The organism is Novosphingobium sp. KA1, from assembly GCF_017309955.1.
Taxonomy (GTDB): domain Bacteria; phylum Pseudomonadota; class Alphaproteobacteria; order Sphingomonadales; family Sphingomonadaceae; genus Novosphingobium.
In genome coordinates, this window is sequence record NZ_CP021248.1 from 1340001 (window position 1) to 1455343 (window position 115343).

The 115343-nt window shown below is 67.2% G+C and carries 81 protein-coding genes (1 of these 81 only partly in view); 40 read left to right on the forward strand and 41 right to left on the reverse strand.

Going from position 1 to position 115343, the window contains the following annotated elements; genetic code table 11:
* Positions 1-544: 544 nt before the first annotated feature.
* Positions 545-1126 (forward strand): CHAP domain-containing protein, encoded by a 582-nt coding sequence (locus tag CA833_RS23720; RefSeq protein WP_242526461.1) that lies wholly within the window; start codon positions 545-547, stop codon positions 1124-1126.
* A gap of 13 nt (positions 1127-1139) precedes the next feature.
* On the opposite strand, the gene CA833_RS23725 is transcribed toward CA833_RS23720, so the two are convergent.
* On the reverse strand, positions 1140-3266 hold the full coding sequence (locus CA833_RS23725) for a TonB-dependent siderophore receptor (protein WP_242526462.1): 2127 nt from the start codon (positions 3264-3266) through the stop codon (positions 1140-1142).
* 54 nt (positions 3267-3320) lie between these two features.
* A complete protein-coding gene (locus tag CA833_RS23730) occupies positions 3321-5696 on the reverse strand; it encodes a sulfite reductase flavoprotein subunit alpha (protein ID WP_207080424.1) in 2376 nt (791 codons plus the stop codon).
* 411 nt (positions 5697-6107) lie between these two features.
* On the opposite strand from CA833_RS23730, the gene CA833_RS23735 reads away from it, so the two are divergent.
* Positions 6108-8564 (forward strand): glucose/quinate/shikimate family membrane-bound PQQ-dependent dehydrogenase, encoded by a 2457-nt coding sequence (locus CA833_RS23735; protein ID WP_207080425.1) that lies wholly within the window; start codon positions 6108-6110, stop codon positions 8562-8564.
* A gap of 129 nt (positions 8565-8693) precedes the next feature.
* Positions 8694-10061: a carbohydrate porin gene (locus CA833_RS23740; RefSeq protein ID WP_207080426.1), complete on the forward strand. Its 1368-nt coding sequence runs from the start codon at positions 8694-8696 to the stop codon at positions 10059-10061.
* 19 nt (positions 10062-10080) lie between these two features.
* Here the strand turns inward: CA833_RS23740 and CA833_RS23745 are convergent, their stop codons facing one another.
* From CA833_RS23745 to CA833_RS23755, 3 genes are all read right to left on the reverse strand, one after another.
* Positions 10081-10698: a TetR/AcrR family transcriptional regulator gene (locus tag CA833_RS23745; protein WP_207080427.1), complete on the reverse strand. Its 618-nt coding sequence runs from the start codon at positions 10696-10698 to the stop codon at positions 10081-10083.
* A gap of 190 nt (positions 10699-10888) precedes the next feature.
* Positions 10889-11719, reverse strand: a complete 831-nt coding sequence (locus CA833_RS23750) for a hypothetical protein (protein ID WP_207080428.1) — start codon at positions 11717-11719, stop codon at positions 10889-10891.
* A 130-nt stretch (positions 11720-11849) separates the two neighbouring features.
* Positions 11850-13088, reverse strand: a complete 1239-nt coding sequence (locus tag CA833_RS23755) for a S8 family serine peptidase (protein ID WP_242526463.1) — start codon at positions 13086-13088, stop codon at positions 11850-11852.
* A 104-nt stretch (positions 13089-13192) separates the two neighbouring features.
* Here CA833_RS23755 and CA833_RS23760 point away from each other — a divergent pair, with 104 nt between their 5' ends.
* From CA833_RS23760 to CA833_RS23780, 5 genes are all read left to right on the forward strand, one after another.
* Entirely contained in the window at positions 13193-13690 is a 498-nt protein-coding gene (locus CA833_RS23760) for an RNA polymerase sigma factor (RefSeq protein WP_142638449.1), read from the forward strand.
* Complete coding sequence (locus CA833_RS23765; RefSeq protein WP_207080430.1) at positions 13687-14499, forward strand: hypothetical protein; 813 nt, start codon at positions 13687-13689, stop codon at positions 14497-14499. The genes CA833_RS23760 and CA833_RS23765 overlap by 4 nt, the downstream gene beginning before the upstream one ends.
* Before the next feature lie 485 nt (positions 14500-14984).
* On the forward strand, positions 14985-17393 hold the full coding sequence (locus CA833_RS23770) for a TonB-dependent receptor (RefSeq protein ID WP_207080431.1): 2409 nt from the start codon (positions 14985-14987) through the stop codon (positions 17391-17393).
* Between the two features lie 3 nt (positions 17394-17396).
* A complete protein-coding gene (locus tag CA833_RS23775) occupies positions 17397-18794 on the forward strand; it encodes an LLM class flavin-dependent oxidoreductase (RefSeq protein WP_242526464.1) in 1398 nt (465 codons plus the stop codon).
* The gene (locus tag CA833_RS23780; RefSeq protein ID WP_207080432.1) at positions 18791-19480 is read left to right on the forward strand and encodes a glutathione S-transferase family protein; all 690 of its coding nucleotides are present in this window, start codon (positions 18791-18793) and stop codon (positions 19478-19480) included. The genes CA833_RS23775 and CA833_RS23780 overlap by 4 nt, the downstream gene beginning before the upstream one ends.
* A gap of 152 nt (positions 19481-19632) precedes the next feature.
* On the opposite strand, the gene CA833_RS23785 is transcribed toward CA833_RS23780, so the two are convergent.
* The gene (locus CA833_RS23785; RefSeq protein WP_207080433.1) at positions 19633-21843 is read right to left on the reverse strand and encodes a TonB-dependent receptor; all 2211 of its coding nucleotides are present in this window, start codon (positions 21841-21843) and stop codon (positions 19633-19635) included.
* A 452-nt stretch (positions 21844-22295) separates the two neighbouring features.
* On the opposite strand from CA833_RS23785, the gene CA833_RS27350 reads away from it, so the two are divergent.
* On the forward strand, positions 22296-22640 hold the full coding sequence (locus CA833_RS27350; RefSeq protein WP_370584625.1) for a glycosyltransferase family 92 protein: 345 nt from the start codon (positions 22296-22298) through the stop codon (positions 22638-22640).
* Between the two features lie 370 nt (positions 22641-23010).
* On the opposite strand, the gene CA833_RS23795 is transcribed toward CA833_RS27350, so the two are convergent.
* From CA833_RS23795 to CA833_RS23815, 5 genes are all read right to left on the reverse strand, one after another.
* On the reverse strand, positions 23011-23664 hold the full coding sequence (locus CA833_RS23795) for a YjbE family putative metal transport protein (protein ID WP_142638438.1): 654 nt from the start codon (positions 23662-23664) through the stop codon (positions 23011-23013).
* On the reverse strand, positions 23661-23828 hold the full coding sequence (locus CA833_RS23800) for a hypothetical protein (RefSeq protein WP_207080435.1): 168 nt from the start codon (positions 23826-23828) through the stop codon (positions 23661-23663). The genes CA833_RS23795 and CA833_RS23800 overlap by 4 nt, the downstream gene beginning before the upstream one ends.
* Before the next feature lie 74 nt (positions 23829-23902).
* On the reverse strand, positions 23903-25204 hold the full coding sequence (locus CA833_RS23805; protein WP_207080436.1) for a CitMHS family transporter: 1302 nt from the start codon (positions 25202-25204) through the stop codon (positions 23903-23905).
* Positions 25205-25243: 39 nt separating this feature from the next.
* Positions 25244-26722, reverse strand: coding sequence for an OprO/OprP family phosphate-selective porin (locus CA833_RS23810; protein ID WP_207080437.1), 1479 nt, complete (start codon positions 26720-26722; stop codon positions 25244-25246).
* Complete coding sequence (locus tag CA833_RS23815) at positions 26719-27810, reverse strand: ABC transporter substrate-binding protein (protein WP_142638431.1); 1092 nt, start codon at positions 27808-27810, stop codon at positions 26719-26721. Before CA833_RS23815 ends, CA833_RS23810 begins: the two co-directional genes overlap by 4 nt.
* Positions 27811-27934: 124 nt before the next feature.
* Here CA833_RS23815 and CA833_RS23820 point away from each other — a divergent pair, with 124 nt between their 5' ends.
* From CA833_RS23820 to CA833_RS23830, 3 genes are all read left to right on the forward strand, one after another.
* Entirely contained in the window at positions 27935-28603 is a 669-nt protein-coding gene (locus tag CA833_RS23820; RefSeq protein ID WP_207080438.1) for a response regulator transcription factor, read from the forward strand.
* 44 nt (positions 28604-28647) lie between these two features.
* Positions 28648-30021, forward strand: a complete 1374-nt coding sequence (locus CA833_RS23825; RefSeq protein ID WP_207080439.1) for a sensor histidine kinase — start codon at positions 28648-28650, stop codon at positions 30019-30021.
* A 206-nt stretch (positions 30022-30227) separates the two neighbouring features.
* The gene (locus CA833_RS23830; protein ID WP_207080440.1) at positions 30228-32414 is read left to right on the forward strand and encodes a TonB-dependent receptor; all 2187 of its coding nucleotides are present in this window, start codon (positions 30228-30230) and stop codon (positions 32412-32414) included.
* A gap of 94 nt (positions 32415-32508) precedes the next feature.
* Here the strand turns inward: CA833_RS23830 and CA833_RS23835 are convergent, their stop codons facing one another.
* Entirely contained in the window at positions 32509-33753 is a 1245-nt protein-coding gene (locus CA833_RS23835; RefSeq protein WP_207080441.1) for a Xaa-Pro peptidase family protein, read from the reverse strand.
* 171 nt (positions 33754-33924) lie between these two features.
* Between CA833_RS23835 and CA833_RS23840 the strand changes: the two genes are divergently transcribed.
* On the forward strand, positions 33925-34335 hold the full coding sequence (locus CA833_RS23840; RefSeq protein ID WP_142638425.1) for a thioesterase family protein: 411 nt from the start codon (positions 33925-33927) through the stop codon (positions 34333-34335).
* 54 nt (positions 34336-34389) lie between these two features.
* Here the strand turns inward: CA833_RS23840 and CA833_RS23845 are convergent, their stop codons facing one another.
* Positions 34390-35109, reverse strand: coding sequence for a cupin domain-containing protein (locus tag CA833_RS23845; RefSeq protein ID WP_207080442.1), 720 nt, complete (start codon positions 35107-35109; stop codon positions 34390-34392).
* 253 nt (positions 35110-35362) lie between these two features.
* Between CA833_RS23845 and CA833_RS23850 the strand changes: the two genes are divergently transcribed.
* Together CA833_RS23850 and CA833_RS23855 are read left to right on the forward strand one after the other, a co-directional pair.
* Positions 35363-36685 carry an FAD-binding oxidoreductase gene (locus CA833_RS23850; protein WP_207080443.1) on the forward strand — a complete coding sequence of 441 codons (1323 nt, stop codon included), beginning with the start codon at positions 35363-35365 and terminating at the stop codon, positions 36683-36685.
* 52 nt (positions 36686-36737) lie between these two features.
* Positions 36738-38081, forward strand: coding sequence for a DUF5690 family protein (locus CA833_RS23855; RefSeq protein WP_207080444.1), 1344 nt, complete (start codon positions 36738-36740; stop codon positions 38079-38081).
* On the opposite strand, the gene CA833_RS23860 is transcribed toward CA833_RS23855, so the two are convergent.
* A complete protein-coding gene (locus tag CA833_RS23860; protein ID WP_242526465.1) occupies positions 38065-38835 on the reverse strand; it encodes a DeoR/GlpR family DNA-binding transcription regulator in 771 nt (256 codons plus the stop codon). The two genes, CA833_RS23855 and CA833_RS23860, sit on opposite strands and share 17 nt — an antisense overlap.
* A gap of 233 nt (positions 38836-39068) precedes the next feature.
* Here CA833_RS23860 and CA833_RS23865 point away from each other — a divergent pair, with 233 nt between their 5' ends.
* The 6 genes from CA833_RS23865 to CA833_RS23890 all read left to right on the forward strand — a co-directional run bounded on the left by CA833_RS23865 (position 39069) and on the right by CA833_RS23890 (position 50472).
* On the forward strand, positions 39069-41453 hold the full coding sequence (locus CA833_RS23865; protein ID WP_207080446.1) for a TonB-dependent receptor: 2385 nt from the start codon (positions 39069-39071) through the stop codon (positions 41451-41453).
* 78 nt (positions 41454-41531) lie between these two features.
* A complete protein-coding gene (locus CA833_RS23870; RefSeq protein ID WP_207080447.1) occupies positions 41532-43601 on the forward strand; it encodes a phosphocholine-specific phospholipase C in 2070 nt (689 codons plus the stop codon).
* A 92-nt stretch (positions 43602-43693) separates the two neighbouring features.
* On the forward strand, positions 43694-44113 hold the full coding sequence (locus CA833_RS23875; RefSeq protein ID WP_207080448.1) for a GFA family protein: 420 nt from the start codon (positions 43694-43696) through the stop codon (positions 44111-44113).
* 127 nt (positions 44114-44240) lie between these two features.
* Positions 44241-47033, forward strand: a complete 2793-nt coding sequence (locus CA833_RS23880) for a TonB-dependent receptor (protein WP_370584591.1) — start codon at positions 44241-44243, stop codon at positions 47031-47033.
* The gene (locus CA833_RS23885; protein WP_242526467.1) at positions 47030-47743 is read left to right on the forward strand and encodes a DUF6250 domain-containing protein; all 714 of its coding nucleotides are present in this window, start codon (positions 47030-47032) and stop codon (positions 47741-47743) included. The genes CA833_RS23880 and CA833_RS23885 overlap by 4 nt, the downstream gene beginning before the upstream one ends.
* A gap of 14 nt (positions 47744-47757) precedes the next feature.
* Positions 47758-50472, forward strand: a complete 2715-nt coding sequence (locus CA833_RS23890) for a Tat pathway signal sequence domain protein (protein ID WP_242526468.1) — start codon at positions 47758-47760, stop codon at positions 50470-50472.
* On the opposite strand, the gene CA833_RS23895 is transcribed toward CA833_RS23890, so the two are convergent.
* The 4 genes from CA833_RS23895 to CA833_RS23910 all read right to left on the reverse strand — a co-directional run bounded on the left by CA833_RS23895 (position 50469) and on the right by CA833_RS23910 (position 54766).
* Positions 50469-51704, reverse strand: a complete 1236-nt coding sequence (locus tag CA833_RS23895) for a dicarboxylate/amino acid:cation symporter (protein ID WP_207080450.1) — start codon at positions 51702-51704, stop codon at positions 50469-50471. The two genes, CA833_RS23890 and CA833_RS23895, sit on opposite strands and share 4 nt — an antisense overlap.
* Positions 51705-51739: 35 nt before the next feature.
* Positions 51740-52759 carry an N-acetyl-D-Glu racemase DgcA gene (gene dgcA / locus CA833_RS23900; RefSeq protein ID WP_207080451.1) on the reverse strand — a complete coding sequence of 340 codons (1020 nt, stop codon included), beginning with the start codon at positions 52757-52759 and terminating at the stop codon, positions 51740-51742.
* Positions 52760-52767: 8 nt separating this feature from the next.
* Complete coding sequence (gene dgcN, locus CA833_RS23905) at positions 52768-53787, reverse strand: N-acetyltransferase DgcN (RefSeq protein WP_142638400.1); 1020 nt, start codon at positions 53785-53787, stop codon at positions 52768-52770.
* A gap of 94 nt (positions 53788-53881) precedes the next feature.
* Complete coding sequence (locus CA833_RS23910; RefSeq protein ID WP_142638398.1) at positions 53882-54766, reverse strand: LysR family transcriptional regulator; 885 nt, start codon at positions 54764-54766, stop codon at positions 53882-53884.
* Between the two features lie 296 nt (positions 54767-55062).
* Here CA833_RS23910 and CA833_RS23915 point away from each other — a divergent pair, with 296 nt between their 5' ends.
* Positions 55063-56643 (forward strand): amidohydrolase family protein, encoded by a 1581-nt coding sequence (locus CA833_RS23915; RefSeq protein WP_207081313.1) that lies wholly within the window; start codon positions 55063-55065, stop codon positions 56641-56643.
* A gap of 254 nt (positions 56644-56897) precedes the next feature.
* Positions 56898-57875: a serine hydrolase gene (locus CA833_RS23920; RefSeq protein ID WP_242526470.1), complete on the forward strand. Its 978-nt coding sequence runs from the start codon at positions 56898-56900 to the stop codon at positions 57873-57875.
* Between the two features lie 315 nt (positions 57876-58190).
* Here the strand turns inward: CA833_RS23920 and CA833_RS23925 are convergent, their stop codons facing one another.
* A complete protein-coding gene (locus CA833_RS23925; protein ID WP_242526471.1) occupies positions 58191-61013 on the reverse strand; it encodes a TonB-dependent siderophore receptor in 2823 nt (940 codons plus the stop codon).
* A 498-nt stretch (positions 61014-61511) separates the two neighbouring features.
* Between CA833_RS23925 and CA833_RS23930 the strand changes: the two genes are divergently transcribed.
* Positions 61512-63896, forward strand: coding sequence for a penicillin acylase family protein (locus CA833_RS23930; RefSeq protein WP_207080452.1), 2385 nt, complete (start codon positions 61512-61514; stop codon positions 63894-63896).
* Between the two features lie 22 nt (positions 63897-63918).
* Here the strand turns inward: CA833_RS23930 and dacB are convergent, their stop codons facing one another.
* From dacB to CA833_RS24025, 19 genes are all read right to left on the reverse strand, one after another.
* On the reverse strand, positions 63919-65412 hold the full coding sequence (gene dacB, locus CA833_RS23935; RefSeq protein ID WP_207080453.1) for a D-alanyl-D-alanine carboxypeptidase/D-alanyl-D-alanine-endopeptidase: 1494 nt from the start codon (positions 65410-65412) through the stop codon (positions 63919-63921).
* Entirely contained in the window at positions 65412-67343 is a 1932-nt protein-coding gene (locus CA833_RS23940) for an amidohydrolase family protein (RefSeq protein ID WP_207080454.1), read from the reverse strand. The genes dacB and CA833_RS23940 overlap by 1 nt, the downstream gene beginning before the upstream one ends.
* Positions 67343-69424 (reverse strand): prolyl oligopeptidase family serine peptidase, encoded by a 2082-nt coding sequence (locus CA833_RS23945; protein ID WP_242526472.1) that lies wholly within the window; start codon positions 69422-69424, stop codon positions 67343-67345. Before CA833_RS23945 ends, CA833_RS23940 begins: the two co-directional genes overlap by 1 nt.
* 113 nt (positions 69425-69537) lie before the next feature.
* The gene (locus tag CA833_RS23950) at positions 69538-70572 is read right to left on the reverse strand and encodes a serine hydrolase (protein ID WP_207080455.1); all 1035 of its coding nucleotides are present in this window, start codon (positions 70570-70572) and stop codon (positions 69538-69540) included.
* Positions 70569-72101 carry a permease gene (locus CA833_RS23955; protein WP_242526473.1) on the reverse strand — a complete coding sequence of 511 codons (1533 nt, stop codon included), beginning with the start codon at positions 72099-72101 and terminating at the stop codon, positions 70569-70571. The genes CA833_RS23950 and CA833_RS23955 overlap by 4 nt, the downstream gene beginning before the upstream one ends.
* A gap of 177 nt (positions 72102-72278) precedes the next feature.
* On the reverse strand, positions 72279-74063 hold the full coding sequence (locus CA833_RS23960; RefSeq protein ID WP_142638389.1) for a sensor domain-containing diguanylate cyclase: 1785 nt from the start codon (positions 74061-74063) through the stop codon (positions 72279-72281).
* A gap of 80 nt (positions 74064-74143) precedes the next feature.
* A complete protein-coding gene (locus CA833_RS23965) occupies positions 74144-75358 on the reverse strand; it encodes a molybdopterin molybdotransferase MoeA (protein ID WP_207080456.1) in 1215 nt (404 codons plus the stop codon).
* Positions 75355-76167: a uroporphyrinogen-III C-methyltransferase gene (gene cobA / locus CA833_RS23970; protein WP_207080457.1), complete on the reverse strand. Its 813-nt coding sequence runs from the start codon at positions 76165-76167 to the stop codon at positions 75355-75357. Before cobA ends, CA833_RS23965 begins: the two co-directional genes overlap by 4 nt.
* A complete protein-coding gene (locus CA833_RS23975) occupies positions 76154-78787 on the reverse strand; it encodes a nitrate reductase (protein WP_207080458.1) in 2634 nt (877 codons plus the stop codon). Before CA833_RS23975 ends, cobA begins: the two co-directional genes overlap by 14 nt.
* The gene (gene nirD / locus CA833_RS23980) at positions 78787-79122 is read right to left on the reverse strand and encodes a nitrite reductase small subunit NirD (RefSeq protein WP_142638381.1); all 336 of its coding nucleotides are present in this window, start codon (positions 79120-79122) and stop codon (positions 78787-78789) included. The genes CA833_RS23975 and nirD overlap by 1 nt, the downstream gene beginning before the upstream one ends.
* A gap of 5 nt (positions 79123-79127) precedes the next feature.
* Positions 79128-81674 (reverse strand): nitrite reductase large subunit NirB, encoded by a 2547-nt coding sequence (gene nirB / locus CA833_RS23985; protein ID WP_207080459.1) that lies wholly within the window; start codon positions 81672-81674, stop codon positions 79128-79130.
* 218 nt (positions 81675-81892) lie between these two features.
* Positions 81893-83098 (reverse strand): hypothetical protein, encoded by a 1206-nt coding sequence (locus CA833_RS23990; RefSeq protein WP_207080460.1) that lies wholly within the window; start codon positions 83096-83098, stop codon positions 81893-81895.
* Between the two features lie 72 nt (positions 83099-83170).
* Positions 83171-84433: a NarK/NasA family nitrate transporter gene (locus CA833_RS23995; protein WP_207080461.1), complete on the reverse strand. Its 1263-nt coding sequence runs from the start codon at positions 84431-84433 to the stop codon at positions 83171-83173.
* Positions 84434-84643: 210 nt separating this feature from the next.
* Entirely contained in the window at positions 84644-85858 is a 1215-nt protein-coding gene (locus CA833_RS24000; RefSeq protein WP_207080462.1) for a CmpA/NrtA family ABC transporter substrate-binding protein, read from the reverse strand.
* The gene (locus tag CA833_RS24005) at positions 85855-86436 is read right to left on the reverse strand and encodes an ANTAR domain-containing response regulator (protein ID WP_142639370.1); all 582 of its coding nucleotides are present in this window, start codon (positions 86434-86436) and stop codon (positions 85855-85857) included. Before CA833_RS24005 ends, CA833_RS24000 begins: the two co-directional genes overlap by 4 nt.
* A 126-nt stretch (positions 86437-86562) precedes the next feature.
* Complete coding sequence (locus CA833_RS24010; RefSeq protein ID WP_207080463.1) at positions 86563-87462, reverse strand: arginine N-succinyltransferase; 900 nt, start codon at positions 87460-87462, stop codon at positions 86563-86565.
* 35 nt (positions 87463-87497) lie between these two features.
* A complete protein-coding gene (locus CA833_RS24015; RefSeq protein WP_207080464.1) occupies positions 87498-88784 on the reverse strand; it encodes an N-succinylarginine dihydrolase in 1287 nt (428 codons plus the stop codon).
* Positions 88777-90219: a succinylglutamate-semialdehyde dehydrogenase gene (astD, locus tag CA833_RS24020; protein WP_207080465.1), complete on the reverse strand. Its 1443-nt coding sequence runs from the start codon at positions 90217-90219 to the stop codon at positions 88777-88779. Before astD ends, CA833_RS24015 begins: the two co-directional genes overlap by 8 nt.
* On the reverse strand, positions 90219-91433 hold the full coding sequence (locus tag CA833_RS24025) for an aspartate aminotransferase family protein (RefSeq protein WP_207080466.1): 1215 nt from the start codon (positions 91431-91433) through the stop codon (positions 90219-90221). Before CA833_RS24025 ends, astD begins: the two co-directional genes overlap by 1 nt.
* Positions 91434-91516: 83 nt before the next feature.
* Between CA833_RS24025 and CA833_RS24030 the strand changes: the two genes are divergently transcribed.
* The 7 genes from CA833_RS24030 (at position 91517) to CA833_RS24060 (ending at position 99640) form a co-directional block, all read left to right on the forward strand.
* Positions 91517-92434: a LysR substrate-binding domain-containing protein gene (locus tag CA833_RS24030; RefSeq protein ID WP_207080467.1), complete on the forward strand. Its 918-nt coding sequence runs from the start codon at positions 91517-91519 to the stop codon at positions 92432-92434.
* A gap of 242 nt (positions 92435-92676) precedes the next feature.
* Positions 92677-93000: a hypothetical protein gene (locus CA833_RS24035; protein ID WP_207080468.1), complete on the forward strand. Its 324-nt coding sequence runs from the start codon at positions 92677-92679 to the stop codon at positions 92998-93000.
* A gap of 71 nt (positions 93001-93071) precedes the next feature.
* Positions 93072-94319, forward strand: a complete 1248-nt coding sequence (locus tag CA833_RS24040; RefSeq protein ID WP_207080469.1) for a TolC family protein — start codon at positions 93072-93074, stop codon at positions 94317-94319.
* Between the two features lie 3 nt (positions 94320-94322).
* On the forward strand, positions 94323-95486 hold the full coding sequence (locus CA833_RS24045; protein WP_207080470.1) for an efflux RND transporter periplasmic adaptor subunit: 1164 nt from the start codon (positions 94323-94325) through the stop codon (positions 95484-95486).
* 3 nt (positions 95487-95489) lie between these two features.
* A complete protein-coding gene (locus CA833_RS24050) occupies positions 95490-98663 on the forward strand; it encodes an efflux RND transporter permease subunit (protein WP_207080471.1) in 3174 nt (1057 codons plus the stop codon).
* Positions 98664-98744: 81 nt separating this feature from the next.
* Complete coding sequence (locus CA833_RS24055) at positions 98745-99272, forward strand: cytochrome c family protein (protein ID WP_207080472.1); 528 nt, start codon at positions 98745-98747, stop codon at positions 99270-99272.
* A 146-nt stretch (positions 99273-99418) separates the two neighbouring features.
* The gene (locus CA833_RS24060; protein WP_207080473.1) at positions 99419-99640 is read left to right on the forward strand and encodes a hypothetical protein; all 222 of its coding nucleotides are present in this window, start codon (positions 99419-99421) and stop codon (positions 99638-99640) included.
* Positions 99641-99714: 74 nt separating this feature from the next.
* On the opposite strand, the gene CA833_RS24065 is transcribed toward CA833_RS24060, so the two are convergent.
* Positions 99715-100611 (reverse strand): LysR family transcriptional regulator, encoded by an 897-nt coding sequence (locus CA833_RS24065; RefSeq protein WP_207080474.1) that lies wholly within the window; start codon positions 100609-100611, stop codon positions 99715-99717.
* A 144-nt stretch (positions 100612-100755) separates the two neighbouring features.
* Here CA833_RS24065 and bdcA point away from each other — a divergent pair, with 144 nt between their 5' ends.
* The 4 genes from bdcA (at position 100756) to CA833_RS24085 (ending at position 103559) form a co-directional block, all read left to right on the forward strand.
* Positions 100756-101469: an SDR family oxidoreductase gene (gene bdcA, locus CA833_RS24070; protein ID WP_207080475.1), complete on the forward strand. Its 714-nt coding sequence runs from the start codon at positions 100756-100758 to the stop codon at positions 101467-101469.
* Positions 101470-101542: 73 nt separating this feature from the next.
* The gene (locus CA833_RS24075) at positions 101543-101881 is read left to right on the forward strand and encodes a hypothetical protein (RefSeq protein WP_142638347.1); all 339 of its coding nucleotides are present in this window, start codon (positions 101543-101545) and stop codon (positions 101879-101881) included.
* A 65-nt stretch (positions 101882-101946) separates the two neighbouring features.
* Positions 101947-102834, forward strand: coding sequence for a LysR family transcriptional regulator (locus CA833_RS24080; protein ID WP_207080476.1), 888 nt, complete (start codon positions 101947-101949; stop codon positions 102832-102834).
* A 218-nt stretch (positions 102835-103052) separates the two neighbouring features.
* Positions 103053-103559, forward strand: a complete 507-nt coding sequence (locus CA833_RS24085) for a MarR family transcriptional regulator (protein ID WP_207080477.1) — start codon at positions 103053-103055, stop codon at positions 103557-103559.
* Positions 103560-103563: 4 nt separating this feature from the next.
* Here the strand turns inward: CA833_RS24085 and CA833_RS24090 are convergent, their stop codons facing one another.
* Positions 103564-105096, reverse strand: a complete 1533-nt coding sequence (locus CA833_RS24090; RefSeq protein WP_207080478.1) for a S10 family peptidase — start codon at positions 105094-105096, stop codon at positions 103564-103566.
* Complete coding sequence (locus CA833_RS24095; protein ID WP_207080479.1) at positions 105093-106490, reverse strand: S10 family peptidase; 1398 nt, start codon at positions 106488-106490, stop codon at positions 105093-105095. Before CA833_RS24095 ends, CA833_RS24090 begins: the two co-directional genes overlap by 4 nt.
* Positions 106491-106849: 359 nt before the next feature.
* On the opposite strand from CA833_RS24095, the gene hisC reads away from it, so the two are divergent.
* From hisC to CA833_RS24120, 5 genes are all read left to right on the forward strand, one after another.
* Positions 106850-107965, forward strand: a complete 1116-nt coding sequence (gene hisC, locus CA833_RS24100) for a histidinol-phosphate transaminase (protein WP_207080480.1) — start codon at positions 106850-106852, stop codon at positions 107963-107965.
* A gap of 38 nt (positions 107966-108003) precedes the next feature.
* Positions 108004-109662, forward strand: a complete 1659-nt coding sequence (locus CA833_RS24105) for a thiamine pyrophosphate-binding protein (protein WP_242526475.1) — start codon at positions 108004-108006, stop codon at positions 109660-109662.
* A 17-nt stretch (positions 109663-109679) separates the two neighbouring features.
* The gene (locus CA833_RS24110) at positions 109680-111071 is read left to right on the forward strand and encodes an MFS transporter (RefSeq protein WP_207080482.1); all 1392 of its coding nucleotides are present in this window, start codon (positions 109680-109682) and stop codon (positions 111069-111071) included.
* A gap of 145 nt (positions 111072-111216) precedes the next feature.
* The gene (locus tag CA833_RS24115) at positions 111217-113697 is read left to right on the forward strand and encodes a TonB-dependent receptor (RefSeq protein WP_207080483.1); all 2481 of its coding nucleotides are present in this window, start codon (positions 111217-111219) and stop codon (positions 113695-113697) included.
* Positions 113698-113931: 234 nt separating this feature from the next.
* On the forward strand, positions 113932-115343 hold the 5' portion of the coding sequence (locus tag CA833_RS24120; protein WP_207080484.1) for a pitrilysin family protein. Its footprint extends 1420 nt past the window's final position; the window shows 1412 of its 2832 coding nt (coding positions 1-1412); the start codon lies at positions 113932-113934; its stop codon lies off the right edge, out of view.

Consider the following 115343-nt stretch of genomic DNA (forward strand, 5'->3'; position numbering starts at 1 on the left):
TTCTTGCGATGGGGGAGCATGTTGCCCGTCTCTGTTGGCGACCTCAGCTAAACCGTGTGGTCCGCTGCGGTGAGAGGCCCTCTAAGCGGCGCTCTTGATTCGGTCAAACACTAATTTCAAAAAAACGTCACTTTCCCAAAAAACGCCGGTTTCCGGGATTTTCAGCCCTGATTGAACTGGCCATGACGCATTTCGTACCGCCCTGAGCCAGCCTTCCTTGCAGCAGCCACAGTGAGTGGCGCGTCGTAATATGAGGAGTCGAACGGCGCAGAAGGGGCCACGACAAAACGCCCTCCCACATAGACGGGCCGCCCATCGCGCAGCAGGCTCGGATCACGGCAAGATCGTGGCACCGCCTACAGGAAATTGCTTCATGCCCTTCACCGGGCGAATCCTCATAGCGTGTGATCGCACCGGTAAGTTCCCGGATTCCCAGGGAGCTTCGTTCAGCCGAGGTCCTGGCAAGGCGAGCCGAAGCCAGGGTGCCTTCACAGAAGATATGTTATCTCATAACTAATGCGTCACGGGTCGCCAAGGAGCTTTCGTGAAAAACGGTCGGGTCATGCCGGTAAACGGCACATGGGGTTCTGTTGCCAGAGCCATCGTCAAAAACGTCTTCGCCAAACAAAACCAGTCGATTTGCCACGGCCTGCTGGTTCTGCTGGTCGCCGTCGGCTTCACGAGCCCAGCCATGGCTGCACCGCTGCAGTGCGTTCCTTATGCACGTGAGCATTCGGGTATCGAGATCCACGGCAATGCCTGGACCTGGTGGAACCAGGCCAAGGGCATCTACCGCCGCGGTAGTGTCCCGCAGGTTGGCGCGGTCGTCGCAATGGCGCCGTCTTCGGCGATGCCGCTCGGCCATGTTGCCGTCGTGCAGAAAGTCGTCGACGAGCGCCACATCCTGCTCGACCATGCCAACTGGTCTTCACCCGGCATGATCGAACATGGCGCTCTGGCCGAAGACGTCTCTACCTCAGGAGACTGGAGCGAGGTTCGTGTCTGGTATGCCCCTTCGCGGGCGCTGGGTTCGCGCGTGAACCCAGTCTTCGGGTTCATCTATCCCCAGGGCAGCGACGCCCGCACCGAAATCGCGGCGGCCGACAGCGGCGACAGCGCCTCCTGACCGGTTCCAGCGCTCAGAACCTGCGCCGGAACTCCACGAACCAGCTCCGCGCATTGCCGAGGTAGGCCCCCTTGGCGCCGGTGAAGCCGGATACCGCGTAATACTTGTCGAAGATGTTCTCGATCCGGAACTTGACCTCGGCAAAGCCGAAATCGTGCGAGACCGTAGCGTCGAACACCGTGAAAGGCTTCAGCCTGTCGCCCGAGCGATCGATCTGATCGGAAACGTACTGCCCCCCAAAGGCAAATGCCGTCTCGATCGCCTGCACCTGGTAACGCGTCCAGAAACCGGCCTGATGGTGCGGCGTGTTGGGGAAACGATCTCCCACCGAATTGTCGATCGACTGGCCTTCGGCAGTCCCGGTAATGCGGGTGTCATTATACGCATAGTTCAGCGAAACGACCCAGTCTCGGGTGACGTCCGCGGTTACCGTGGCTTCGACGCCCTTGCTGGTCACCTCGCCGATCGGAGCCAACTGGTCCACTCCGTTCACGGCGTCCTGGCTGTCGTCGATCTGCAGCACGTTGCGGCGAACGATGCGATAGGCCGCCAGGGTCGTCTGGATGCGTCCGTTGAGCAGATCGGTCTTTACGCCGGCCTCTATCTGGTTGCCGGTTTCAGGAGCGAACGGACCGCCGGCGAGCGGTAACTGGTCTGACACGTCTTGGGGTTCGAAAGCCTGCGACCAGCTTACATAGAACGACACGTCCTTGCGCGGTTTGTAGATCGCGCCCGTCCGCCAGGTAGTGGCCGCCGAACTGGCATTGTCGCCAGCAATATAGTCGTTGTCATCGAACCAGTCGCGACGTACGCCGCCGACAAGGATGACATGCTCGCCGATGCCCAGCTGTTCCTGCAGGTAGACGCCGCGGCGCAGCGCACGCGCATCGGTGTAAGACGGTGTGACGCCCGAAAGATCGGGCTTGGAGGAATCGCTGTAATCGGGATCGATCAGCGAGAGCGCCGGGACGTTGCGGGTGGCGTAGTTCTGGCCGGTCGAATCCTCGCGGTACCAGTCCCCGCCAAGCAGCACGGTATGCTCCAATGGCCCTGTGACAAACTTGCCGATCAGGTTGGCGCCCAGCGACAGCCCTTCGACATGGCGGTGCTGCTTGCGGAACTCGCGCGTGACCGTGTCGTAGACACCGTCGCCATCGGTGTCGCGCAGGGCTACCGGCTCGTGGTATTCCTGATCCTCGTTGTAGCGGAACCAGCGCCCGGCGACATTGAACGAGATCGCATCGGACAGCTTGCTGTCGAGCCGCGCCTGCGTGACGAGGCCGTTGTAGCGAATGAAGTCACCCGGATCGTTGTGATTCCAGCTGCGGTAGGTGAGGAAGTTGCCATCGGCATCGATCGGGATTCCGCGCAACCGGTTGCCCGGCAGGTCCTGATCGTAGTCTGTCACCTGCACCGTCAGCTTGGTGTCGTCTGAAATCCTGGCGGTGAGCCCGGCATCGGCCACCAGCGTGCGGCTGCTCGCGTGGGCCCGGTAACTGTCGTAATCCTCGTAGAACAGGCCGGCGCGGCCCGATAGCACACCGTCCTTGTCGAGCGGACCGGTCACGTCGAACGAGCCGCCATAACGATTGCGCCCGCCGACGATGGCGCGCATGTTTGCGGCGAACTGGTCGGAGGGCTTCTTGGTCACGTAGTTGATCGTGCCGCCCGGCGAACCGGCACCATAGAGCATGCCCGCCGGCCCCTTGAGGAACTCGACGCGGTCGATGGTGAAGAGTTGGGGGACCGAGAAGGTCTGGAACGGGTCACCGCGCAGCCCGTCATAATACGTCACGTCCTGGCTGAAACCGCGATATGTGACGGTTGCGTAGTTGTTGGCACTCACACCCGGCACGTTGCGATAGAGATCGCGGATGTCGCGCGCGCCCTGGTCCTCGATCATGTCCGAATTGATGACCTGCACCGATTGCGGCACATCCAGTGGATCGGCGGCGATCTTGCCCACTTCGGTTTCGGTGACGCGGTAGAGTGTCTGCGCGCGGGCGGTGACGACGATCGTCTCCCCCTCGTTGCCGCCGCCGATTTCGGCCGCTTCCTCGGCATGGGCGGGCAAGAGCCCGCTCATGCCGAGCGCAGGCAGGACAAAGGGCAGGTGCGAGACGAAACGGGGGGAAAGCATCGGAGGAAATCCTCAAAAACACATAGGAGACTGCGGGCGAGAACCCGCAGACAATCAGTAGATGTCGCGGAGGTAGAGGCCCGCTTCGGCCATCGCGTCGAGGCGGTCCTCGCCAAGTGCCATGCGCAGGGCAGCATCGACCGCCGGGGCCATGCCCTGCAGGCTGCCGCACACGAGAATGGCCGCGCCCCGGTCCACCCATTCGGCGATGTCCGGCGCGGCATCGGCAACCAGGTCCTGCACGTAGCGCCCGCAATCGGCATCCCGCGACCAGGCGCGGTCGAGCCTGGTCAGGGTGCCGTCCGCCAGCCAGCCTGCGAGTTCATCGGCGAGCAGCGCGTCATGGGCCCGGTTTCGCTCGCCAAGCAGCAGCCAGTGGCCGCCCTGCCCGCTACAGGCTGCCTGTCGCAAGTGGCTGCGAAGGCCGGCGATACCGGTGCCGTTGCCGATCAGGATCAACGGGCGAGGCTCTCGCGGGGTATGAAAACCGCTGTTCGAACGCAACCGCATCGCGGTCGTGCTGCCGATCGCGGCATGGACCGTCAGCCACCCCGAACCATGCCCGAGCGTGCCGTCGCTGCGAGTGACCTGACGAACGATGAATTCGATGCGGCCATCGGCGGGAATCGAAGCGATCGAATACTCGCGGTGGCTGACCGGCGCACCCTCCACCGCTCCCCCGGGAAGCACTTCGGCGATGTCGCCCGCCCGCCAATCAGCCGCCTTGCCGTCGGCAGGCTCCAGCGCCACCCGGTAGACCGGCCCGCCTGCCGAGCCCGGGTTGAGCAATTCGCGTTCGACCAGGCGCCAGGGGCGGTCCGTCTCGCCAGCCCAGGCCCCGGTATCCTTGGCGCCAAGGAGGGCAAGGTTGTGCTGCCAGCGGCCATGCGCGGCAGGATCCTCGCCGTCGACTTCAATCGTCTCGAACAGCGGCGTCGCGCCGCCCGAGCGCAGCCAGCCGTCAACCTTATGGCCGAACGCGCAGAACTCGGCATATTCGCGGTCGCCCAGCGCCAGTACGGCATAGTCGAGATGCGCCACGCTTGGCGGCGCCGCCATGGCCTGTCGGGCGAAGCGGCGCACGGTGTCCGGCGGCTCGCCCTCGCCATAGGTGCTCACGACAAAGAGCGCGCGCTCCGCGCCGGCCAGTTGCCCCTCGTCGAGCGAGGCCAACGGCACCAGTCTTGCCCCGCCGAGGGCCGCCGCGGTCTGCCGCGCAAGGCGCTCCGCGCCGCCGGTCTGGCTGGCATAGGCGACCAGTGTCGTGGCGTTTGTGCCCTCAACATCGGCGGTGGCTTCCGCCTGTACCGCGCGCTTGCGACGGCGGCGGGCGAAATAGAGCAGCAGTCCGGTCACCGTGAACAACGGCATCGTCAGGCTTGTGATCAGGATGACGATACGTCCGGGCAGGCCGAATATCGCGCCGCGATGCACCTCGTACATGCTGGAGGCGACAACAGTGCCGAGCGGCTTGTCGGCATAGCGTTCAACCTTGAGCACATGACCGGCGGCAAGGTCGATGCTGTAGTCGTCGGTCATCCGATCGTGCCGCGCGCCGGGCAAAAGCACCCGGAAACGTCCCTCCGATCCAGTCTCGGGCATCGTCACCTGGACCGCATCGAACCGCCCGCCGGTCGCCGTCATCAATGTCGGCCAGGCGCGCGCCAGCGAAGTCGCGGCAGGCGCCGTTTCGCCTTCGATCTCACCGGCTGGCCGCCTGCCTTCGTGGCCGCCATCCGACACCTTGCCGGTCAACACATATTGCGCGCCCTCCCGGTACCATTCGTAGGACCACCATAGACCCGTCAGCGCGGACAGCAGGTAGGCCAGTGCCACCCACGTTCCGATCACGACGTGCAGCGCGCGGTAGAGATTGCGCCCGCTCTTGCGCCAGTCGAGCACCAGCCACGCCCGCCAGTCGAGCGCACGGCGCGGCCAGCGCAGATAGATACCGGAAAGCGCGAAGAACAGCAGCGAGATCGCGGCGAACCCGGTGATCTGGCGCCCGATCCCGCGCGGCCCCTCGGGCAAGGCCAGCCAACGGTGGATATTCTCGACCGTCTGGAAAAAGCCCTCGCCGTTCGCCTTGCCGAGCAGGCGGCCATCGCGCGGATCGACACGGGCGCGTTCGCCCCGCTTGCCCTTTTCGAGCGCAGCGAAGCGGACTTCCCAGGCGCTGCCGGCATCCGCCGCGACCGTAAACCGCTCCACCCGCTCGCCGGGACGCTGCGCCTGCACCCGCGCCAGCACCGCCTGCGGCGACAGGGCCACGCGGCCATCCGGCGCAAGCCGGACAACGCCGGGGCTCAGCGCCCGCATGATCTCGTTCTCGAAACTCAGCGTCGCGCCGGTGATCCCCATCACCGCAAGGACAAGACCCGCGGTGATGCCGAGGAACCAGTGGACTTGAAACAGTACCCTGCGCGCCAACTCGATCGTGCCCCATCGACGGGGCCCAAACCCCGATTTTTGCAACCCGGCGCGGCTACCGTGCGGCCTCCTTCGGGCCGCATCGAATCCGTCGCACCGATGAGGCAGTTAATGCAACCAATTCGCAATAGCAACACATGCGATTGCAAAACCGATTCCAAGCCTGCCGCGGTGCCCCGCCGACTCGCGGGACCAGCCTGCCAGGACACCAACAATATTGATCTATATCAATCTGTTAGGTTTGATTTTCCAGCTAAACTTGTGCCCGCAACCGTTGTGTACTAATTGGTACACACGTTCGATGACGGCATGACCGCTCTCGTTATTTCGTATCATTCGATGCAGGCTTGCCGTCACCCCCCGATTGGCGGCACCTTCCTGCACGTACATAGAAACATGAGGAGGTGCCGCATGTCAGGCACACACAAGCATGTCAGTACACCGGGCTCAGGCCCAGCCCGCGCCGGAATAGCCACCAGGGCCTGGCTCTGGCTGCTCGGCGGCGTGATCGTTGCCGCCGGTCTTTTCTTCACCCTTGGCGGCGCCAAGCTGGTCAGCCTGGGCGGCAGCTTCTACTTCCTGATCGCCGGCCTCGTCCTGCTGGCCTCGGGCCTCCTGCTCATCCGTCGTAAGCGCGCCGGTGCACTGCTGTTCGGCGCAGTGTTCCTCGGCACTGTCCTGTGGTCGCTGTGGGAAGTCGGACTCACCTTCTGGCCGCTGATCTCGCGCCTGCTGGCAATCGGAGTCGGCGGCTCCGTCGTTGCGCTCTCCTATCCGCTGCTGCGCCGCGCCGAAGGGCTCGCTCCCAACTGGAAGCCCGCTCTGGCCGTCGCTGCCGTGGTCGGGCTCGGCTCCGCCGCCAGCTTTGCAGGCATGTTCGTACCGCATCCCACGGTTCCCTTCACGGGCACCGAAGGCGCGCTGGTGCCGGTCGATCCCGCCCATGCACAGCAGAACTGGCAGGCCTACGGCAACACGCCGGGAGGCAGCCGCTTCGTGGCGCTCGACCAGATCACCCGCGACAATGTGAGCAAGCTCAAGGTCGCCTGGACCTACCGCACCGGCGACGTGGCAATCAGCGACGGTAACGGCGCGGAGGATCAGGACACCCCGCTGCAGGTGGGCGACACTGTCTACATCTGCACCCCGCACAACAATGTCATCGCGCTCGATGCCGATACCGGCCGCGAGAAGTGGAAGGCGCGGATCGACGCACGCGCCTCGGTGTGGAACCGCTGCCGGGGCCTGGCCTATTTCGATGCCAGGGCGCCGATCCAGCAGCCCGCCATGCCCGGCTCCACACCGGTCACCGCCGTCACCGTGCCCCAAGGCGCGCCGTGCCAGCGCCGCATCCTGATGAACACCATCAATGCCGAACTCATCGCGCTCGACGCCGATACCGGCAAATTCTGCCCGGACTTCGGCAATGGCGGCCGCGTCGACCTCAAGGCCGGCCTCGGCAATGCGCCCGATCCGCAGTACCAGCTGACGTCCGCACCGACGCTTGCCGGAACCACCGTGGTCGTCGGCGGCCGCGTGGCCGACAACGTGCAGACCGACATGCCTGGCGGCGTGATGCGCGGCTTCGACGTCGTCACCGGCAAGCTGCGCTGGGCCTTCGATCCGGGCAACCCGGCGATCACCGGCATGCCTGCCCCCGGCAAGACCTATACCCGCTCGACCCCCAACGTCTGGTCGGCGATGTCCTATGATCCGGCGTCCAACACCGTCTTCATGCCGGTGGGCAGTTCCTCGGTCGACCTTTACGGCGTGCCGCGCACCTCGCTCGACCACAAGTACGGCGCCTCGATGCTCGCGCTCGATGCGACGACGGGTAAGGAAAAGTGGCACTTCCAGACGGTCCACAACGACCTTTGGGACTTCGACCTGCCGATGCAGCCGACCTTCCTCGATTACCGGAAGGACCGTAAGAGCGTGCCCGCGCTGGTCTTCGGCACCAAGGCCGGCCAGCTCTATGTGCTCGACCGCCAGACCGGCAAGCCGCTGACCGAAGTGGCGAACGTCAAGGTCAAGGCCGCGAACATCCCGAACGAGCCCTATGCCCTCACCCAGCCCAAGTCCGTCGGCATGCCGCAGATCGGCGCCGGCAAGCTGACCGAGGCCGACATGTGGGGCGCCACGCCGTTCGACCAGCTGATGTGCCGCATCGCCTTCAAGGGCATGCGTTACGAAGGGCTCTACACCGCGCCCGGCACCGACAAGTCGCTGAGCTTCCCGGGATCGCTGGGCGGCATGAACTGGGGCGGTCTCTCGATCGATCCCACCACCAACACGATCTTCGCCAACGACATGCGCCTCGGCCTGTGGGTGCAGATGTTCCCGCAGACCAAGGCCCAGCAGGGCAAGTCCGGCGCGGCCGGTGAAGCGATCAACACCGGCATGGGCAGCGTTCCGCTGAAAGGCACGCCCTATTCGGTGGTGAAGGACCGCTTCCTCTCGGCGCTTGGCATTCCCTGTCAGGCCCCGCCGTTCGGCACGCTCACCGCGATCGACATGACGACCCGCCAGATCAAGTGGCAGGTCCCGGTCGGCACCGTGCGCGACACCGGCCCGATGGGCATCAAGATGGGCCTGCCGATCCCGATCGGCATGCCGACGCTGGGCGGCACGCTGGCGACGCAGGGCGGCCTCGTCTTCATCGCCGGCACGCAGGACTATTACCTGCGCGCCTTCAACGCGGCGAACGGCAAGGAAGTCTGGAAAGCCCGCCTGCCGGTCGGCAGCCAGGGCGGCCCGATGAGCTACAAGTCGCCCAAGACCGGCAAGCAGTACGTGGTGATCACCGCCGGCGGCGCGCGCCAGTCGCCCGACCGCGGCGACTACGTAATCGCTTACGCGCTGAAGTGAGGGCTCCCGGAGCCTCCATCACGCCGGTCCGGTGACCGGTCCGGGGGCGGATTCCCAACTCCGTCCCCGGACATCCTGTTCCACATCAAGTAAACCCGCGCCGGTGAAGGCCGCGGGAAGGAGGGGGCCTTGGCCCAGCGTATCCACACTCTCACGCTCGCCGTCGGCGGTCTCGCCTTGGCCCAGCCCTTTACGGCAACCACGGTTCGCGCCGAAGAAACCGAAGCGGGCGAGGAACAGCCCGCGCCGGTCTCGGCGCCAATTGTCGCCGTGCCTGCAGCGACCACCCAGCCCGCCGCCCCACCCGCCAACGGCCGCGACACGTTGACCGGCGACTGGGGCGGACTGCGCACCTCGCTCAAGCACGCAGGCGTGACGGTCCGGGGCGACTACGTGTCTGAAAGCTTCTCGGCGGTCGATGGCGGACAGCGACGCGGCACCAGCTACGTCCAGCAAGTCCGGCTCGGTGCCGATTTCGACATGGAGCGGCTTGCCGGGGTCGACGGTGCCACCATCCACCTCACGGTCAACGACCGGCGCGGCATCGGCATCTCGTCCGACTTCGTGGGCAACCGCCTGCCCATTCAGGAGGCCGCCGGCGGCTACTACGCCCGCCTTACCGAGGCGAGCTGGGAACAGAACCTGATGGGCGGCAAGCTCAACTTGCGGCTCGGCTATTTCGCGATGGGGAACGATCTGGGCGGCATGCCGATCGGCTGCACTTTCGTGAACGCCGCCTTCTGCGCGCATCCCCTGTCGATGTCGGGCGACAGCGGCTGGTACAACTATCCCAATGCGCGCTGGGGCGCAGCGGTGCGCTACAAGCTGCGCCATGACGTGATCCTGCGCACCGGCGTCTACCAGGTGAATCCGCGCCTCAACGACGAGGACAATGCCTGGGATCCCTTCGCGGGCGGCACCATCGGCGTCGTGCTGCCCGTCGAAGTCGAATACGACCCCGGCGTGACGAAGGCCAGCCGGGTACTCCCGGGCCACTACAAGATCGGCTTCTATTACGACACCTCGCGCGTGACCAAGCAGGGCGGCGGCGGCACCGTTACGGGGCGCCACGGATTCTACATCCTTGCCGACCAGATGATCTGGCGCGAGGGCACCGGTAACCGCGGGCTGTCGCTGTTCGGCCAGTTCACCGCAAATCCGCAAGTCTCTGGGCAGATTACCCGCTGGTACGCCGGCGGTCTGGTCAAGACCGGCACCTTCAAGGGCCGCGATGCCGACAGCATCGGCCTTGGCGTGACCCACGCCGTGGTGGACCCCCGCCTGCGCCGTCTCCACGTCGACACCGCCCCGATCCCCGGCAGCTACGCCTCGCTGCCCGCCGGGGAGACAGCCATCGAACTGAGCTACGGGTTCCAGGCCAATCGCTGGCTGCTGATCCGGCCCGACGTGCAGTACATTGTCGAGCCGGGCGCGTTCAGCTTCCGCTCGACGCCGAATGCACTGGCACTGGGCTGTCAGGTGCGGATGACGTTTTGAAAATAAGCCTCGCGCCCGTTCACAGCGCGAGGCAGTAGCGCCGCACGGTTTCCACCACTTGTGCCTTGCGGCGCTCCGCCACCGCCTCACTCGTGAGATCCACGTCGAACAGGGCGCGGAAGGTGTAGCGGTTGGACACGAAGTAGAACGCCAGCGCGCTGATCGTCATATGCAAGTCCACCGGATCCAGCCCCGCGCGGAAGCTGCCTTCGGCGACGCCGCGATCGATCAGCGCTTGCGTGCGCGGCAGCACGAGGTCGTTCTTCGCCTCATCCACCGCGCCGACATGCGGGCCGTGGCGCATGTTCTCGTCCATCACCAGCCGCACCAGTTCGGGGTGATGGAAGTGATAGTCGAACGTCAGCGCCGTCAATCGCTCCAGCGCGGCGACCGGGCACATATCCTCCAGCCCGGCATCAAGTTCGGCGGAGCGGATGCCGCGATAGGCCTCGCGCATGACGGCGCGGTAGAGGCCTTCCTTGCTGCCGAAATGATAATAGATCATCCGCTTCGAGGTCGCGGTGGCGGCGGCGATCTCGTCCACGCGCGCTCCGGCAAAGCCCTTATCGGCAAAGTGCGCCGTCGCGATCCGAACGATCTCGCGGCGATTGTTCTCGGTAAACTGATCTCGCTCCACGGCCCGCCTATGCGGCGACGGACCGCAAGAGGCAACACGAGAAAGAGCCCGCGAAAGCCCGGGTAAGGCTTTCGCGGGCTCCGCGCCGTCGTTCCATCTCGTCGGATGGGGCCCCTTGTGCGCAGCCGACCTTGGGGTGCCGGAACCTTGCGGGGCTAACGACGACGGCGCGCGGGGGGGCTGTGTGGGTTCAGTTACCGCTGGCCGAAGCGCTCAGGCTGATCGAGCCGCCGCTGCTGGACGCAGAGCCGGAACTCGAGCCTGCCGCCGCCGCGCTATGCTTGCCCGCCGTGGCCGTGCCGGAACCGTTGCCCGAACCTTGCGCATTGGCGCTCGAAGCCGTGTCCTGTGCCGTCGAAGCCGCATTCGATGCGCGGTTCACTGCCGCATCGCGGGCCGAACCGGCGGCTCCGGCCAGCTGCGAGGCCGCGCCGCTGGCCGTACCCGTCGCATCGGGCAGCGTCGGGGCAGCCAGGTTGCCACTCGACGCACCGTTACCGGTGGCGGAACCGTTCGCAGTCGTGCCCGAAGCGCCATGGCTCGCCGCGCCCGAGGTCGCACCGCTCCCCGAAGTCGCTGCATTGCCGGCAAGCGAACTCAGCGTACCCTGCGCCGAACCCGCCCGCGAGGTTGCGCCCGAAACCGCCGATCCGGCAAGGCTGCTGGTCGCCGTGCGTGCGTTGGAAACGGCATCGCCGGCACCGGAAGCATCGGGCGCGGAAACCGCAGGCGCCGTCACCTTCTTGCTGGCGCGGCCACTGCCGCTGCCCGAGCCCGATGCGGTTGCCGAACGCGCGCTGCGGGTGATGCTCATGTCGCCCGCTGCGCTGCCCATGCCACCGAGCGTGCTGCCGACCGAGCCGATGCCGCCGCCCAGCGAGCCTCCCAGCGCCCCGCCGAGACTGCCGCCCAAACCGCCGCCACCCAGAAGCTGGGCCTGCGCCGCACCGGGCACCATGGCGACGGCAACTGCCGCCAGAGCCGCACCGAGGTTTGCCTTGCTGATAGTGATGCGCTTCATCGTTCCGGTTCCTTTCCTCTGCTTGTCCTGTCCGCCGCCGCGCCGAGGCGCCATTGCGATGGGTCTGAGAGAGGAACGGATGGCCTTTCCGGTTTCATCCGTCGGCCCGGCGAAAAAATTGGGAAAGGGGTTACTCGCCGGTACGACAGACCATGCAAAGCACCCCGCGCCCGGTCCGCCGCGACGGTGCCAGCGCTTCGCCATTGGCCGCCTGCAAGGCCGCCCCGGCATCTTTACCCTGTCCGATCCGCGCAGCGATACGTGCGGCCGCGAGCGGCGCAGCAAACGAGGTTCCGCGCAGCCCGATCCGCCCTTTGCCGGGCACCAGCGCCGTCATGTCCGCGCCCGGAGCCGCATAGTCGAGATGAGCAGCCTTGCCTGCCTCGATCAGCACCCGGCCGCGCCCATCGACGCCGGTCACCGCAATGACGCCGGTATAGGACGCCGGAAAGGCCGGCGGTGCCGCCGCGCCGTCATTGCCAACGGCGGCGACGACCACGATACCCCTTGCCCGCGCCGCACCGACCGCGCGGGCCAGCAAGGGATTGGCAGGGCCGACCAGGCTGATCGAGACCACCGGCACCCGCTGCGCGGCCATCCAGCCGAGCGCGCGGGCGATCGCCAGCGCGTTCCCGCCAGCCGGATCGGTGCCGTAGACATCGGCGCCGTAGATCCGCGCCGTGCCCGCCCCCTTGAGCAGCGAGGCAATGGCCGAGGCATGGTCGTTCGCCTTCGGCGCGCCCGTGGCAAAGGCGCCTTGTCCCGCCAGCCGGTCCGATCCGGCAATGCCGCCGTCGATAACGCCCACCGTGCCGCCCTTGGGCAGCGCCGCGGCTGGACGGCCGCTCGCTTTTGCAGCGGTCCTGCCCGAAGGAAAATGCAACTGGTCCGCCGTGATCTCACGCCCCGGCAAGGCGCGGCGCAACTGGGCAATGGCGCGCGCAAGCGGTTCGCCCCGCGGGGTCGCCAGACGGGCATAAGCAATGCCAAGGTCCCCGATCTCGCCCTGTTCGATCAGCGCAAAACCCGTGTCCGCCGCCCGCGCGAGACTCTCGGCATCGGGGTCGAGCAGCAGCAGTTCGCCGGCACGGGCCGGTTCGTGCCGGTCATCCCAATCCACGCTGTCACGCCGGGCGGAGACGAAATCGCGCAGCCGTCCGAGCCGGTCCTGCGCCAGTTGGCGGGCATCCCCGACAATCGCCGACACGCCAGACAGCGAGCGGTCCACCACGTCCTCCGCAGCGCCAGACAACGCCCCCCGCGTGCGATCGATCGCACCCAGCGGATCGAGCCCACCCGGCAGACCCAGTTGCGCACCGGCGGGTGCGGCAAATGCCGCCATAACCAGCGCGGCCAGCCCCGCACACATTTCAGACCTTCGACCCATTCCTCGTTCCCACAGCAAAAATCGGTAGCGCTCAAGGATGAAACGGTGCCATCGGGACGTTTCATCCTCACGGAAACGATATTTCGATGAGTACGCACAGCTTCTGCAACGAATTGACGGCATTGCTGCCACGCTTGCGGCGTTTCGCACGGGGGCTGACACAGAACGCGGCAGACGCCGACGATTTGTGCCAGACGACCGTCGAACGCGCCCTGGTGGCGCGCGGCCAGTGGCAGGAAGGCACGCGGCTCGACGCCTGGGTGTACCGGATCATGCGTAACCAATGGATCGACGAAACCAGGGCCCGCAGCCGCCGCGCACAGACGTTTGTGCACGAGGACGAAGGCGCGAACGTGGGCGTGGCGGGCGATCTCGATGCGGAAAACCGCGTGGAACTCGGCAATGTCGACCGGGCGCTGGCGCGCCTGCCCGCCGAGCAACGCGAAGCCGTCGTGCTCGTGCTGGTGGAAGGCTTTTCGTACAAGGAAGCGGCGGAGATCATCGGCATTCCGCAAGGCACCCTGACATCCCGCCTCGGCCGCGGCCGCGAGGCACTCTTGAAGGAACTTGGAGAACCCGCATGAGCGTGACCCCCGAAGAGCTCATGGCCCTGGCCGACGGCGAATTGTCCGGCGAAGAAGCAGCCCGTGTGGAAGCGGCTGTCGCCGCCGATCCTGCCCTCGCCCGGCGGCTGGAGGCGGAACGCAGCCTGCGCGCTGCCCTGCGCGGCCATCTCGATCCGGTGGCGGACGAACCGGTGCCCGCTGCCCTGACCGCGCTGATCACCCGCACCGCAGCCGAGGACAGCGCGAACGGCCTGCCCGAAACTGCGACCACCGCCAGCCGCCCGAAACCGGCCGAGGTCGTCGATCTCGCCGCCGCAAGGACACGCCGGGACGAAGCCGAAAAGGCCCGCAAGCGCGCTGCCAAGGGTCCCCGCGTGCCGATCTTCGCGGATCGCCGCATGGGTTTCGCGATTGCCGCCTCGCTGGTGGTAGGCCTCATGCTGGGCGCCCAACTCCACGGCGGCAGCGGGCCGATCACCCAGACCAGCGCAGGGCTGGTCGCCTCAGGTTCGCTGGCGCGCGGGCTTGACCGCCAGCTCGCTGCGGCCGAACCTGCCGCCGACATGCGCATCCTCGCCAGCTTCAAGCGCCAGGACGGCAGCTATTGCCGCGTCTTTGCGGGGGCTGCCACGTCCGGCATCGCCTGCAAGCAGGACGGCAACTGGCTGCTCGAACGCACGATGACCGGCGCTCCCGCGCAGACCGGCGCGTACCGGCAGGCAGGGTCCCCCGAAGCCAGCCTGATGGCCGCTGCGCAGGACATGATGGCCGGCGACCCGCTCGACGCGGCGCAGGAGAAAGCGGCACAGGCCAAGGACTGGCGATAAGGTCACCTTGCGCCCGGCATAGAATTGGTTTGGGCCTTTGCGCGTCCGGAGCGACGACGCCCGCTTGACGGCCTAATGTCTATTAAATAGGTTGAGAAACAAGACGAGGGGATACTGGCTCGTCATGCCCACACGGTTCTGCCGTGAGGCCCTTCTCCAGTCCGCGGCTTTTGATCGGGAAGCAGCTTGCTCCGCGTCACCAACGGCTAAAGCGCGCGACGCTAAGGCGACATCGCCAGGCTTCGTGTTCCCCACCAGCAAGGGGTGATACGATGCGTATCCAGGTTTAGACCACACCGCGATGCCGCGCGGGGGCCGTTCCCCCGCCTACCTGTGCGCCGGCTACGACGCACCGCACGATACACGCAAATTCACGGGCCGATAGCCGCGCAAGGAACGCGCGGCGCGTGCCCTGCGATGCCCGCCCCCGCATAGTCGCGGCCGGCGGAGCGCAGGCGCGTGCCCGACTTGGGGTTTACACGAAGATGTCGAATATTCTTGCTGATCGCTACCATGCGAAGATCGGCGCACTGCTTCTCGCCTCCAGCGCGCTGTCGCTGCCCGCCATGGCCCATGCCGAGGAAACCGCCGCGCCTGCCGCCGAACCGGCCACCGACAGCGCCTCGGGCGATGAGGGCACCACCATCGTCGTCACCGCCCGCCACCGCGAGGAGAGCCTGCAGGAAGTGCCGCTGGCGATCTCGGCCGTCTCGGGCGCGGAACTGACCGCCAAGCGCATCGAGCGCGTCAGCGAATTCGCCATCAAGGTGCCCAACTTCAACGCGCTGCAACAGAACACCCGCGTATCCGGGCTCTACGTGCGCGGTCTTGGCGGCAATGCCAGCAACGACGGCGCCGAGGGCGGCGTGGGCCTCATCGTCGACAACGTGTTCTTCACCCATGTCGGCTTCTCCTGGCTCGATTTTGTCGATCTCGAGAACATCCAGGTCGTGCGCGGGCCGCAGGGCACGTTGCTCGGCAAGAACACCACGATCGGCGCGGTAATCGTGCAGACCGCCAAGCCAAGCTTCGATCCCTCGCTCACCGTCACCGGCACTTACGGCAACTACGATGCCGCACAGATCCGCCTGAATGCCACCGGCCCGATCATCGCCGACAAGCTGGCCTACCGCCTGACCTTTGCCAACAGCTACGGCGGCGGCTGGGTAACCAACCAGTACAACGGCGACAAGCTGCTCGACAATCACCGCTGGTCCCTGCGCGGCCAATTGCTGTTCACGCCGACCAGCGACATCTCCTCGCGCCTGATCGTCGAGCATTACGACAGCCAGGAACGCAACAACTTCTACCCGGCCATCGGCGACGTGACGCAGAACCTCGATCCGAACACCGGCGCGGTCGTCTCTGCCCGCAGCGGCTGGTCGAGCAAGCTGGCCAATGCCTTCGGCTACACGCCCGACTTCAACGCGCCGCACAACGCCAATCTCAACAACCAGGACCGTCTTGTCGCCCGCACCGACGGCGTCTCCAACGAGATCAACTGGGACCTCGGCGGCGTGAACCTGACGTCGGTATCGGCCTGGCGGCGCCTCTATTTCCGCCCCTATAACGACAGCGACTACACCCCTTACGACATCTACCGCGCCGGCTACGACGTCGACGTGAACCAGTATTCGCAGGAACTGCGCCTGGCCTCCAAGCCGAGCGACGTGCTCGACTGGCAGATCGGCGCCTATTACCTGCACGAGGACCTGCGCAGCAACCTGCGCACGATCTTCGGGTCCGATTCCACCGCCTTCTTCCTCTCCCCCGCGCTGCCTTCCTCGGTGACCGACGGGCTGGAGTACGACCGCGACGGCCGCCTCCACATCGACAGCATCGCCGGCTTCGGCCAGGCAACATTCCATCTCACCCCCACGCTCTCGCTGACCGGCGGCCTGCGTTATACCTACGAAAAGAAGTCGGTCGACGTCGAGGGCTACAGCCTTGGCGGGGCAACCCTGACATCGGCGCTGGCCGCCTACCGCACGGCGCTGCTCAACAACCTGGGCGGCACTTCGGGCAGCGCGGCGGGTAGCTACTCGATCTCGGATTCGGTGAACCGCGGGTCCTGGGCATGGCTGGCCAATCCGGCCTGGCAGGTGACCCCCAACGTGCTGCTCTACGCCTCGGCCAGCTATGGCGAGAAGTCGGGCGCGGCCAACACCTCGGCCACCGCTTCGCAGGCAAGCCTCGTCATCACCAGGCCCGAGAAGTCCACCGACTTCGAAGGCGGTATCAAGTCCACCTGGCTGGACGGCAAGGCGACGGTGAACCTCAACCTCTACAACAACACCATCAAGGACTATCAGGCCGCCCGCGTCGACAGCAGCAATGCCACCTTCGGCAGCTACCTCGCCAATGTCGGCAAGGTGCGCCTGCGGGGCTTCGAGCTGGAGACCGCCCTGCGCCCCGTCCCGGCGCTTGGGCTCAACTTCAACGCCGCCTACAACGACGCCAAGTACCTCGATTACGACGATGCCCCGGCGCCGGTCGAGTATCAGGTCGCCAACGGCGGCGCCTCGGTACCGCTCAGCCTGACCGGATACCAGATCGTCGGTGCCCCCAAATGGACGCTGCAGGGCGGGATCGACCTCGACCAGCCGATCGACGACAACTGGGTGCTCACCGGCTACGTCAACACCAGCTGGAAAAGCAAGGTCGCGCTCATCAACCCGCGCTCGATCTATGGCTGGCAGGACGCGGTGGCGATCACCAATGCCGGTATCGGCCTGCGCACGCAGGACAATAGCTGGACCGCGCAGGTCTGGGTCAAGAACCTCACCAACGAACGCTACGCCGTTGCCTATTCCCCGGCCTCGGCCTCCGCGCCGATCACCGAAGTCTTCGGCAATCCGCGCACCTATGGCCTCACCATCTCGCGAAAGTTCTGACCGATGACAGACACGGCAAGACCCCGCCGCCAGATGCGCCTCGGCGCCTTCCTGTTCGGCGTCGGCCACCACTCCGCCGCCTGGCGCCACCCCGATGTCGACCCGCAGGCGCCGTTCCGCTTCGACTACTGGCTGGACCTTGCCCGCAAGGCCGAGGCGGCGAAGTTCGACGCGGTGTTCCTGGCGGACAACGTTGCGCTGTTCGGCGGCTCGCCCGAGACCATCGCCTATACACCGCCGGTCTACACCGGCGAACCGCTGACGCTGCTTTCGGCGCTGGCCACGCACACCAGCCACATCGGCCTGATCGCAACGGTTTCCACCACTTACCTTGCGCCTTACCATGTCGCCCGCAAGTTCGCCGCGCTCGACCAGCTTTCGGGCGGGCGCGCCGGGTGGAACCTGGTGACCTCGGGCAGCGACGCGGAAGCGGCCAACTTCGGCCTCGACCGCCAGCTCAGCCACGACAACCGCTACCAGATCGCTACCGAGCATGTCGAAGTGGTGAAGGCGCTGTGGGACAGTTTCGCCGATGACGCGGTGATCGCCGACAAGGCCGGCGGCCGCTTCTACGATCCGGCAAAGCTGCGCTTCGTGAACCACGAGGGCGAGCATTTCCGTGTGCGCGGCCCCTTGCAGACCGGCCGCCCGGTTCAGGGCCATCCGGTTATCGTGCAGGCCGGCTCCTCGCAAGACGGCCAGAAGCTCGCCGCGGCCACCGCCGAACTGGTCTTTACCGCCCAGCAGAGCCGCCTTGCCTCGCGGGCCTTCGTGCAAGGGCTGAAGGACAAGGCCGAAGCGCTGGGCCGGTCGCGCGACGATGTGCTCGTGCTGCCGGGCGTTACCATCTACGTCGCCACGACGCGCGAGGAGGCCGAAGCCAAACTCGCGCAGCTTCACGACTTCGTCGACATGGGCGGGGCGCTCCAGAGCATCAGGACTTTCCTCGAGTGGGATCTGACCGGTGCCGATCTCGACGCGCCTCCGCCCCCGCCGCCGTTCACCGAAGGCTGGCAGAGCCGCCAGAAGCTGTTCTATGACCTCGCGCTGGAAGAAGGGTTGACGGTGCGCCAACTGGTCTCGCGCATGTCCGCCGCGCGCGGGCATCTGGTGCTGGTGGGCACGCCGGCAGAAGTCGTCGACCAGCTCGAGGAATGGTTCGAGAGCGGCGCTGCGGACGGGTTCAACATCCTCGCCCCGATTTTCCCGCAGGGCCTCGACGACGTGATCGAACTGGTCCTGCCCGAACTGCGGCGGCGCGGCTTGTTCCGCCACGAATACGAGGGGCGCACACTGCGCGAAAACCTCGGCCTTGCCCGCCCGGCAGACGGTTTCTCCGCCGACAGCGCCGCCGACACCGCCCCCCGCCCCGCTCTCGCCGACCGAAGGAGCCATGCATGACCCAGCGCGCCGAACTGCCGCTCGAACTGCTCGCCGCGCCCGGCGCCACCAGCCTGCCTGCCCATGTCGTGATCCGCGAACTGGCGCTGCCGATCGACGTCGTGCTGCTGCGGCTCGGCCCCGACGGCGACGATCTCAAGGCGCTGACGCCGCATGGCCGCATCCCCGCCCTGCGCTTCGCCGACGGCAAGGTGATCGGCGAGAACAGCGCGATCCTGCCTTTCCTCGCGGACCTGGCCCCCGGCACAGCGCTGTTCGCCCCGGTGGGATCCATCGAGCGCGCCGAGATCCAGTCGTGGATCGGCTACATCAATTCGGAAATCCATGGCGCCACCCAGCGCGTCGGCAATCGCCCGCATCTCTATTCCGACGATCCCGCCGCACACGAGGGTATCCGCAAGGCCGCCCGCCAGCGCCTGCGCGAAGCCTATGCGCCGCTCGAACAGCGACTGACGGCGCATGATTGGCTGGTGGGGGATCGTTTCACGATTGCCGATGCCTATCTCGGCATTTTTGTCAGCTATCTGCCGCATTTCGGCGAGGCACTGGCCGGGCTCGATGCCCTCGCCCGCTTCTCGGAGCGTTTCGAGACACGCGAAAGCGTACGCGCCGCAAGGGCGTTCGAAGGCCCGCTACCCTTCCCGGACCACGCCAAGAGCGTTTTCCAATCAGGTGGAAACACCTGATTGGAAAACGCGTAAAACCACAACCGTAGAGCAGTTGATCCGATGCAATCGGATCGGAAACCGCGAAAGGCGCTGCTGGATGCAGAAGCTCGCGCTTGAGAGGTGAATGACGGCGCGCAACACCCCGGTTGCGCGCCGCCTCGATCAGATCATCAGAAGTTCACGCTGGCCCGCACGCCATAAGTACGCGGCGGCTGGAACTGGTAATTGTCGGTATGGGACACGAAGTTCTGCTGCGCATAGGCCAGCACGTTCTTGTCGAAGATGTTGCGCACGAAGGCCTGTACCTTCCAGCCGCCGACCTCCGGTTCGTAGCTGAGCGACGCGTTGGCCATGAAGAACGACGAAGTCTTGACGTCGTCGAGATTGAACACCGAGAAATAATAACTCGACGAATATTTGCCGTCGAGATGCGCGGTGACCTTGCCGCCGCCCACCGCGAAGTCCTGATCGATGGAAGCCGTGGTGGTGAAGCTCGGTGCGTTGGGCAGGCGGTTGCCGCTGATGTCGATGGGGTTTCCGTCGCCATCGTTGACGACGATGCCGCTGCCGAACTTGGTGTGCAGGTAAGCGGCGCTGACACCGATGCGGGTATGTTCGCCCAATAGCGCCTTCACTTCCGCCTCGGCGCCGAGGATCTTGGCGCTGCCGACGTTGAAGGTGCCGCTGCCGCCATCAACCACGCTGGAGGTCTGCGAGGCCTGATAACCCTTGTAGTCCGAATAGAACACGTCGGCGTTGACTTGCAGCGTGTTGCCCATGAACGAGTTCTTGGTGCCGAGTTCGAAGGCGTCGAGCTTTTCCGGCCCGTAAGGCACCGAGGCGGCGCTGCCGTTCGAGTTGAACCCGCCCGACTTGTAGCCGCGGTCGTACTTGGCATAGATCAGCGTGTTGGGCATCGGACGGTAGTTGAGGCCGACATGCCAGGTCGGTTGGCTCTCGCTGAGCTTGCCCTCGCCGGGCGTGGTAAGCGTGAGCGCCGGAGCGAAGGGGCTGGCGAGCGCCGGCAGGAACAGCACCGCCTGCCCCGAACGCGACTTCTTGTCCCAGGTGTAACGCCCCCCGACGGTGAGCTGAAGCTGGTCGGTAATGTCGTAGTCCGCCTGGGCAAACAGCGCCTGCGAACGGGTCTTGATCCTGTAATCGAACTTGATGCCGTACTGATCGGGCTGCCCGAAGCTTTCCAGCGGACCGCCAGCGGCATAATCACCGGTCATGTCGAGGTTGTAGAGCCCGGAATCGACCGTGTTGTTTTCCTGGAAGCGGAAGTAACCGGCCTGAATGAACAGGCGCGAGGCGGAATCGTTGCTGACGCGGAACTCATGGTTCCAGGTCGTCGGCGTCTCGCTCTGGCGGAACTGGCGGTTGGCAGGATAGGACGGGCCGGTAGCATCGAGCACGTTGGTCCAGTGCTGCTTGTCGTAGCCCCCGGCATAGACGAAGTTGAGATTGCCCGGCGTTGCGTAGGCCAGCTCCCAGCGGAAACGGTCACCCTCGAGGCGGGTAGATGTCAGCGTGTCGTTGGGGAACGGATCGAGGTTCTTGAACGAAGGCTTGGGGCCGCCCAGGGTCGACTTGAACTGCGCATCACCGTTCACGCTGCGGGAATCGTGCTGGTAGGACACCCAGGCGGAGAAGCCGTCGTTCTTGTAGAGCGCCTGGATACGGCCGGAGGCGAAGTTCTCGTCATCGCCGTCCTTGGCTGGGCCGTCGAGCTTGCGGTAGCCGTCATGGGTAATGAAAGTGCCCGAAGCGCGCACCGCGAAATGATCGCTCAAGGCAAGGTTGGCCCCCATCTCGCCGGTGAAGGCGCCGTAGTTGCCGACTTCGACCGTGCTGTAACCGCCGTTGGTGAAAGCGGGGCGGTTGGTGATCAGGCTGATCAAGCCCCCGGTGGAGTTACGGCCGTTGAGCGTGCCCTGCGGCCCCTTGAGCACCTCGATGCGGGCAAGGTCGTACATCGACGCATTAATCGAAAAAGGACGGTTGGTGTAGAACCCGTCACGCGCGATCGGCACCGAGGGATCGCCGATTTCGGTCACGTCGGTGGACGCGATGCCACGCACGGCGACATAGGCAGCGCCGGCCGAAGGCGAGATGTTCACGCTGGGGTCGATGGCGGCCAGATCACGCACCGACGAGATGCCGGCGTCACGCAAGGCGTCGCCCGAATAGACGTTGAGCGCGATCGGGGTGTCTTGCGCCGACGATGCGGTGCGGTTGGCGGTCACGATGATCTCGCCAAAACCCTGTTCCTGCTGCTGCGGCTCCTGGGCCGCAGGCGCGTCGGTTGCCGCCTGCGCCTGGGCCATCGCGGGAACGGCCAGCGCCGACGTCGAAAGAAGCACGAATGCCAGTCTCATTTCTCTCTCCCATACCGGCGCGTACCATGCTGGTCGCGCCTTATATAAAACCGGAATACGCATTCTAATTAAGGTGAGAATCAGGTGCCGTCAAGCGGGGGGCCCGGCCATGCCGCCAACCGCGCATTCCGCTGGAAATGCAGGAGTTCGAAAATGGCACCGAGGCCTTTGCCGCGCTTCAGGCCGCGGCCCGGTTCCGTGTCCTTGTCCGAGCTACCTCGAACGAATCCTCGAGAATCGCGACGAGTCTCGCCTCCAGGCGCCGCGGTTGCACGCCCCGGCCATAAGGGGGCTTTATGGAGTACCGATGAATTGTGATTGGGCCCACGGCACAGGGAACATTACGGATGCTGGAACCGCATCGTCGTATCTCCTTCGGGTCGCAACGAAGAGGACATCACGCTTCCAAGCTGAAGCCAGTGCGGCTGGCTACATGCAGCCACACGCGCCGGATGCACCCCCCGGCATCCGGCGCGGATAGGGCTTGCCTGACAGACGCTGCGCCCCCGTTTTCCGGCATTTTCGGGGCGAACGCTAAGAATGCAGTGCGCAATTTGGCCCATTTGACAACCCGCCAACTGATAGGCAATTTTGCTTTCAGACGCATCCGACAGAGCGGGAAAAATCTTGTTCGACCCACAGCTGTAGACAGCATCGAAATCCACAGAGTTTTGACGAACTCCAACAACATTTCATGCTGTAAGAATAAAATTCATAAACTGAACTTTTCAAAAATAGTTCATTACATTAACAAAATAACGCCTTCATCGCGACTTTCACGATTCTTAAAAAGGTGAATGCACCTGACGAATCGAGAAACGCGGACAATCATAATCCTGGAGCAGTGGATCCGATAAGACCGGATCGCAAACCGCTCCGGAAAGCATGTGCGCGTAGCCGATGCTGTGTGCATTCCACGCCCGAACGGGCTTTGCGAGGGTTCCGGCAATGGCCACGAAAGCGCAGGCGTCTCCGAGCGTATCCACGCCATGCCCGGTCGGTTGTCCGGGTGCGCGGCGTCCTGCGCCAGAATATTCCCTCCTGCCGGAAATTCCATTCCTGATGGCAACGATCCCGATTTGAGCCGCCTTGCCCCCCCAACGGCTCAAGCGGCGCAGCGGGCATAACGCCCGCTGCGCTTGCTTTATCCGGACTTCAGGCTAGCGCTCACACCAGCGTCAGAAGGCCTTGGGCAGGATCGAACAGACCCTCCCAGATCATCTTGCCCGCGACCCAAAGAATGACCGCCAGACCGACATAGGCGATCCAGCGATACCGCTCGATCACACGGGCAAGGGCATTGGCGGCAAGGCCCATCAGTGCGACCGAAAGGATCAGGCCGATGGCCAGGATGCCCGGATGTTCCCGCGCAGCACCCGCCACGGCGAGCACATTATCGAGACTCATGCTGACATCGGCGAGCGCCACGGCCCATGCCGCAGCGGCAAAGGAGCGCGGCACGGTCGGGCTAACGACGTCCGCTTCATCGCCCTCACCCGCCTCGACGCGCAACTCGCGCCACATCTTCCAGGCCACCCAGACCAGCAGAAGCCCACCCGCGAAGACGAGGCCGACCAACTGCATGAGTTGGGTGACGGCAAGCGCGAACACGATACGCAGCCCCAGCGCGGCCAGCACGCCGATGAGGATCACCTTGCGGCGCATCGCCGCAGGCAAGCCGGCGGCAAGCGCGCCGACGACAATGGCATTGTCCGCCGCCAGCATCACGTCGATCAGCACGACCTGCCCGAACGCGGTAAGCGCGGCCGGCGAGCCGAGGTTGGAGAAATCGGCAACGATGTGCTGCCACAAGTCGGTCATGCAAAAATAGTCCTGTTGGTCCAGGCGCCGCGCGCGGTCGCCACGAGGAAATCGGAATAGCTCCAGCGACAAGCGGCTGCAGCGATGGTGGATAGACTGTCTTCGTCCTCGCACCCCGGGCAGCCGAGACCGGTCAGGCTGGGCTTGGCGATGATGGCGATCACCGGCGGCTCGCGCGCCGGTAAAGGATCGCAATCGTCTGTTCGCGGGGGGCTGGGGCTGTCATGCGCGCCTCCTGTCACCCCACGAAGGGAAAGGCCAGAAACAACATGCCCGTGATCGTCATGACAAGGCAGCACAGCGCCGCCGGAACCAGCGTGAAGCGCTGGTGGTCGGCAAGGTCCACACCGGCAAGGCTGACCAGCAGATAGGTCGAAGGCACCAGCGGGCTCAGCAGGTGGACCGGCTGGCCCATCAGCGCGGCGCGGGCAATGGCCATCGGCTCCACGCCGTAATGCGTGCCCGCTTCGGCAAGGATCGGCAGCATGCCGAAGTAGAACGCGTCGTTGGAGATGAAGAACGTGCCCGGCAGGCTGATCAGCGCGGTGATCGGCGCCATGTAGGGGCCAAGGAACGGCGGAATGAAGTTCACCACCTCGCGGCTCATCGCCTCCACCATGCCGGTGCCCGAAAGGATGCCGGTGAAGATGCCCGCCGCGAAGATCAGCGAGACGACAGCCAGCACGTTGCCCGCATGGGCGGCAATGCGTTCCTTCTGCTCCTTCACCTGGGGATAGTTGGCAATCATCGAGACGGCGAAAGCCAGCATCATCAGGATCGGCAGCGGCAGCACGCCCCACACCAGCAGGACCAGCAGCGCGACGACCAGTGCGGCATTGAACCAGAGCATCTTCGGGCGGCGCGCCTCCGGCCACTGCGAGACGGCGAAGTCCTCCAGTTCGCGCGGGGTCGCCTTCTCGACACGGCCGATGCGGCGGCGTTCCTTGCGGCCGAAATGGATCGCCAGCAGGATCAGGAAGGCAAGACCCGCGATCATGCCGGGGATCAGCGGCAGGAACAGCGCGGAGGGATCAAGCTTCAGCGCACTGGCCGCGCGCGCGGTCGGCCCGCCCCAGGGGGTGAGGTTCATCACCCCGCTCGTCACCATCAAGAGGCAGACGAGGTAGAGCCGGTTCATGCCGTAGCGCTTGTAGAGCGGCAGCATGGCAGCCATCGTGATGATGTAGGTGGTCGAACCGTCGCCATCGAGGCTGACGAGCGCGCAGAGCACCACCGATCCGATCAGGATCAGCATCGGGTCGCCGTGAACCAAGCGGATCAGGCGGCCCACCAGCGGATCGAACAGGCCGGTGTCGGTCATCGTGCTGAAAAACAGGATCGCGAAGAGCAGCATGACGCCGGTGGGCGCCAGCTTGGTCAGGCCCTCGATCATCATGTCGCCAAGCCCGGCATGGAAACCGGCAAGCAGGGCGAACAGCGTGGGCACGACGACCAGCGCGACCAGCGGGGTCATCCGCTTGGTCATGATGAGCGTCATGAAAGTGGCCACCATCAGGAAGCCGATAAGGGCGAGACTCATGATTGTCCCCGAATGTCTGTCATGGATGGATGGGACGGATCAGAACGTAACGCCGACGCGCGCGCTGAGCGTCTCGCCGTCATCGTTGCCGGTGTAGACACCGGCTGTGTTCTGGGTGTTCCAGTGGATCGCGTTGACCTGGAAACGGGTGAAGCTGTTGAGATACCAGTTCACCCCCAGCGTCGCCGCCCAGCCCTGCGCGGGCGAGGTGATGTCCTCGAACTCCAGGTTTTCGTAGCGGGCGGTCAGCTCGATCGCACCGGGGCCGCCGTCGAAGACGGAGCGCAAGACCTTGGGCTGGCCGAAGCTGCCGAGGCGCGGGTTGTAGGGGGGCAAGTCGCCGGTGAGGAACCAGCCGCCCGAAACGCTCCACGCGCGGGTCACGTAATCGGGGCGGCCATTGTCGAGCCGGGCATGGCGCTCGCCCGCCTCGCCCATCAGCCAGACCGGGCCGGAATAGCCGCCCAGTTCGACGCCGTAGCCGGTGGTGCCCGTGCCGCCGATCAGCGTGCCGGTCGAAAGCCGCAGCGCGCCGTTGAAGCGCCCGCCAATCACGGTGTTGCGGGTCAGCACGTTCTTGCCCGGTTGCAGATGCTCATCGAAGCCCCATACGCCGAGGTGCAGCACCTGACGGTCCGACTTGATCGGGTTCCAGTGCGCGCGGGCCAGCACGGTGCGGTTGTCGGACGTGCTCTGGTCGCCGTCGATACGGTCCCCGGTGACGGTCAGCGAGGCATGGCCGGTCTTCCAGAACAGGCGCGGCATCAGGCCAAGCCCGTAGAAGCCCCGCTGCGGAATGATCGCGGTGGCCACCACGGTGCGTTCGAGGAAGGGCGTCGAATCCGATCCGGTCGAGCCTTCGAAGCTGCGGTCGTTGAACAAGTGGCCGACGCGCACGTCATAGTCCATGCCCGGCGCGATGCGGTTGCGCCAGCCCATGAAGGCGGTAACAATGTCGACCTCGTTCTCCGAGAAGTCGGTCTCGAACTGGTAGAAGAAGTGCGTGCCGACCGTGCCCTCAAGCCCAAGGCGCAGTGCGCGCATGCCGGTGGTGGTGAGGTTGCGGCCGGAATACTTCGAGCCGGTCGTGGTGCTGACATCGGTGAGGATGCGCCCGCGCGGCTTGAAGCTGAACATGCCGTCCGCCGAGTGGAACACCGGCAGGCCCGCGCCCCATTCCGTGCTGACGCCCGAAGCGGCGACAGCGGCGGCGCGCACGCGCTCCACATCGCGCTCGGCCGGGCCCGGCGGCACCAGTTGCGGCGCGTAGGGCTGCGTCACGGCGACTTGCGGCGCTTCGGCAGCCGCCGCAGGAACGGCCGGGGCCTGCGGCGCCGCCGCCACGACCGGCGCACTGCGATCCGCCTCCAGCTTCTCCACCCGCTGGCGCAGCGAGGCGATCTCGGCCGCCTGCGCCCGCACCAGTTCGGCAAGGTCTTCCTTGCTCGGCGTTTCGGCAAGCGCCGGAGTCGCCGCGATCAGCGCGACGAGGGCCGAACCCAAAGTCAGGGTTTTCATCGGGTATTACGTCCAGAAGCAAGGGCCGCATTCCAGTCGCGCAGGAAGCGCTCACGGGTCAGGCGATCGAGATTGACGAGAAGCTGCGGGCCGACGCGCACCGGGCGCGCCTGCCCCACAGGGAGCCGGTGCGCAGCGATATCGGTGCGCACCGGCCAGAGGCTGTGCCGGGCAAGCTGGGATTGCCCGGCACGGGAAAGCAGGAAATCGAGGAACAGACGCGCCGCCGCCGGATGGCGCGCATCGCGCGAGATGAAGGCGATGCGCGAGGTGACGATGGTATAGTCGCGCGGAAAAACGACGCCGATGTTGGGATCGCGCCGCGCCCGTTCGAGCGCGTAGGAACCGATCACGTTGTAGGCGATGGCCAGCTTGCCCGAAGCCACGCCTTGCAGCATTTCCTCGGTATGCGTGGACAGCACCGGCCGCGTCGCCGCCATGGCATCCACCAGACTGCGGGTGTCGCGGGTGATCTGGAAGTCCTGCGAGAGATAGAGATAACCCACGGCCGAGCGCGCCGGATCGAATGTCGCCACTTTGCCCATGAAGGCATCGCGGCGCCGGCGCAGCAGCTGCTCCAGCTGCTGGTGGCTCTGCGGCACCCATGCCGCCGGAACCAGCTTCTTGTTGTAGACGATGCCGATGGGCTCCGCGGTGACGCCGAAGCCCATGTTCTTCCACACCGCGGCCTGGGGCAGCGCCGGCTTTTCAGGGCTGGCGTACTGCTGCGCGTAGCCATCGTTGATGAGCTTGATCTGCTGGTCCATCGCCGAAGACCAGACGATGTCCGCCGAGTAGGTCTTCGCGCGCGTCTCCACCGTGTAGCGGCGATAGAGTTCCGCCGAACCAAGATCGGCATAGAGCACCTGGATGCCCGGATAGGCACGGCGGAAGGCCGAGACCACCGGCACCATCTCCGCCTTGTCGGCATTGGCGTAGATCCGCACGGTGCCTTCGGCGCGCGCATCGGCGATCAGGCTCTCGTAGGAGCGCGGATAACCCGAAGGCCGATCGGCCAGCACCGGTGCCGTGGCGACCGGCGAGACGAGCGCGCCCGCGAATGCCAGAATGGTGATGATCTTGCGCAATCCCGTATCCTCTCGCTTTCCGCGTCTCGATGGCGGATAAGCTCTGCCCCATGATCTACGATCCGAAGCTGTCACTCACCTTTCACGGCGCCTTTCATGAAAATTTCTTGCCCGAGGGCGTTCCGTGCGCATCCTGATCGTCGAGGATGATTCCCAGCTCGCGCGCGGCGTGGCCTCCCTGCTGCGCACGGCAGGCCATGCGGTCGATCATGTCGCCTACGGCGAAGAAGCGCTCTCGGTCTCCGCAACGGAGCCCTATTCGCTGGTCATCCTTGACGTGGGCCTGCCAGACATCGACGGCTTCGACGTGCTGGCGCGGATGCGGGCGCGCGGCGACCAGGTCCAGGTGCTGATGCTCACCGCGCGCGATGGCCTGGACGACCGCGTGCGGGGGCTGGACCTCGGCGCCGATGATTATCTGCGCAAACCATTCGAGGTGGAGGAATTGGAAGCCCGCGTGCGCGCGCTCGGCCGGCGGCGCGGCGGCAGCGAGGCAGCACCGGAAATGCGGATCGGCACGATGACGATCAACCGCTCTACCGGACGCGTCGAAGTGGGCGAGCGGCCGGTGGAACTGCGCCGCCGCGAATGGGCGGTGCTCGAAGCGCTTGCCGCGCGCGCCGGCCAGATCGTCTCGCGCGAGACGCTGCAGGCCGAAGTCTTCGGGTTCGACGATCCGGTTGGCTCCAACGCCCTCGAAGTCAACGTCACCCGCCTGCGCAGCAAGCTGGCGCCGGACGGCCCGGCGATCCGCACCGTGCGCGGGGTAGGCTACATGCTCGACCGTCCGTGACGCCGGCCCCGTCACCGCAACGGGCACTGCCGCTACGCCGCCGCATGGCGATCGCCATGCTCGGCCCGCTGGTGGTTGCCGCGTTGGCACTGGGCGCGATCGGCTGGGCACTGGTTTCCGACGTCGTTCGCCGCACCAACGACCGGGTGCTGGGCGGCGCGCTTGGCGCGATTGCCGAGACCGTGCAGGTGGAACGCGGCGAAGTCACGCTGGACCTGCCACCCGCAGCCTTCGGCATGCTGGAAAACAGCGAGCGCGACAATGTCTACTACCGCATCGCCCTGGGCGGCCGTCTGCTCACCGGCTATGCCGACCTTCCCGCGCCCGACATCGCCGCGTTGTCCGCCGACGAACCGCATTTCCGCTATGCCGACTATCGGGGCCAGCGCATCCGCATCGGCGAGACCTTGCGCGCGCTGCCACGCATCGAGGCGCCGGTGGTGGTGCAGGTGGCCGAGACGCTCGACAACCGCGAGGCGCTGCGCTGGCGGCTGATGACCGCCTTGCTGCTCGGCGAACTGGTGCTGCTGGGTGCAGCCCTGGCACTGATCCGTCCGGCACTGGGGTGGAGCCTGCGCCCGCTGGCAGACCTGCGCACCGCGATCGAGGCGCGCGAAACCCGCGCCTCGCCCGATCTCTCACCGCTCCAGACCGGCCCGCTGCCGATCGAGCTGCAACCGCTTTCCCGCTCGTTCGACAGCCTGCTCGCACGGCTCGATCACGCAACCACCGGCATGCGACGCTTCACTGCCGACGCCTCGCACCAGATGCGCACGCCGCTGTCGGTGCTCAAGGTTCAGGTCGCCCTCGCCCGGCGCGGCTCGACCGAGGCCCTGGAGGAAATCGAGGAAGCCAGCGACCGCCTGGAACGCCTGCTCACCCAGTTGCTCACCCTCGCCCGGGCCGACGAGGCGGGCACCCTGCCGCCGCTGGAGCGCGTGGACCTGCGCGAAGTCAGCCAGCGCGTCATCACCCGGCGCATCCACCAGGCGATCGAGGCAGAAATCGACCTCACGCTCGAATGCGTCGGCGATACCGACCACGAAGGCCCCTTCGAAGTCGAGAGCCACCGGGCGCTGGTGTTCGAGATGGTCTCCAACCTCGTCGACAACGCAATCCGCTACAACCGGCGCGGCGGCCACGCCGCCATCGTGCTCGAGACCGACGGCTCCACCACCCGCCTGACCGTCGCCGACGACGGCCCCGGCATACCGGCCCCGCTCCAGGAACGCGCCAAGGCCCGATTCGTGCGCTTGCAGGGCGAACAGGGCCCTAGCGGCAGCGGCCTTGGTCTCGCGATCGTGCAGGCGACCGTCGAGCGGCTGGGCGCGCGGCTCGAGATGCGCGAGGGGAATCCCGGCCTCCATGTCAGCGTGCTGTTCGCACCGGGCACTGGCGGTCACCAAGGGGCCCCATAATCGCATCGGAATCCGGCGCATGCTGCATTGCAACATACGCCGCACCTAGTCCCGACCGCCCGCGTTCCGGGCCTGCGAGACCGCAACCATAGTGCAACACTCATGATGCCGAATGTCATAAAGGACATTTTATTGCTTGTGCGAGCAACCGCCCCGCTCTAGCGGGCCGCGCATAAAAAACTCCAGGGAAACATCGAGGGACTCGCATGAACGCCTACCGTACCACGGTGCTGTGCACCGCGTCGTTTGCTGCCGCTATCGCAGCCCTTCCTGTCGCCGCACAGGCCCAGAGCGCTTCGGCCGCACCGGAAACCACCTCCAGCACCGACATCGTCGTCACCGCGACCCGCCGCGAGGAACGCGCGGTCGACGTGCCGATCGCGGTCTCCTCGCTCTCGGGCGAAAAGCTGGCCGTCATCAATTCCAGCGGTCAGGACATCCGCTTCCTTTCGGGCCGCGTGCCCAGCCTGCTGGCGGAATCCTCGTTCGGCCGCACCTTCCCGCGCTTCTACATCCGCGGCCTGGGCAATACCGACTTCTCCTCGGACGCCGCGCAGCCGGTCTCGGTGGTCTATGACAACATCGCGCTGGAAAGCCCGTTCCTGAAGGCCATGCCTGCCTTCGACCTCGAGAACGTCGAAGTGCTCAAGGGGCCACAGGGCACGCTGTTCGGCCGCAACACCCCGGCTGGCGTCATCAAGCTGACCTCGGCGCGCCCGACCGATCATTACACCGGCCACGCCAGCGCCTCGTGGGGCACCTACAACACGGTGAACAGCGAAGTCGCGCTCAGCGGCCCGATCACCGACACCCTGCGCTTCCGCGTCGCCGGCCTGCTCCAGCACCGCGACGACTGGGTGAAGAACGACTACGCCGCGACCCTCAACGAGCACAGCTTCGACGGCTATAACGACATGGCCGGCCGTGCCCTGCTCGAATACGACAGCGGCCCGCTCAACGTGCTGGTCAACCTGCATGGCCGCCGCCTGCGCGGTTCGGCCCGCGTCTTCCGCGGCAACTCGATCAAGCCCGGCACCAACGACTTCGTCGATGGTTTCGACGTCGAGCACACCGCCCAGAACGGCGCCAACCCGCAGCGTCTCAACAGCTGGGGCACCAACGTCCAGGCAAGCTACGCCTTCGACGGCCTCGGCACCCTGTTCTCGATCACCGGCTGGGAACGCGCCAGCGTATTCTCGCGCGGCGACGTGGACGGCAGCTATCCCGCCGCCGTGCCCTTCTCGGTCGAGACCGGCAGCCGCGCCAAGCCGCGTGAATTCACGCAGGAAGTGCGCTTCGCCTCGGAGAAGTTCGGCGACGTCAGCTTCCAGACCGGTGCCTACTACTTCAACCAGAACCTCGACACCGCCGCCTACAGCTGGAACACGACCAACGTCCAGACCAACGGCAACACCAGCCACCTCGACAACGAGACTTACGCGGTGTTCGGTTCGCTCGAGTACACCCCGATCGACGCGCTGATCCTGCGCGGCGGCCTGCGCTGGTCGCATGACCGCAAGTACAGCGAACTCAACGACGTCACCGGTGTGCTGCTGTCGGACGGCCATGCCAAGGGCTCGAAGCTCTCGTGGGATGCCAGCGCGACCTACAAGCTGGACACCGATCACTCGGTCTATGCCCGCGCCGCGTCGGGCTACCTCGGCGCCTCGCTGAAGAACGACGTCACCGCCGGTGTCGCCACCAAGGCCAAGCCGCAGACCACCACCTCGTTCGAAGCCGGCTTCAAGGGCAACGAACGCGGCCTCGTCAGCTACTCGGCCGACGTGTTCTACATGAACACCCGCAACATCCAGCTCACCGCCGTCGGCGGCTCCTCCAACACCACCACGCTGATCAACGCCCGCAAGGCGATCGGCTGGGGTGTCGAGAGTGAAGTCACGCTCACCCCGGTCGAAGGCCTCGCGCTGACGGCTGGCGGCAGCTACAACTTCACCAAGCTGAAGGACCGCGATCTGATGGTCGCGCCGTGCTCGGGCGGCTGCACCGTGCTCGACCCCGTCGTGAGCGGCACCTCGTTCGTCTCGATCGACGGCAACCGCCTGCCGCAGGCCCCGCGCTGGATCGCCAACTGGACCGCCAGCTACACGATCCCGGTCAGCGACACCCAGGAAGTGTTCGCCTATACCGACTGGGCCTATCGCAGCTCGGTGAACCTGTTCCTCTACGATTCGATCGAGTTCACCGGCAAGCCCTCGCTCGAAGGCGGCCTGCGCCTCGGCTTCCGCGACAATGCCAAGGGTGTCGAAGTGGCGGCATTTGCCCGCAACATCACCAACCAGATCCGCATCATCGGCGCGATCGACTTCAACAACCTGACGAGCATGGTCAACGAACCGCGCATCATCGGCGGCGAAGTGAAGTTCAAGTTCTGATGGTTGCTGCCGGCGGGGCATGCCCTGCCGGCTGACCGGCTTACAAAAAACGGGGCGGAAGATCGTTATCTTCCGCCCCGTTCTTGCGTGCCGTTCAGATCGGCTGATCGAGTGATTTGGCCAGCGGCGTGAACAGCTTCGGCCCGCCTGCGGTCATGTACCAGCAATCCTCCAGGCGAATGCCGAACTCGCCGGGAATGTAGAGCCCGGGTTCGTCCGAAAAGCACATGCCTTCCTGCAGCGGCGTCGCATCGCCATGAACCAGATAGGCCGATTCGTGCCCGTCGAGACCGATGCCGTGGCCGGTACGGTGCGAAAGCCCCGGCAGGCGGTAACCCGGCCCCCAGCCCTCCCTGGTATAGAAACTGCGCACCGCATCGTCGAGCACGCCCACCGGCACGCCGATCCTTGCGGTTTCCAGCGCGATCTCCTGCCCGCGGCGGACCGTGTTCCAGACCTTGCGCTGGCGCGCCGTCGGCTCACCGAAAACCCAGCTGCGCGAAATGTCGGACTGGTAGCCATGGACTTGAGCCCCGCAGTCCATGAGGATCACCGACCCCTCGCGTACCGCCTGCGGCTTGTGCGAACCGTGCGGATAGGCGCTCGCCTCATTGAGCAGCACCAGCGAGAACTCCGGCGGGCCGCCCAGCGCTGCCGAGGTCTTGTCCATCAGGTCGGCAATGTCCTGCTGCGTCATCCCGGCGCGCACTTCGCCGTGGACATGGCGCAGCGCCGCCAGCGTGATGTCGTTGGCGCGCTGCATCAGCGCCAGTTCCGCCGGCGACTTGATCTGCCGGCACTGCGCGATCAGCCCCTCGCCCGAGACGATCTCGCAATCGAGCCCGTCGCGCTTCAGGGCATCGACGATGAAGAAGCGCGTGGTCGGCTCGATCGCCAGCTTGCGCCCGGCGACCTTGCGGTCGCGCAGCACGCCGATCATGCGCGCTTCGGGATCCTCGTCCTCGTTCCAGGGATGCACTTCGGCGGGAATGCGCAGCGTCTCGCGCACGCTGGGTTCCTCGAAGGCCGGGGTCACCACCACGGCATCACCTTCGGCCGGGATCACCACCGCCGTCACCCGTTCGGAGCGCCCCCAGCGGATGCCGGTGAAGTAGCGCAGCGTCGAACCCGATTCGACGATCATCGCCCCCACACCCGCCGCGCGCATCAGCCCCTGCAGCCTGGCGATCCGCGCAGCATGCTCTTCGGGAGAGATCGGCTTCACGTCTGCGCCCGCAGGTAGGACCGGCAACGGCGATGCCGCCGCCTGGAGGCGCGGTGCCAAGGCCATGCCCGCGCTGGCCATCGCCCCGGCCAGAAAACCGCGCTTCGATATCATCTTGTGCTCCCCTTCGGCGGCCGTGGCAGCCAGCGCCGGAGCGTTCATGCGGGGCAAAGCGCCCGCCCGCAATAGGGGGCGGGCGGCAAATCCGCCGCCGGTTGAATTATTCACCGTAACGGTTGCGATCTGCGCTATCTCGCAGCCGATCTCCGTGGTATTGACGTATACGTGAACCAGGCCATTCCCCACCGCTTTCCGATCGGCATCGATCCGGGTGACATCGACTTCATGGGTCATGTCAACAACGCCAGCTACCTCAAGTGGGTGCAGGAGGCCGTGCTCGATCACTGGCGGGCGCTCGCCCCGGCAGAAGCGATCGCGCAGCACTTGTGGGTCGCGATCAAGCACGAAATCACCTACCGCAAGCCCGCCTTCCTCGAGGATGACGTGATCGCCACGGTCCTGCTCGAAAAGGTCCAGGGCGCCCGCGCGTTCTACGAAACCGTGATCCGCCGCGGCGAGGAAGTGCTGGCCGAGGTCAAGTCCAGCTGGTGCTGCATCGATGCCGATACCAAGCGCCCCGCCCGCCTTGCCCGCGATGTGATCCAGAAGTTCTTCACGCCGGACAGCGGCGCGTAATCGAACGGAGGGCGGGCATCCGCCCTGCCCCCTCCGCTTGGCGGCAGGCCCCGTTCAGGGCCGGTAATAGGCGTAGACCTTGGCGACGTATTCGCGGCTGTCCCAGCTGCAGTCGGCCCCCTTCTCGATGATGAAGGTATCGCCCTTGCCGAAGCTGGCAGTCCGTCCCGAGGCATCGGTGAAAGTCACCGATCCGGCGAGCAGGTGCATGAGTTCGCTGTGGTGGAAATGGATCGGCAGGCGGCGGTAAGGCGTCGAATCCCAGACCCCGCACTTGAATACCGCGTCCGCCGACGTGAACTGGTTGCCCGAGCGGCACGACGGTTTCTCGCCCAGCAGGACATCGTCGCCCGGAGGATTGGAAGGCGCAAGCGGCGCCCCGTTGTCGATCCGGTAAACGCCCGCATCGCCATCCGGCGCCGCGAGATAACGCATGCCAACCAGCTTGACCGGGACCGAAGCGCGCCAGCCGACCTGCGCCCCGCGGGCAATGACCAGGCTCTCGCCTTCGACCAGGTCGATCTCGCCGTCCGCGCTCAGGAAACGCAGGCCCCCTTCCAGCACCATGACCCAGGTATCCCCGCGCTCTTCGCGGTGCAGCCCTTCACTGGCCGCAACACTGCTCACGAAGACTTCGCAGTCGCCTGCCCGCACCGGCAGGATGCGTGCGCCGCGCCCCAGCGGATCATCGCTGCCACCTGCGGGCAAGTCCAGCGAGAAGGCCTTCAGATCGAGGAATGTGGGGCAGTCCGCGGTCGTCTGAGCGGTCACCATGATCTCCGTGCAGTGCTGTCTGGCCGATCCGGGATAGCCCCTGCGATGCGGCATTAGCTTCGGAACTTGCGCCCGTCCCGCCGCGCCCCCGGACACTTCCCCGCGTGCCGCGGCATAACCTGCGGCAATGGACAGGAGAGCCGCCGCAAACCGCAGCCGCCATGCCGAAATCGTGCATCATTCGGCGCAATCTTCCGCGCCAGCGGTGCAAAGACTATGGGCAACCGGAAACCGTAAACCGAGGCCCTTTCGCATGAACCCTGCCGTCCACCGCCTGCCCAGTGACGAAGTGCTGCCCGAAGCGGCGGACGTCGTGATCGTGGGCGGCGGCATCGTCGGATGCGCCGCGGCGTTCTATCTGGCGCAGCGCGGGCTCTCGGTGGCCCTCATCGAAAAGGGCCACGTCGCCGGCGAACAATCCAGCCGCAGTTGGGGATGGTGCCGCCAGCAGAACCGCGACCGCCGCGAGATGCCGCTCTCGGTCCTGTCGATGGACTTGTGGGACAGGCTGGCCCCGGAAATCGGCAAGGACCTCGGCTTTCGCCGCACCGGCCTGGTCTATGCGACCGACGACGAGCAAGTGCTCGAAGGCTGGGCATCGTGGCGCCCCGTCGCCGAGGAATTCGGTGTCGACACACACATGCTGAATGCCGCGCAGGCAGCCGAGCGAATTCCGGAGACCCGCCGCAAATGGGTGGGCGGACTCCATTCGGTGGCGGACGGAAAAGGCGAGCCGGCCCTTGCCGCACCGATCCTCGCCGAAGGCGCGCGGGCCTTGGGGGCAACGATCCACCAGAACTGCGCGGCCTATGGACTGGACGTCACCAACGGACGCGTGACCGGCGTGCACACCGAACTGGGCCTGATCCGCGCCGACGCGGTGATCTGCGCGGCGGGGGCCTGGGCCTCGCGTTTCCTGCGCCCTCACGGAATCGTCTTCCCGCAGGCCAGCGTGCGCCAGACCGCCTTGCGCACCAAGCCCACCGCCAATGTCGGCGAAGTGCTCTATTCCTCCGACTTCGCGATGACCCGCAGGCTCGACGGCAGCTACACGCTGGCGATCAGCGGCCGCGCCACGCTGGAGCTTACCCCGCAAGGCATCCGCTTCGCGCGCGAGTTCATGCCCCAGTTCATCCAGCGCCTGAAAGCCGTGCAGGTGGGGCTGGGTAAGTCCTTCATCACCGGCCCGGATTCGGCCTCCGCCCTGCTGACCGACAATCCTGAGGTCTTCACCGGGACCCGGGCGGCCGATCCCGCCCCCATGCGCCGTCTGGTCAAGGCGATCATGGACAACGTGCGCGGCACTTTCCCGCAGCTCGCCGATGTCGAGATCGACCACGCCTGGGGCGCCTTTGTCGATTGCACGCCCGATGCCGTGCCGGTGGTCTCGCCGGTGGACGCACTGTCGGGGCTCTATCTCGCGGCGGGATGTTCGGGCCATGGTTTCGGCCTTGGCCCGGGCATCGGCTATCTGGTCGCCCAGATGGCCGCGAACGAGAGCCTGGCCGTCGACGCCTCGCATTTCCGTCTGTCACGTCTGGTGGACGGATCGAAAGTCAAGGTCGGCGCGCTCTGATTTCGCGCGCCCGGTCATAAGAGCGTCAAGACTCTGTTTTAGCGCCAGGCGGGTGCCGCCGAGAGTTCTTTCCAGCAGCCGGCTGCAAGTCCGGCCCCATAGCCCACACGGGCCGCGCTCGGGCGAATCCTATCCGCAAGCCTCCACTGCGGACGGGCCGCTGCCGCGCGGGCTGATCGCGGCAGGACTGGCCGCCTTCTGGGTCTACCTGGCGATGTATGCGTTCCGCAAGCCGGTCGCGGTGGCGACTTTCGCGGGCGAGCCGCCGCTCTGGGGGATGGATTTCAAGACCGCGCTGATCATGGCCCAGGCGCTGGGTTATGCCTGCTCCAAGATCATCGGCATCCGCGTCGTCTCGGCGCAGCGCGGCAACCGCCGCAAGGAACTGATCCTGGGGCTGATCGCCGTTTCCTGGGTTGCACTGCTCGGCCTTGCGCTGCTGCCCGCGCGCTGGGCACCCTTGTGCATGATCCTCAATGGCCTGCCGCTCGGCATGATCTGGGGGCTGGTCGTCAGCTACCTGGAAGGACGGCGGCTGACCGAGATCCTGACCACGATCCTGACCGCCAGCTTCATTGTCTCGTCCGGTGTAGTCAAGGCGGCGGGCAGCGCCCTGCTGGCCGCCGGCGTGCCCGCGGTGTGGATGCCCGCCGCAACCGGCCTGCTGTTTGCGCCGCTGCTGGTCGCCGCACTGCAGGTCCTTTCGCGGATCCCGCCCCCGGACGAACACGACCGGCGCGCACGCGGCACCCGTGTCCCCATGGACGGCGCCGCGAGACGGCGTTTCGTCATGCTCCACGCGCTGCCGCTGGGGCTGCTGCTGGCGGGATATGGCCTGCTGGTGGCGCTGCGCGACTATCGCGACAATTTTGCCGCGGATATCTGGGAGCAACTGGGCCACGGCGGCTCGCCCGGCCTGTTCATCGAAACGGAGATCCCGGTGACCCTGTCGGTGCTGCTGGGGCTCGCCGCGATCGGCTGGATCCGCCGCAACCGTGCGGCGCTTGTCGCGGTCTACGGGCTGATCCTGGGCGGCGCGGCCATCCTCGGTATGTCGACCATGGCCTGGCGCTTCGGCCTGATCGGACCGGTCGCCTGGATCACGCTGAGCGGTACCGGCCTCTATCTCGCCTATGCCCCGTTCAGCGTGGTGCTGTTCGAACGGATCATGGCCTTTACCCGCTACCCGGGCAATGCCGGGTTTCTCATCTATCTGGCCGATGCCTTCGGCTACTGCGGCAGCTTCGCGCTGATGCTGGTCTACAGCTCCGGCGGCGAGACACATGCCAAGGCCCAGGCCATCGCCGTCTACGCGAACGGCTGCCTGGCAACGAGCGTGCTGCTGGCGATCTCGGCGCCGATCTCGCTCCTCTGGTTTCTCAGGCGGCGGGGGTGACGAGATGAAGCGCGGTGCCGCCGGCACGGGCGGCATCGCCGATATGCGGCGGCGGCGCGCGGTCGGTGACAAGGTCGTGGACCTCTCCGAAATCGGCGACATGCACGGTGCCCTGCCGCAAAAACTTGCCATGATCCGCCACCACGACCAGCCGCCGCGCCCGGTCCAGCACGGCGCGCTTGAACGCCGCCTCGGCCGGATCGAGATCGAGGAAACCCCGCTCCGCCTCGATCGCCGCCATCGACAGTATCGCCACGTCGGGCACGAAACGGCGGACAAAGCCGATCGCATCGGCATCGAAGGCCGAGCGATAGTCGGCATTCATTGCCCCGCCCGCTAGGAACACCCGGTGATCCCCACGGCCCAGCGCCTCGCTTGCCACTTCCAGGCTGTTGGTGACCAGCGTCAGCCCGCGCAGATGGCCCAGTTCCTGCGCGGCCCAATAGGACGTCGTGCCCGAATCGACAAAAACGGTCGAGCCCTCCTCCACAAAGGCCGCCGCCAGCCGTGCAATCGCGCGCTTGGCCTCGACCTGATCGCGCAGGCGGCGGCGATAGGGCGCCTCCAGCCTGGGCGAGGGCAGCGTGACACCGCCATGCACCTTGAGTACGCGCCCCGCGCCTTCAAGCTGGCGGACATCGCGGCGGATGGTCTCCTCTGAAACCGCAAATCGTTCCGCCAGCCCGGCAATGCTGGACGAGCCCTGTTCCTCCAGCGCGACAAGAATCGCGGCAATGCGGTCGGCCTGTATCACGTCGTTTCCCCTAGCCGGACGCGGAGCCCCCGCTTCCCGGTCGACAGTGGGCCGCATCCCTTGTGGTTTCAAGTGGCATTTACCACACAAACCCACATTTTGATCCACCTATATCTCGATAATCCACATTATGTCACACAACCGTAATTCCCGGGCCCTAGCTCGCCGCTGACAGTCAGGCGGATCGACAAGCAGCCGATTCCATGGCGAAATCGTCACGCAGGGGAACATTGATGAAGACTTGGATGATCGGCACCGCGATCCTGGCGATCGCGGCAGGGACCACGCATGCCCAGGCCCAGACCATACGGACCCTCGACGCCGGAACCGAGGCCGGAGGCAGCGCAGCCGAAGCCGATGTGGCCTCCGGCGCCGACACCGCCACCCAGGCCGACGAGGATATCGTCGTCACCGGCACCGCCACCCACTTCGCCAACACCCGCGTGACGCCCGAGATGATCGAGCGCCAGTCGGCACTCACCAGCGTCAACGACGTCATCAACGAACTGCCCGGCGTGTTCGTTTCGGAAGGCGATGCCTTCGGTTCGTCCGACTGGGCGACGCAGATCTCGATCCGCGGCTTCACCCAGATCGGCACCACTATCGACGGCCTTCCCAATGGCGGATCGGGCTACGGCGGCGGCTCCAAGGCCAACCGCTACATCGACGTGCTCGACCTCAAGACCGTGGAAGTCTCGCAAGGCACCGCCGACATTTCCTCGCGCTCGAACGAGGCGCTGGGTGGCACGCTCAATTACATCACCGCCGACCCGCTGGGCGATTTCCGCGTGCGCCTGTCTGGCGCGGCGGGCGATTTCGGTGCGCAGAAGTTCTACGCCCGCGTCGACACCGGCGAGATCGCGCCCGACACCAAGGCCTATATCAGCGCTTCGCACTCGAAAGCGCATGACTGGATCGGCGGTGCCGGCAAGACCAGCCGCGATCACCTGAGCGCCAAGATCACCAGCCGGATCTCGAACATCGACCTCACCGGCTTCCTTTCGTACGACGATGCCGACGAAGCAGAATTCGGCTCGGTCTCGGTCGCCTCGTTCGAGAACGATCCGAACCACGACGTCTATACCGACACCTGGACCGGCCTGCCCTATATCGACCAGAACTACCGCTCCGGCTCGCGAGCGCTGCGCAAGAACCTGTTCGGCTATCTGCGCGGCAAGGCGGACCTTGGCGAAGTGAAGCTCTCGCTGACCGGCTACTACCACCGCATGCGCGGCCGGGGCGACTGGATGCCGCCCTACCTCGTCAACGTCACCAATGACGGCGCCGGCGCGACCGAAAGCGAATATGCCGGCGGCTCGACCGTCTACGGCGGCTCGTCGCTGGGCCAGATCTACTACGTGACGCCCACCGGCGCGGCGGCGACGATGATCACCGGCTGCACCGGCACGGCAGGCGTTCCCGCCGCCTATTCGCCGACCTGCTACGCCGACGATGCCACCGCCGTCATGTCCTATCGCCACACGCACTACCGCAACAACCGCTTCGGCTTCACCGCCGATGCCGATTGGACGCACGAGTTCGGCGAGGTGACCAACAGCCTGCGGGCGGGCGCCTGGTACGAGAACATCACCGCCAACCAGTTGCGCGACTGGCACAAGATCAAGAACCCGCTGCTCGGCACCGCCTATGATGCCCAGCCCTACTGGGTGCAGTTCAGCGTCGACTACAACACCGACGAACTGGTCTACTACGTGCAGGACCAGGTGAAATACGGCAACCTCACCGCCGCCTTCGGCGTGAAGCAGTACTTCATCGACCAGAAGCGCCAGGAACTGCTGGTGAGCGAGCCGCGCACACGCAGCAACTCGCACTCCGACCCGCTGATCTCGGCGGGCCTGACCTGGACCACCCCGGTCGAGGGGCTGGAACTCTTTGCAGGCTATGCGCAGAACTTCTCGTCGATCGGCAACGGCCTGCTGGGCGAAGCGCAGGAAGTGATCGACCGCATCAAGCCCGAAACCGCCGACAGCATCGAGATCGGCGCCCGCTACAGCACGCCCCGTCTGCAGGCCTCGCTCACCGCCTACGACATCAAGTTCGACAACCACATCGTCTCGATCTCGTCGAACCTGGTGACCGGCATCGACTATCTGGAAGAGCAGGACAGCGTCTACCTCAACGTCGGCGGCATCCGCTCCAAGGGCATCGAGGCGGCGCTCGCCTACCGCTTCCCGATGGGGCTGACGCTTTCGGGCAGCTACAGCTACAACCACGCCGTCTACATCGGCACCGGCGATGCCGCGCAGGACGAAGACGTCGGCATCACGCCCGGCGTGCAGGTCAGCAGCTCGCCGCGCAACATGTGGGTGCTCTCGGCAGACTACCGCCGCTCGGTGTTCAAGGCGGGTCTTTCCGCCAAGTACGTGGGTGACCGTTTCATCGACGATGTCGGCGGCGACGTCGCCCCGCACTACACCCTGCTCAGCGGCTACGTGGGCATGGACCTCGACCGCATTTCCGACCAGCTGAGCGGCGCTTCGCTGACGATCCAGGCCACCAACCTCACCGACAAGCGCTACCTCGGCGGCGGCGGCGGCGGTGCGGCCTTCCTCGGCGCCCCGCGCACGGTGACGGCATCGCTCACCTTCGACTTCTGATCACCACAATCGACCTGTAATCTCATACGCGCCGTACCTTAGGGTGCGGCGCGTATGTCGTTTCCCGAAGGACAGTCCATGGCCGACCTCACCCGCCGCTCCCTGCTTGGCGCCGCCGCGCTGGCCGGCCTGCCCGCCTCCATCGCCCGTGCCGCCGCCATCGCGCCGGACGTGCGCAAGGGCTCGATCGAGGACGTCGCCCATGTCGTGATCCTGATGCAGGAAAACCGCAGCTTCGATCATTACTTCGGCACCCTTCGCGGGGTGCGCGGCCTGGGTGACCGTTTCCCGATCCCGCTCGCCCCGATTGACGAAAAGCCCCGCACGGTCTGGGACCAGCTCGACCGGCCCGGCGGAGGCGCCCCCCGCCTCACCCAGCCCTTCCATCTCGACACCCGCGCCGCCTTCGACGTCATGCGCGTAGCCGGTACGCCCCATACCTGGCCCGATGCGCAGGCAGCATGGGACGAGGGACGCATGGGCAACTGGGCCGAGGCCAAGACCCGTCGCGCCATGGGACACTACCGGCGTGAGGACATTCCCTTCCAGTTCGCACTCGCCGAGACTTTCACGATCTGCGACGCCTATCACTGCGCGATCCAGACCGGCACCAATACCAATCGCCTGTTCCTGTGGACCGGAACCAACGATCCCGAAGGCACCCACGGCGGCCCCGCCATCGGCAATTCGCACGACAATTTCCCCGAACAGGGCGGCGCAGCGGACGACTATCTGTGGGCCACCGTGCCCGAGCGGCTCCAGACCGCCGGGATCGACTGGCGCATCTATCAGGACATGGCCGACAACTTCACCGACAACCCGCTGGTCGGCTTCCGCACCTACCGCGAGGCGAACCGGGGCCGGGGCGACGCGGCGCTGAAGGAGCGCGCGCTCACCACCCAGGCGCTCGACCGCCTGCGCGCGGACGTGCTGGCGGGAACCTTGCCGCAAGTCAGCTGGATCGTCGCCGATGCGCAGGGCAGCGAGCACCCCGGCCCCTCCAGCCCGGCACAGGGCGCGCTTTACACGGCCAAGGTGCTTGATGCCCTGACCGCCAACCCGCGCCTCTGGGCCCGCACCGTGCTGCTGGTGATGTTCGACGAGAACGACGGTTTCTTCGATCACGTGCCGCCGCCTGCTCCGCCCTCGCAAGCAGCGGACGGCGCACTGCTGGGCGGCTCCACCATCGATCTCGCGGGCGAATACCACCGCCACCCCGCCCCCGGCGAGGACAAGATCGACAGGCCGGACCTGCGCGGGCGTCCCTATGGCCTCGGCCCCCGCGTGCCGATGTACGTCGTCTCGCCGTGGAGCCGCGGCGGCTGGGTCAATTCGCAGGTCTTCGACCATACTTCGGTGATCCGTTTCCTCGAAACCCGCTTCGGTTTCCATGAGCCGAACATCTCGCCCTGGCGCCGCGCCGTCTGCGGTGACCTGACCTCTGCCTTCGACTTCACCGCGCCGGACCGCGATCCCTTCGCCCCGCTGCCCGATCCCGCCGCCGATGCCGCGCGGGCCAGCCGCATCACGCACCAGCCGGACCCGGCCCCCGGCACCGCAAGCGCGCACCCTGCACAGGAACCCGGCCCGCGCCGTTCACGCGCACTGCCCTACCGGCTCGAGGTGACGGACCGCATCGACGCCGCCGGTCCGGTACTGCGTTTTGCCGCCGATGGCGCGGGCGCGGTCTTCCACGTCTACGACCGCAACAGGCTTGCCCAGCCGCCGCGCCGCTACACCGTGGGTGCGGGGCAAAGGATCGAAGGGCAGTGGGACTGGAGCGAAAGCGGCGGCTATGACCTCTGGGTGCTAGGCCCGAACGGATTCCACCGCCACTTTGCCGGGCACCACGACGATCCGCCGATTGCCCTCAATTGGCAACTGGGGCCGCGCAGCCTCGACCTCCACGCCGCCGATCCGGAGCCAAGGCACGCGCAGGTATTGCATGTCGCTACCGCATTGCCCGCGGCCGAGCACCGCCATAAGCAGGTCATGACGCGCCATGCCACGATCTCCTTGCGGGAAACGCAGGGCTGGTACGATGTGCTGGTCACCGCCGACGGCACGTCGTCCTGGCGGCGCAGACTGGCTGGACGCGTTGATCTGGCAGGTCGCCCCACGACGAGCGATCCCTTCACGGCAGCATAGAAAGGACCGGACACCCGGATCGCCGCGCAAGCTGTACTTGCGCGGCGATCCGGCGCAGCATGCCGTATCCCCAACGGACAAAGGCATGGGCAATGACCGTTATCACCTCCGGCTCCTGCCAGTGCGGCGCCGTGCGCTTTGAAATCCTCGGACCATTCGAGAGCTTCTTTCTCTGCCATTGCTCGCGCTGCCGCAAGGACACCGGCTCCGCCCATGCCGCGAACCTGTTCTCGGCGTCCGCCAGTGTGGTCTGGCGCGCCGGAAACGAGCTGATCACCCACTACCGCCTCCCCGAGACCCGGCATGCCCGCAGCTTCTGCTCGGTCTGCGGATCGCCGGTGCCCTGCGTGCAGATGGACGTTCAAATGGACGGCGCCCTGCTGGTGGTGCCGGCCGGCAGTCTCGATGACGAGATCGCCAATGTGCCCGATGCCCACATCTGTTTCGCCAGCCGCGCATCCTGGGAAGACCGCATGGCCGTCGCCCCGAAGCTGGATGACCTTCCCGGCTGAACAAGGCCAGGGCTTGCGGCAATTCTCCAGGATTTCCGCCAACTTGGGACGCGGATAGCAAAACTTTATTGTCAACCAAATCAGTGGAGATTAGCCATGCGCACCCGGATTAGTCCGACAAAAAGGGGTGCGTATCTTGTATCGTCTCACCGGAGCCGCCGTGCTCCTGCTCACCAGCACGTCCGTCCTCGCGCAGGAAGCGCAGGTCCCGAACGCTTCGGACAAGGCCGAAAATCCTGCCGGACATGCCGAGATCATGGTCACCGGCATCCGCAAGAGCCTGGCCGACTCGCTGGCCGTGAAACGCGATTCCGCGCAAGTCGTCGACGCCATCTCGGCCGAGGACGTCGGCAAGTTCCCCGACAAGAACATCGGCGAAGCGCTCCAGCGCGTGACCGGCGTGCAGATCACCCGCAGCGGCGGTGAAGGTTCAGCGATCACCATTCGCGGCGCCGACCCCTCGCTCAACCGCGTCGAGATCAACGGCCAGTCGGCACTCTCCACCTCGATCGCGGCAGCGGCCGGCAACGGCAGCAACCGCGCGGTCGATTTCCGCGACCTGCCCGCTGAATTCGTCTCGCGCCTCGAAGTGCTGAAATCGGCCACGCCGGACATGACCGAGGGCGGCCTCGGCGGCACCGTGCGCATCATCACCCGCCGCCCGTTCGACAGCAGGGACGGCTATCTCGCCGGTTCCGCGCAGGGCATCTACAACGAACTGGCCGACAAGGTGGACCCCAAGTTCGCGCTGATCGGCTCGAAGCTCTTCGCCCACGATACCATCGGCGTGCTGCTCTCGGGCACTTACGAGAACCGCACGATCCGCTACGATCAGGCACGCACCACCGGCTGGCGCCAGGTCGAGACCACGCAGCCCGCCACGCCTGCTGCGCAAAACTGCCTCTCGGGCCGCAATCAGGCCCGCTGCGTCGACCTTGACGGCAGCGGCTTCGGCGATTTCTACCCCGACATCCCGCGTTACATCACCGCGACCGAGCCAACCAAGCGCTATGCGGTGAACGGCATTCTCGAATGGCGCCCGAACGACGATTTCCGCGCCTATATCGAAGGCACCTACACCCGCAGCGACACCACCTCGGACGACCAGTACCTCCAGCTCAGCACCACCCAGTCGGTGGCAAACGGCGGCATCGATCCCGCCAGCGTCGTCATCCGTGACGAGACCGCGCAGACGGTGACGTTCATCAACGGTTCCAACGCCGGTTCAGGACCGAGCGTGAACTATCGCAGCGTGATCGGCACGCTCAACCGCCGCACCTTCAACGGCATTCTCGGCGCCGAGTGGACCACCGGCAAGTTCAAGTTCTCCGCACGCGGCACGTATGCCGCCTCGCGCGTGCTCAATGACGAAGTGGACGTGACCGCCTCGGTCTCCGGCAAGGACGCATTGCCGTGGATCACCATCGACTACGACAACCCGCAGCACGCGCCGCAGATCATCCTGCCGATCGACACGACCACCACCGAGGGCATCAACACGCTGTCCGTCGAGGCCCGCCCGCGCCTCAACCGCCAGCATGAGGCCGGCGGCAAGTTCGATGCCGAGTACCGCCCCGACGGCAATGGATTCCTCACCTCGCTCAAGAGCGGGATCGAACTGAACCAGCTGGTGTCCAGCAGCCGCTTCCAGAACGCGGTCTATACGCTGAACGGCATCACCGGCCAGACCACGCTGACCCGCTCGGGCGTGAGCGGCACGCAAGTACTCGCCACCACCACCCCCGCCGCACAGCTCGCCAATATCCGGAGCCTGCTCGACACCTATGGCGGCATGGGCGACGGCAGCTTCTTCAAGACCGGTGATCTCGGCTTCTCGGGCATCGACCGGTGGTGGAACCTGGGCAACAGTCTCGCCAATGCGGTCGGCATTCCCGATCCCTACACCAGCATCTCCCCGCTCGACACTTACCGGGTCAAGGAAAGCACGGTCGCCGGATACGTCCAGAGTGCGTTCAAGGCCGACCTCGGCTTCGACCTCACCGGCGTGGTCGGCGCGCGCCTCGTGCATACGCGCACCGTCTCGACCGGCAGCCAGAGCACCGACGGCGTCATCACGCCGGCACGCTATACCGGCGAGTATACCGTGCTGCTGCCCTCGCTGAACCTGCGCGCCGAAGTGATCCCGCGCAAGCTGGTGGTGCGCGCCACTGCGTCCGACGTGCTGGCGCGCCCGGCGCCTTCGCAGATGGCCCCCAACGTCAAGCTGGACTCGGTCGGCCTCACCGGATCGCGCGGCAATCCGGGCCTGAAACCCTACCGGGCCTGGCAGTACGACCTCGGGCTCGAATACTATATTTCGCGCACGAACTACGTCTCGATCACCGGCTTCCGCAAGGACATCAAGTCGTTCATCGACACCGCCAGCCACGAGGAAGAGATCGACGGGCAGGTCTATACGATCAAGATGCCGATCAACGGCACCCAGCACGTCACCATCCAGGGCTTCGAGGCGGGCGCGCAGCTGGGGCTGGACTTCCTGCCGGGGCTGCTGGGCAATCTCGGCGTGACGGCCAACTACACCTTCAACACCGACAGCGGCTACGAAGGGAAGGACTACTTCACCGGCGCCTCGCTGCCGTTCCCGGGCGTCTCGCGCAACAGCTACAATGCCTCGGTGTTCTATGACGACGGGCACTTCGCCATTCGCGGGTCCTACAACTGGCGCAGCCGCTACCTGATCAACGCGGTCGATCGCGGCAACAACCCCTCGTTCGGCGAGGCTTTCGGCCAGTTCGACGCTTCGGCCAGCTATATCATCAACCCGCATGTCTCGGTGTTCCTGGAAGGCGTGAACCTCACCGATTCCACGCGCATCGAGAACGCCAACAGCGTCTATCGCCGCAACGTGATCGAGACTTATGGCCGCCGCATCTACTTCGGCGTGCGGGCCAAGCTGTGACGCTTCCGGACCTGTCCCGACGCGCGGTGGTCGCGGGGCTGGCGGGAGCCTGTCTCCTGCCGGTCCCGGCCCTCGCACGCGGCGGTGATCGGAGGCTGTTTACCGACGACTTCCGCCACGGCCTCCGCGAGTGGCGGGTCGAGGCGGAGGCCCCGGCACAGGTTTCCGTGGCGGACGGCGTGCTCGATATCGAGGCGCCCGCCGGGCTGACCCTGTGGTTCCTGCCCCGCCTCGCAGGCCGGATCGCCATCGACTACGAGGCGCAGGCCGTCTCCGCAGGCGGCGCGTTTGACCGGGTGAGCGACCTCAACTGCTTCTGGATGGCGCAGGATCCTGCCGCGCCCGCAGGCGATGCGCTGGCCCGCCCGCGTTCGGGCAAGTTCGAGGACTACGACACCCTCGAAACCTACTACGCGGGCCTTGGCGGCAACGGCAATTCCACCACACGCTTTCGCCGCTATGTCGGCACGCCCGGCGTGCGGCCGCTGCTGCCGGAAAACGACCGGCGCGGCGCGGCGGACATGCTCACCGCCAACCGCTGGCAGCGCATCCGCCTGACCGCCGACGGACCGCACATCGGCTTCTTCCGCGACGGACAGGCACTGTTCGCCTTCGAAGATCCCCGCCCCCTGACCAGCGGTCGCTTCGCGCTGCGCACCACCGCCAGCCATCTGCGGCTGCGCAATTTCACCGTCTCCCGCCTCGTTTGATCTGAGGAATGTCGATGCCTTGCTCTCGTCGTGCCGTGCTGCGTGCCACCCTCCTTGGCGGCGGCGCACTTTGTCTGCCCGCACGCGTGCTTGCCGCGCCCTCGCGCGTGCCGGACATCGATCTGCACTGGCTGGACGGCACCGCGCCCGCATGGGACGCCGGGCAGAGCTTCGGCGTGCCCTGGCCGCGCGGCACGCTGCGTCATGCGGGGCGCCTTGCCGCGCGAACGGAGGACGGCGCGCCGCTGCCGGTCCAGAGCTGGCCGCTCGCCTATTGGCCGGACGGTTCGATCAAGTGGAGCGGCCATGCGCTCCCTGCGGGGCATCATGCGCCGGAGCAGGTCGAGATCACCGCAGGACGCCCCGCGAACCCGGGCGAAACGGTCTCGGTCGAGCAGCTGGCCGAAGCCGTGATCGTCACGGTCGGCCCCACCCGCTGGCGGGTGCCGAAAACCGGCAGCGCGGTGATCGCCTCTGCCGAGCGCGAGGGCCGGGTGCTGCTCCGCGACGTTGCGCTGGTCGCCCGCGCGCAGGATGCCGCCTCGGGCGAAGAGGCCGATACCCTCTCGCAGCAGCATTTCACCAGCCGCATCGACAGCGTGACCGTCGAGCAAACCGGCCCGGTCCGCGCCGTGCTCAAGGTCGACGGCATCCATGCCGGAGCAGCGCGGGCTTGGCTGCCGTTCAGCCTGCGCCTCTATTTCACCAGCGGCAGTGAGGCCGTGCGGATCGTCCACAGCGTGATCTGGGACGGCGATGCCGAGCACGATTTCCTTTCGGGCCTTGGCGTCACCGCACATGTACCCATGCGCGGAGGACTGCATGATCGCCATGTCCGCCTTGCTACCGAAAATAGCCTCTTTGCCGAAGCCGTGCGCCCGCTGACCGGCCTGCGCCGCGATCCCGGCGAGGCGTTCCGGCAGGCCCAGATCGACGGCCGCGCCGTGCCCGATCTGGCGGCCTTGCCCGAAACGTTCGCGCCGTTGCTGGAGAGCATTCCCGCCTGGGGCGATTTCCGGTTGTTCCAGGGCTCGTCCGAAGGTTTTCTGCTCACCAAGCGCACCCGCAAGGGCCGCGCGCCGATCCAGTCGCTCGAAGGCCACCGGGCGCGGGGGCTCGCCTATGTCGGCTCGCCGCAGGGCGGGGCGGCGATCGGCATGGCGGACTTCTGGAAGCGCCATCCGGTCCAGCTCGACATTGCCGGGGCGACGGGCGAGGAGGCCCAGCTTACTGCATGGCTCTGGGCGCCCGATGCCCCGGCGATGGACATGCGCTCCTACCGCGACGTCTTGGGCATGACCGACTATCCGGCACAGAACCGGGGTCTCGACGTGACTTACGAGGATTACGAGCCGGGCTGGGATTCCGCCAAGGGCATCGCCCGCACCAATGAACTCTGGCTCTGGGCGCTACCCGCCACGCCCGATGCGGCAACACTGGAAAGCTACGCTGCCCATGTCGCCCGCCCGCCGCGCCTTCAGGCCAGCCCCGCTCAGATCCGCGCTGCCGGGGTGTTTGGAGACTGGGCCCTGCCCGCCGCCAGCGGCCCGGCGGCCGAGGCTGTGGAACGCCAGAACGACCTGCTGCTCGGCCACTATCAGGGCGAGATCGAACGGCGGCACTGGTACGGTTTCTGGAACCACGGCGACGTCATGCACACCTACGATGCCGACCGGCACCAGTGGCGCTACGACATCGGCGGCTATGCCTGGGACAACAGCGAACTCTCGACCGACCTCTGGCTCTGGTACAGCTACTTGCGCACCGGCCGCGCCGACCTGTTTCGCATGGCCGAGGCGATGACGCGCCATACCGGCGAAGTCGATGTCTACCACGCCGGGCCGTGGGCTGGGCTCGGCACCCGCCACGGCGTCCAGCACTGGAGCGACAGCTCGAAGCAGCCGCGCGTCTCCAACGCGGCCTATCGCCGCATCTATTATTACCTCACCGGCGACGAACGCGTGGGCGACCTGATGCGCGCGCTGATCCACTCCGACCTTGCGCTCCAGAAAGTCGACATCGGCCGCAAGGTGGCGGACCGCGCCCCGGAATCGCTGCCGCCCGGCGGCATCGCGGCGGTGACCAAGCCGCAGGGGCTGCCCGAAGGCGTGATCCAGCTGCAGTTCGGCACCAGTTGGGGCAGCCTGGTCGCCGCCTGGTTCACCGAGTGGGAACGCACCGGCGAGCGCCACTGGCGCGACCGTATCCTGGCCGGCATGGACAGCATCGCCGCCCTGCCGCTCCAGTGGTGGGCAGGCGGCGCCAATTTCGACCTGACCAGCGGCCGCTTCGTCTCCGGCGGCGAGCAGATCAGCGTCAGCCACCTCAATGCCGTGTTCGGCGTGGTCGAGATCATGGCCGAAGTGCTGCCGCTGGTCGATGCGCCGCGCTACCGCGCCGCCTGGATCGACTATTGTGCCTGGTACAATGCGCCCGCCGCGGACTGGAAGCGGCGCTTCGGTGAGCCACCGCGCGGCCACAACCTGCGGCAGGCCCATTCACGCCTCACCGCCTATGCCGCCCATGCACTGGGCGATGCGGCGTTGGCACGGCGGGCCTGGACCGAGTTTCACGCGGGCGAGCTGCCGGACCGGCTTACGGCACGCTCCGTAGGCGCAGGGCAAGTCGAGATCGCCGGGCTTTCCACCAACAGCGCCGCGCAGTGGGGGCTGGGGGCGATTCAGAACCTCGCCCTGCTGCCCGCCGGCTTGGTCGAAGGATCCGGCTAGGACCGGGCGGGCGCCTCATCCCGCGCCAGCCGGGCGACCGTGGCGGTCACGGTCAGGTTGGCGCTGGCGCTGGCGACCGTGCGGGTCATGTCGAGCAGCCGGTCGAACGGCAGCACGAAGCCCACCACCAGCGCGGTCTGCTCGGCCGAGACGCCCACCGCCGCCAGCACTGCCGCCAGCATGAACAGCGAGGCCGAAGGGATCGGCGCGGTACCGAAAGCGGCCAGCGATCCGGTCAGCAGCACCAGCGCAAGCATGACCGCATCGACATGGACACCCAGCGCCTGAAGACTGAACACGCTGAGCAGGCCGACGTACATCGCGGTGCCGTCCTTGCCGATGCTGGCGCCGATCGGCAGCACGGTGGAGGCGACGCCCGGCTCGATCGCCAGGTCTTCCAGCGCGATGCGCAGCGCCACCGGCAGGGTCGCCGCCGAGGAGGCAGTGGAGAAGGCCACCACCAGCGCATCGAAGGCGGCGCGGAAAAAGCCGCGCACGGAAAGTCGCGCCGCCAGCTTGATCAGCGGCAGGTGCACCAGCACGATCTGGGCGATCACCCCCAGCACCACGCAAAGCGCCAGCATGCCGATGTTGGTGAAGACGGCCACGCCGTTTTCCGCCACCGCACCGGCAATCAGCGCCATGACGCCCAACGGCGTGACTTCCATCACCAGCGTGACGAGGTGGAACAGCACCCGCCCTGCCGCTTGCAGCAAGGCCGCGACCGGCTTGCCCGGCTCGCCCGCCAGCACCGTGCTGAAGCCGAAGGCCATGGCAAAAAAGATGATCGCCAGCATGTCGCCATCGGCGAGCGACTGGACGATGTTGACCGGGACGATGCCCATGAGCTGGTCGTGGACCGACTTGGGCGTGCCCAGCGCATGGGCCTGCGCATTGCCGATGGCCGCTCCCGCCCCCGGTTCGACCAGCAGGCCGACGATCATGCCGATGCTCACCGCGCAGGCCGTGGTCGCCGCGAAGAGCAGCACCGTGCGCGCGCCCACCGCCCCCAGCTTGCGCGGGTCGGCCAGCGCGGTCACCCCCGAGGCGATGCTGACAAAGACGATCGGCACCACCAGCATGCGGATCAGCCGCACGAACAGTTCGCCGATCCAGCCGATCCACGGTGTCGCCGCCGGCCAGAACAGCCCTATCGCTACGCCGCAGGCCAGCCCGATCATCACCCGCCGCCACAGCGGCACGCCTAACCAGCTACGAAACAGGGCTTTCATCAAGACTCCAATGCGTGACCCGCGACCCTTGGTAATTAGCCCGCAGTGCCCCGAGGCGCGGCTTCAAGTCCGCCCCAGAAACCACGTTCGGGCCCCAGCAGCATGCCACTTTCGCATGTCACCCCGCCTTGGCGATCCTGCGCGAGCCAGACCGGCCCGTCCAGATCGACGAAGGCACTGTCCGCAGCTATCACCAGCGCGGGCGCAATCGACAGCGAGGAACAGACCATGCAGCCGGTCATCCGCGTGAGCCCGCGCGCTCTGGCGGCTTCGGCCAGTTCCAGCGCGGCGGTCAGCCCGCCGGCCTTGTCGAGCTTGATATTGATCACGCGGTAGCCGTCGGGAAGGGTTTCGAGGTCCTCGGCAACATGCACGGATTCGTCCGCGGCAATCGGAATGGCCGAGAAGAACCCTGCCAGTTCCCCGTCCTCGCCCGCCGGCAGCGGCTGTTCGAGCAGGTCGACGCGCAGCTGCGCCATCAGCCCCTGCAGGTTCGCCACCTCGTCGATCGTCCAGCTCTCGTTGGGATCGACGATCAGGCGCGGGCGCGGCGCCATTTCCCGCACGGCGCGCAATTGCGCCGCAGGATCGCTGCGATCGACCTTGACCTTGATGAGCGGCACCCGTGCCAGTTCGCGGGCCGCCGCGCCCATGCGCTCGGGCGTGTCGAGGCCGACGGTCAGCGCCGTCGCCACCGGCGGCAACACCGCCGGCAGCCCCAGCGCGGCGCCGATGCCGGTGCCGGCCTGCTGCATCTCAAGATCCCACATCGCGCAGTCCAGCGCATTGCGGGCGGCGCCATAAGGCAGCAGTCGCAGCAGATCGGCCCGGGTCGCGCCCGCCTCCACCGCTCCGCGCAGCCCCTCGATGGCGGCACGGGTGGAATCCACGCTCTCGCCGTAACGGGGATAGGGCACGCATTCGCCGCGCCCGATCACACCGTTCTCTTCAAGCACGACGGTCACCACCTGGGCCTCGGTCTTGACCCCGCGCGAGATGCGGAACGGGCGCAGGAGCGGGAACGTCTCGGCAAGGACACTGAGGATGCGGGCCATGGCTCTGCTCAGGCCGCGCGCGCGAACGCCGGGTCCAGCACGGCATCGAGGATCGCCTCCACGCCCATGCGGTAAGGGTCGCTGCAAGGCAGGCCGGTCTCGGCCGAGACCTCGGCGCATAGCGCCAGCGCGGCCTCCTCCGCCATCGCCGAGGTGTTGAGCGCGATCCCGGCGATGCGCACGTCGGGGCTGGTCAGCCGCGCCACGGCCAGATTGGCGGCGATGCATTCGGCAAGGCCCGGCAGGGCGCGGCCGGCAAGGCCCCGCATCGAGGTCCGCGCGGGATCGTGGCACATCACCAGCACTTCGGGCTGGGCGCCGTGCAGCAGACCGGTGGAAACCCCGGCGAACGAGGGGTGGAACAGCGAGCCCTGCCCCTCGATCAGGTCCCAGCCACCGTCCTCGCGCGCCGGGGCGATCTGCTCGATCGCGCCCGAAATGAAGTCGGCCACGACGGCATCGAGCGGCACGCCGCTGCCCGCGATCAGGATGCCGGTCTGCCCGGTTGCGCGGAAGTCCGCCGCGATCCCGCGCCGTTCCATCGCCCGGGCGAGGCACAAGGTGGTGTACATCTTGCCGACCGAGCAATCCGTGCCCACGGTCAGCAGGCGGTGGCCGGCACGGGGGCGGCCATTGCCGACCGGAATGCCGGGCCGGGGATCCCGCACGTCATGCAGGCTGCGCCCGGTGCGGGCCGCGGTCTCGACCAGCCGCGGTTCGTCCTTGAGGCGGCTGTGCAGGCCCGAGGCGACGTCGAGCCCGGCTTCCATCGCCGCGATCGAATCCGCGATCAGGTCCTCGCCCAGCGTGCCGCCGGCATTGGCGATGCCGAGCACCAGCGTGCGAGCGCCCGCGCGCACCGCCTCGGCAAAGTCCATCCGTGCGAGGCCGAGGGTGAGCGGACAATCGTCGTGGCGGAATTCCCCCACGCAAATGTCGGGCCGGAACACCGCAAGGCCCCGCGAGGTCTTGATTCCGATGTCATCGCTGGAGTGGCCAAGGTAGAGAAGATAGGGCGTTGCAATCATGTGGCTTTCGCTCTGCTTTTGCGTCTTGCCCCTCTTCTATCGAATGGCTCGCCAAGCCCCCAATATCCAACGCCACGGACCCTATAGAACCGGGTTATAGTTCTTCGATCACCTCGCTCAGCATCTGCAGGAAATCCGCCGCCGCACGTGAAGGCGGGCGGTCCTGCAGGTAGACGGCGTTGATGTCGAACGTCAGCGCCGGTTGCAGCGGGCGGCTCGCAAGGCCGGGCTCGCTCCAGGCGGCGGCGGTGAAGTTGTCGACGATTGCCATGCCCACCCCGGCCCGCACCAGCGCCGCCGCCACATAGTAGGTGCGCGCCGAGACCACCTCGTCGAGCACGACATCGAGCCGCCCCAGTTCGCTGGCCAGCATCTGCCCGATCGGCCCGCTCTGCACCGGCGAGATGAACTTGTGGTCGCACAGTTCGTTGAGGTGCAGCCGCGAGGGGGCATTGGGAATATCCTCCTCGCGGAACAGCACGACAAGTTCGCCCTCGCCGATCACCTGATGGGCAACCGGCGCGGCGGGCGGCACCTCGAAGCTGATCGCGATGTCGGTTTCCTGCTCGTAGAGCTTGCGCACCATCTCGTCGTGGTGGAGCGTCTGCAGGTCGAACAGGATGTCCTCGTGCCCGCCCATGAACCGCGCCACCGCATCGGGCAGCGCGCCGAGCCCCAGCGAGGGCAGCGCGGAAATGCGCAGCAGGCTGCCGCGCCCCTGCCGCATGTTGTGGCAGGCGTGGCGTAGCGAGCGCACCCGTTCCTGGATCTCGGTCACTTCGTCGAACAGTGCGCGCGCTTCCTGGGTCGGGATCAGGCGGCCCTTGGCACGCTCGAACAAGGGCATGCCGATCGACTTTTCGGCATGGCGCAGGACCTTTGTGACCGAGGGCTGCGACACGCCGAGCGAACGCGCCGCCGCGCTGACCGTGCCGTGAAGGTAGACGGCGTGGAAGACTTCGATCTGGCGCAGGTTCATCAAACGGGCCTTGCAACTGGGTATGAAGAGCGCGGGGCTACGGGCGCACCGAAGCCTCGCGCAGGTCCGGCACTATAGGCAAGGCCCTGCGGGTGGACAGCCATGCATTGCGGCTATGGTCAGAAAAAGTCGAAGAACTGGACTGACTTGACGAATTGCCTGATGAGTTGAGCACGTTTCGGCGCAGTTCGCCTTGCCTCGGCGGGCGGCGCCATGAGGTCGCGTCAAACAGATTGGAACAGCCCATGCCCCCTTCCCTGCGCGCTGCGCGTCCGTGTCACCTGCTGTTCCGGCTCATGGCCACCGGTTCGCTGCTGGCCATCGGATCGGGAGCGGGAGCGGGAGCCCCCGCCGAATACGACGTCGTCATCCACGGCGGCACGATCTACGACGGCAGTGAGGCCAGGCCCTTTGTCGGCGATGTCGCGCTGACAGGAGACAAGATCGCCTATGTCGGGCCCAAGGCGCCCGGCAAGGGAGCCCGCACCATCGAGGCGAAAGGCATGATCGTCACGCCCGGCTTCATCGATGCCCACACCCATGCCGACGTCTTCATTCGCTCCGCCGATCCGGCCCAGCGCGTCAATGCCGCCTGGCTGGACCAGGGCGTCTCCACGGTGATGATCGGCGTTGACGGCGGCGGCACGCCCGATGTGGCGGACGATGCCCGCAAGCTGGAAGCATCGGGCATAGGCACCAATGCCGTGCCGTTTGTCGGTTTCGGCGCGGTGCGCCAGCGGGTGCTGGGCGAAGATGCCCGCGCGCCCGACGGCGCCGAACTCGCGCGGATGAAGGCGCTTGTCGCCAAGGCCATGTGCGAGGGCGCGACCGGCCTTTCCGCCGGGCTGTTCTACGCCCCGCAAAGTTTTGCGAAGACCGAGGAAGTGATCGCCGTCGCCCGCGAGGCGGCCGTGCGCGGCGGCCTCTACGACACCCACCAGCGCGACGAATCGAGCTATTCCATCGGCCTGCTCGGCTCGGTGGACGAAGTGCTGCGGATCGGGCGCGAGGCCGGGATGCCGGTCCACTTCGCGCATATCAAGGCGCTGGGCGTGGACGTCCAGGGCGAGGCGGCGGCCGTGATCGCGCGGATCGACAAGGCCCGCGCCGCGGGACAGGACGTCACCGCCGACCAGTATCCCTGGCTTGCCTCGGGATCGAGCCTCGATGCCTCGCTCCTGCCGCGCTGGTCGGTCGATGGCGGCGACAAGGCGCTGCTCGCCCGGCTCGACGATCCGGCGACCGCAGCCCGCATTCGCACCGAGATGGTCGAGAACCTGCGCCGCCGCGGCGGCGCGCCCTCGCTGCTGCTGACCGCGCAGGGGTATCCCTGGACCGGCAAGACGCTGGAACAGATGGCCGCCGAATGGAAGATCGATCCGATCGAGGCCGCCCTGAAGATCATCCGCCAGAGCGCCGAAAAGGGCGGCGGCGGCACCGACGTCGCCTCGTTCAACATGGCCGAAAGCGATGTCGAACTGTTCATGAAGCAGCCGTGGATCGTGACCTCCTCGGACGGTTCCAACGGCCACCCGCGCATGTACGCGACCTTCCCCGAAAAGTACGTGAAGTATGTGAAGCAGCGCAAGACCATCGATCTGGCAACGTTCGTGCGCCAATCCACCGGGCGCGTCGCGGATATCTACAGGCTGGATCATCGCGGCTACCTGAAGGCCGGCAATTTCGCGGACGTGCTGGTGTTCTCCCCCGATCGCTTCGCGCCCCGCGCTGACTACGTCCACCCCCGCGAACTCAGCACCGGCGTCAAGGCACTGTTCGTCAACGGCAAGCTCGCCGTATCCGACAGCCAGGCCACCGGCACCACCGCCGGGCGCGTGCTGCTGCGCACCGCGCCAAAGGACTGTCCGGCACGGTAACGGACGCAATTGGGAAACACGCCAAAGCCTGCTCCGGACACGATGGCGTTTCGGTAATCTCGAAGCAGTCCTGACGTTCGGTGCATCAATAGAAACATACAATCCAAGTTGCAGCTAGACTTCGACACCGCTAGCTGTTGCTTATGAATAACACAGGCGGCGCTCTGAAGCAGATAATGTACGTCAGCGTATTCGCATTGGCGGCTTGCGCCTCGACGATGGCAGACGCCAGAACAAGCAGCACGCTGCCGGATATGACCACAGCCCTGCGCGAACAGCATGTGGAGAGCGCGTCGGTCGCCGTGATCCGCAAGGGGCGGATCGTCTCGACCGGGGCTTGGGGCATGGCAGGGCCGGGCCGCGCGGCGAGCGCCTCCACGCCCTACAATCTCGCGTCGCTGACCAAGCCGCTGACGGCAGAGGTCATCCTGCGGCTGGTGTCGGCCGGCAAGCTGTCGCTCGACGAACCGATGGATCGCTACTGGAGCGATCCCGACCTGTCGCGCGATCCGCGGCGGACGAAGCTGACGGTCCGCATGGCGCTGAGCCACCGCACCGGTTTGCCGAACTGGCGCGATGCAACGGGGCTGGCCTTCGATCACGATCCCGACACGACCACCAGCTATTCGGGCGAGGGGTATCAATATGCAGCCCGCTACGCCGAGCATCGCACCGGACAGTCGTTCGAGACGCTTGCGGGCCACTGGCTGTTTACCCCCGCCCACATGCGCGCCTCGGGCTATGTCTCGGCGCAAGGCGCCACGGAGCCGATCGCCGTGCCCTACGACGACGCGGGCAAGCCGCTGCCGGTCGAGCCGGTGACGCGCTACAACGCTGCCGATCTGGCGCACGCGACGGCGCGCGACTATGCGCACTTCCTCATCGATGCCCGCAACGACCGGGGGCTGGTCGCATCTGTCTCGGCACAGCGCAGCAAATCGCAGGCCGACCTTACGCCCGAGATATGTGCCGGAACGAAAGCGGCCACGTGTCCACCCTGGACCGGCTTCGGCCTCGGCTGGCAGCTCCTCGGCTTTCCCGATGGCACGACGATGCTCCACACCGGCAAGGATGCCGGAGCCTTCACATTTGCCGCGATCGACCGCGTGAGCGGTGACGGGATCGTCATCCTGACCAACAGCGATAACGGCTGGCGGATCATCCTGCCCGTCCTTGAGCGCACCGGCAGCGATCCGAAGCTCATCGCCTTCCTTCGCGGCCAGATGAACTGACGTGACCCAAAGCATCGGCCACCACCATGGCCGTTGCCGCCGCGCGCGAGGAAGGCGAACACCGCTTTTGTGAACTGGCGGCAGGACGATGCGAAACGGCCTGGACCGTAACCGCATGAGCGCCAGCTATCGCCGCCCCCCGGCTTCGAGCCTGCCGGCGCCACGCATGCCGCCGCGGCGGGTCTCTACGCGCACATCAAAAAAGCACCGGCCGGCGATGCTCTCGCCGACCGGTGCTTTGCGACCCCGAAGGCTCGGGAAATCGGTGGTAAAACGGCTGCCGGGCAGAGCCTGCGCTCGGCCCGGCAGGCCCGATCACTTCAGTTCGAAACGCACGCCCAGGCGGAACGAGCGGCCCAGCATGTCGCTGTAGGTGGTGTTCGCAGCCATGCCGCTTTCCGGCAGCAGCAGCGGCGAGGCATTGAACAGGTTCGTCACGTTGAGGAAGAACTCCGACTTGCCCAGCAGCGAATCCCCCAGCTTGATGGTGGCATTGGCATCCACGTAGAACGTGCCGGAGACATGGTTGTCGTCGATCGTCGAGACCAGCGTGGTCGAGGCCGGGCAGCTGGAGGTGCACTCGGTATAGCTGGCGCTGTAGCGGCCCGAACTGATGCCGCGCGCGGTGCCGGTCAGGCTGAACGTCGGCGTGTCGTAAGTGGCCGAGAAGCGGTAGATCCAGCTCGGCGGACCGTAGCCGCCGTTGGTTCCCGCGGTATCGAGCGGCGTGGTGATGCCGTCGTTGACCACGTTGTCGATATAATGCGTCGCCAGCGCCCGCAGCGAGATCGCCCCGTCGCCGAGCGGGCGGCGATAGCCAAGCTCGAAGTCGATGCCGCGCGTGGTGATCCGGTTGAAGTTGAACGGGCTGGCCGTGAACAGGTAATCGCGCTGGCCGCTCGGGTCAGGGGTATAACCTGCACAGAAGTCGGTATGGCCCTCGATGCAGCGGTTGTAGATGTCCTGCGAGTAGTACTGGCTGATCGCGTCCTTGAGCTTGATCTGGAACCAGTCGGCCGAGAACGACAGGCCCGGCAGGAAGCGCGGCGTCAGCACGCCGCCGATCACGGTCGAATCCGCCTTTTCGGGCTTCAGGTTGGGATTGCCGGTGGTCGTCTCGAGGAAGGTGTAGACGGTGCCGGTGTTGGGATCGGTCAGCGTATTGGTGCGCGAGGTGCCCGCCGCATAGAGTTCGGACAGGTTGGGCGCACGAATATCGCGCGACTGGGTGACGCGCAGGCGGAAGTCGGGGATCGGCTGCCAGGTGGCGCCCGCCTTCCAGGTGGTCACGTAGCCCGAGGTCGAATAGTCGGTGGCGCGCACGGCGCCGTTGAATTCGAGGCCGAGGCCCAGCGGCACCACGGTTTCAAGGTAGGCTTCCTTGACGTTGTAGCTGCCGAAGGTGGGCAGGAAGTTGCCGACCGACCAGCCGCTCTGGTACTCGGTGGGAACGTAGCCGGAGACTTCCTCGCGCCGGTATTCGCCGCCGATGGCAAGGCTGACGTCGCCCGCCCAGGTGGCGAACGGGGTGACCGAGAGGTTCACGCCCGCGGTGGTCTGCTCCAGCTTCTGGTTGCGATAGGGATCGCCGAGGATATAGTCGGCCATCTCCTGCGTCATCACCCCGGTGCCCAGCCAGTTGACCGGCACGCAGCCGTTGGTCGGGTCGGTGAGCGTCGAACGGCAGACGATGTTGCCCGAGCTGTCGAACACCGCGTCCGACGCCAGCGTCGTCTTTGCGGTATTCATGATGTTGCGCATCTTCTCGTGGGTATGCGTCACGCCGTACTGGCCATAGGCGCTCCACACCGCCGACTTGCCGAACATCTCGAACTCGCCCTCGGCGCCGAGGGCGTAGCGCTGGACGTCACGCTGGTTGTTGGTGACGCGGTAGGGCAGGTCGGACGCCGTGGTGCCGAGCGATACCGAGGTCACGCCCGCCAGCGCATCGGCGCCCAGCGCATTGATCAGATAGGCATTGCTGGCCGAGAGCGTGCGCGCCGAGGAGAGCTGCGGCCCGGCGTTGAACATCGAACGCGTCCAGCTGTACGAGGCCTCGCCCCAGACGGAGATCCAGTCCGCCACGTCGTAGCTGACGCGGCCGTAGACGTTGCGGCGGTCATCCTCGGCGCCAAGGCCGATGTTGCGGCCGTTGTCCGCCAGGGCCCAGTCGCCGCCGACAGACACCGACGAGGTCGACAGCGAACCGTAGTCATAGTGGTTCACCGAGCCGCCTTCGCCGAAGTAGATGCCGCGCAGCGAATTGGCCGTGGTGCCCGAGGACGAGTTGATGATGCCGCCCGGCAGCGCATTGTTGGTGCCGCCCGGCGAGACCGTGATGTAACGCGGCAATCCGTTGGTGGCGGTATAGTCCGGGTTGGCGATGATGCGATCGCCATGCGCGTTCCACTTGCGCGAGGTCTTGAAGATGCCGTCGGTGTGGGCGTACTCGCCGCTCAGCAGGACATGGCCGCGCCCGCCGCCGAACGAGAAGCCGCCCGCGGCCTGGAACGAGTAGTTCGCGCCGTCGCCGTACTGGGTGATGCCGGTATCGGCGCTGAGCTTGAGGCCTTCGTACTTCTTGTCGAGCACGAAGTTGACGACGCCGGCCACCGCGTCCGAGCCATAGGCCGCCGAGGCGCCGCCGGTGACGACTTCCACGCTCTTCACCAACTGCTGCGGGAAGGTGTTGATGTCGACCAGGCCGGTCACGCTCGAACCGACCGAGCGGCGACCGTCCAGCAGGACCAGGGTGCGGATCTCGCCCATGTTGCGCAAGTTGAGCGCGTTGATCCCGGCAAGGCCCGAACTCAGCGCCAGGCGCGAGTTCGACGGACGGGTGCTGCCCGCAAGCGCCGGAAGCTGGTTGACGAAGTCCGCCAGGTTGTTCGACGGCGACTGGTTCTGGATGTCTTCCTTGGTCATCACCGTCAGCGGGGTCGGCGATTCAAAGCCCTGGCGGGCAATGCGCGAACCGGTGACGATGACGACGTTTTCCTCTTTCGCCTTCTCCGCATCCGGCGCGGCGGTGTCCTGCGCGAAAGCCGGTGCGCACCAGGCGCTTGCCGTCATGCCCAATGCCGCACCCATGGCGAGACGGGACACAGTGACCTTGTTGACTCGTATCAGATCGAACATCGAAACCCCCCTATGACGCCGGACGCCCGGCAGCATGCCAACCCACGTGACGGGTCATCGCAATGCCGCTCGGTGCCGGTCAGGCCGTATTCAAACTTCATGCGCGCCGCCCGGTGCGAACGGCGCCGTTATCTTCCCAGTCCCCTCTCCGGACGACCTTGCGCGACAGTCCCTCATGGCCTGTTCGCGCGGCCTGATTGATGGGAAAACACCACCACCGCAGTGGTCGATGACATTTTCAAGTCAGGACGGTACAGGCCCGGACCTGCGGGTCAATAGCCGGGCCTTTCCATGACTTAGCAAAGGTATAGCCGGAGGGCATGGAGACTGAAATCTCCCCGCGGATACGGGCTTTCATGGGGCTGTGGCGGCGGCCGGAGGCCGAATTGGCAGGGGATAACCACAGGCTATGCCCTTCCTGCGCCAAACTATGCGCGCAAACCGGCTGGGCGGGTTAGGGTCCGGACTCCAAAGCAAAAATCCCGGAAACCCGTGCGAATGATGCAGCGACGCGCCCTGCTGATGGCCTCCGCCGCCCTTGTGGCCCTCTCCTCGATCGGGCTTGCCCGGGCGGCCCCGCAGGTGCGCGGGACACGGCGCAAGGCGGTGCTTGCCGGCGCCCGCGCGCCCATCGACATCCGCGAGGACCGCATGGGCATCGCCCATGTCCAGGCCCGCTCCCGCCACGACGCCTTCTTCGCGCAAGGCTATCTGGTCGCCCGCGACCGCCTGTTCCAGCTCGATTTCGACAATCGGCGCGAGCTTGGGCGGCTGGCCGAAGTGTTCGGCCCGAAATTCGCGGAAGCGGACCGCGCCGCCCGCCATTTCCACTATCGCGGCGACCTTTCCGCCGAACTCGCCGCCCTGCCCGCCGAGGTCGTCGACTGCGCGCGCGGCTATGTCGCCGGGATCAACGCGCGGATCGCCGAGACCGAGGCCGAGCCCGCGCTGCTGCCTGCCGAATATGCGATCACCGGAATGCGCCCCTTGCGCTGGTCCATCGAGGACATGCTGCGTACGCGCGGGGCCGGGGCGGGCGATGCCGACGACGAGGTGCGCCGCGCCATGCTGCAGGCGCGGGGACAGCTCGACCTCGACCACTACATGGACCCGCTGCGCCCGGCCTGGTCGTTCACCGTGCCCGAAGGTCTCGACTGCGCGGCGGTCTCGGTTGCCGACCTCGGCTTCCTGCGGAATGTCGGCAAGCCGCTGCCCTTCGAGCAGGCCGAACTCGCGCGCTGGGACCGGGACGTGAGCCGCAACGACCATGCCGCGCAGGGCAGCAATGCCTGGACCATCGCCGGATCGCGCAGCGCCACCGGACGGCCGATCCTCGCCAACGATCCGCACCTCGCGATCGGCGGGGCGAGCCCGCGCCACATGATCCACCTGAGCGCGCCGGGGCTCGACGTGATCGGCGCCGGTTATCCCGGCCTGCCCGGGATCATGCAGGGCCATACCGACCGCTTCGCGTTCGGCCGCACCAACTTCCACATCGACCAGACCGACCTCTTCGTGCTGCGCACCCGGCCGGAAGATCCCGAACAGTACTGGCATGAGGGCAAATGGAAGCGCTTCGAAACCTACGAGGAGACGATCGCGGTCAAGGGCGAGCCCGCGCAGAGGGTGACGCTCCGCTATGCCGCGGGGCGCCCGGTGGTGGCGCAGGATCCGCAGCATGGGCGGGCCATCGCGCTCGCCACCACCGCGATGCTGCCCGGCGCCAACATGCAGTTCGCGATCATCGCCCTCAATCTCGCCACCGACTGGGACAGCTTGCGCGAAGCGGCAAGGTTGCATGTCTCACCGACCAACCTCCACTATGCCGACATCGAGGGCAACACCGGCTGGCAGGCGATCGGCTTCACGCCCAGGCGCCCGCGCCATGACGGCCTGTTCCCCGCCCCCGGCGACGGCTCGTTCGACTGGACCGGCATCCTCCCGGTCGAGGACATGCCCAGCCTCTACAATCCCGAGCAGGGCTGGATCGCCTCGGCCAATGCCATGAACCTGCCGGCGGACTATCCCTATCGCGAGCGGATCATCAGCTTTTCCTGGAGCGATCCCTTCCGCCACGACCGGATCGCCGAAGTGTTGCGCGCGCCCGGCCCCCACTCCATCGAGGAAAGCGTCGCGCTCCAGCACGACGTGCAATCGCTGCCCGCGCGGGCGCTGCGCAAGCTGCTGCCGCCGCGCCCCTCCCCCGCCGCGGTGCCTGCCGCCGCGCTGCTACAGGGCTGGGACGGCAGGATCGGCGCGGAGAGCGGCGCGGCGCTGCTCTACGAACTCGTCGTGCCTGAACTTTCGGACCGCTTCCGCAAGGCCGTGATCCCCGCCGACGCGCGCGACCTCCTCACCTCGGTCAACCTTTCGGAGATGCTCCATGCCCTCGCCCTGCCCGACCCGCGCCTTGGCGCCGATCCGGCGGCGGCGCGCGACGCGCTGGTCGATGCCGCGCTGGCGGCGGGCTGGGCAAAGGCCGAGCAACTGGCCGGGAGCGATCCCGCGCAGTGGCGCTGGGGCGACCTGCACCGCGTCACCCTGCGCCATCCGCTGGCCGACATTCCGGCCATCGCCGCGGCCTATCCTCCGATTTCGGGAGGCCGTTCGGGCGGCGACGGGACAACCGTAATGGCGCGCGGCTTCAATGCGAAACAGGGTTACACCGTGCGCCACGGTGCCAGCTACCTGATGGTCGCCGATGTCGGAGACTGGGACAACACGCGTTTCCTGCTGCTGCCGGGCCAGTCCGCCGATCCCGCCTCGCCGCATTACCGGGACTTCTACCAGCCATGGCTCTCAGGCGAGATGCAGAAGCTGCCCTTCTCCGCCGAAGCCGTGCGCGCCGCGACCATCAGCCGCCTGCAGATCGTTCCGGCCTAAGGGTCTGCCCGCCCTGAGCGGCCTAGTAAGCCGCCGCGATCGCCAGCAGCGCCTTGTCCATCGCCGCGGTCGCCTCGCCGTCACGCTCGTCCGGTACGTCATTGGCGATCGTCGAGAACACCAGCGTCTGCCCCCGCGCGGTGACCAGATAGCCGGACAGCGCGCGCGAGGCGTTGAGCGAGCCGGTCTTGGCAAACAGCTTGCCGCCGAGCGGCGTGTCGCGGAACCGGCCGCGCAAGGTGCCGTCGACGCCGCCCACCGGCAGCGTCTCGCGCCAGGCCATGCCCCAGGGCTGGCGCACCGCCCAGCCGAGCAGCGTCACCGCCGCACGCGGGGAGATCCGGTTGTAACTCGACATGCCCGAGCCGTCAGCGAAAAAGTACCCCTCCTGCGGCACCCCGGCCTCGGCCATGACCTTGCGCAGCACGGCCTGCCCATCGGCGATCGAACCGCTGCCTGCCACGCGCCCGACCCGGCGCAGCATCAGTTCGGCATGGAGGTTCTGGCTGAGCTTGTTGATGATGCGCATGTCCTCGGCCAGCGGCAACGGCGGCAGCTGCGCCAGCATCGCCGGCGGCCCGGCGGCGGCGGGATCGGCCTGCGGCGCACGGTGGCGCGCCCGCACCTGCCCGCCCACCCGAACCCCGCGCGCTTCGAGCAACTGGCGGAACCGCCAGGCCGTCCAGCGCGCCGGATCGTCGATCCCCAGATGTAGCGTCACCGCTGCGGCCTCCGCCCCGATCGTTCCGGTCAGCACCAGCACGTCGCTCATCGGCAAGCGTGAAACCTCCAGCGTGTTGCCGCTGCCGGGCACCGTCTTCACGCCGTTCTCGACCCTGTAGAATGCCGCAGGACCGACCCCAGCCGGCTGCCCCACCGCAGCCGGCGTGATGGTGACCGCCACTTCGTTGTCGTCCAGCGTCAGCGCGGAAATGCCGGTGCCGTAGCGCGAGGGGATGTTGTTCCAGCTCATCCCCGGGCTCCAGCGCTCGTCCGCAAACCAGGTATCGTCGCCGATGACGTCGTGTACCTTGCGGGTCCGGGCGGCCACGGCATCGGCCAGCGTCGCCAGGCAATCGCGCGTGCAGTCCTCCGCGCTCGAGAGCCGGGCATCGCCGCGCCCGAACAGCGCCGCATCCGGGGCACCGTGTCCCGACGATTCCAGCGCCACCCCGGTCCCTTGCGCCGCCGCATCGAGCGCGGCCAGACCGGCGTAAGCGGTGATGGTGGTGAAGACCTTGGTGTTGGAGGCGGGCATGAACCGTTGGTCCTGCGCGATGGCCAGCAGTTCCCGGCCCTCCAGCGTGGTGACGAGAATGCCGTAGCGGGTTCCCGCAGGCCCTGACGCCAGCGCTTTCTCCACGGCATCGCGCACTTTGGGGTCCTGCGCTGCGACAGGCAAAGAGGACGAGGCCACCGCCGCTTGCGCCGCGACCGGCGATGTCTCGGCCGCAGCGGCGTGAACGGGGGCCGCGAGCGCGGCGAGCGGCAGGAACGGGAACAACAACGATCGCATCAGGAACCTCGGTAGAACCGAACCTGGCCCAGTTCCAGCCAGGCCGTGCCGCCCGGCGTACCGGAAAGCTGGAACCGCAAGGCGCGCAGGGCGGCCAGGTCGAGCTGCGGCGCCTGGCCCTCGGCGCCCGGCGCACCGGCAAAGGCCGAGAACGGCAGGCGCACTTCGGCCGCCCCTTCATGCGCGGAAAACGGCGCCGCGAACCAGTGCCCCGCATCGAGGCCGTAGCTTTCCAGCCGCAAGCGATAGTCCCCCGCCCCCTTCACCGTGAAGGCGACGCCGGTGAACCCGCGCGCATCGGCCAGATCGATGGCACCGCGCGTCAGCGGCAACACCAGTTCGGCAAACGGCCGGGGCGCCGCACCGAACTGCGCGGCCATGAACACCGGGCGCTCGCCCTCCGGTCCGGTTTCGGGATGGACAAAGGTGATATGGCTGTGGTCGGCTCCGGAATCGGTGGCGTCGACCGGCAGGGTGTCGAGATCGGTACGCCCGTCGGCGCGCGTGCCGGTCCAGATCGGCCCGGCCATGCGCACGGTCGGCAGCGGCGTCATGGCCGGGCTGGCGAGTTCGCCGCGCAATTTGCCCAGCGGGGCTTCGCGCCCCGAGACCCAGACCCGCGCAACCTTCCAGATGTCCTCGATGGTCTCGTCGGGGCGGCCATCGACCAGCACCAGGTCGGCGCGCATGCCCGGCGCGATCGTGCCGTGGTCCTTGGCCTGCCCCATGATCGCCGCGCTGGTGCGGGTCGCGGCGACAAGCACTTCGGCAGGGGTGAAACCGAGGCGGGTATAGAGCACCATCTCGCGGATCGCGGCGGGGCCGTGATAGACGCCGCCGATACCCGAATCCGTGCCGATGCCGATCGGGATGCCGGCGGCGTGCATGGCCTTCAAGTTGCCCTGCAGCATCGCCCAGCGCCGCGCATCGTAGGCAGCGACAGCGCCCGCGCCGTCCTCACCCGCTTCCTCGTGCTTGGGCTCGTGTTCGGCCTCGGCGCGCTGCGCGTTCTCGTGGGCCTGCTCGGGCGGAGAGAGGCTCGCCCATTCGGCAGGCGAAAAGGCACGGGTCTGCTGCGGTTCGTAGACCACCATGGTCGAGACATAGGCGGTGCCGCGCGCCTTCATCCGCGCGATCAGGTCGGCATCGACCGGCGCGTCGCCGACCCCGTGAACCACGGAATCAACCCCCGCCGCCGCCGCGATCCTGGCCCCGTCCAGCGTCACCGTATGGGTCACCACGGGAATGCCCGCCTTGTGCGCATCGCCGACGATGGCGGCGAGCGTTTCCTCGTTCATCGAATTGAGGTCGCCGCCCCGGCCATAACGCCAGCCGTCGGTGAAGACCTTGATCTCGTCCGGCCGGTAGGGCAGCGCCCTGGCCATCACCCCATGCGCGGCGCGCGGGGTGGAGGCCTTCATCGTGAAGAAGTCGCCCCAGCCATATTCGGTGCCGTGGCCGCCCGGCACGCCGGTACGGATCGCGAGGTTGAGATGGGGCGCCCAGATGCCGCCGGGCTGGCGGACCATCGCCCGGATCGGTTGCAGCATCTCGGCCGAGACCGAGTAGTCGTTGACCGTGGTGATCCCGCGCACGAGATAGCCGGCATAGGCCTTGCCGAGGTCCTCCGGCGCGGAATAGCCCGGCGAGCGCAAGTGCGTGTGGAGGTCGTGCAGGCCCGGCAGCAGCGTCTCCCCGTGGGCGTCGACGATGCGGCTGCCGCGCGGCGCCTTGAGGCCGGGGCCCACCGCAAGGATGCGATCCCCGCGCACCAGCACGTCGGCCTTGACCGCCGGAGCGCCGGTGCCGTCGAACACCCGCGCCCCCCGGATCAGCAGCGTGGCCTGCTCGTCGGCGGCGTTCAGGGCACTGGCCCCGGAAAGGGTCGCAAGACCGGCGATCAAGGCACAAAGGGCAGGCAGGCGGCGCATTATCGGCGCTCCTTCAGGTTGCGGTCGAAAAATCCGGCCATTGCCCGGTAGCTCGTCAACCAGTTGGCATAACGGAAGAAATCATGGCGTTCATTCGGAATCGCGAGTTCCTCGAACGGCACGCCGCGCGCGGTCAGTTCGCGGGCGAGCAGCAACGACTGGCCGAAATCGACATTGCCGTCATCGTCGCCGTGGACGATCAGCACCGGGGAGCGCCAGCGCTCGATCGCCCCCATCGGCGAGGACTGCCACTGCAACCGCTGCTGCGCCAGCACCGCGTCGGGCGCGAAGGTCCGATCGACGGGGCGCACCATCTGGTGCACGCCGTGAAAGTCCGCCCCCGCCTTGAACAGGCCGCTGTCGCGCGCCAACGCCAGCGCGGTGAGATAGCCGCCCCAGCTACCGCCCCAGATACCCACGCGCTCGCCATCGACGCCGGCTTGCGCGGCCAGCCACTGACCGCCGGCCAGCACGTCGCGGTATTCCGAAGCGCCGCCCCGCGCGGTCTCGGGCGCCTCGCGGAAAGCGCGGCCATAGTTGGTGCCGCTGCGGTAATTGACCGAAAGCACCGTGTAGCCCGCCGCCGCAAAGGCCTGGTTCTGCACATAGGCGTTGTTGTAGTAGTACATCGTCGAGAAGCCCGGCAGCATCTGCCGGCGCGGCCCCCCGTGGACAAAGACCAGCGCCGGGTGCTTGCCGGCGCCCTTCGCGCGGAACAGCTGGCCATGGACCTTGACCCCGTCCGCCGCGGTGAAGACCACGACTTCGGGCCGCTGGAAACCACGGGCGGAGGCGACCGGGCCGAGCGCTTTCATGCCTTCCACCGCGACCGGATAGGCCGGGTGGGTGGCGTCCGTCACCGTCGCGGCCAGGGTATTGCCGCCGTAGACCGGGAAAAAGGCGAAGCGGTCCGGCGCCGTCAGCCGCTGCGGCTTGCCGCCGGCGATGCCCACCCGCCAGATCTGCCGCGCGTCGAGATCGCCGGGATTGGCCGAGTAGACCAGCGAGCGGCCATCGGGCGAAGGACGGAAATTCTCCACTTCGTTGGCATCGGGGGTGAGGTCGCGCGCGAGGCCGCTGCCGTCGGCCGCCACGCTCCAGACGTGCAGCCAGCCGCTGCGCTCGGAAGGAAACAGCAAGTGCCCGGTCGGCGTCCAGAACAGGTTGCGCCCGCGCGTGCCGTAGAACTGGCCGCCCTCGCCCTCCGGCGCGCTCCACACCGTGCGCACCGCGCCGGTAGCGACATCGGCGATGCGGACCGACCAGAACGAGGCGCGGCTGTCGGGCAGTTCGGCGGGCGGATCGCGCAGCTGGATGAAGGCCACCGAGCGCCCGTCCGGCGCAAACACCGGGTCGGCCGAGTGGCCCAGCGTCATGCCGAGATAGCGCAGGCTCCCCGCCGCAACGTCGAGCAGGCCGACCAGGCTGTGGCCGCTGCGCCATTCGCGAAACACCAGCAGGCGGCCATCGGGCGACCAGCCGAGATCGCCCACCGTCCCGCCGACCTTGGCCAGCCGGCGCGGCGATGCCCCCTGCGCCCAGAGGTTGATTTCGCCGTCGCGGGTATAGACAAGCTGCTGCCCGTCCGGGCTGAACACCGCGCCGTACCCCTCGCCGATCGCCACCGGCGCGTCGCTACCCTCGGTGCCGAGCACATAGAGCGTCTGGCGCGGGCCCTGCGGGAGCGTGCCGGTATTGGGCAGCTTGTCCTCGGGAAATTCGGCGTCGCCGCCGCGCACGAAGGCAAGGCGGGTGCCGTCCGGGCTGAACGCCAGACCCGAGATCTCGATGCCGTCATCCTCGCGGTAGGCCGTGCGCGCCCGGCCCGCCGTGCCCGGCCCGCCCAGCCAGACGTTGCGCACACCCGCCCGGTTCTCCACCCAGGCGAAGACCGGAGCCTTGGCCGCCCCGGTCAGCCCGCTGGCCAGCGGCAGCGACAGGTTGGCCTCCAGCATGTCCGGCGCGGCCGGCGCTTCGATGGAAACGGGCGCGGAGCTGGCCGCCAGCGCCGGCAAGGCGGCGGCGAGAGAGGCAAACGGCACCAGCAGCGCGGTCCCGAAGGCAAGAGATGAACGTGTCATGCAGCATGACTAGGGCGGCCCGGCGGCCCCGCGCAAGCGCCTGATTTTGCGCTCATACCCTGAGGTTATGTCCGTCCGCAGGCAGGGCATGACGGACAGGGCCCGCCGCCGGTTCAGCCGCGCCGGTCGAAGCCGCGCACCACCGCCTCGCCGGTTTCGGGGCGCAGCACAAAGATGCCGCTGTCGAAATGGCGGGTCGGGTGGACGCGGTTGGTCAGCAGCGTCCAGGCCAGGCCGCGCTCGAAATCGACCCAGAGGCCGGTTCCGGTAAAGCCGGTGTGCCCGATCGTCAGCGGCGAGCAGGCCTGCCCGCCCGACCATCCGGCAAACGGCAGTTCCCAGCCGCAGGTGCGATGCTCGTACTGCGCGGTGCGGATCTCCTCCAGCATCGCCGGCCCCAGCACCTCGCCGCGCAGCAGCGCCTCGGCAAAGCCCAGCACCCCGTCGACGGTGCCGAACAAGCCGGCATGGCCGGGACGCCCGCCGAGGGCGGCGGCGTTCTCGTCGTGAACCTCGCCCTTGAGGATGCGCCCGCGCCACATGCAGCGCTCGGTCGCCACCGCGGGGCCCGGCGGCGGGCCGTAGCAGAGCCCCTCCCCCAGCGGCCATTCGCCCTGCGGCCAGCGGTCGAGCGGCACGCCGGTGATCCGCTCGATGGCGATGCCCAGGAGGATGAAGTTGATGTCGGAATAGACCGGCGGACCATGGCGCCATTCGCGCTGGAGCACGAAGGCGCGCAGCCGCGCAGGGTCATCGCCATAGGTGTAGATCGGCTCGACCGCCGGGAAAAAGGTGCGATGCGCGAGGCAATCGCGGAACGTCAGCTGGCGTTCGGCGGCGCCGAGCGGGTCGTACTGGCGCAAGTCCGGAATGGCATCGGTGAGCGGCCGGTCGAGATCGAGCCTGCCCGCCTCGGCAAGCCTCAGGATCATCGTGGTCGTGGCGATGACCTTGGAGACCGAGGCGAGGTCGAACCAGTGCTCACGGGTGAGCGCCTCGGGCTCCGGCTCGCGCGCGGCCAGTCCGGCGAGGCGCACCGCGCGGGCGCCATCGGCGGTGACGAGCCCCAGAGCGGCGCCGGGTATCCGCCCGTCCGCGACATGGCGCGCGGCGGCGGCAAAGGCCTCGTCGCAGACGTCCTCGATCATGCCTCTTCTCCTTCTGGCACTTCGGCGCGGCGGGCACGGGCCCGCGCGATCACCGGCAGGAAGACCACCGCCGCAAGGCTGAGGCTGCCCGACAGCATGAAGAAACCGTCGTAGCCGATCCGCGTCTGGATCGCGCCGGCGGCACCGGCCAGCAGGCGCGGCAGCAGGAATGCAAAGCCCGACAGGAACGCATATTGCGTACCGGGATAGCGCGGGCTGACCAGCATCGAGAGGTAGACCACAAAGATCGCCCCGGCAAAGCCGTGGCCGAACTGGTCGATGCCCGCCGAGATGTAGAGCACCGCCGACGACGGCTCCTGCCACCACAGCCACACGAAGATCCAGTTGCTGATCGCCGAGGCCAGGGCCCCGATCGCCAGCGCCGCCGCCAGCCGCAGCCGCGCCGCCAGCAGTCCGCCCAGCGCCACGCCGGCCATGCTGCAGACCAGCGCCACCGCGCCGTCGGCCATGCTGATCTGTTCGAGCGAATAGCCTGCCGCATTCCACAAGGGGTGCGACAGGGTCAGCGTCAGCACGTCGCCCATGCGGTAGAACGAGACAAACGCCAGCACCGGCAGCACCGCATAGCCGTAACGCCAGAACAGCTCGACATAAGGCGCCAGCAGGCCGTTCATCGACCGGTCAGCCCCGGCCGGCAGGCGGCGGATGCGCGGCAGGAACAGCGCCAGCGCCGCGAAGGGCAACATCGCAATCCCCAGCACGATCGGCGTGACGTTGGTCTTCGAGGAAAAGCCCGCGCTGGCTGCCGCCGAAAGGATCGCCCAGCCGACCGCGGCCGTGGCCAGCGCGCTCAGCGTCAGGATCGCCGCGCTCGTCGCCAGCCCGCCCGCCAGCGCCGCCGAACGCCTGCCGCGCGCCTCGGGATCGGGGCGCATCGCGGCCAGGATCGGGAACGGCAGGAAGGCGGCGATGGCGATGATCAGGTAGGCCCAGGTCCAGTCCAGCCGCGCGGCGGCAAACACCGCCCCGCTGCCCGCCGCCACCATCGCGCCCCGATAGCCCCAGAGATTGGCGGCCACCACCGGCCCCTGTTCGGCCTGCGTCGGCGCCAGTTCGATGCGCCAGCCGTCGGCGGCGACTTCCAGCGTCGTTGTCCAGAAGGCGAGCAGGATGGCAAACAGCGCGGTCATCGGCAGGCTGGTGTCGCCGGAGGTCAGCGCCATGGCCACCATGGCCGTGAAGATGCCGAGCTGCGAAAGCATGATCCAGCCGCGCCGCCGCCCGAAAAAGCGGGAGAAGCCGGGAATGTCGTAGCGGTCCAGCAGCGGCGCCCAGGCGAACTTGAAGGTCGGCAGCAGCGCCACCCAGGCAAAGAAGCCGATGACGACGATGTCCACACCGTGCCGGGCAAGGCGCAGCGTGAGGACGGCGTTGAACATGTAGAAAGGCAGGCCCGCGGAAAATCCGAGCAACAGGTAAAGCGCCAGGATCCGCCGCGCCGGACCTGCTGTTGCGGCGGGGGCCGTTGCAGCCGGGGCCGCCTGCGCCTCTTCGCCTGTGCCATTCATTATTGTAACGTCCATCGTGCCTCCGCGATCCGCGGCGACACAAGGGCCTCGCCGGGCGCTTGTCAACGCCGCGAGCCGCTGCGAATGCGTTGGTTCACAGAATGATAGCCGCCGGTTATGGGTTCATGAGCGACCGGCGTTTCCCGCCGTGCCGGGGTTTTCTCCCGGGATCGCGCCTCACGCGCACATGATGCGGTCGCGACCGGCGCCTTTCGCCTCGTAGAGCGCCCGGTCGGCTTCGCTGAGGAACTGGGCCATCGTCCAGCCCTTGCGGTAGCGGGCGATCCCGCAACTGATGCTGGCGGTGACCGCCGGGCCGCCGTCGGGCAGCACGATCGGCGTGCGGCCGACCGCCGCGACCAGCCGGTTGCCGATCTCGCGCGCGGTATCCCAGCCGCAGCGCGGCATCAGCACCACGAACTCGTCGCCGCCCAGCCGTCCGACCGCATCGGTGGCCCGAACCTGCGAGGACAGCCGCGCGCCGATTTCCTGCAACACCGCATCGCCGGCCTGATGGCCGCGGTTGTCGTTGATCCGCTTGAAATGGTCCATGTCGATGAGCGCGATGCAGATATCGCCGCGCTCGTCCCCGGCAATCGCCGTGCCCAGCTTCTGGAGGAAACCGGCACGGTTGAGCAGGCCGGTCAGGTCGTCGGTCTGGGCATAGCGGACCAGCGCCAGTTCCTGCTGTTTGCGCGCGGTGATGTCGCGGATCGAGGCCAGCGTGCCGAGGAAGTTGCCGCGATCGTCCACGGTGGCGCGGAACGAGGCTTCCAGATGAAGGTCCGGCTTGTTGCACGGCTGGAACTCGGCAAGGTAGACCCCCTGCCGGTCCTCCCGCGCCTGCCGCGACGCTTCGACCAGCACCGCCGGATCGGCGGTCAGGCATTCGATCCCCTGCCCGATAAAGGCCTTGGGAACATCGCCCAGCAGCGACCGTGCCGCCCCCAGCGCGTAGCGACAGACGCCGCGCTCGTCGAAGCTGAGCAGCAGGTCGGGCGATTGCGAGGCCATCAGGCGCATGGCCCGCTCGCGTTCGGCAAGCGTCTGCAGCAGGCTCTGCTGCGCCGCGAGCGCGGCCCCCACCGGCAGTTCGCCCAGCAGCAGGCAGGCCAGGAAGAACTGGAAGAACAGCGCCTGGACCCGCGGATCGGACGAGGCGAGCGTGATCGGCCCGAGGTCGTGCATCGTGTAGAGCCCGCCGATGACCGCGGTGATCAGGATCGCCAGCTTGGTGCCCAGCGCCCCCACCCGGAAATTGGTGAGGGTGATCGGCATCGCCACCAGGAACAGGATCGGCAGCTGATGCGAACGGAACACGACGATGCAGGTCGCCGCCGTCAACAGCAGCACGCCGCCCATCTCCAGCCGCTGGAGGGGCGTCATTGCATAGATGCTCCTGCCGTAGTCCCCGCGAAACAGGGCATAGAGCAGCGGCGTGAAGATCAGCAGGCCCAGCGCATCGCTGGCATACCAGGTGGTCAGCGAGCGCAGGAACGGTTCATCGAACACCAGCACGGCGGTTCCCGCGCCAAGGAAGGCGCTGGCCAGCGGCGCCAGCAGCCCGGCCCAGAGGAACAGGCGAAACACGTTGGTGGGACGATGCAGGATGCCGCCTTCCTCGGTGCTGGCACGCAGGCCCAGGGCGGCGATCACCACCTCGACGATATTGGCGACCCCATAGAACAGCGGCGCCTCGATGGTGCCGCGGGTGACGAGGTTGGCCGCCGCATTGCCGATGAACCCGGCCACCAGGATCGCGCCCCAACGCCGCTTGGGCCGATCGAGCAGGAGGGCAAGCAGCACGGCATTGGCTGCCCACACGGTCGCGATGTCGCGGCCATTGCTGGTCAGGTGGATCGTGCCCGCTGCCAGCAGGAAATAACCGATGCCCGCAAGCAGACTGGTCAGCACCGTGCCCCTCACCATGCCGGACCACGATGGTGCGTGCCCATGATTCATTCCACCACTCTATTCGCACTTACGTTTGATTTATAGAGAGTTCCGCTCAGGCGGCAGTGGATCGGGGCGTTTTGCGCGGATCAGGCGTGATCGAACAGGGGAAACAGGCGCGCGGGCAGGCCGCCGCCGGTGACAAGCCAGGCATTGGCCTCCAGCAGCGGACGCAGCCGGTGCGACTGCTGGCCCGGCAGGACCTCCACCCGGGCATCGGCACCATAACCGCTCATCCGGGCCTTGAGCACGCGCGTCGGCCCGCTCTCGATCCAGCCGTCACCGGCCTTTGAAACCGGCAGCAGCGTGAGCGGTGCTTCCGCCTCGCGCCCCTGCAGGCCGCGCACCGCGTGGAGCAGGAAAAACCGCGCCGCGACCAGCGCCGCCGCCGGATTGCCGGGCAGGCCGAAGACCAGCGGCCCCGCCGCATGGGAGGCGAACAGCACCGGCTTGCCCGGGCGCATGTGGACGCCGTGGAAGTGGACCGCGCCGCCGCTGGCCTCGACCGCGCCGCGCACCAGGTCGCGCGCACCGACCGAGGCGCCGCCGGTGGTGACGATGATGTCCACCCCGCTTGCCCGGCACCCGGCGAGACATGCGCGCAAGTCCGCTTCATCGTCGGCGACATGATGGCGCTCCGTCAGGAGGCAGCCTGCCTCGGCCAGCAGGGCGGCGATCATCGGGCCGTTGGCGTCGATCACCGCGCCGCCGGCAGCCGTGCCGACCGGCGCCAGTTCCGCCCCGGTGGTGACCAGCGCGACGCGCGGCATCCGGCGCACCCGGACCTCGGCGATCCCGAAGCTGCACAGCGCGCCGACAATCGCCGGGTTCACCCGCAGCCCGGCGGGCGCGATGCATTCGCCGCAGCGGGCATCCTCGCCCCGGCTGCGGATGTTGAGGTTGTCCGCAAGCGGCTCGGCCAGCAGGAGCGAGGCGCCCGCGATCCTGGCCCGTTCCTGTACCAGTACCGCCGCCGCGCCGGGCGGGATTTCGGCGCCGGTATAGATCGGCCGCGCCGCGCCGCACGCGAGCGGCTCGGCCCGGTCGCCTGCGAACTGCGGCGCGCCAAGGCGCAGGCGGCGCTCGCCCGAGCCGCCCGCGTCCTCCCGGGCCACGGCAAAGCCATCCATGGCCGCCATGTCGAACGGCGGATGGTCACGCTGGGCGAACACCCGCTCGGCGAGGATACGTCCGCTCGCCGCGTGGCTTGCCACCGCTTCGCACCCCAGCGGCAGGACACGGGCGGAAATCGCGGCGAACGCCTCGGCAAAGCCGAGCCGGGCGGGCGAACAATCCTGGATCACGCGGCAGGCGTCGCCGCCGGGACCGCCGCCCCGACGGCGGCACGGACGGCGGCCCGGGCGGCGTCACTGGCACGCGCGCCCACCGCCTCGCCGATCAGCAGCAGGGTGGGGTCGTCGTCGCTGATGGTGGCGACCAGGAACGCCAGCGCCGAGAGCTTTCCCCGGATCAGCCGCTCGTTCGCCATCGAGACATTGACCGCGACCATCACCGGCGTATCGGGATGCCGCCCCGCCGCGATCAGCCCGCGGGCGATCTCGCCCGCCGCCGCCCGGCCCATGTAGACGCCCAGCGTGCCGCCGGGGCTGGCCAGCGCCGCCCAGTCGAGCTGCAGCGGCTCGCCCGCCTTGAGGTGGGCCGTGACCAGCGTGATCCCGCGTGCCACGCCGCGCAAGGTGAGCGAGGCCTGCGCGCTGGCCGCCGCCGCGCTCGCGGTGGTGACGCCGGGGCAGATGCGCACCGCTACGCCGCCTGCGGCAAGGTGATCCATCTCCTCGGCCGAACGTCCGAACACCGAGGGGTCGCCGCCCTTCAGCCGCACCACGCGCTTGCCCGCAAGCGCCGCTTCCAGCAGCAGGTCGTTGATCGAGCCCTGCGCCTTGCTGTGGCGGCCCGAGCGCTTGCCGACGCTGACCCGCTCGGTCCCGGCCGGGATCAGCTCCAGCACGCCAGCGCCGACCAGGGCATCGAAAAAGACCACGTCGGCCGCGCCGATCAGGCGTTCGGCCTTGCGGGTGAGCAGGTCGGGATCGCCCGGCCCGGCACCCACCAGCCAGACTTCGCCCGGTTGGATCAGGTCATTCGGCTGCATCGAGAACCTCCTCGTTGGTCTGGACCAGGATCTTGGCAAGCGCGGGGCGGCAGGAGCCGCAATTGGTGCCCGCGCCCAGCGCCTTGCCGATGGCGGGCACGTCGACCAGCGCCTGCTCGCGGATGGCGGCAACGATCTGGTTGAGCCCGATGTCGAAGCAGACGCAGATCGTGGCCCCCTTGTCCGGCTGGCTACCGGGGCCGCGCGCAGCGAGCACGGCCGCCCCCACGCCCTCGGCCGCCAGCTGACCGATCAGCCAGTCGCGCGATGGCAGCAGGCCGGTGCGGGTCAGGAACAGCACGCCCGCAAGCCGCCCCTCGACGATGACGGCCACCCGGCGGCTGCCGCGCGTCTGGTCGATCGCCTCGACACGCTCGCCCCTGGGCAGGCAGGCCTCGATCCGGGCGGGATCGCCGTTGCCCGCGATCTCGTAGAGCGCGCCGCCGGGAACCGCGACTTTTGTCGCCCACAGGCAGGGCACCTTCACGGGGTGCTCACCGCGCAGGATGAGGAAGCCCTTCCATTCGGTCGCGACCTTGGCGAGCCGCGCGGGCGTCGACTTGAAGCCCGGCTGGCCCGAGTGCGGATCGACGAGCGGGCGCGGCAGGAGGCCGGTGCGCCCGCCGGTGGAGGTCTGGTCGGTCCAGTGGATCGGCGTGAAGATCTCGCCCGGACGCTGGCCGTCCGACAGCGCCACGCGGAACAGGCTGTCCCCCTGCGGGGTGGAAACCCGCGCGAGATCGCCGCTCCTGAGGCCCATCACTTCGGCATCGCCGGGGTTGACCTCGACCAGCGGTTCCTCGCGGTGGCGGGCGAGCTTGGGCGCAAGGCCGGTGCGCGTCATCGTGTGCCACTGGTCGCGGTAGCGCCCGGTGTTGAGCGTGAGCGGCCAGTCGCGCAGCGGGTACGAGAGTTCCATCTGCACCACGGGGAGCATACGCGCCTTGCCCGAAGGGGTGGAGAAGCGCCCGTCGGCAAAAGGTGTCCCGCCCCAGCGGAACGGCGCCATGTCCTCGTAGGCCTGGTTGCCGATCGCGGCCTTGTCGGCGAGGTTCAGGACGCGGCCGCCACTGGCGGGGCCGTGGTTCTGATAGGCGGTGAGGCGCGCGTGTTCGCGCCAGATGTCGGCCGGGTGGTCATAGGCAAACTCGCCCTTCCAGCCCATGCGGCGGCCCACTTCCTTGATGATCCACCAATCGGGCATGGCCTCTCCCGGAAGCGCCATGAAGCGGCGTTGGCGGCTCACCACACGCTCGGAATTGGTGACGGTGCCGTCCTTTTCGCCCCATGCGGCGGCGGGCAGGCGGACATGGGCATGGGCGCCGGTGTCGGTCTCGGCCATGACGTCGGAGACCACCACGAAGGGGCACTTGGCCAGCGCCTCGCGCACGCGGGCAGCATCGGGAAGCGAGACCGCCGGGTTCGTCGCCATGATCCAGACCGCCTTGATGCGGCCCTCGCCCATCGCGCGGAACAGGTCGACCGCCTTGAGGCCGGGCCTGGTGGCCATATTGGGTGCGGCCCAGAAGCGGCCGACGCGGGCGACGTTCTCGGGCGCGAAATCCATGTGCGAGGCCAGCGTCGAGGCGAGCCCGCCGACCTCGCGCCCGCCCATGGCATTGGGCTGGCCGGTGATCGAAAAAGGCACCGCACCCGGCTTGCCGATGCGGCCGGTGGCAAGGTGCAGGTTGAGGATCGCGTTGACCTGGTCGGTGCCGCGGATCGACTGGTTGATGCCCTGGCTGAACACCGTGACGGTGCGCGGATTGTCGCGGAACAGTTCGAAAAAGCGCAGCAGCGCCTGCGGATCGAGGTCGCAGGTCTTCGCGGTGGTCCAGAGGTCGGATGTTGCCTCCAGTTCTTCCCAGAAGCCGCCGGGAACCTCGACATGCGCGGCGAGATAGTCGCGGTCGAGCGCGCCCTCAGCCGCGAGCCAGGCGAGCAGGCCCTTCATGAGGGCAACGTCGCTGCCCGGGCGCAGCGCGAGGTGGAGGTCGGCGCCCTCGCAGGTCTCGGTGCGGCGCGGGTCGATGACGACGAGCTTGCTGCCGCGCGCGGCGCGGGCCGCCTGGATGCGCTGGTAGACGATCGGGTGGCACCATGCGGTGTTCGAGCCGACCAGCACCACGAGGTCGGCAAGCTCGAGGTCCTCGTAGCGCGCGGGCACCACGTCCTCGCCGAAGGCGCGCATGTGGCCGGCGACCGCGCTCGACATGCAGAGGCGCGAATTGGTGTCGATGTTGGCAGAGCCGATGAAGCCCTTCATCAGCTTGTTGGCGACGTAGTAGTCCTCGGTGAGGAGCTGGCCCGAGACGTAGAAGGCAACGCTGTCAGGCCCGTGGCGGGCGATGGTATCGGCAAAGCGCCTGGCCACGAGGTCGAGCGCCTTGTCCCAGGAGGCGCGCCTGTCGCCGATCATCGGGGTGAGGAGACGGCCGGTGAGGGCGACCGTCTCCCCCAGGTGCGTGCCCTTGGAGCACAGGCGCCCGGCATTGGCGGGGTGCGCCTCGTCCCCCCGGATCTCGACCGAGCGTTCGCCGGCCCCGTTCGGATTCGGCGTCGCTGCGATGCCGCAGCCGACGCCGCAGTAGGCGCAAGTCGTGCGGACCGCAGCGCGCATCAGGCTGCCTCCTCCACCAGTTCCGGACGGGCGATGAGCACGCGCTCACCCTCGAGCCTGACCGCGATGGTGGGGGTGCAGCCCTTGTCCTCGCCCTGCGCCTCACCGGTGCGCAGCGCGATGTTCCAGTTGTGCAGCGGGCAGGCGACCGAGTGGCCATGGACGATGCCCTGGCTGAGCGGCCCCTTCTTGTGCGGGCATTCGTTGACGAGCGCGAAGACCTCGCCGTCGCCGGTGCGGAACACCGCGATTTCCTTCTCGCCCTCAAGCTGGACAGTGCGCGCGCCGCGAAGCGGGATGTCGGACAGCAAGCCGATTTCGATCCACTGGGTCATTGGGGTTACTCCGCCGCGATTGCGATAGGTTCGAGGGGCTGGTGCAGGTCGGCGCGGTCGCCGGCGGCACGCTCGGCCCAGGGATCTTCCTGGGAGAAGCTCTGCGAATGGTGGAAGCGCGCGGCATACGTCGCGATCGCATCGGCAGGCGCGCCGTCGCTTTCGAGCAGCTTGCCCTTCACGTAGCCAAGGCCGACACGCTCGATCCACGGCGCGGTGCGTTCGAGATAGCGGGCTTCCTCGCGGTAGAGCTGGATGAAGGCGGCGCAGACCTCCATCGCCTCCTGCTCGGTCGCGACCTTGCAGAGGAGGTCGGTGGCGCGGACATGGATGCCGCCATTGCCGCCGACGTGGAGTTCGTAGCCCGAGTCGACACAGACCACGCCAAAGTCCTTGATCGTGGCTTCGGCGCAGTTGCGCGGGCAGCCCGAGACCGCGATCTTGAACTTGTGCGGCATCCACGAGCCCCAGGTCATGCGCTCGATCTGGACACCGAGGCCGGTCGAATCCTGCGTGCCGAAGCGGCACCATTCGGACCCAACGCATGTCTTCACCGTGCGCAGGGACTTGCCGTAGGCGTGGCCCGAAACCATGCCGGCGGCGTTGAGATCGGCCCAGACCGCGGGCAGGTCCTCCTTCCTGATCCCGAAGATGTCGAGCCGCTGGCCGCCGGTCACCTTGACCATGGGGGCATTGAACTTCTCGACGACATCGGCGATCGCGCGCAGTTCCTTCGGATTGGTAAGGCCGCCCCACATGCGCGGGACCACCGAGTAGGTGCCGTCCTTCTGGATGTTGGCGTGCATGCGCTCGTTGACGAAGCGGCTGGCCTGGTCGTCGACGTATTCGCCCGGAAGCGCGCAGAGCAGATAGTAGTTGAGCGCCGGGCGGCACGAGGCGCAGCCGTCGGGTGTCGACCAGTGGAGCTTGTGCATCACCTCGGGGATCGACTTCATCTCCTGCGCCACGATCTCGCGGCGCACGTCGTCGTGGGTGAAGCTGGTGCACTTGCACAGGGTCTTGGGGCCGTTCTGTACCTCTTCTCCCAGCGTCAGTGCCAGCAGCGTCTCGACGAGGCCGGTGCACGAACCGCAGCTGGCCGAGGCCTTGCAGGTGGCGCGCACCGCATCGAGACTGCAGGCGCCGCCCTCGATCGAAGCCACGACCTGTCCCTTGGAGACGCCGTTGCAGCCGCAGATTTCGGCATCTGCGGGGAGCGCCGCAACGGCGGCCTTAGGGTCCAGCCCGGCTCCTCCGGCGGCAAAGGCCTGCCCGAAGATCAGGAGGTCGCGGATTTCCGAAACGTCCTCGCCCTTCTTGAGCAGGTCGAAATACCAGCCGCCATCGGCAGTGTCGCCATAGAGCACCGCGCCGACGACCTTGTCCTGCCTGACCACGACGCGCTTGTAGACCCCGCGCGAGGCATCGCGCAGGACGATGTCCTCGCAGCCCTCGCCGCCCGAGAAGTCGCCGGCGGAGAACACGTCGAGCCCCGCGACCTTGAGCTTGGTCGAGGTGACCGAACCCTTGTAGCCGCTGTGCTGGTCGGTCAGGCCGTCGGCCAGGCTGCGACACATGTCCCAGAGCGGCGCCACGAGGCCGTAGACATTGCCGTCATGCTCGACGCATTCGCCCACCGCGAGCACGGCGGGATCGCTCGTCACCATGTGATCGTCGACCTTGATGCCGCGGCCCACCTCAAGCCCCGCCTCGCGTGCCAGAGCCACCGCAGGCCGGATGCCGACCGCCATGACCACCAGGCTGGCGGGAATCTCGCGCCCGTCCTTGAGGCGCACGCCCTCGACCTTGCCCTCGCCGTAGATCTCCGCGGTGTCGGCGCCGGTAAGGATCGTCTGGCCGCGCCCTTCCAGCGCCGTCTTGAGCAGCCAGCCTGCCGCTTCGTCGAGCTGGCGCTCCATCAGCGTCGGCATCAGGTGGATGACTGTGACCTTCATGCCGCGCAGCGTCAGCCCGTGCGCGGCTTCAAGGCCGAGCAGGCCGCCGCCGATGACCACCGCGCTGGCCGCTGCCTCGCTGGCGCCATCGACCTTGCCCGCCTCGGCCGCGGCCAGCATCGTGTCCACGTCCTTCATGTCGCGGAACGAGATGACGCCCGGCAGGTCCTTGCCGGGGACCGGGATGATGAAGGGATCGGAGCCGGTGGCGATCAGCAACCGGTCGTAGTGGACCTTGCGGCCCGACTTCGAAGTGACGGTCTTGCCCACCCGGTCGATCGCGGTGACGGGATCGGCGGTGATGAGGGCGATGTCGTTCTCGTCGTACCATTCGCGGCTGTTGATGACGATCTCGTCGAAGGTCTTCTCGCCCGCCAGCACTGGCGAGAGCATGATGCGGTTGTAGTTCACGTGCGGCTCGGCGCCGAAGATGGTGACACGGTAACGCGAAGCGTCGCGCGCCAGCAGTTCCTCCACCGCGCGGCAGCCCGCCATGCCGTTACCGACCACAACGAGGTGCTCACGCACATCGGCCGAAGGCACGATCAGCCTGTCCTCGTAATCCGCCGAAGCGTCGATCCCGTCCTGAAATTCCATCCCCGCATCTCCTGAAATTCGAGGGAAAAAAAGAAAAAGGCCGCCATCCGGACCCTCGGTTTGAAACCGAAAGTCTGGATGGCGGCCTTGCCATCGTATGGGCCTCCGCGACCCGCCGGTGGGTCGCTTCGGTGATGTAGGAAGGACACCGTCGTCCTTTGCATTGCACAATAAACGGAATCGCCCGAAGGCTCAAGCGATTCCGTCAAAAGCGGCGATCAGATCGCCCAGTCGAATTGAATCCAGTACTTATCGGTGTCCACCGCCATCTGGCGGGCGTCGTAATGGGCATAACGCAGCGCAACGGTCGTCTTGCTGACCTTCGCACTCGCGATAAGATCAAGCTCGTTGCCATAGTGCTGGTCCAGCCGGTCGCTGTCGAACCGGTGCCAGGTGCCCTGCAGGGCGACCGCCGAAAGCGGGCCCAGCTGCTTCATCCCGTAGCCACCACCGAAGTAGAGATCCCGCACGCCGTTGGCCGGCGTGGTCAGGAACTTGTCGGCCCAGCCCTGGAACTTGAAATTGGTGCCGAGCGGGACCTGGAAACTGGTCAGCGCCGCGCCGCTGCTGGCGCCGAGCACTTCATAGCCGCCATTGAGCTTCCAGCCCTTCACGTCGAGCAGGGCGTCGGCCAGCCAGTAATCGGCGTGGTAGTTATTGGGATTATGGTGCCAGTCGTACTGGCGGGCATAGCTGGCCTGCCACGAGAGCTTGGCATCCTTGCCGAAGGCATGGCTGCCGGCCAGACGGGTCCCGTAAGTCTGGCTCGACAGGCGGTAGCCCTGCACGGCCGCCTCGTCCTGGTCGACCAGATAGGCAAAGCCCGAAAGGGTGCCCACCGGCGTCACGTAGGAAAGGTTGGCAAAGACATTGTCGCCGCTCACCGCCTGCTGGCGTGCGCCGTGGCCGTCGATACCCCAGATGGTGCGGGCACTCCAGGCATAGGAAACGTCGAGCTTCAGCCCCTTGAGCGGAGTCAGTTCGGCGCGCACGGCATCGAAGGTCTGCGCATTGTCACGAAAACCGGCATTGCCGACAAATCGCTCGTCGTCGAGGGCGATCCTCTGGCGACCTGCCGTCAGCGTCACGCCCTTGATCTTGTACTGAAGCTGGGCGAGGTAGAGCGCGATGTCCTGGGGATCGGCCACCAAGGGCCGGTTGGCCACACCGTTCAGGCCGTCATAATAGTGATCCACCGCGGCCAGCGTGCCCTGGCCGACGACGGTGGCGCTGAAAGCGCCGGTCGTCGCGGTGGCACCGGCGCGCAGGCGCAAGGTCAGGGCATCGGCGGCCTTGTCGATGTCGTCCTGGTCGACATGTTCGTAGCGCGCCCGCGCTTCGACAATGGGTTTGAGGTCCACTTCTTCGGCATGAGCGGACCCGGCGGCGGCCAGCGCGGCCACCGTTCCAAGCAAGTATCGCATTCGGCTGATCTCCTGGGGGCAAGGGATGGCGGCGCCCCGACCGTCAGGCCGGAACGCCGCGCTGCTCTCCCATTATATGCGGGCGACGGTCTTCCAGGTCGCGCGCCAGCGGCTCTTGACCAGCGCCACCGAAGCGAGCGCCACCACGGCAAGCCCTGCGAAGATCAGGAACCCGGGGGCGAAGCTGCCGGTCAGCTGCTTGGCCAGGCCCAGCGAGCTTGCGAGGTAGAAGCCGCCGATGCCGCCGGCCATGCCGACCAGACCGGTCATCACCCCGATCTCGGCCTGGAAGCGCTGCGGCACGAGCTGGAAAACGGAACCGTTGCCGGTGCCCAGCGCCAGCATGGCGATCACGAACATGCCCAGCGCCGCGGGCAGGGAGTGGGCCTGCGCCACCCCGGCAAGGGCGATCGCGGCGACCGTGTAGACCATCATCAGCGCCTTGACGCCGCCGATCCTGTCAGCCAGGGCGCCGCCCATCGGGCGCACCAGCGAACCGGCAAAGACGCAGGCAGCGGTGCAGTAACCGGCGGTGATCGTGGTCAGGCCGAACTGGTCGGTGAAATAGATCGGCAGCGAGGCGGCAAGACCGACAAAACCACCGAACGTCACCGAATAGAAGCCCATCAGCCACCAGGCATCGGCCTGCTTGAGCGGTTCGAAATAATCGACCAGCTTGCGCGGGGCGGGCTGGTTCGGCGAATCCTTGGCCATCAGCATGTAGGCGACAAAAACGACGCTCAGCGGGATGCAGGCAAGGCCCAGCACCGCGTTCCAGCCGAACATCTTGGCCAGCACCGGTGCAAAGAGCGAAGCGAGCACCGTGCCCGAATTGCCCATGCCGGCAAGGCCCATCGCCTTGCCCTGATGCTCGGCCGGATACCAGCGGCTGGCGAGCGGCAGGGCGATCGCGAAGCTGGCCCCGGCAAAACCGAGGATCACGCCCAGCGCCAGGGTTCCGGCAAAGCTGCTGACCCCCATGAACCAGGCGAAGAACAGTCCGGCAATGACGATGACCTGGCTGATCGCGCCCGAGCGCTTGGGACCGATACGGTCCACCAGCAGGCCGTTGACGACGCGCAGCAGCGCGCCGGCGAGCGTCGGCACGGCCACCATCAGGCCCTTTTCAGCCGGCGTCAGGCCCAGCGTCTTGGAAATTTCGGGCGCCAGCGGCCCCAGCAGGACCCAGACCATGAAGGCGAGGTCGAAGTAAAGAAAGGCGGCGATCAGCGTCGGCGTGTGACCAGCTTTCCAGAAGCTGGTCGCCGCTGCGCTCATCGGTGCATTTTCGGCCGGATCGGCCTTTCCATCACGTTCCCAGTATGCGGATGCCATCGAACGTCCCCCATAAAACGGACACGAAAAAAGCCGCAGGCCGGACGTCACCCTTTCGGTGAGCCCGGTCAGCGGCTTTGCTGCGAATATCGGTGAGGATGGCGTCCCGCCCTTGGAACGGCCTATCCGGTATGGTCGTGCTTCATCGCACGGTGTTCATATAATTCCGTGATTCGCCCGATGTTGCAAGGCACAAAATTCGCAATCTTTTCAGCGCAACTGCAAAAAGCCTTCCAGATAGTCGTCGATCCGCTCAGGATCGAAGACACGGCCATCGAAGAAGCGGTCCGGCCCCAGCGTAAGGTCGCCCCCGCGCGAGCCGACCGCACGGGGGCTTGCCAGCGCACCTTCCAGTTTCATGCTGGCCCCTGGCATCGGCACGTCGCTGCCGGCCAGCGCCCGGCGAAACACGTCGGGACGAAACACCGCAGCGGCCTGAGCGGCGGCTTGCGGCGAGGCCTCGACCATGCCCCAGCGCACCAGCTGCGAATAGATCCACAGCGCCTGGCTGCGCCAGGGAAACGGCGTCGCCTCGCGCGAGAACAGCACGAAATTGGGGCAATCGAGCGGCGCATCTCCGGCGCGCGGCGTGATCCGGCCGCCCAGCGCGCCCAGGATCAGGTCCGCCGGCTGGTCTACATAGTCAGCACGCGACAGGATCTCGGCGAGCCCTTCGCGGTTGTCCGGCTCGTCGCACCAGGCCGCGGCCCGCGCCAGCGCACGCAGCAGGCGGTCGACCGTATCGGGGTTTTCCTCAAGCCAGGGCTCGCGGAAGGCCAGTACTTTCTCCACCCCGCGCTGCCAGATGCGTTCGCCGATGGCGACCGCCTCAGCCCGGCCCGAGGCAATCGCGGCACCGCCCCAGGGCTCCCCGGCGATGAACCCGTCGATCTCCCCGGCATGGATCGCCTCGACCGTCAGCGAGGGAGGCAGCACCCGCAGCACCACGTCGCGGTCGGGATCGATACCCGCGCTCGCCAGCCAGTAGCGCAGCATGAGGGCGTGGCTGGAAAACCGATGGACAACGCCGATCACCGGCTTGCGCCGCCAGAGCCCGATGGCTGCGGCAAAATCGTGCGCGGTGCCCAGCGGATCGGCCAGGCGCCGCGCCGGATCGGGATCGAGCGCGGCAGCGAAATCGCGGGCCATGACCAGCATGTTGCCATTGACGCCGAGTTTGTAGGGCGCGGCCAGCGCCGCCGGTTGCTGGCTGAGGCCCAGCGTCACCGCAACCGCCAGCGGCGCCAGCATGTGCGCGGCCTGAACCTGCCCGTAGACCAGCCGGTCGCGCAAGGTCGCCCAACTCGTCGTGCGTACGAGGTCGAGCGCGATTCCTTCGTCTTCGGCGAAACCGCGTTCACGGGCTGCCGCCAGCACTGCCACGTCGTTGAGCGGCAGGAAGGCGATACGCAGGCTTGTTGTCATAATCCGCCTCCCAGAAGGTCGCTGGCGGTAATCAGCGCCTGCGCCACATCCACGATCTTCTTGCCCTGGTTCATCGCGCTGGTGCGCAAGAGGTTGTAGGCATCCTGCTCCGACAGCCCGCGCTGGTTCATCAGGATCGACTTGGCCCGGTCGACCACCTTGCGATCGGCCAGCGCGGTGCGCGCTTCCTCCAGTTCGCTCTGCATGCGCGAGAACGTATTGAACCGGCGCACCGCCAGTTCCAGCACCGGCTTGACCCGCTCCTTGCGCAGCCCGTCGACGACATAGGCGGAGACCCCGGCATCGATGGCGGCGCCGATCATCGCCTCGTCGGACTGGTCGACAAACATCGCGATGGGCCGTGCCAGCGCGCGGCTGACGGTGAGCATTTCCTCAAGGGTGTCGCGGCTCGGACTGCCCAGGTCCATCAGCACGACATCGGGGGCCATGCGTTCCAGCCGCGCCACGAAAGCGCCGCGCGGCGGGACGATATGGATATCGTCGTAGCCCGCCTCGCGCAGGCCCTCTTCGAGCACCGTCGCGCGCAAGCCGCTGTCGTCGATGATGACGATTCTCATTTCACCCCGCTGGGCCGCCTGGCCGACCGGCCGCTCGACCGGCAGCCCCTGCCGCACATCGCCCAGCACGGCCACCGCGTCAACGCCGCTTGTGCAGTGCAGCGTCCGGGAGGGCCCCTCGACAGGTCAGTCGGCCTCCTGCCAGACCCGGAAGCCCGCGCCCTGCCCTTGCGCCAGCAGCGCCTGCGGCTCGTCCGTACGCAAGGTCGGCAGCGCCGCCGCGACCGGGCGGCACAGGCTGACGGTGCGGATGCGGTCGGTACGGACCTGAACGGTCGGCCCGGCATCAAAGATGTCGCAGTAACCCTCGTGCGCGAAGCCCTCGGCCTGAAGCAACCGCAGGGCGGGCACCGAGCTTTCGTGCGGCCTGCCGATGGCGGTACGCGCAGCTTCGGGCAACATGCTGGTATAGATCGGATAACACGGCATCAGGTCAGCGATGAACTGGTTGCCGTGGACCGCGTTGTGAAGGTCCGCCTCGAGGAAGCCGCTGCCGAAGAACGGCCCCGCCACCGCGTCCCAGAACGGGCTCGTGCCGTTCTCCACCCAGCCGCGCAAGTCCGCGATCACCACCTCGCCGAAGCGCTGGCGATGCTGGGCGATGAACATGTAGCGGCTGCGCGCCAGCAGCGCGCCCAGCCCGCCGGAGCGCGCCGCGGGATGGAGAAACAGCCCTCCCACTTCCGATGCCCCGTCGAAGTCGTTGACGAGGTGAAGGATACGAGTCGAGAACGTGCGCTCCAGATCGCGCGAGACGTGGGTGACACGGCTGACCTTGTAACTGTAGAATGGCCACTTCGCGCCCAGCCGGGAGAACAGGCTGGCAGTGCCCACGACCTGCCCTTGCCCGGATTCCAGCACCAGCAGGTAGAATTCATCCTGCGGCGCGGTGATCTGCGCGCGGAGCGCCGCCTCGCTGCGGGCGATCTTCTCGGCCAGCGTCGCGCGGTCCGGCGGCAGGTTGGTCATGCCGCCGCCGGTCAGGCCCGCGAGGTCTAGCAGGGAATCGAGATCGTCTTCGCGCACAGGGCGGACAAAGGGCCGACCCGCAGGCAATGCGCTCACAGTTCGCCCGCCGCAAAGCCGAGGGCACCGAGCAGTGCCGCACGCGCGGTGCGGCACTGGTGCCAGAGGTCCGGCTCGCCAAGGTCGTCAGGAGCGATCCGTTCGGGCCATGTCCGCTCGACCACGTCGGCGATGCGGTCGCACTTGCCCTCGTCGAGCAGGAAACGGTGGTCGATCGCGGCATGGGCCTCCTCGCTCACCGCCACGCGCAGGCGCAAGCAGGCCGGGCCGCCGCCGTTGCGCATCGATTCGCGCACATCGACCACCTCGAGGTGCCGGATCGGATTGTCGCCGGCCCGCACGTCCTCCAGCCAGGCCCAGACCTCTGGCGTCTCGCGGGCTTCCTGCGGCAGCACCAGCGCCATGCCGCCATCGGGCAAGGTGACGAGCTGCGAATTGAACAAGTAGGAGCGCACCGCCGCATCGAGGCTGACCCGCGCCGCAGGAGCCTCGACAATCACCGCGCCGGGCAGGCTTTCACGGATGCGGCGATAGAGCCCGTCGCGGTCGGCAAAGGCCTGTTCGTGGGTGAACAGGACATGCTCGTTGGCGACCGCGACGACATCGTTGTGGAAGGCCCCGGCAGCGATGGCGGCATCACTCTGGCGAACAAGGGCAAAGTCGCGCAGCCCGTGGCGGCGCGCGATCGCCGCGCTCGCCGCACGGTGCTGGCGGGCCGGGAAGGGAGAGGCGGCATTACGCTCGCCGTAGACAAGGAGTTCGAGGCCGGGGCTGGCGTGACGGGCGCCCAGACGCATGAAATTGGCCGCACCCTCGTCGCCGAGGCCGGCGGGAAGGGCAGCGTGGACGGCAAAGTGGCGCTCGTCGGCAAAGGCCAGCCGCAGCTGGCGCAAGGTCTCGGCGTGCTCGACGCTGCGGTGGAGCATCGTCGAGAGATTGGCGACCGAGAAATGACAGCGTCCATCGGCGGTATCGGGCGCAGGGGAAACGGTCGCGGCATTGGCGGTCCACATCGCCGAGGCCGAGAAGGCATTGCGCAGAAGCGCCGGTTCCTGCGCCCAGGCGGCGCGGCACACGGCGTCGTCGTCGCCTGCAAAGCCGAGCGTGCGCAGCCAGTCCGCATCGGGACGGCCATGCGGCAGCAACAGGCCTTGCGGCAGGCCCAGCGCCAGCATCCGCCGCATCTTGGCAATCCCCTGCAGGGCCGCCATGCGCGGAGCGGAAACCCCGCCGGCATTGGTGGCCGAAGCGATGTTGCCCAGCGAAAGCCCGGCGTAGTTGTGGCTCGGTCCGATCAGGCCGTCGAAGTTGATCTCACGCATCCTGGTTCACACCGCTTTCCTGCCGGGCGGGCATCAGCCCGCGAATCTCGCCGCTCACGTCAACGACCGCCCCTGCCTCGAAACTGGCGACCGGATAGGCGCAGTAATCAGCGGCATAGTATGCGCTCGGCCGGTGATTGCCAGAGGCGCCGAGGCCGCCGAACGGCATCGCCCCGCTGGCGCCGGTGGTCGGGCGGTTCCAGTTGACCACGCCCGAGCGCACCCGCACGGCAAAGCGCCGCCAGAGCGCCGGATCCTCGGAGACCAGCCCCGCAGAAAGGCCGTAAGCCGTGTCGTTGGCCGCGGCGATCGCGGCGTCGAAATCGGCCACCCTGCGGATCTGCAGCACCGGCGCGAAGATTTCCCGGTCCGGAACCGCGATCCCGGTCACGTCCAGCATGACCGGCGCCATGAAGGCAGGTGGCAGGCCTGCAGGATCACGCAGCGGCAGCACCTCCCGCGCGCCAAGGGCGATGAGCGCGCGCACATCCTCGCGCGCCCGCTCGGCCGCGGCGACCGAGACGAGCGGACCGAATGTCGGCTCCGGCACCGCGTCCCACGCGCCGATCCGCATCCGCGCCGCGATCGCGGCCACCGCCTTGACGATACGCTCGCCCACGGCCCCATCCGGCACGATCAGCCTGCGTGCGCAGGAGCAGCGCTGGCCCGCGGTGACGAAGGCCGACTGTGCGACGATGGACGCCGCCGCCTCGGCATCACCATCCCAGGCGACGATCGAATTGTTCCCGCCGAGTTCGAGCGCCAGGATCACATGCGGCCGATCGGCGGTGGCCTGGCGCAGCAGGGTGCCGGTCGCAGCGGAGCCGGTGAACAGCAGCCCGTCGATATCGCCCGCGATCAGCGCCGCGCCCGTCCCGCGCCCACCCTGGACCAGGTTGAGGACACCTTCAGGCAGTCCCGCCGCCTGCAGCAACGCGGCCATCATCGCTCCGGTCCCCGGGGTTTCCTCCGAGGGTTTGAACACCACGACATTGCCGGCCAGCAGGGCCGGTACGATATGTCCGTTCGGAAGGTGGCCCGGGAAATTATAGGGCCCCAGCACCGCCATGACGCCATGCGGACGGTGCCGCAGCACTGCCTGCCCGAAGCCTTGCGGCTCCTCGCGATAGCCCGCGCGCTCGGCCTGGGCGCGGATCGAGATCTCCACCTTGCCGATCATCGAGGCGACTTCCTGACGCGCCTCCCACAAAGGTTTCCCGGTCTCGCGCGCGATCATCCGCGCCAGATCGCCAGCCGCTTCCTCGAGCTTGCCGGCGTAGCGGCGCATACAGGCGGTGCGCTGTTCGAGGTCCGTCTGCGACCAGTCCTCGAATGCACGTCGCGCAGAGCCGATCGCCCGGTCTACCGCATCGGCATCATCGCTGCGGCCTTCCCAGACTAGCGTGCCGGTGGCGGGGCAGGTGGAGGTAAGCATCAGCCGGCCACCAGCGCCGCGTCGGCGCCTGCGCGCTCGACCGAGCGGCAGGTCGCCTCGAACCGGCGGATCACTTCATCCACTTCCTCGGCAGTGATGACCAGCGCCGGGAGCAGGCGCACGCAATTGTCGCCGCCGCCCGCCAGCAGCAAGCGATGTTCGCGCGCCGCGACGATGAACGCCTTGTTCGGTGTCGCCAGCCGCACGCCGACCAGCAGCCCCTTGCCGCGAATGGCCTCGATTACGCCGGGATGACGCTGGCGCAGCCCCTCCAGCCCTTCGCGCAGGCGCGCCGACATCGCCTCCACGTGCGCCATCAGCTGCGGCTGGGCGATCTCGTCGAACGCGGCCTGGGCCACCGCCATGGCCAGCGGATTGCCGCCAAACGTGCTGCCATGCGAACCGAACACCATGCCGCGCGCGGCTTCTGCCGTGGCAAGGCAGGCGCCGACCGGGAAGCCGCCGCCCAGCGCCTTGGCCAGCGCCATGATGTCGGGCTCGGCGCCCTCGACCCACTGATGGGCAAACAGGCGCCCGGTGCGGCCCATGCCACATTGCACTTCGTCATGGATCAGCAGCACGCCGTGACGGCGGGTGAGTTCGCGCAGGCGTAGAAGCTCTTCCGGCAAAAGCGCGCGCGCACCGCCCTCGCCCTGCACCGGCTCGACGATGACCGCCGCCGTTCCGGGACGCGCGACGGCTTCGGCAAAGGCCGCATGATCGTCGAGCGAAAGCTGCAGGTAGCCCGGCAGACGCGGCCCGAACCCGTCGAGCAGCGCCGTGCTGCCGCTGGCGTTGATGCCGGCGTACGTGCGCCCGTGGAAGCTGCCGGCAAAGCCGATCACGTCGATCCGCTGCGGCTCGCCGCCCACCGCGTGATAGCGGCGGGCGATCTTGATGGCCGCCTCGATCGATTCGGCGCCGCTATTGGTGAAGAACGCATAATCGGCGAACGAGGCCGCAGTCAGCCGCTCCGCCAGCGCCACTTGCCCCGGTATCGCCAGGGCATTCGACACGTGCCAGAGCTTGCCCGCCTGCTCGGTGAGCGCCGCGACCAGACGCGGATGGCAGTGCCCCAGCGCATTGGTGGCAATGCCCGCGACGCAATCGAGCCAGTCAGCCTCCTGCTCGTCGAACAACCAGACGCCTCGGCCACGCTCCAGCTTCATCGGCGCGGGATTGTAGACGGGCAGGACGGAATTGGTCACGGGCATCTCCTCATGCATATTTCACATGATTTCCGATCCGGAACGCATTAAATAGCCCGATAATACGCATGTCTTCATGAGTTTTTGGAATGAACTACGATGACCGGCGCCGCTTGCCGCCAATGGCCATGCTCCACTGCTTCGAGGCGTCGGCCCGGCTCGGCTCGTTCTCCCGCGCAGGTGCGGCCCTCAACCTCACGCAAAGCGCCGTCAGCCGCCATGTCGCCAATCTCGAGCAATGGCTGGGCACCGCGCTGTTCGACCGCCATGGGCGCCGTGTCGTCCTCAACGACAAGGGGCAGGACTATCTCGACGACCTTGCCCCCGCCCTTGCCGCGATCCGCCGAGCCACCGGGCGCTTCCTCGAGCCCGCGCCCGAACATATCATCGAACTCGCCGTCCTGCCCGGTTTCGGCATGCGCTGGCTGGCCCCGCGCCTGCCTCGGCTGACGCAGAAGCACCCGGATCTGGTGATCAACATCGCCTCGCGCGTCGACCTGTTCGACTTCGCGCGCGAACCGTTCCACGCCGCCATCCACGTGGGCGATCCGGACTGGCCGGACGCCGAGCACGATCTGCTGTTCCGCGAGCATGTCGTGCCGGTCATCTCCCCCGCGCTGGCCGATCAACAGGAAGTCCGCCGCCCGAAGGACCTGCTGCGCGTTCCGCTGCTCGTCCAGTCCCAGCGCAAGGACGCCTGGTCGCGCTGGCTGCGGCCTTTCGGTCTCGATGCCCCCGAAGCCGGCACGATGCCCAGCATCAGCCACTTCCTGATGCTGGCACAGGCCGTGAAGGCGGGCGGCGGCGCCGCGCTGATCCCCAGCTTCCTGATCGAGCCCGAGCTGGCCTCGGGCGAACTGGTGATCCCGTTCGACACTCCGTCACCCGAGACGCCGCCCGGCGATGCACGCAGCTACTGGCTGGCATTCCCGCAAGGCAGCCCCAAGACGAAGGCCTTCGCCGCCTTCCGTGACTGGATGCGGGAGGAGTGCACCCGGCAGCCATGACCCTGTCCTCTGCGCATTTCATGCCGCGCGCGCCATCCACTTTGCACTTGACCCGGCGGCCCCTTCCCGGTGCATAGGGCAGGTCGTATCGACAGGAATCGGACGGGGCATGGCCACGACTGCAGTTGCAACCAGCCGGCATGCGGCCATCGGGCACTCGACCCGAACCGCCGCAGCCACCGGCCCGAGATGACCGGACGGTGATAATCGGGCTCAGCCGCTTGCCGAACTGGCGCCGGGGCATGCTGCTGCTTGCCCTGCTTCTGGCTGCGCTGACGACCAGCGGCACTCTCCATGCCCGCGAATACGCCGGGAACGTGGAACTCGAATGCTCCGGCCACACCGACACCGACACCGCCACAGCCAGTAGCGACGATCGCTCGGGCAGCGACGACGGCCAGCCCATCCAGCACCACGCCACCTGCCACGTCGCCGCCGCCTTCCTGCCGGAAGCGGAGCGGACATCGCTTCATGTCATCATCGCCGGATCGGTGAACCGTCCCTCCAACACCGCCTTCCTCGGCTTGCCCAGGCTCGCACCCGACCTGCGCCCCCCGATCGCCTGATTGCACCTGACCGCTGCTGCCCTCGGGGCAGTGCGTAGCCTCGAACGCGGGGCCTCAATCGGGAATTCGACATGTTCAGATATCTTGCGGCCTTTGCGGCCGTATCGTTCTGCGTTCCGGCGGCGCAGGCACAGGTTCAAGGCGAACCTGTCCTCACGCTGGAGCGCGCCATCGCGCTGGCCGGAGGCAGCGCCCCTGCCGCAGACGCCGCCCGCGCCGGGGTGGAAGCCGCCCGGGCCGCCCGCACGGCGGCGGGGCTCAGGCCCAATCCCAGCTTCGAAAGCCAGGTGGAAAACGTCATGGGTTCCGGCCCATACGGGCGTTTCGACCAGGCCGAGACAACCGCCGGGCTCAGCATTCCGATCGAACTGGGCGGCAAACGTTCGGCGCGGATCGCCGTCGCCGATGCGCAGACGTCGCGCGCACAGCTGCTGTCCGCGATCGCCGAGGCCGACATCCGCCTTCAGGTCACGCAATTCTACGTCGAGGCGGTCGCCGCCGAACGGCGGCGCGCGACCGCGCAAGACCAGCTGCGCATTGCGCGCGAGGCGCTGAACGGCGCGCAGATCCGGGTCAAGGCCGGACGCGCCTCGCCGCTCGAGGAACAGCGCGCCGATGTCAGCCGCGTCAATGCCGAAGCCGCACTGGAACGCGCGCAGCGACTGGCGGAAACGGCACGCGGCAATCTCGCCCGCCGGATCGGGCAGAGGCTGACGGGGCCGCTCGACCCGGCAGCGCTCGAAAGCCTGCCTTCCCGGACTGCCGGCCCCGCCGACACATCCGGCGCCGGCACGCTGGTGATGGCCGCTGCCGAGGCCGATCTGGCCATTGCCGAGGCCGGAGTGCAACTGTCCCGCTCGCAGCGCGTACCCGACCTCACGCTGGGCCCGGCCGTGCGGCGGCTGGAAGCCACCAACGCGACCGCGGCGGTCTTCAGCCTCTCCATGCCGATTCCGCTGTTCAACTCGGGCCGTGCCGCTCTCGCCCAGGCCAATGCCGAGCGGGACCGGGCCGAAGCCCAGCGCCGCATGACCGCGCTCGATGCCGAGCAGGCCATCGCCGAAGCCGCGACCGAAGCCGACAATGCCGCCACCACCGCACGCACGGCGTCCGGCCCGGCACTGGCCGGCGCCCAGGAAACCGCCCGGATCGCCCGGATCGGCTACCGCGAGGGCAAGTTCGGCCAGCTCGACCTGCTCGATGCCGAGCGCACGCTTGCCGAAACGCGCCTCGCCGCGATCGACGCGCTGGCCGCCTACCAGAATGCCCGGGCCCGGTTGGAGCGCCTCACCGCTCCCGCGCCCGAACAGGGACACTGAAACATGAAGACGATCACCACCATAGCCGGCCCGCTTGCGCTTGCGGTCACCCTTGTGCTGGCCGCTTGCGGCGGCAAGGATGTCCCGCCTTCGCAGCACGAAACCGAAACCGGCGAAGGGGACAAACATGCCGGAGAAGGCGTCGTTGCCCTCACCGCGCAGCAGATCGCCAGCGCCGGGATCGAGGTGGTTTCCCCCACCATCGGCGGCAATACCGGCGCCATCGAATTGCCCGCCACGATCGCCGGCGACCCCGAAGCCACGCAAGTGGTCTCGGCGGCGATCGGCGGGCGGCTGGTTTCGCTTTCGCGCAATCTCGGCCAGTCGGTCCGGCGCGGCGAGCCGCTTGCGGTGATCGAAAGCCGTGAAGCCGCCCAGCTCGCCGGCGAGATCGAGGCGGCACAGGCCCGTCTCGCACTGGCCGAATCCACCTACGCGCGCGAAAGGCGCCTCTTTGCCCAGCGCGTATCGCCCGAGCAGGACCTGATCGCCGCGCGCACCGCCGCCAGTGAAGCGCGCATCGCATTAAGGCTCGCCCGCCAGCAACTGGCGGCGGCCGGCGTGCCCGGCTCGGGCGGGAATCTCAACCGCATTGCCATCACCGCGCCGATCTCGGGCCAGGTGATCCAGCGTTCAGCCACGCTCGGCCAGACCGTGACGGCGGATGCGGAGCTCTACCGGATCGCCGATCTTGGCGAAGTGGCGCTGGAGCTCGCCCTCCAGCCCGCCGATGCCGGACAGGTTCGCCCCGGCGCAACGGTCATCGTCAGTGCGGGGGGAAGGACCGCCAATGCCCGCATTTCCTTTGTTTCCCCGGCGCTGGATTCGGAAACGCGGCTGGTCCCCGCGCTTGCCCGCCTCGACAACCGCGCCGGGCTCTGGCGCATCGGCGAACCGGTGACCGCCTCGGTCCAGCTTGGCGACAGCCATGCCGGCGACGGGGCAATCCGGGTGCCGACCACGGCGGTGCAGACGGTCGAAGGCAAGACCGTGGTCTTTGTGCGCACGGCATCGGGATTCCGGGCCGCTCCGGTCACGCTCGGGCGGCAGGACGGCAACATGGTGATCGTCGCCAGCGGCCTTGCGGGGCGTGAGCGGATCGCCGCGCAGAACAGCTTCACGCTGAAATCGGCGCTCGGCGCCGCCGAAGCCGGGCATGAGGACTGAGCCATGATCGAACCCATCGTCACATGGGCGGTCGCGCGGCGCTGGCTGGTCCTGCTGCTGACCACCGTCGCCGCGATCATCGGCGCGGTAAGCCTGTCGCGCCTGCCGATCGACGCGGTGCCCGACATCACCAACAACCAGGTGCAGGTCAACGTGCTTGCCCCCGCGCTTTCGCCGGAACTGATCGAGAAGCAGGTTGCCTTCCCGATCGAGACCGCGCTCGCCGGGATCAAGGGACTGGAAAGCACCCGCTCGCTCAGCCGCAACGGTTTTGCCCAGGTCACCGCGGTCTTCACCGATGCCACCGATATCTACTTCGCCCGCCAGCAAGTGCAGGAACGCCTGACCGCTGCGCAGGAGAGCCTTCCCGCAGGCGCCCGGCCGGAAATGGGCCCGATCGCCACCGGCCTTGGCGAAGTCTATATCTGGACGCTGCGCTATTCCGAAAGAGCGCATGAGCAGCACCGCCCCGGTGAACCCGGCCTCCAGCCCGACGGCAGCTACATCACCCCGGAAGGCGACCGGCTGGTCGGCGAGGCCGACAAGGCGACCTACCTGCACACCGTGCAGGACTGGATCGTCGCCCCGCAGATCAAGGCCGTGGACGGTGTTGCCGGGATCGATTCCCTCGGCGGTTTCGAGAAGGAATACCGCGTCGCGCCGGACCTCCAGAAACTGGCGGCGCTGCGGCTCAGCCTTGCCGACCTTGCGACGGCGCTGGAGCGCAACAATGTCGCCACCGGCGGCGGTACGGTTGACCGCAACGGCGAAGGGCTGGCCGTGCGCGCCGATGCCCGCGTGCTCAGCCTTGCGCAATTGCGCGACCGCGTGATCGCCTCGCGCGAAGGCACGCCGATCACGCTCGGCCAGGTCGCGCAAGTGCGGCTGGGACAGGCCGTGCGCATGGGTGCAGCCTCGGAAAACGGCCGCGAGGTCGTGACCGGCACCGCGATCATGCGCATCGGCGAGAACAGCCGTACGGTCTCCTCCGGGGTCGACGCCAAGCTCAAGGCCATCGCCCCCGCGCTCCCGCGCGACATCGTGATCGAGCCGGTGCTCGACCGTACCAGGCTCGTCGATGCGACGATCTCCACCGTCGCGCGCAATCTGGCCGAGGGGGCGCTGCTGGTCATTGCCGTGCTGTTCCTGCTGCTCGGCAATTTCCGCGCCGCGCTGATTGCCGCCATGGTCATCCCGATCACCATGCTGCTGACCGGTTTCGGCATGGCGCGCGTGGGCGTCTCGGCCAATCTCATGAGCCTGGGCGCACTCGATTTCGGACTCATCGTCGACGGCGCGGTCATCATCGTCGAAAATGCGCTGCGCCGGATTGGCGAGCGCCAACACGCCGAAGGCCGCCCGCTCTCGGCATCGCAGCGCCTCGATACCATTGCCGCGGCGACCCGCGAGATGATCCGGCCCTCGGTCTACGGGCAGGCAATCGTCATGCTGGTCTACGTCCCCTTGCTGACGCTGAGCGGCGTGGAGGGTCGCACGTTCGAACCGATGGCGCTGACGGTCATCATCGCGCTGGCCTTCGCCTTTGTGCTGTCGCTCACTTTTGTTCCGGCGGCCATCGCGGTCTGGCTGTCGAGGCCGGTGGAGGAAAAGGATAACCGCCTGGTCGGCTGGCTGCGCAGGCATTACGAACCCCGCCTTGACCGCGCGCTGAAAAGGCCCAAGGCCACGCTTGGCGTGGCACTGGGCGCACTCGCGCTCGGCGCCGCGGCGTTTTGGGGACTCGGTCAGGAATTCCTGCCGCAACTCGACGAGGGCGACATTCTCGTCTCCGCCTTCCGGGTGCCGGGCACCTCGGTCGAGCAGAGCCAGAAGATGCAATCGCAGATCGAGCGCTCGCTCGCCGGCATGCCGGAAATCCGCACCGTGTTCTCGCGCACGGGCACGGCGGAGGTTGCCGCCGATCCGATGCCGCCCAATGCCACCGATACCTTCATCATGCTCAAGGACCGCAAGGACTGGCCGGACCCGTCCGAGGACAAGGCCGCGCTGATTGCCCGCATCGAGGATCGCCTCGCCGCCGTGCCGGGCAATGGCTACGAAGTGACCCAGCCGATCCAGATGCGCTTCAACGAACTGATCGCGGGCGTGCGCTCCGATGTCGCGATCAAGGTCTTCGGCGAGGACTTTGCCGAGATGAACGCCGCGGCAACCCGCATCGCCGCGGTACTGCGCCGGATTCCGGGCGCCGAGGACGTCAAGGTCGAGCAGACCGAGGGCCTGCCCATGCTCGACATCGCCTATGACCAGGACCGCGCCGGCCGGATCGGCGTATCCGCGCAGGACGTCGCCGATACGGTGGCGACGGCGGTGGGCGGGCGCGAGGCGGGACGCATCAGCGAGGGCGACCGCAGCTTCCCGGTGGTGATCCGCCTCGACGATGCCCACCGCTCCGATCTCGAGGCGCTCGGACAAACCCCCGTGCCCACGCCCTCCGGCGCTTTCGTGCCACTGGCCAGCGTCGCGCAGATCAAGGTAGTGGACGGCCCCAACCAGATCAGCCGCGAGAACGGCAAGCGCCGCGTCGTGGTGCAGGCCAACGTGCGCGAGCGCGACGTCTCGAGCGTCGTCGCTGAGGCCCGCCGCGCCATCGCCCGCGAGGTGGAACTGCCCGCGGGCATCTGGCTGACCTGGGGCGGCCAGTTCGAGAACCTCGCCTCCGCCCGCGACCGGCTGATGGTGGTGGTGCCCGCCTGCTTCGCGCTCATCATGCTGCTGCTCTACGGTGCCCTGCGCAGCCTGCGCGATGCCGCCATCGTCTTCACCGGAGTGCCGCTGGCGCTCGTCGGCGGAGCGCTGGCACTGTTCCTGCGCGGCATGCCGTTCTCGATCTCGGCGGCAGTGGGTTTCATCGCGCTATCGGGCATCGCCGTGCTCAACGGCCTCGTCATGCTGACCTCGATCCAGAAGCGGATGGAGGAGGGCGAGCCCCCGCGTGAGGCTGCCCGCGAAGGAGCCGTCGCGCGCCTGCGGCCGGTGGCGATGACCGCGCTGGTCGCCAGCCTCGGCTTCCTGCCGATGGCGCTTGGCCACGGTGCCGGAGCCGAAGTGCAGAAACCGCTGGCGACCGTCGTCATCGGCGGGCTGATCTCGGCCACGCTGCTGACGCTGTTCGTGCTGCCGACACTCTACGCCCGCTTCGGCAAGCGCGCCGGATAAGCGGGCGCGTGGCAAGGGCCGTGGCCGGTTGGACAAATCGTCCGCTGGTCACGGTCCCCACGGCCCGCTAACCGCCCGGGCATGGCCGCGAACAGACCCCTGCCCACGATCACGCTTCCTGTGATCACCTCTGCCGTGATCACCCGTGCCGTTATCACCCCTGCCGTCATCACCCTCGTCGCGCTGTGCCTGACCGCCACGCTCGCCGGCTGCAAGGACGACCGCCGCGAGGAACGCCTGCGCGAGGCGGGTCCCCGCCCGACCCTCGCAAGGCTGCTGGCCGTCGCCGACGCCGATCTCGGCGCACGCAAGTTCGGGCAATGCGCCGCCTGCCACCGCACCACACCCGGCGCCCCCGATCTGGGCGGCCCCAACCTTTACGGCGTCTACGGCCAGCCAATGGGCCAGACCAGCCAGCGCTTTGGCTACACCGCCGCTCTGCGCAGTGCCGGCGGCCGATGGGACGCGCCCACCCTCGAGCGCTGGATGAAGAACCCGCAAGCGGTCGTTCCCGGCACTGCCATGCAGTTTTCCGGGGTGCCCGACGCGCTCGACCGGGCCGACATCATCGCCTATCTGCAAAGCCAGTCGCCTGCTGCCAAGCGATAGGCGGCTTCGCCACGGATAGTGATGGACTTCCGCCGACGTCGCAGCCCCTGTCCCTGACAAACACAAGGCAGGGTTCAGCCTCCAGAAAGCGTCCCGCGCACAACGGCAACCTGCGGGTGCGCGCAAACGCCGAAGGAGAAACATTCATGTTCCGCAAAATCATTGCTGCTGCCGCCATTGCCAGCCTCATGGGCGTAACGCCGGCCATGGCTGCCAGCACCTGTCGCAATGCGCAGGGCAAGTTCATCAAGTGCCAGACCGCTCCGGTGAAAAAGAAGGCCACCCCGGCCAATGTCACCAAGGGCAAGGACGGCAAGTGCCGCTTCTCGTCCGGCCCCAAGAAGGGCCAGTTCACCAAGTGCTCGTGAGCTGATACCCTCCAGCGACCAGACCCGGGCCTCGCGCTCGGGTCTGGACCCGGCTATCCGGCACGCCCGACGGATCAGCGCTCCCAGTAGGGCGGATCGCCAAAGCTGCGGCGCAGGCTGTCCGCCAACGCCCGGATCTTGGCCGAGGCGCCGTGATCGCGCGGATAGGCCAGGAACAGTTCGGCGCCCTCGGCTTCGAGCCCGACGTCGATCTCCACCAGCGTCCCTTGCGCCAGCGCCTCGTGCACGAAAAACGAGGGCAGCAGGGCGATGCCGAGCCCGGCCGCGGCCACGTCCCGCATGACGATCCCGTTGTTCACCCGTAGCGCGGCGACCGGCCGCACGACCGACCATCCTCCCGGCGCCGCGAAGCGCCAGTCGCCCGACCGGTTCGCATAGAGAATGCCGCGATGGCGCTCGAGATCGGCCAGCGATGCCGGAACCCCAGCGCTTGCCAGATAGGCTGGCGCGGCCACCAGCAGGCGGCGGCTTTTTGCCAGCCGCCGCGCGATCAGCCTGCCATCCCCCACCGCGCCGTGCCGCAGGACGGCGTCGAAACCGCCCGACGTCGCATCGACAAAGCCGTCGTCGAGTTCCAGAGAAACCTCGATCTGCGGATGACCCTCAAGGAACCGCGCCAGCGCCGCGCCGAGATGGAGGATGCCGAAGCCGACCGGAGCGGAAAGCCGCAGCGGCCCCGCCAGCGTGCCGCTGCGCGCGGCGAGTTCCGCCGCCGCCTCTTCCGCCTCGCGCAGGATGCGCTGCGCCCGCGGCAGGAAGGTCTGCCCGCCGTTGGTGAGCGACAATTGCCGCGTGGAACGCTGAAGCAGCGTGGCCCCCAGCGTGCGCTCCAGTTCGGCCAGCCGCTCGCTCACCACCGACTTGGCAAGGCCAAGGCGCCGCGAAGCCGCACTGATCGAGCCTGCTTCCACCGTGGTGACAAAGGCAACCACGCCATCGAGCTTCATCATCGTTCGGAAATCCCGTCGACAAGGTTCCAATTCTTCCGGCTAGTGCGAACGATGCCCGCATAGCATCTTCCCGTCCAGAGGCTCCCGACCGAACGGGTGCCAACAGCAACCCACGCAACACCTTATCGAGAACGGAGATCTGACATGGACGAATTCACCGCAAAGAACGTACTGGTCCTGGGCGGCAGCCGGGGCATCGGCGCCGCCATCGTGCGCCGCTTCGCACAGGGCGGCGCCAGCGTCGCCTTCACCTACGCCGGGTCGCGTGATGCCGCCGAGGCTCTTGCCGCCGAAACCGGCGCCGAGGCGATCCAGGCCGACAGCGCCGCGCGTGATGCGCTGGTCGCCACGGTTGCGGCCCGCGGCGCGCTCGATGTCCTGGTCATCAACGCCGGTACGCTGGTGCTGGGCGATCCGCTGACGCTCGACGCCGACGCGGTCGACCACATGATCGACGTCAACGTGCGCGCGCCCTATCACGCCGCCGTCGAGGCCGGTCGTGCGATGAACGACAACGGCCGCATCATCGTCATCGGCTCGGTCAACGGCGACCGCATGCCATTTGCCGGCGGCGCTGCCTACGCGCTCACCAAGTCGGCCGTGCAGGGCATGGTGCGCGGCCTCGCCCGCGATTTCGGCGACCACGGCATTACCGTCAACAGCATCCAGCCGGGACCGACCGACAGCGACATGAACCCGGCCGAGGGCCCGATGGCGGCGACCATGCACAGCTTCATGGCGATCAAGCGCCACGCGCGCCCGCAGGAAATCGCCGAACTTGCCGCCTATCTCGCCGGCCCCCATGCCGGGATGATCACCGGATCGATGCAGACCATCGACGGTGGCTTCGGGGCCTGAACACGGCGTCTGGTCATGCGGCGCTCTCTCGGATAGGGGGAGCGCCGCAGTCACAGACAATTCCGGCAGACCCATGGCCCGCAAGCATTCCAAGCGCGATTCCTTCGAAGACCTGCATGACGACGAGGAAGCGGCGCCCCCGCCCGTCCCCTGCTGGCTCTGCGGGCGCCCTACCGGCACCACCATCGTGTGGCATCATCCGGTGCCCAAGAGCCGGGGCGGGCGTGACGTGGTGCCGATGCACTCGATCTGCCAGCAGACGCTGATCGCCAATTTCACCAATTCCGAACTCCAGCGCCACGGCACCAACGTCGAAGGGCTGCTGGACAATCCGGCCGTGCGCAAGTTCGTCGATTGGGTGGCCAACAAGGATCCCGACTTCACCGCGCCGATCACCAAGAAGAAGCGCTGAGGGCTCGCCGCTGAGATCATTGCACCGTATGGAAGCCTAGAGATGGCCGATACAAGCGACGCTGCATGCTCAACCTGACGACCCTCAAGCTGTTCATCCGCGTGGCGGAACTGGGCAGCCTGTCGCGCGCGGCGGACGATGCCAACCTTGCCATCGGCGCGATCAGCCGCCGTCTCTCGCAACTGGAGCACGAACTCGGCGTCCCGTTGCTGGTCCGCAACGGGCGCGGCGTGGCGCTGACCCCGGCCGGTGATGCGCTGCTGGTCCATGCCCACCGGATCATGCGCGAAGTCGGCCTCGCGGTCTCCGACCTGTCGGACTACGCCAAGGGGCTGAAGGGCAGCGTCGACATCCTCGCCTGCACCTCGGCGATCACCCAGTTCCTGCCCGCCGACCTTGCCGCCTTCGGCCAGGACAATGGCAAAATCCGCCTCAACATCCAGGAAGTCTATTCCTCCGAAATCGTCGGCCGCCTGCGCGCGGGCGAGGCGCAAGTGGGCGTCATCATGGAAGAGCCCGGCACGCTCGGGCTCGACACCTGGAAATACCGCTGCGACCGCCTCGCCGTCGTCGCCCCGCCGCACGTGCTGTTCGGCACCCATTCGGTGCGCTTCCAGGACCTGGCCGAGCACGAATTCGTGCAGATGGGTTATGACACCGCCAATACCCGCCTGCTCGCCCGCTCCGCCGACGAACAGGGCTGGCCCTTCCGCCTGCGCGCGGCGGTCGACAGCTACGACGCCGTGTGCCGGATGATCCAGGCGGGCTTCGGCATCGGCATCCTGCCGAGCGAGGCGGCCAAGAACTTCATCGTGCCGATGGGCCTCAAGCTGGTCGAACTCGACGAGCCCTGGGCGCAGCGGCAGATGCTGCTCGCCGCCGACGCCGCCAGCCTGAGCGGCCCGGCTCGCCTGCTGGTGGAATTCCTGGCCGCCCGCGCCCCACTTGGCTGAACGCCCGCAGACTTCAGGTATCGGCCGAGAGCAGACCCTGACGAGCGCCTTGCTGGCGCAGCTTGCAGGGCAACCGTGCGATGCGGAATTTGTCCAGGTCGCCCAAGGATGCGCATACATTTTGCCCCATCCAAACATCATGCGATAGAGCAAGCCGGACTATCCCCGGCACTGTGCAGCCAGTATAGAGCCTCGATATAGAGCGAGGTAGCACCGCAATGCAGCCGACGATCCCGGCCCCGGACGACAAGAAACAGACTGCACGGTCGTACCCCCATCCTTTTCAGGGGGCGGGCCATACGGAGGCGCGGCAGGTTCCGGTCCTGCTGCACCGGGCGCGCGATGCAATGGCCACGCGCATGCGCTTGATCTTCGATCCTTACAATCTGACCGATCCGCAATGGCGCGTCCTGCGCCTGCTGAGCATCGAAGACGAAATCGACGCGGCAGACCTTGCCGCCCGTGCCTTCCTGCTGGGCCCGAGCCTTTCACGGATTGTCCGCGATTTGTCCGAGCGCGGCCTGATCCTGCGACGTGCCAGCAAGGAGGACGCGCGTCGCTACCTCCACGCGATCACGCCGGCCGGCATGAAACTGGTACGCGAAATCGTGCCGCAGTTCGATCCGCTTTACGAACGGATCGAGCGCGAACTGGGCATCAAGGACCTACAGCGCCTGAACGCCACGATGGAGCGCTTGGCGGAAATCCTGTCCGAAACGCCCTGACGTTTCAGGGCCTGACGGCACCTGCGTAGAAACCGTCGAGATCGCGCTTCATGGCCGACAGGGCGCTGGCATCGACATAGGCCATATGGCCTGTCTCATAGTACCCGAACCGCACGTTATCGCGCAGGCCGGCGGCCAGTTGCATATGCGCAAAGTCGTACTCGGTGCCGAAAAACGGCGTCGCCAGATCGAAGAGGCCGTTCATCACGAAGACCTTCATCGTCGGATTGGCCCGCATCGCCGAGGCGAGATCGAGCGCGGTGTTCGGCGAACTCAGCGGATGGCCATACCCCGGCGCGCGGTGATGCATGTCCCAGGCCGGCTCGATCACGGAATTGTACAGCGCGCGATATTGCAGGTCGCTGTGGAAACCGACCTTGTGCGAGAGGTAATCGCGATACGTCGTCAGCAAGGCGCTGCTGACGCCCGCCGTGGCCGGGTCGTTGGTGGCCGGATCGACCGCGACACTCTCATCGATGCGCGATGCCGCGCCGATGAAGCGGCCGTCGAAACGCCCGGTGATCAGCCCCTTGTCGCGCAGGAGTTCGCTGCGGAAACGCTCCATGTCGATCCGCAGATGGCTCTGCACGAGATAGCTCACCGGCAGTCCGGTAAAGCGCGAGAGCTGTGCGGCGACGGTCTGCTCCTCGTCCGGCGCGATCCGGTCGCCCTTGGCAAGCGCGCGGGCGTAAGGGCCTATGGCGAAGGCGCGGACTTCGTCGAGAAACGCCGATAGCTGTTCGGGCCGGTCAGCCACGCGGCCATGATACCAGGCTATCGCGGCGCATGTCGGCAGGAGGCCGATCGGCCCTTCGTCACGCCCGGAAAGCCCGTCCGAGAAGTTGAGGATGGTCGAAAGCAGGACCACGCCGTTGAGGTCGATGCCCTGATTGTGCAGCCGCAGCGCCAATGCAGCGGCGCGGGTGGTGCCGTAGGATTCGCCGAACAGGAACTTGGGCGCATTCCAGCGCTCGTTCACGGCGATGTAGCGGGTGATGGCACGGGCGAAGGAATCGACGTCCTGATCGACGCCCCAGAAGCTCTTTGCCGGATCGATCCCCGGCATGGCGCGCGAATAGCCGGTGCCGACCGCATCGATGAACACGAGGTCGGTCTTGTCGAGGATGCTCGCCTGATTGGGCTCGAAACGATAGGGCGCGGCAGGCATGGCGTGAGGCGCATTGCCCGGCACGTGCCATGGCCCGAACCCGCCGACATTGAGCCACAGACTGGCCGATCCGGGGCCGCCGTTGAACAGGAACGTGAGCGGCCGCTCGCTGCCCGGCTTCCGGTCGGCGAGATAGGCGACGTAGAACAGGCTCGCGGTCGGCTTGCCCTCGTCATCGCGGATCGTCAGCGTACCGGCTTCGGCGCGGTAAGGCACGCTGGTCTTGCCGATACGAAGCACTTCGCGGGTGCTCGAATGGTGTTCGCCGGCATCGGCTACAACGGCCTCTTCGGCGCGCGCGGAAGTGCCGAGACTCACGGCAAGGCTGGATGCCATCAGGATGGCCTTAAAGCGGCGGGACAGCTTCACTTGGTTTCTCCTGCACCGGCGCGAAGGAAGGAGCGGACGTCTGCTGCGGCTGCCACGCGTGAGCCCTGATCGAGATAGAGCATGTGCCCGGCGGGATAATAGCGAAACGACAGGTTCGCGCGGATTTCCGGCGGCAGCAGCATGTGCGCCAGATCGTTTTCCGTGCCGAAGAACGGCGTGCCGAGGTCGTAATAGCCGTTCAGCGACAGCACCCGCATTGCCGGGTCCTCATGCATGGCGGCAGACAGGTTTTCCTGCATCGCCGGCGAGGTGCGCGGCTCGCCCGAACCCGGCGCACGGGTCGACCAGTTCCAGCGATTATCGAGGCCCGCCACCGTTGCGAGGTAAGGCCCATCGCCGTGATAGTTCAATTCATTGGCCAGATACTGGCTGTTCGCGGCGGGAAAGACCGTGGCGACAACCGTATCCGCCGCGTCGAACGAGGGCGCCGAGGCGGCATCGTCGGTATTCCGGGCGGTGACGCGGGTATCGTAGATGCCCACCATCCGCCCGTCTCCGGTCAGCAGCCGCACGAACTGGCCGACATCAAGCCTGAGGCCGGTGCGCTGCAACTGTGCCTCGGACAGCCCGGTGAACCGTGCAAGCCCTGCCCGTACCGAAGCTTCCTGTTCCGCCGGCAAGCGGTCACCCAGGCGCAGCGCATCCGCATAGGGGCCCGCGGCAAAGTCGCGCGCGGCGGCAACGAAGCTGGCCAGATCCGCCGTGTCCTGTCCGGCGCGGTGGTGATACCACGCGGTCGCCGCCATGCTCGGCAGGGCATTGACGTAGCCCTGGTCGATGCCGGGATGATAGTCCGAGAAGTTGAGGATCGAGGACAGCAGCACGACCCCGCTGGGCGCCGCACCATGATGCTGAAGTACCTGCGCCAGCCCCGCCGCCCGTGTGGCGCCGTAAGATTCGCCAAGGATGTAGCGCGGCGACGACCAGCGCCCGTTGCGCGTCAGCCATGCCGATACGAAGCCTGCAAACGATTCAAGATCGGGATCGACGCCGAAGAACGCATTGGGAGCAGTACCCTCACCCACGCGCGAATACCCGGTGCCGACCGCGTCCACGAAGACGAGATCGGCGCTGTCCAGCAGGGTTTCCTGATTGTCGACGATGCGTATCGGCCATGCGGGCGTCGGCTGCGGGCTGCGGGTTTCCACCCGGCGCGGGCCGAACGAGCCAAGGTCTAGCCAGAGGCTGGCCGAACCGGGGCCGCCATTGAACAGGAACAATACCGGACGATCCGCACTGCGGCCGGGCACGATATAGTCGACGTGAAACATGTCCGCCGCCGCGCCATCGGCAAGGCGAACCGGAAGCCTGCCCGCCACCGCCCGATAGCCCAGGGGTTTCCCGTGAAGCTGGATCGAGTGCTGCGTGACCACGGCGTCCGAGGCCCCTGCGGACGATGCCTGAGTTGAGGCCGGAACCGGGGCTGAAACAGGCGCCGCAAAGACGTGCCCCGCCCAAAGCAGGCTTCCGAAAACGAGCGGCGTAACGAAACGCAAGACCGGCCCTCCTTAATACGAATCGCGTAGTTGTTATGTAATTTAACGCGTTAATCAATAGCCAATCCGGACATTTTGTCGCTTGCGGTCGGTTAGGCGGCGGGAAGAGAACCCGGGCCAAAATTTCCCCTTGCCCGCCGTCTCATTTTGATTAACGTGTTAAATGTATCTGGTGCATGCAGGCGTCCCCACGAAGGGACAGGTCCTGCCCCGCGAATGACACGGAGCCCTTCACAATGTCCAAGATCGACACGGCCCTGCCGCATGTCCGGGCAATCCCGCCCTACCCGCCGGGCCGTCCGATAGACGATGTCGCGCGCGAATTCGGCCTCGACCCCGCGACCATCGTCAAGATCGCCTCGAACGAAAACCCGCTCGGCTGCTCGCCCAAGGTGACCCACGCGCTGACCGCGCTGGCCTCGGGCGTGAACCTCTATCCCGATTTCGACTGCTACGAACTGACCCATGCCCTCGCCGCTGCAAACGGCGTCGAACCGGCCCAGGTCCTGCCCGCAGCCGGATCTAGCGAGATCATCCAGCTCGTCGCCCGCGCCTTCCTTGAACCCGGACGCGCGGCGATCATCCCGCAGTACTCGTTCCAGGCCTATGTCGGCGCGGCCATGTCGGTGGGCGCGCAGGCCCTGTTCGTGCCTGCACAGGATTTCGCCGTCGATCTCGACGCCCTGCTCGATGCCGTGACCGAGCGCACCACCGTGCTGTTCCTGGCCTCGCCCAACAACCCGACCGGCACCCTGATCGCGCCGGACGCGCTCGACCGTTTCGTGGATGCGCTGCCGGAACACGTGCTGCTGGTGATCGACGATGCTTACTGCGAATATGTCGAGCCCGCGCTGCGCTTCGATTCCGTCGCAGCCCTCCAGCGCCGCCGCAATCTTCTGGTGATGCGGACTTTCTCGAAGATCCACGGCCTTGCCGGGCTGCGCGTGGGCTATGCACTGGGGAATCCGGAACTGCTCGGGCTGCTGCGCCGCCTGCAAGTGCCGTTCTCGGTCAGCGCCACTGCCCAGGTCGCCGCCGTTGCCGCGCTGGCCGACACCGCCTTTGCCGAGCGCTCACGCATCGAAAATGCGCACGAACGGGCACGCCTCGCTCTCGAACTCACCCGCCGCGCCATCGCGTTCCTGCCTTCGGCGGGCAACTTCCTGCTGCTGCACGTCGGCGCCGGCGCGGAAATGGCGGATCGGCTGATGCGGCAGGGTGTGATCGTCCGCCCGGTCGACGGCTACGGCCTTCAGGAGTGGCTGCGCGTGTCGATCGGCCTGCCCGCAGAGACCGACCGCTTCCTCGCCGCGCTGGACACAGTGCACGCAGAAGCCGGCCAAAAGGTATGAAAATGGACTTCGATACCAGCAATAGCGCCACCCCCCGCATGCGCACAGGCGGTGAGGCGCTGGTCGAGCAGTTGATCGCGGAAGGCGTCACCAAGGTCTTCGGCATTCCCGGCATCCAGCTCGACTGGGCGGTCGAGGCACTGCGCGCGAACGTAGAGCACATCGATTTCGTCGTGCCGCGCCATGAGCAAGCCGCCTCCTACATGGCGGACGGTTATGCCCGCACCACCGGCAAGGAAGGGGTCTGCATGGTGGTGCCGGGGCCGGGCATGCTCAACGCGCTGTCCGGCATCGCCACGGCTTATGCCTGCTCCTCTCGCGTGCTGTTCCTGGTCGGCCAGATCGATTCCGGTGCGATCGGCAAGGGGCACGGCCTGCTCCACGAACTGCCCGACCAGAGCGCGATCCTGCGCGGACTGTGCAAGTGGCATGCCTTAGCCGAACGCCCCGAGGACGTTGCGCGCCTTGTGCATGAGGCTTTTGTCCAACTGCGCAGCGGGCACCCTCGCCCTGTCGCCATCGAACTGCCGGCGGACGTCCTGCAAGCCGTGGCTGCCGGCATGACCTATCCGCGCGCGCCCGAAGCCCCCACGGCTCCCGGCAGCGATGTGATCGAACAGGCCGCTACGCTGCTCGCCAGCGCCCGTTTCCCGGTCATTCAGGCCGGCGGCGGCGCGGCGGCGGCGGGCGCAAGCGAGGCGATCCGCGCCCTGGCAGAGCGGCTTCAGGCACCGGTCGTCATGACCGAAGGCGGTCGCGGCGTGCTCGACGACCGCCATCCGCTGGCGCTGACCACGCTCGGCGGGCGGGCGGTGATGCCCCATGCCGACGTTGTGCTGGTGCTTGGCAGCCGCTTCGTCAATGCGCTGGGACAGGCCAGCTACGCCCATGAGGCAACGCGCTACATCTACGTCAATCTCGACGGGAGCCACGCCGAAGCGCCCCGCAGCGAGGGCCTTGCCATCGCCGCCGACGTTCGCCTCACCGCCGAAGCGCTGCTGGCTGCCCTGCCCGAACAAAAGCGCCAATCTGCGGCCGAGCGCATCGCCCCCGTCAAACGCTGGGCCGCCGGGCAATTGCAGCGCATCCAGCCGCAGTGGAGCTTCGCCCAGGCCCTGCGCGCGGGTATGGCGGACGATGACATCCTCGTCAGCGAACTGACGCAGATCGGCTATTATTCGACCATCGGCTTTCCCGTCCATGGGCCCCGCCGCTATGTGACGCCGGGCTATCAGGGCACGCTGGGCTACGGCTTCAACACCGCGCTGGGCGCTGCGCATGGCAATCCGGACAGCCGTGTCGTCTCGATCAACGGCGACGGCGGTTTTGCCTGGGGCATGCAGGAACTGGCGACCGCCGCGCGCGACCAGTGCGCGATTTCCATCGTCGTTTTTGTCGACGGGCACTACGGCAATGTCCGCCGCATCCAGAACGCCACGTTCGGCAAGGAATTCGCGGTAGAACTCACCAATCCCGATTTTGCCCTGCTGGCCCGCGCCTATGGCATTCCCGAGTGCAACACAGACAGCCCAGAAGGCCTGCTGAACGGCCTTGAAGAGGCACAGAAACGCGGAGGACCTGCCCTCATCACCGTCACCGTTGGGGCAATGCCCAGTCCATGGGGGCTGATCCACGATTTCGTGCCGATCGGCTTCGAAGTGCCCGCCAATCCTCTTGGCGAACCGGAAACGGTCTGAGAAGGAAACTGCCCATCATGACGAACGCGAACGCCCCCGCTACGCCGCGCTACGGCTGGTACGTCACCGCCGTCCTGATGGTGGCCTATACCTTCTCGTTCCTCGACCGCCAGATCCTCAACCTGATGGTCGGCCCGATCAAGGCCGACCTCGCCATCACCGACACCCAGTTCGCGATGCTGACGGGCGGGGCGTTCGGCATCTTCTACACGGTGATGGCCCTGCCGATCGGCTGGCTGGCGGACCGCGTTTCGCGCAAGAAACTGATCGCCGGCGGAATCGCCCTGTGGAGCCTGATGACGATGCTCTGCGGCACGGCACGGACCTTCCCGGCGCTGCTGTTCACCCGCATCGGCGTGGGGGTCGGCGAGGCGACGCTATCGCCATCCGCCTACTCGATGCTGTCCGACAGTTTCGACCGTTCCCGCCTGCCGCGCGCGATGAGCCTCTATGCCATCGGCATCTACATCGGCGCGGGCACGGCGATGATGCTCGGCGGCTCGATCGTCGAGGCCATCCATCGCACCCCGGACGTGGTGCTGCCGATCCTTGGCGCCACGCGGTCCTGGCACCTGGTGTTCCTTGTCGTCGGCGCGCCGGGACTGCTGGTTTCGCTGTGGATGCTGACGCTGCGGGAACCCGCGCGCCGCCATTCCGCAAGCGAGGAGCAGCACTCCTCCAACCGCTCCGCCCCCGCCGCGATCTGGGCCCTGCTGCGGCGTTACCCGCTGATGGCCACCTCGCTGTTCCTGGGGTCCGCCGTGCTTTCCGTGCTGAGCAGCATGGATGCGTGGTATCCCGAGTTGTTCATCCGCAAGCTCGGCTGGGATGCGGCGCAGACCGGGCATGTCAACGGCGTGACCTCGCTGACCGCCGGACCGCTCGGCATGCTGGCGGCGGGCTGGCTGTCGAGCCGGATGATCGCGCGCGGCCGGAGCGATGCCTGCCTGCGGCTGACGGCGTGGTCCGCCGCGCTGGCGACCGTTCCGGCCATTGTCATGCCGCTGCTGCCCAATGGCTTTGCGATGGGGCTCATGCTGCTGCCGCTCAAGTTTCTCGGCGGCTTCACGCCGGTGCTGATCCCGGCGGCGATCCAGATCGTCGCGCCGGACCGGCTGCGCGGCCAGCTCGGCGCGCTGTTCCTGTTCACCACGGGCGTTGTCGGCGTCACGCTGGGCCCGGTACTGCCCGCGCTCATCAACGATTTCGTGCTGCACGACGAGCACGCGCTGGGCCTGTCGCTGTCGGTATCGGCGCTTGCGGTCGGGCCGCTCGCCGTCCTGCTCCTGAGCATCGGCCTCAAGGAATATCGCAGCCGTCTGGCGCAAGTGAGCGGAGACGATGCCCCCCGCGCAAGCGCCGTTTCCGGCACTGCCGACGCCAGTTTGCCCCTTGCGCAAACCATTTAACGCGTTAAATTAAACCTGCGACTCACAGCCGTCGCCAAGCCATAAAAACCAGAGATTTCCGGAAGAAGCGGCCACAACGCTTCCCGGACGCAGCAGGAACAAGTCGTCCGCCTTCGGGCATGCTCATCTGCATGAGGGATTTGCTATGCGCCTGCGTTACCGCCTGCTCCAGACCCTGCTGGGGTCAACCACGATCCTCGTCTCAACGCCCTGTCTTGCGCCCTGTTTCGCCGAGGCGGCCGATGCGCCCCCGGCGCCGGACAGCACCGGCATGGACATCGTCGTCACCGCCACCAAGCAGAGCACCCCGCTCAGCCGCGTGCCGATCAGCATTTCCGCGCTGTCGCAGGACACCATGGACCAGGCGAACATCCGCAGCTTCGCCGACATCGTGCGCGTGGTGCCCGGCCTGTCGATCCAGACCGACGCCTCGGCCGACCGCATTCCCAACATCTCGATCCGCGGCATCGCCTCGTCCAGCGGCGCGGCGACCACCGGCATTTACGTGGACGATGTGCCGCTGCAGAAGCGCAATGCCATCGGCATCTCCGGCAGCGGCACGCCGATCCCCCACTTGTTCGACCTTGAGCGCGTGGAAGTCCTGCGCGGCCCGCAAGGCACGCTGTTCGGCGGCTCCTCGCTCGGCGGTGCCATCCGCTTCGTGACGCCCGAACCCGATCTCGACAAAGTGACGCTCTACGCCCGTTCCGAAGTGGCCAGTACGAAGTCGGGCGGGGTCAGTTTCGGTCAGGGCGTGGCCATGAGCTACCCCCTGATCCCCGGCACCCTCGCCCTGCGCGTCAGCGGCGATGTGCAGCACACCGCCGGTTACATCGACCACGTGAGCCGCTTCACCGGCGCGGTGATCGAGAAGAACACCAACAGCGCACAGGCCGGCTCCTACCGTGCCGCGCTGCTGTTCGAACCGAACGCCGGGCTGAAGATCACCCCCAGCTTCTATTACTCGTACGACCATTCGGACGATTCCGACGCGCAGTGGTCCTCGATCCCCGAAACCACCCTCGATGGCTATACTTATGCCGCTGCGACGTTCGGCAAGTATCAGAGCGGCAACAACTGCAATGTCGGGGACGACTACGCGTCCAATGCGATATGCTCTGTAAAACAGCCGCGCAAGCAGCGCTTCTTTGTCCCCTCGCTCAAGGTCGAGGGCGATCTCGGCTTCGCCGCCGTGACCTCGGTCTCCTCCTACATCGATGACCGCACCACCGGCAAGGCCGACTATTCCTATGTCGAGCCCGCCAACTTCCAGGGCGGCTATCCCTTCGTGCACAACCTGGCGCTCTACAGTTCCACCCCGGTCTACGAGAACACCCGCAGCGGCTTCACGCAGGAACTGCGTCTGGCCAGCAAGCCCGGATCGCGCCTCGGCTGGCTCGTCGGCGGCTTCTTCTCGCACTACAAGAACAATTCGAACTACCACATCGTCGCCAACATCGCCGATCTCACGCAGGCGGTCTGGGGCATCGATCCGGTCGACGTGTTCGGCGTCGATGTCGAACCCGGCAACGTGACCTACCACCGCGATCAGGACCTCAAGGAAGAGTCTCTCGCCGGCTTCGGTGAAGTGAACTATCAGGTGACCGACAAGCTGAAGGTCATCGCCGGCGCCCGTATCTCGCGCGAGAGCTTCAGCTATCATCAGGAAACCGCCGGGCTCTTTGCGGGCTACACCGTGCCGACCACGGCCAACGGCGGCCTTACCGACGGCAAGGTCAAGGAAACCCCGGTCACCCCGCGCTTCGGCCTGCAATACCAGTTCGACAGCCGCACGATGTTCTACGCCACCGCCTCCAAGGGCTTCCGTGTCGGCGGCGTCAACCAGCCGCCCCCGGCCGCGCGCTGCGAGGCCGACCTCGACATGCTCGGCATCACCTCGACGCCCGGCACCTACAAGTCGGACCACCTCTGGAGCTACGAGGCAGGCGTCAAGGGCCGCACCGCGAACGGCGCCGTCTCGTTCGACGCCAATGCCTTCTACATCGACTGGAGCCGCATCCAGGTGTCCTACGGCCTGCCGACGTGCGGCTTCGGTTATGTCATCAACGGCGGCAAGGCGGTCTCGCGCGGTGTCGACATCCAGGGTGCGGTCCGGCCGGTCGAGGGGCTGACGCTGAGCGGTGAATTCGCCTATACCGATGCCTATTACGACCGCGCCGTGGTTGGCGATGCGCCGGGCAACACGCTCTATGTAGCCAAGGGCGACAAGCTGCCGGTGCCGCGTTACCGGCTCAACCTCAACCTCGACTACACGCGCGAAGTCGGCGGTTTCGAAGCCTATCTGCGCGCCGGCTACCAGCACGCATCAAGCTACCAGAACGGCACCGGCCCCGAGACGGCCAGCTACTACCCCGACACCTGGCAGGTCGGCGCCACCGACTTCGTGACCGCCCGCGTCGGCTTCGGCCGCGATGGCTGGGACTTGTCGGTCTTCGCCGACAACCTGTTCAATTCGTCGGACGTGCTCGGCCGCTCGAACGGGCGCACCGGCTGCGCGGCAGGCAGCGGCGCGGCCTGCGCCACCTACGAGCAGTACACCTCGCCGCTCCTCTACACCACGTTCCGGCCGCGCACGCTTGGCCTGACCTTCACGCTGCGCAAATAGCGGCAGACAAGCAGGCGCCTGGAACAGTTGATCCGATCGCGGCGGATCGACTGTTCCAGGCCGCAGGCTCATAGACCGCGGCATCGAGGCGCCCGAATGTCCGACCGATCTGCCGACGAGACGACGCTGCAAGACTGGTGCAAGGCTGGTGCAAGCCAAGTGAGCCAAGACATGCCCGACTGACCACTGCGCGGAGCCCCCTCCCCGCATCCGCTTTCGGAAAGACTATCGGCCATGAAGACCAGGTTTCTACTCTCCGCCGTCACCACGGCCATCCTGAGCGTGCCCGCAGTGGCGGCGACGCCATCCGCGCCGGCGGCCATCGCCCCCCTCCACGACCTGATCGCCCCGCTCGACATTCCGTTCGAGACCTTCACGCTGGACAATGGCCTGCGCGTCGTTGTCCATACCGACCGGCGCACGCCCGTTGTCGCGGTCGGCGTGTGGTACGATGTCGGATCGACCAGCGAACCGGCGGGCAAGACCGGCTTCGCCCACCTCTTCGAACACCTGATGTTCAACGGCACCGAAAACGTGCCGGGAGACTTCTTCGCCCCGCTCAAAGCGATGGGCGCCACCGATTACAACGGCACCACCTATTTCGACCGCACCAACTATTACGAAACGGTGCCGACCGACGCGCTGGAGCGCACGCTTTATCTTGAGAGCGACCGCATGGGCTGGCTGCTCGGCGCCGTCACGCAGCACGTGCTCGATGTGCAGCGCGGGGTGGTCCAGAACGAGAAGCGCCAGCGCGACAACCAGCCTGATGGGCTCGTCTCGTACCGTCAGGTGGCGGCTCTGTACCCTCAAGGGCATCCTTATGCGCACGATCCCATCGGATCGATGAAGGACCTGGACGGTGCCAGCCTCGCCGATGTCAAGGCGTGGTTCCACGATCATTATGGCCCCAACAATGCCGTGCTCGTGCTGTCCGGCGACATCGACGCCGCCGCCGCCCGCCCGCTGGTCGACAAGTACTTCGGCGCGATCGCACGTCGCCCCCAGGCAAAGGCCACGATCGCGCCCGTCACTCCGCTGGCCAAAGCCGTCACCGAAACCATGACCGACCGCGTAGCGACCGTGATGATCGATCGCAGCTGGCCGGTTCCCGGCATGGACAGCCCCGATTCCCCGGCTCTGGACATTGCCGCAGGCGTCCTTGGCAACCTTGCCAGTTCGCGCCTTGCCGAAGCGCTGGTGCGGCAGGAAAAGCTGGCGGTCAGCGTCACCGCCGGCAATGCCAGCAATGCCCATGCGGGCATGTTCGACATCCGCGTGATGGTCCGCCCCAGCGTGGACCCGGCGGCGGTAACCGCCCGGCTTGATGCGATCATGGCCGAATTCCTCGCCCACGGCCCGACACCGGACGAAGTGCGCCGCGCGGCCACGGACCTGATCGTCAGCACCACCAGCAGCCTGGAATCCGTCTCCGACAAGGCCGAGATGCTGGCCGAGGGCGAACTCTATTCGCGCGATCCGGGATTCTATCGCCGCCAGCTTGAACAGCTTGCCGCCGAGACGCCCGAGCGTGTCACCGAAGTCGCGCGTCGCTGGCTGGCCCAGCCCGCCTATACACTCACCGTCACCCCCGGCACCCGCGCGGCCTATGACGAAACCGCCGTCAGCGAACGGGCCCCCGCTCC

Bases quoted from the DNA above. Each gene is read 5' to 3' on its own strand.
- CA833_RS23725 (WP_242526462.1), bottom strand. From the start codon at position 3,266: ATGCTTTCCCCCCGTTTCGTCTCGCACCTGCCCTTTGTCCTGCCTGCG.
- CA833_RS23735 (WP_207080425.1), top strand. From the start codon at position 6,108: ATGTCAGGCACACACAAGCATGTCAGTACACCGGGCTCAGGCCCAGCC.
- CA833_RS23750 (WP_207080428.1), bottom strand. From the start codon at position 11,719: ATGAAGCGCATCACTATCAGCAAGGCAAACCTCGGTGCGGCTCTGGCG.
- CA833_RS23755 (WP_242526463.1), bottom strand. From the start codon at position 13,088: ATGTGTGCGGGGCTGGCCGCGCTGGTTATGGCGGCATTTGCCGCACCC.
- CA833_RS23760 (WP_142638449.1), top strand. From the start codon at position 13,193: ATGAGTACGCACAGCTTCTGCAACGAATTGACGGCATTGCTGCCACGC.
- CA833_RS23765 (WP_207080430.1), top strand. From the start codon at position 13,687: ATGAGCGTGACCCCCGAAGAGCTCATGGCCCTGGCCGACGGCGAATTG.
- CA833_RS23770 (WP_207080431.1), top strand. From the start codon at position 14,985: ATGTCGAATATTCTTGCTGATCGCTACCATGCGAAGATCGGCGCACTG.
- CA833_RS23775 (WP_242526464.1), top strand. From the start codon at position 17,397: ATGACAGACACGGCAAGACCCCGCCGCCAGATGCGCCTCGGCGCCTTC.
- CA833_RS23780 (WP_207080432.1), top strand. From the start codon at position 18,791: ATGACCCAGCGCGCCGAACTGCCGCTCGAACTGCTCGCCGCGCCCGGC.
- CA833_RS23785 (WP_207080433.1), bottom strand. From the start codon at position 21,843: ATGAGACTGGCATTCGTGCTTCTTTCGACGTCGGCGCTGGCCGTTCCC.
- CA833_RS27350 (WP_370584625.1), top strand. From the start codon at position 22,296: ATGCACCCCCCGGCATCCGGCGCGGATAGGGCTTGCCTGACAGACGCT.
- CA833_RS23795 (WP_142638438.1), bottom strand. From the start codon at position 23,664: ATGACCGACTTGTGGCAGCACATCGTTGCCGATTTCTCCAACCTCGGC.
- CA833_RS23805 (WP_207080436.1), bottom strand. From the start codon at position 25,204: ATGAGTCTCGCCCTTATCGGCTTCCTGATGGTGGCCACTTTCATGACG.
- CA833_RS23810 (WP_207080437.1), bottom strand. From the start codon at position 26,722: ATGAAAACCCTGACTTTGGGTTCGGCCCTCGTCGCGCTGATCGCGGCG.
- CA833_RS23825 (WP_207080439.1), top strand. From the start codon at position 28,648: ATGGCGATCGCCATGCTCGGCCCGCTGGTGGTTGCCGCGTTGGCACTG.
- CA833_RS23830 (WP_207080440.1), top strand. From the start codon at position 30,228: ATGAACGCCTACCGTACCACGGTGCTGTGCACCGCGTCGTTTGCTGCC.
- CA833_RS23835 (WP_207080441.1), bottom strand. From the start codon at position 33,753: ATGATATCGAAGCGCGGTTTTCTGGCCGGGGCGATGGCCAGCGCGGGC.
- CA833_RS23845 (WP_207080442.1), bottom strand. From the start codon at position 35,109: ATGGTGACCGCTCAGACGACCGCGGACTGCCCCACATTCCTCGATCTG.
- CA833_RS23850 (WP_207080443.1), top strand. From the start codon at position 35,363: ATGAACCCTGCCGTCCACCGCCTGCCCAGTGACGAAGTGCTGCCCGAA.
- CA833_RS23865 (WP_207080446.1), top strand. From the start codon at position 39,069: ATGAAGACTTGGATGATCGGCACCGCGATCCTGGCGATCGCGGCAGGG.
- CA833_RS23870 (WP_207080447.1), top strand. From the start codon at position 41,532: ATGGCCGACCTCACCCGCCGCTCCCTGCTTGGCGCCGCCGCGCTGGCC.
- CA833_RS23875 (WP_207080448.1), top strand. From the start codon at position 43,694: ATGACCGTTATCACCTCCGGCTCCTGCCAGTGCGGCGCCGTGCGCTTT.
- CA833_RS23890 (WP_242526468.1), top strand. From the start codon at position 47,758: ATGCCTTGCTCTCGTCGTGCCGTGCTGCGTGCCACCCTCCTTGGCGGC.
- CA833_RS23895 (WP_207080450.1), bottom strand. From the start codon at position 51,704: ATGAAAGCCCTGTTTCGTAGCTGGTTAGGCGTGCCGCTGTGGCGGCGG.
- dgcA (WP_207080451.1), bottom strand. From the start codon at position 52,759: ATGGCCCGCATCCTCAGTGTCCTTGCCGAGACGTTCCCGCTCCTGCGC.
- dgcN (WP_142638400.1), bottom strand. From the start codon at position 53,787: ATGATTGCAACGCCCTATCTTCTCTACCTTGGCCACTCCAGCGATGAC.
- CA833_RS23910 (WP_142638398.1), bottom strand. From the start codon at position 54,766: ATGAACCTGCGCCAGATCGAAGTCTTCCACGCCGTCTACCTTCACGGC.
- CA833_RS23915 (WP_207081313.1), top strand. From the start codon at position 55,063: ATGGCCACCGGTTCGCTGCTGGCCATCGGATCGGGAGCGGGAGCGGGA.
- CA833_RS23920 (WP_242526470.1), top strand. From the start codon at position 56,898: ATGACCACAGCCCTGCGCGAACAGCATGTGGAGAGCGCGTCGGTCGCC.
- CA833_RS23925 (WP_242526471.1), bottom strand. From the start codon at position 61,013: ATGTTCGATCTGATACGAGTCAACAAGGTCACTGTGTCCCGTCTCGCC.
- CA833_RS23930 (WP_207080452.1), top strand. From the start codon at position 61,512: ATGATGCAGCGACGCGCCCTGCTGATGGCCTCCGCCGCCCTTGTGGCC.
- dacB (WP_207080453.1), bottom strand. From the start codon at position 65,412: ATGCGATCGTTGTTGTTCCCGTTCCTGCCGCTCGCCGCGCTCGCGGCC.
- CA833_RS23940 (WP_207080454.1), bottom strand. From the start codon at position 67,343: ATGCGCCGCCTGCCTGCCCTTTGTGCCTTGATCGCCGGTCTTGCGACC.
- CA833_RS23945 (WP_242526472.1), bottom strand. From the start codon at position 69,424: ATGACACGTTCATCTCTTGCCTTCGGGACCGCGCTGCTGGTGCCGTTT.
- CA833_RS23950 (WP_207080455.1), bottom strand. From the start codon at position 70,572: ATGATCGAGGACGTCTGCGACGAGGCCTTTGCCGCCGCCGCGCGCCAT.
- CA833_RS23955 (WP_242526473.1), bottom strand. From the start codon at position 72,101: ATGAATGGCACAGGCGAAGAGGCGCAGGCGGCCCCGGCTGCAACGGCC.
- CA833_RS23960 (WP_142638389.1), bottom strand. From the start codon at position 74,063: ATGAATCATGGGCACGCACCATCGTGGTCCGGCATGGTGAGGGGCACG.
- cobA (WP_207080457.1), bottom strand. From the start codon at position 76,167: ATGCAGCCGAATGACCTGATCCAACCGGGCGAAGTCTGGCTGGTGGGT.
- CA833_RS23975 (WP_207080458.1), bottom strand. From the start codon at position 78,787: ATGCGCGCTGCGGTCCGCACGACTTGCGCCTACTGCGGCGTCGGCTGC.
- nirD (WP_142638381.1), bottom strand. From the start codon at position 79,122: ATGACCCAGTGGATCGAAATCGGCTTGCTGTCCGACATCCCGCTTCGC.
- nirB (WP_207080459.1), bottom strand. From the start codon at position 81,674: ATGGAATTTCAGGACGGGATCGACGCTTCGGCGGATTACGAGGACAGG.
- CA833_RS23990 (WP_207080460.1), bottom strand. From the start codon at position 83,098: ATGCGATACTTGCTTGGAACGGTGGCCGCGCTGGCCGCCGCCGGGTCC.
- CA833_RS23995 (WP_207080461.1), bottom strand. From the start codon at position 84,433: ATGGCATCCGCATACTGGGAACGTGATGGAAAGGCCGATCCGGCCGAA.
- CA833_RS24000 (WP_207080462.1), bottom strand. From the start codon at position 85,858: ATGACAACAAGCCTGCGTATCGCCTTCCTGCCGCTCAACGACGTGGCA.
- CA833_RS24005 (WP_142639370.1), bottom strand. From the start codon at position 86,436: ATGAGAATCGTCATCATCGACGACAGCGGCTTGCGCGCGACGGTGCTC.
- CA833_RS24015 (WP_207080464.1), bottom strand. From the start codon at position 88,784: ATGCGTGAGATCAACTTCGACGGCCTGATCGGACCGAGCCACAACTAC.
- astD (WP_207080465.1), bottom strand. From the start codon at position 90,219: ATGCTTACCTCCACCTGCCCCGCCACCGGCACGCTAGTCTGGGAAGGC.
- CA833_RS24025 (WP_207080466.1), bottom strand. From the start codon at position 91,433: ATGCCCGTGACCAATTCCGTCCTGCCCGTCTACAATCCCGCGCCGATG.
- CA833_RS24030 (WP_207080467.1), top strand. From the start codon at position 91,517: ATGAACTACGATGACCGGCGCCGCTTGCCGCCAATGGCCATGCTCCAC.
- CA833_RS24035 (WP_207080468.1), top strand. From the start codon at position 92,677: ATGCTGCTGCTTGCCCTGCTTCTGGCTGCGCTGACGACCAGCGGCACT.
- CA833_RS24040 (WP_207080469.1), top strand. From the start codon at position 93,072: ATGTTCAGATATCTTGCGGCCTTTGCGGCCGTATCGTTCTGCGTTCCG.
- CA833_RS24045 (WP_207080470.1), top strand. From the start codon at position 94,323: ATGAAGACGATCACCACCATAGCCGGCCCGCTTGCGCTTGCGGTCACC.
- CA833_RS24050 (WP_207080471.1), top strand. From the start codon at position 95,490: ATGATCGAACCCATCGTCACATGGGCGGTCGCGCGGCGCTGGCTGGTC.
- CA833_RS24055 (WP_207080472.1), top strand. From the start codon at position 98,745: ATGGCCGCGAACAGACCCCTGCCCACGATCACGCTTCCTGTGATCACC.
- CA833_RS24060 (WP_207080473.1), top strand. From the start codon at position 99,419: ATGTTCCGCAAAATCATTGCTGCTGCCGCCATTGCCAGCCTCATGGGC.
- CA833_RS24065 (WP_207080474.1), bottom strand. From the start codon at position 100,611: ATGATGAAGCTCGATGGCGTGGTTGCCTTTGTCACCACGGTGGAAGCA.
- bdcA (WP_207080475.1), top strand. From the start codon at position 100,756: ATGGACGAATTCACCGCAAAGAACGTACTGGTCCTGGGCGGCAGCCGG.
- CA833_RS24075 (WP_142638347.1), top strand. From the start codon at position 101,543: ATGGCCCGCAAGCATTCCAAGCGCGATTCCTTCGAAGACCTGCATGAC.
- CA833_RS24080 (WP_207080476.1), top strand. From the start codon at position 101,947: ATGCTCAACCTGACGACCCTCAAGCTGTTCATCCGCGTGGCGGAACTG.
- CA833_RS24085 (WP_207080477.1), top strand. From the start codon at position 103,053: ATGCAGCCGACGATCCCGGCCCCGGACGACAAGAAACAGACTGCACGG.
- hisC (WP_207080480.1), top strand. From the start codon at position 106,850: ATGTCCAAGATCGACACGGCCCTGCCGCATGTCCGGGCAATCCCGCCC.
- CA833_RS24105 (WP_242526475.1), top strand. From the start codon at position 108,004: ATGCGCACAGGCGGTGAGGCGCTGGTCGAGCAGTTGATCGCGGAAGGC.
- CA833_RS24110 (WP_207080482.1), top strand. From the start codon at position 109,680: ATGACGAACGCGAACGCCCCCGCTACGCCGCGCTACGGCTGGTACGTC.
- CA833_RS24115 (WP_207080483.1), top strand. From the start codon at position 111,217: ATGCGCCTGCGTTACCGCCTGCTCCAGACCCTGCTGGGGTCAACCACG.